Source organism: Streptomyces sp. NPDC051664 (assembly GCF_044453545.1).
Lineage (GTDB): Bacteria > Actinomycetota > Actinomycetes > Streptomycetales > Streptomycetaceae > Streptomyces.
Genome location: NZ_JBITCU010000003.1, coordinates 360,394 through 472,312, shown reverse-complemented (window position 1 = coordinate 472,312; position 111,919 = coordinate 360,394). Strand labels below are relative to the sequence as shown.

Genomic DNA, 111,919 nt, shown 5'->3' with positions numbered 1-111,919 from the left:
AACAGGGACTCCGGTGGGGCGCCCAGGGCCAGCCGGGCCAGGGTCTTGATCGGGGTCACGTGGGTGACCAGGAGCACCGTGCGGCCCGCATGGCGGGTGGTCAGGCGGTCCCGGGTGGCCGAGACCCGGCGGGCCACCTCGGCGAAGCTCTCTCCGCCACCCGTGGGGGGCGTTCGCGTGGAGGCGAGCCAGGCGTCCAGGTCGGGGCCGTACCGTTCACGGACCTCGGCGAACGTCAGGCCTTCCCAGGCCCCGAAGTCCGTCTCGCGCAGGCCGTCCTCGATCTGCACGGGCAGGTCCAGGCGGGCGCCCACCGTTGCCGCTGTTTCGCGGCAGCGGCGCAGCGGGGAGCTGATGATCTCCTGGATCGTGCCCCGGGCGGCGAGGGACTCCGCCACCCGTTCGGCCTGGTGGCGGCCGGCCGCCGAGAGTTCGGGGTCGCTGCCGCCGCTGCCCGAGAACCGCTTCTCGGGCGTGAGGGCCGTCTCACCGTGCCGGAGCAGGACGAATGTGGCCGGCGCCCCGAGGTCGGCGGCGCCCCAGCCGACCTGCGGGGTGGCCGGGGTTTCACGGCGGGTGGACATCGCCGCCCGTGCCTTCGCGGCGCCCGCCGCCGCGTCCCCGGGCGGACCGGAGACCGGGGGCAGGTCGAGGGCGGCCGTCGATGCCGACGGCTCCCACTGCTTGCCCCTCTTGCCCGCGTCCATCGCCTCGTTGGCGAGCCGGTCCGCGTGCTTGTTCTTCTCGCGCGGGATCCACTCGTACGTGACCGCGGACGCCGGCAGGATCCGCGCCGCCTCCGCCGCGAGCGGCTTCATGTCGGGGTGCTTGATCTTCCAGCGGCCCGACATCTGTTCCACGACCAGCTTGGAGTCCATCCGGACGTGCACCTGCAGCGCGCCCTCCGCCGACGCGTCCGGCACCAGTGCCTTCGCGGCCTTCAGGCCCGCGATGAGGCCCTTGTACTCGGCCACGTTGTTCGTCGCGACACCGATGTACTCGGCGGCTTCGGCGAGCGTCTCCCCCGTCACCGGGTCGATCACGACCGCGCCGTAACCGGCGGGCCCGGGGTTGCCCCGGGACCCGCCGTCGGCCTCGATGACGAACTGGCGGGACTGCGTCATTACAGGCCCGACTCCGCCGTACGGACCAGGATGCGGTGGCAGTTCTCGCAGCGCAGCACCGTGTCCGGGGACGCCGCCTTCACGTCGTTGACCTCGGTGATGTTCAGCTCCAGCCGGCAGCCCTCGCAGCGGCGCTGGTAGAGGCGCGCGGCGCCGACCCCGCCCGACTGGGCGCGGAGCCGGTCGTACAGCTTGAGCAGGTCCGCCGGCACGGAGCCGGCGACGAGCTCGCGCTCCTTCGTGACGGTCGCGGTCTCGTCGTCGAGAGCCTGCGTCGCGGCGTCCCGGCGGGCCGTCGCGTCGTCGACCTTGGCCTGGACGGCCGAGACCCGTGCGGTGAACTCGGTGACGCGCTCCTGTGCGGACTCGCGGCGCTCCATGACTTCGAGGACGACGTCCTCGAGGTCGCCCTGGCGCTTGGCCAGCGAGGCGATCTCGCGCTGGAGGCTCTCCAGGTCCTTCGGGGAAGTGACCGCGCCGGAATCCAGCCGCTGCTGGTCGCGGACGGCGCGCTGGCGCACCAGGTCCACGTCCTGCTCCGCCTTGGTCTGCTCGCGGGCGGTGTCGCTCTCCTCGGTCTGCGACGCGACCAGCAGGTCACGCAGTTGTGCGAGGTCGGCCGTGAGCGACTCGATCTCGGCGTGCTCGGGGAGCGACTTGCGCTTGTGCGCAAGCTGCGACAGCCGTACGTCGAGGGCCTGGACGTCGAGAAGTCGGATCTGGTCGGCGGGCGCGGCGTTCAGTTGGGGGCTCCAGAAGAGTGGTGGGTGGTCCAGGGGTCGGTGACCTGCTTCGAGACATGGACCCGCAGGCCCCATCCGTGGCGGTCGGAAATCGCGTCGAGCTGCGCGGCGGCCTGCTCGCACCAGGGCCACTCGGTGGCCCAGTGCGCGGCGTCGATCAGGCCGATCGCGGACTGCTGAACGGCCTCGGAGGCCGGGTGGTGGCGCAGATCCGCGGTGAGGAAGGCGTCGACGCCCGCGGCGCGCACCGCGTCGAAGAGGCTGTCGCCTGAGCCGCCGCTCACCGCGACGGTACGGACGACGGCGTCCGGGTCGCCGGCCATGCGGATGCCCTGCGCGGTGGCGGGCAGCCGGGCGGCGGTGCGGGCGGCGAGGTCGCGGAGGGTCTCGGGGTGGTCCAGCTCGCAGATCCGGCCGAGGCCGCGAAGGCCCTTGGGGTCGGTCGGGTCCGGCACGAGGGGTCCGGTGACACGCAGGTCCAGGGCGCCGGCGAGGGCGTCGGAGACACCGGGGTCGGCGGTGTCGGCGTTGGTGTGCGCGACGTGCAGGGCGATGTCGTGCTTGATGAGGGTGTGCACGACCCGGCCCTTGAAGGTGGTGGCGGCGACCGTCGTCGTACCCCGCAGATAGAGCGGGTGATGGGTGACGATCAGCTGGGCGCCGAGCTTGATCGCCTCGTCGGCGACCTCCTGGACGGGGTCGACGGCGAAGAGCACACGGTCGACCTCGGCGGCCGGGTTGTCGACGTCTCCGCAGACCGTGCCGACCGCGTCCCAACCTTCGGCCCGCTCGGGAGGCCAGAGGGCGTCGAGCGCGGCGAGGACTTCAGACAGACGGGGCACGGAGGAAAGGCTACCTTCCGTCCGTGCCCTGCCGCCCATGACTGCGGTGACCTGTGAGGACTCCACGAACAACCGGCGACAGCCGGTCACGGATCCTTACACGCAGTTCGGCCCGGGCCGTCGTCCGGCCCGGGCCCCTGCTGATCCGGTCCGCTACTTGACGAGGTCCGCGCGCAGGTCGTCGAGGACCAGGTTCGCCGCCGTGACACCGAGGCCGAGGTACCAGGTCTCGTCCGGGACGTCCTTCGCCCGGCCCTCCTTGACCGCCTTGAGGTTCTTCCACAGCGGGTTGGACTGTGCGGTGTCGCGCTTGGTCGCCTTCGGGTCGCCGTAGACGCCGGTGAAGATCCAGTCGGCGTCCGCCTCGTCGATCTTCTCCGGGCTGATCTCGGCGGCGAGGTCGTTGATCTGCTGGTTCTTGGGCCGCGGCAGGCCTGCGTCCTCAAGGATCGTGCCGATGAACGACGCCTTCGCGTAGAGGCGGATGCGGTCCGGCAGGTAGCGGACCATCGAGACGGTCGGCTTGTCGGGGCCGATGTCCTCGCCGAGCTTCGCGGCCTTCTTCTCGTACGCGTCGAGCTCGCTCTCCGCCTTGGCGGTCCTGTCCAGCGCCGCGGCGTTGAGGAGGTAGTTCTCCTTCCAGGTGAAGCCCGGGCGGATGGAGAACACGGTCGGCGCGATCTTGGAGAGCTGGTCGTACTTGTCGGCGGCGCGCAGCTGGCTGCCGAGGATCAGGTCCGGCTTCAGGCCCGCGATCGCCTCGAGGTTGAGGTTGTTGATCGTGCCGACGTTCTTCGGGTTGCCCGCGTCCTTCTTCAGGTACGAGGGAATGGCCGCGTCACCTTCGGAGGGGGCGTAGCCGACCGGCTTCACACCCAGCGAGACGACGTTGTCGAACTCGCCGACGTCCAGCACGACGACGCGCTTCGGCGCGGACTTGAGCTCGGTCGTGCCCATGGCGTGCGTGAGGGTCCGGGGGAACTGACCCGCCTTGGCGTCCGTCCCGTACGCGGCCGTCTTCTTGGCCGCGTCGGCGAAGTCCTTGCCGCCGGTCGCGACGGCTGCCTTCTTGTCGCTGCCGGCCCCGGACCTGGCCGAGTCGTCCGATGCCCCGCTGCCGCAGGCGGAGAGGGAGAGGGCGGCGGCCACTGCCAGGCCGACGGCGGCGGTGCTGCGGCGTCGTATGGACATCACGTACTCACATGCTCCAGTTGAGGGATTAGGGCCCCACAGGGAACGCTTAGGGATGCCTAACCTTAGCCAAGGGCTTTACGGGGAGCACAACCACCCCCTCCCCCTCAGGTGAATCCGGGCATCACCACCCTTATGTGTGAAGTGACGGGTCTCGTGTTGTTCGGCAGGAAGTGCGAAAACTAGCTTCGGTTGCCGGAGGTGACGAGTCGATGACTGCCTGTGCCATCGAGGGTGAGACCGCCGGGGCCGCCGCGACGGTGAGCCCCGCGTCGGGAGAAGCGGAAGGACCCGGAGGCCGGGAGGAGCCGGAGGAACCCGAGAGGCCGGAGGCAGCCCGGGGTCCGGAGGGAACCTGGGGGCCGTACGAACCGGCGAAGTCCCACGGGGTCGTTGATCCGCTCGTGCCTGATGAGTCCGGTGAGCCGGGTGGTGGCGTCAGGGCTGCCGCACGTGCGGCCGCGTTCACCATCGCCGCCGACGGTTCGTACGCCGCACGGCTCACGCTCTCCGGAGCGGCGGACGCCGCGGCCTGGTTCCCCGAGCGCTGGACGCTCGACGGGCACGAGCCGTACGCCGTGCCGCTTCCGCTCGGTCAGCCGGAGGAGCCCGACTCCGATGTACTGCCTCTCGCCGACGGCCGCGTACTGATCCGGCGCCAGGTGGCGGACCGTCACACCTTCTCGCTGCTCTATCCGACCGGACCCGGCACCGGCGAACTGCCGCTCGGCGCCCTCGAGTGCGCGGACGGCGCGCGCCTGACTCTGTTGCCGCCCTCGCCGGACGGTGCGAGTGCGTACGCCCTTTCGGTGGGGGAACACTCCACCGCCGTCTGGCTGGTGGCGGGCGGGGCGTTCGGACCGGTTCATGTCGCGGATGTGCCGGGGCGGTGCTCCGGCGGGGTCTGGCTGGACCGGGCGGGGCGGCTGCTGGCTCTGGACCGGGAGCCGGTGGGTGGCGGTCCGGTGAAGGCGGTCGCCGTGGACCTGGGACGGGGCGGCGAGGTGACGCCGCTGCTTCAGATCGCGCCGGACAGCAACGACCGGCTGCTGCTCGCCGATGCGGACAGCGGGCTGCTGCTGATCCGCTCCGACGCGCCGGGCCACGACCGGCTCGGGTGGGGGGTGCTCGGCAGCTGTCTGCCGGTGCGCTTCCCCGAGTGCCTGCGTCCGCCGGATGTGGCGGTGACACCGTTCGCCGTGCAGCCGGGGCAGATGCTGATGCCGGAGAGCTGTGCGGTGGCGCTGCGCATCGACGGTGCGGCCGGCAGCTGGGTCGGGGTGTGGCGGCCCACGGGACGCCGGCTGCATCAACTCCTCGCCCCCGAAGGGTGGCTGGCCGGGTCCGGACTGTGGACCAGGGACGGTGTGCTCAAGCTTCCGTACGCGAACGGGGACGTGCCGTGCGGGGTGGCCCTGGTGGAGGCGCCGGTGGACGAGGAACGCGGCGTCGGGCCGGCATGGGCGACGGCCACGGAAAGCGGTATGCAACCGTCCGCGGCTGCCGCGCCTCCTGCAGTGTGCAAGCCGGTTCCACTGGGGCAGGCACCTCTCGTGGGGCGTACGGCTCCTGGTTAAGATTCCGGGCCTGGGGGCTACGCAGCCAATCGGCGCGGTTGCCGACGGTGACCGCGTCGGGTGGTGGTGGCGCGATGGTCCCGGTGACACACACGTAAGCGATCACAACGGGGTGACTTCCCACATGTCTGAAGCCCGAACCGACACGACCCAGACGCGCCCGCCGGGAGCGGACGCCGAACGGGCCGAAGCCGGCGGCTCCGGAAAGCACCGAGGGGGCGTGTCGATGGACAGCACGGACGCACAGCCGCACGGTCGCCACCGGCGCCCCTCCGAGGGGGGCCGCAGGGCGGCCTGACCGCATCGAAATCGACGAGGGGAAGGAAGGGCCTGCGCAGAACCCTCATGTGCTGCGCAGGCCCTTCCTTGTGCGCTGCCCCGGGAGGGTCAGTCCCGCTTGAGTCCCAGCACCTCCGCCGCCGCGAACGTCTCGTCCGCCGGGCGGTCCTCGTAGTACGGGGAGATCAGCTCGTCCAGTTCGTCGAACGAGAAGGCTTCCTTGGACGAGTCGAACTTCGCCGCCACCCTGGGGCGTTCCACGATCGCGACCATCCCGCCGTGCACCACGAGCAACTGTCCGTTGACCCTGGCGGCAGCCGGCGAGGCCAGATAGCCGACCAGGGGGGAGACATGCTCGGGGGCCAGCGCGTCGAGCCGGCCGTCCTTCGGTTTCCCGAAGCCCGCGAAGACGTCCTCCGTCATGCGGGTGCGGGCCCGTGGGCAGATCGCGTTGGCCGTGACGCCGTACTTGGCGAGGGCCAGGGCGGTGGAGGTGGTGAGGCCGACGATGCCGCCCTTGGCCGCCGCGTAGTTCGGCTGGCCCGCCGAGCCCGCGAGGAACGCCTCGGACGAGGTGTTGACGATCCGGCCGTAGACCGGGGAGCCGGACTCCTTGGATCGCGCGCGCCAGTGGGACGCGGCGAAGTGGGTGGTGTTGAAATGGCCCTTGAGGTGGACCCGGATGACGGAGTCCCACTCGTCCTCGGTCATCGAGAAGACCATCCGGTCGCGCAGGATCCCCGCGTTGTTGACCAGGATGTCGAGCTTGCCGTACGCGCTGACGGCCAGTTCGACCAGGGCGCGGGCCTGCTCGTGGTCGGAGACGTCGCCGAGGTGGGCGACCGCGCGGCCGCCGGCCGCGCGGATCTCCTCGGCGACCTCCTCGGCGGGTGCCGCGGACGCCTCGCCGGAGCCGTCGCGGCCCGGCTGCCCGTAGTCGTTGACGACGACGGAAGCGCCCAGCCTGGCCAGTTCCAGCGCCTCGGCGCGCCCGAGCCCGCGGCCCGCGCCGGTGACGACCGCGGACAGCCCGTCCAGGGGAGGGGGTTGTGACATCGGAACCTCGGAGTCCTCTCGGAGCAGGGTGGCTGACAGACAGTCAGAGTTCGATGCAGGTACGGAGCGCCTCGCCGGTCCTCATCTGGTCGAGGGCGTCGTTGATCTCGGCGAGCTGCACCCGGTGGGTGATCATCGATTCGAGGTCGATCCGGCCCGCCCGCCAGAGGGCGATGGCTCGTTCGTACGACCGGAGCACGTCCCCTCCGCCGTACATGGAGGGCAGGATCCGCTTCTCGTCGAAGAACAGCTCGAACATGTTGACCTGGAAGTTGTCGTCCATCGCACCCGCGCCGACGATGCAGAGCGTGCCGCCGCGCCGGGTGTTTTCGTACGCCGTGCGGGCCGTGACCGACTTGCCGACCACCTCGAAGACGTAGTCGAAACCCTCGCCGGCGGTGATCCGCTGCTTGGCGTCGGCGAGTCCGTCCGGTGCGACCGCCTCGGTCGCACCGAACCGCAGAGCCGCCTCGCGCCGGGACGCGACCGGGTCGACGGCGACGATCTGGGCGGCGCCCTGCACCCTGGCGCCCTGGATGGTGGAGATGCCGACGCCGCCGCAGCCGATCACGGCCACCGACGAACCGGCCTCCACCTGCGCGGTGTTGATCGCGGCTCCGAGTCCGGTGGTGACTCCGCAGCCGATCAGCGCGGCGATCTCGAAGGGCACGTCGTCGGGGATCGGCACCGCGCAGCCCGCGTCGACGACGACCTCCTCGGTGAAGGTGCCGGTCCCGGCGAAGCCGAACACATCGCCGCCGGGGCGCTTGAAGTTGGGCGTACCCGCGTTCATGAAGCCGGCCAGACAGAGCTGCGTCTGGCCTCGCCTGCAGGCGGGACATGTCCAGCAGGCGGGCAGCCAGCAGACCAGCACCCGGTCCCCCGCGCTCAGCCCGGTCACACCGTCGCCGATGTCGATGACCTCGCCGGCGCCTTCGTGGCCGGGGATGAAGGGCGCGGGCTGCGGCAGCACGCCGCTCATCGCCGAGACGTCGGAGTGGCACAGTCCGGTGGCCCGGACGCGGAGCTTGACCTTGCCGGGGCCGAAGCCCACCGCCTCGACGTCGTCGAGGACTTCCAGTTTGTCCTGACCTATCTCGTGCAGTACGGCTGCGCGCATGGTGCGGCTCCCCTCAAGTCGTGGCGTGTGTCGGTCCTTGGGTGATTCAGGAGTGTTCGACGAGCGTGTCGGCCAGGACCGGTGCCTCGTCCCGCTCGACGGCGGTCACGGCGACCCGGACGTGGCCGTCCCCGGTCCACATCCGGATGCGGAGGGTCTCGCCGGGGAAGACCACCCCGGCGAATCGGGTGCGGTACGAGCGGATGCGGGCCACTTCACCGCCGAGCAGCGTGTCGGCCACGGCCTTGAGCGTCATGCCGTAGGTGCACAGCCCGTGCAGGATGGGCCGGTCGAATCCGGCCTTCCGGGCGAACTCAGGGTCGGCGTGCAGCGGGTTCCGGTCCCCGGAGAGCCGGTAGAGCAGCGCCTGATCCTCGCGGACCGGCCGTTCGACCGTGTGGTTCGGGACAACGGCCATGTCGGCGTTCCGCCCGGACGGCCCCCGTTCGCCGCCGAAGCCTCCCTCGCCGCGGACGAAGATCTCGGCGTCGTTGGTCCACAGGGGGCCCTCGTCGTCGGCGGCCTCGGTACGCAGGACGAGGACGGCCGCCTTGCCCTTGTCGTACACCGCCGCGACCTTCGACGTCTGGACAGCCCTGCCCTCGGCCGGGATCGGCCGGTGCACCCTTACGGTCTGGCCGCCGTGGAGCACGGCGGCCAGGTCGACGTCGATCCCGGGCGAGGACAGCCCCCCGACGACGCCCGTGCCCGCACCCGCGACGGTGGCGAAGCTGGGCAGGACATGGAGCCGGGATTCGAGGGTGTAGCGCAGTTCGGCGGGGTCGGTGGCGGGGGCGCCCGCACCGAGTCCCAGGTGGTAGAGCTGGACGTCCTTGTGGTCCCAGGAGATCTCGGCGGTCCGGGGTTCGGCGGCGACCGCCTTTACGGCATCAATGGGCATGGGAAAGCTGCTCCTTGATGGTGGGAAGACCTCGGCACGGCCGTCCGCACCGTCGGCCGCACCGAGGTCGTGCGGGGCCGGCCGCAGCGCGCCTTCTAGAACGCGTTCTAGCCGGTTGGCCCTATGTATAACGCAGCTCCCAGTAGTTGTGAAGACTGCTGACATCCCGTCAGACGCCGTGCTGGGCAAGGCGCGACGACGGGCCGGCGATGACATTTGTCATCCCGGAGTCCGTACATGCGCCTCTGCCGGGACTGCCACCCGACTCCGTAACGTCGGGGTCATGGAAAAAACAACGGGGAGCGGGCCCGCGGTGATCTTCACCGGGGCAGTCAAGACCTTCGGCCGGGCGGAGCAGACCGTACGCGCCGTCGACGGGATCGACCTGACCGTCGAGCGCGGCGAGACCGTCGCCCTGCTCGGCCGCAACGGCGCGGGCAAGTCCACCACCATCAGCCTCCTGCTCGGACTCGACGAACCGGACTCCGGCGGTGTGCAGTTGCTCGGCCGGACCCCCGAGCAGGCGGTACGGGCCGGCCAGGTAGGCGCCATGCTCCAGGACGGACGGCCCATCCCCCGGGTGACGGTCCGCGAGCTGATCGCCTTCGTCGCCTCCACGTACCCGAGCCCGATGCCGGTCCCCGAGTCGCTGGCCCTGGCGGGTGTCACCGCGTACGCGGACCGGCGCGTCGACAAGCTCTCTGGTGGGCAGATCCAGCGTGTCCGGTTCGCCGTCGCGCTGGCAGGCAATCCGGAGCTGATCGTCCTGGACGAGCCGACCGCCGCGCTGGACGTCGAGGCCCGGCGCGCGTTCTGGGACTCCATGCGGGCCTTCGCCCGGCGCGGCAACACGGTCCTCTTCTCCACCCACTATCTGGAGGAGGCCGACGAGAACGCCGACCGGATCGTCGTCATCGACCACGGCCGGATCGTCGCCGACGGCAGCGGCGACCGGATCAAGGAGTCGGTCAGCGGCAACCATGTCTCGTTCGACCTGGCGGGCGGCGGGACGGAGGGCCTGGAGCTGCTGCCCGGCGTCGTCGCCGTCGAGGTCCGCGGGGACCGGGCGCTGCTGCGTACGGACGACTCGGACGCCACGGTGATCGAGCTGGCCCGCCTCGGCCGGGTCCGCAACCTCCAGGTCTCCCGGGCCACCCTCGAGGACGCGTTCCTCGCCCTGACCGCCCCTGCCACCCTCTCGGAGAAGGAGACCGTCTGATGCTTCCCTACATCGTGCTGGAGATCCGCCGCACTCTGCGCGACGGCGCCTTCATGATCTTCGGGATCGGGATGCCGGTGCTGATGTACCTGCTCTTCACCAACCTCGGTGGCGGCGGTGACGGCGCAGCCGAGTGGAAGGTCGCCTCCATGGTCGGCATGGCCGCGTACGGGGCGCTGGGCGCCGCCATGTCGATCGGCACAGGGGTCGCGTCCGACAAGTCCCTCGGCTGGCTGCAGCAGTTGCGCATCACCCCGCTCGACCCGTCCCGAGTCGTCGCGGGCCGCGCGATCAGCGGCTCGGTGACCGTGCTGCCGACCATCCTGGTGGTGCTGCTCGCCGGGGCGGTGGTCAACGGCGTGCGGCTGGAGGTCTGGCAGTGGACCGCCCTGACGCTGCTGCTGTGGATCGGCGCGCTGCCGTTCACCCTGCTCGGCATCGGCAACGGCTACCGGCTCACCCCGCAGGCCACCGGGGTGGTCAACGTGGCCGCCCTGATGGGCTTCGCCATCGTCGGCGGGCTGTGGTTCCCGCTGTCCGAGTTCCCGTCGTGGGTACGCAGCATCGGCGTGTACACCCCCGCGCACCGGTTCGCCGACCTGGGCTGGGCGGCTACCGAGGGCCACGCGCCGTCCGTGGGGACGATCACCGTGCTCGCCGGATGGCTCCTGCTGTTCGGTGCGTACGCCGTCATCTCGTACCGTCGGTCCGCGAGGACGGCGTGACAGGAGCGAGCACGACCCGGAACGGATCGGAATCGCGGAGGGAACGGCACCGGCGGCTCCGTGAGGAGGGGCGGCCCGGGCCGCCCGGGCCGTACGCCCTGCTGCCCTGGCTGCTGTTGGGTCTCGGTGCCTTCTCCAACCTCTTCCAGGGGGAGACCTCGAATCCCTGGATCGGTGGTCTCGGTCTGCTCCTCTTCAACTCCCTCTACATCTCCGTGGTGTTCCGGGGGTTCTACAAGAAGAAGCGCGAGAGCCCGGTGTCGTACTGTCTGCTCGCCGTGATGGGGGTGGTCACGTTCGGCCTGGCGATCGGCTACGGCGGCAGCTGGCTGCTGTTCTTCCCGCTGCTCTCGCTGGCCTGCGGCACCGTCCTGCGGCACCGGCAGCTGGTGCTCGGCCTGCTGTGCCTGGCGGCCGTCGCCGGTCTCGTCGCCGTCTGGCGCGGGGACAACAGCGCGGACCCGTGGACCATCGGATACGGCACCTTCATCTCCGGTGCGGTGACCGCCGCGATCCTCACCCTGTCGGAGACCGTGATGGAACTACGGGCCGCCCGGCAGGAACTGGCCCGGACCGCCGTGGAGAAGGAGCGGCTCCGATTCTCCCGCGATCTGCACGACCTGCTGGGGCACACGCTCTCCGTGATCGTCGTCAAGTCGGAGGCCGCGCGCCGGCTGGCCCCGCGCGACATGGACGCGGCACTGCTCCAGGTCGCCGACATCGAGTCCGTCGGCCGCCAGGCACTCACCGAGATCCGGGAGGCCGTCACCGGCTACCGCGAGGGGAGTCTGGCCACCGAACTCGACCGGGCGAGGTCCGCGCTGACCGCCGCCGGGACCGAACCGGTGGTGCGCCGATCGGGACCTCCGCTCGCCCCGCAGGCGGAGGCTCTGCTGGGCTGGGTGGTACGGGAGGCGGTGACCAACGTCGTACGCCACAGCGATGCGACCACCTGCTCGTTCGTGGTCGACGGCACGGCCGAGCGGGTCCGGCTGACCGTCACCGACGACGGCCGCGGGCAGGCCGCCGAGCCGCCCGCTCCGGGCATCGGCGGCACCGGTCTGAAGGGCCTCACCGAACGCCTCGCGGCGGCCGGCGGCTCGCTCACGGCGGGCCCCGGTCCGGACGGCGGCTTCGTGGTCACGGCGGAACTTCCGGTGGACGCGACGGACGTCGCGGACGGAGTGGATACCGCCGACAGCTCCGTCCCACCCCGTACGCTGGGCCGGTGAACGAGATGCCCCAGGATCACCGGCCGGACAAGGCCGTACGTGTGCTGCTCGCCGAGGACCAGGGCATGATGCGCGGCGCGCTCGCCCTGCTGCTGGGTCTCGAACCGGACATCGAGGTGGTGGCCCAGGTGGCCGCCGGGGACGAGATCGTGGACGCCGCGCTGATGTCCCGTCCCGATGTGGCACTCCTCGACATCGAACTCCCGGGCCGCAGCGGGCTGGACGCCGCCGCCGATCTGCGCGAGGAGGTGCCGGACTGCCGGGTGCTGATCCTCACCACCTTCGGCCGGCCCGGCTATCTGCGCCGCGCGATGGAGGCCGGGGCAGCAGGCTTTCTGGTCAAGGACGGCCCGGTCGAGGAGCTCGCGGCGGCGATCCGCCGGGTGCTGACCGGCGAGACCGTCGTCGACCCCGCCCTCGCCGCCGCGGCCCTGAGCGCGGGGCCCAGCCCGCTCACCGCGCGGGAACGGGACGCGCTGAACGCCTCGGTGGACGGGGCGACGGTCGCGGACATCGCGGCCAAGCTGCATCTGTCGGAGTCGACGGTGCGCAACTATCTGTCGTCCGCGATCGGGAAGACAGGGACCCGTAATCGCATGGAGGCGGTGCGGGCGGCGCGGCAGCAGGGGTGGCTGTAGGCGGCCGGCGGCCGCCGTGTCCTCAGTCGCCGGATGCCCTTGACATGTCCGACGCGCTTGGCGTGCCGGACGGGCTCGATGCGCCCGACGCGCTCGGGGTACCGGAGCGCGGCGTGCGGTGACGCGGTAGCCACAGCGTCATCAGCAGCAGCCCGCCGAGCAGCACCGAGCCCGCCGTGCGGAACGCCAGCGCGAACCCGGCGGTGAGGTCCTCCGCCCCGGTTCCGCCCCCGGTGCGCGCCGCCGCGACGGTGGAGAGCACGGCGAGACCCAGCGCACCGCCCATCGTCCGTGAGGTGTTGACCAGCCCGGAGACCAGCCCGGCGTCGCCGGGCGCCGCGCCCGAGGTGGCGAGGGAGGCGAGCGGGGTGGACGCGAATCCCGCACCGGCCATCATCAGGATGCCGGGCCCGCAGATCGACGTGAAGTACGAGCCGTCGGCACCCATCGTGGACTGCCACCCGAAGCCCGCGGCGGTGACCGCCAGACCGATCAGGACAAGATTCTTCGCACCGACCCGTGCCATCATCCGCGGCGCGAACGTCGAGCCGAGAACGACCGCCAACGAGGTGGGCAGCAGGGCGAATCCGGCCTGCATCGGCGTATAGCCCAGCACCGACTGCGCGTACACGGTCATGAAGTACCACATCGAGAAGGTCGCGGACCCCATCACGATCATCGCCACGTTCGCCGCCGCCACCGCCCGCGTGCCCAGCACCCGCAGCGGCATCAGCGGCGCCGCCGTCCGGGCCTCCACCAGGACGAAGAGCGCGAGCAGCGCGAGTCCGCCGAGCAGCGGCACCAGGGTGGCCGGTGCGGCCCAGCCCTCCTGCTCGGTCTGCACGATGCCGTAGGCGACGGCGGCCAGGCCCGCCGTGACGAGCACCGCGCCCAGCAGGTCGATACGGTGCCGCTCGCGCGCACGGCTCTCGGCGAGCCAGGCCGCGCCGCCGATCAGGACGAGCACGCCGAACGGCACGTTGATCAGCAGGACCCAGCGCCAGTTGAAGACGTCGGTGAGCACCCCGCCGACCATCCCGCCGGCCGCGCCGCCGCCCGCGCCGACGGCCATCCAGGTGCCGATCGCCCTGGTCCTGGCGTGGCCTTCGGGGACGGCGGCGGTGAGAATGGTGAGGGTTGCGGGGGACAGCACGGCGGCGCCGAGCCCCTGCGCCGCACGGGCGGCCAGCAACTGCCAGCCCTCCTGCGCGAATCCGCCGGCCAGCGAGGCCGCGGTGAACAGACCGAGTCCGACCAGGAACATCCGCTTGCGGCCGTACAGGTCGGCGGCCCGCCCGCCGAGCAGCATGAAGCCGGCGAACGCGATCGCGTAGGCGTTGAGCACCCACTGCAGCTGCGCGGCACTCAGCCCCAGGTCGGATCGCATGGACGGCAGCGCCACATTGACGACCGACACATCGAGGACGACGAGGAACTGGCCGACGCAGGCGGCGAGCACCACCGCCCAGGTGCGGGGTGTTCGCCGGTTCTGCACATGCGCGGGTGTCGTGACGTCTGCCATGGGCGTCATACTCGCAGGCGCCCTGCGCCCCGTACATCGGTATATGGTCGGGCCCCGCTCCGACCAAGGCCTGACCCGTAATCCCTGGTGGATCAGCGCGCGGCGTCGGATGCGGTGCAGCGCGAGGCTGAGGGGCGTCCTCTTGCCGGTCGTATTCGGGCGTTCCGACAACGCGGCGAGGTGCCGTGGCCAGCTGTCGTCGTGCGCCCGCCAGGGATTACGGGACAGCCCTCAGCGACGGAGCAGCGTGACCACCGCCGCGCCGCCGAGCCCGATGTTGTGGGCGAGTCCGACCCGGGCATCGGGCACCTGCCGGGGGCCCGCCTCACCGCGCAACTGCCAGGTGAGTTCGGCGGCCTGGGCGATGCCGGTGGCGCCGAGCGGGTGGCCCTTGGAGATCAGCCCGCCGGACGGGTTGACGACCCAGCGGCCGCCGTAGGTGGTGGCCCCGGACTCGACGAGCTTGCCGGACTCGCCCTCGCCGCACAGGCCGAGCGCCTCGTAGGTCAGGAGTTCGTTGATGGAGAAGCAGTCGTGCAGCTCGATGACGTCGAGGTCCGCCGCCGAGAGCCCCGAGCTCTCGTACACCTGCCGGGCGGCGGCCCGGGACATGGGCCGGCCGACGGCATCGATGCAGGTGCCGGAGGCGAACGACTCACCGGTGTCGGTCGCCATGGCCTGGGCGACGATCTCGACGGCCCGGTCGCCCAGCCCGTGGCTCTCGACGAACCGTTCCGATACGACGACGGCGGCGGCCGCCCCGTCGGAGGTGGGCGAGCACTGGAGCTTGGTCAGCGGGCGGTGGACGGTCCGGGCGGCGAGGATCTCGTCGACCGTGTACGCGTCCTGGAACTGGGCGTACGGATTGTTCACCGAGTGCCGGTGGTTCTTGGCGCCGACCGCCGCGAGCTGCGCCTCGGTCGTCCCGTACCGCTCCATGTGCTCGCGGGCCGCGTTGCCGAAGATCTGGGCGGTGGGCGGGGACATCTCGAAGCCGTGGGCGGCGGCCATGATCCCGTAGTGCCGGGCAACGGGCGACGTCCGGAAGTCGGCGGCGCCGCCGTCGGATCCGCCGCCGCCCAGTGCCCCGCGCGCCATCTTCTCGAATCCGAGCGCGAGCACGCAGTCGCTGATGCCGCCCTCGACGAACTGGCGGGCCATCATCAGCGCGGTGGAGCCGGTCGCACAGTTGTTGTTGACGTTGTAGACGGGTACGCCGGTCAGTCCGAGTTCGTACGCGGCGCGCTGGCCGGCCGTGGAGGCCTGGAAGCAGTAGCCGACGGGGACCTGCTGCACCTGCTCGTAGCGGACCCCGGCGTCGGCGAGCGCCGCGCTCCCGGCCTCCTCCGCCATGTCCCAGTACTGCCAGTCGCGCGTCTCGGGCTTCTCGAACTTCGTCATCCCGACACCGACGATGTAGGCCTTCATGGTCTTTCCTCCCGGGCCGCTGCCACACTCCGACTTATCTGACGATGCGTCAGATGATGGCAGCGGGGGCCGGTCAGCGGAAGGCTGCGTGACCGGTGAGCGCCCGCCCGAGAGCGAGGGTGTGCATCTCCGTGGTGCCCCGTAGGTGAGGACGGACTCCAGGTTGTTCATGTGCCGGATCACCGGGTACTCCAGTGTCACGGGTCCCGGGGCAGGCCGAGGATGCGCTCGGCGACGACATTGAGCTGGACCTGGGTGGTGCCGCCCGCGATGGTCAGACAGCGGGACATCAGAAAGCCGTGCAGGGCCAGCGCCCCGGGGCCCTGGTCGGTCGCACCGACCGGCCCCAGAAGTTCCAGGGCGAGCTCGGCGACCTTCTGCTGGTGGGTGGTCTGGACGAGTTTGCGTATGGATGCCCCGGCGCCCGGTTCCAGGCCTGAGACCTGTTGCATGGTGGTCCGCAGCCCGATGCAGGCGAGCGCGTGCGCCTCGGCGGCGAGTGCGCCGATCCGTGCCCGGTACGTGCCGTCGAATTCACCGGAGCGGTCGATCAGCGCTTCCAGGCCGGTGTCGAAGGTCATCTGGTCGGCCATGTGGACGCGTTCGTTGCCGAGGGTGTTGCGGGCGACCCGCCAGCCGTCGCCGATGTCGCCGACGACGGCGTCGGCGGGCAGCAGGACGTCGTCGAAGTACACCTCGTTGAAGAGGGAGTCACCGGTGATCTCCTTCAGCGGGCGGATGTGGATGCCTGCGGTGTTCTTCATGTCGACGAGGAAGTAGCCGATCCCCTGGTGCTTGGGGGCGTCCGGGTCGGTCCTGGCGAGCAGGATGCCGTGGTCGGCCCATTGGGCGGCGCTCGTCCACACCTTCTGGCCGTTGATCCGCCAGCCGTCGGCGGTCCGCTCGGCCTTCGTCCGGAGCGAGGCGAGGTCGGAGCCGGCGCCGGGCTCGGAGAACAGCTGGCACCACAGGAGTTCGCCGCGCAGGGTGGGCAGGAGATAGCGGTCCTGCTGCTCCGGTGTCCCGTACGCGAGGAGCGACGGCACCACCCAGGTGGCGATTCCGAGGCCGCTCACCTTCACACCCTGTTCCTTCAGCTCCTGTTGCACGGCCAGCTGTTGCACCGGTCCGGCGTCCAGCCCGTACGGAGCGGGCAGGTGCGGGGCGGCGTAGCCGGTCGGGACGAGAGCGCGGCGGGCCGCCTCCGGGTCGAGGCCACGGGCGGCGGCGATGGTCTCGCGCGCCTCGGCGCGGTGGCGGGCGGCCTCGGCGGGGAGTTCCAGGGCGAGCTCGCGGCGAGCCCCGCCTCCGGCCAGCCGGGCGGCCCGCAGCCGGTGGGCGTCCCCGGCCCCGAGCAGCTGGCGCGCCACCACGGCCCGGCGCAGGTGGAGGTGGGCGTCGTGCTCCCAGGTGAAGCCGATACCGCCGAGGATCTGGATGCAGTCCTTGGCGCAGCTGTAGGCGGCGTCCAGAGCGGTGCCCGCGGCGAGGGCAGCGACCATTGCGCGCGTCTCCGGGGCCTCGTCCGCTGCGCGGGCGGCGTCCCACACCAGCGCGCGGGCCTGCTCGACGCGTACGAGCATGTCGGCGCAGAGGTGTTTGATGCCCTGGAACTGTCCGATGGGGCGGCCGAACTGTTCACGGACCTTGGCGTATGCGACGGCGGTGTCCAGCGCCCAGGCGGCGGTGCCGCATGCCTCGGCGGCGAACAGAACGGCGGCGAGGTCGCGGACGGTCCCGGAGTCGACGCGTACGGCACGGGCCACGGGGACGAGTAAGCCGCCGGCGCGGACCTCGGCGGTGTGGCGGGTCGGATCGGCGCCGCGGTGCGGGCGTACGGTCAGCCCTTCGGCGGCGGAGTCGACGGCGAACCAGCGGGTGCCGCCGGCCGATGCGGCGGGGAGCAGGAGCAGGTCGGCATCGGCGCCGCAGAGCACGGGCGGGGCGACGCCGTCGAGGAGATGGCCACCCTCGCACTCCACTGCGGTGAGGGTGCCGGGGCCGAGGGCAACGGCGCCGATGCGGGTGCCGTCCGCGAGGGCGGGTGCAAGATCACTCGTGCCTGCCGCGCCGAGCAGCGCGGAGGCGAGTACGGTCGTCAGGTAGGGGCCGGGGAGCGCGGCCCGCCCCGTCTCCTCCAGGACCACGGCGAGGTCGAGGAGTGCGCCACCCCCTCCCCCGTGCTCCTCGGGCAGATGGAGCGCGAGCAGCCCCTGATCCGCGAGCCCGTCCCAGTAGCCGGGGCGCACGCCGGGCACAGAAGGGGCGGTCGCGTCGAGGAGTTTGCGGATCTCCTCCGGTGGCACGGCGCGCGCCAGCCACCCCCGTACGGACTGCGCCAGCTCCCTCTGTTCTTGGGTGATTGCGATGCCCATGCGTGGATCCTCGCCGGTCGCGGCCACTGGAACGGCGCAAGAGTAGAACACGTTCCAATCCGATGGAAGGTCGGGCAACCGTACGCTTCCCGCCGAGTACCGCGTCGCGTCCCATTCGCCCGGCGTTCACAGGAATACGGCGGACGTCCGGAAGTGTTCAACCTGCACGCACTTGGCGGTCACTGCTGCCCGCCGCCGGACCGCACTCCACCTCACCCCCCTTATTCCGCTGCCCGGAGGCCGCACGAATGCCACAAGCGACGCACGATCAGCACGCCGGGGAGCAGCCGCTCCCCGATCCGCGGAACCACCGTGCGGGTGGCGGTGTCGTCCCCGTTCTCGCCTTCGCGGGTATCACCGTCGCGGTCATGCAGACCCTGCTCGTCCCCGTCATCAAGGACCTGCCCGCCCTTCTCCACACCGATCCGTCCAACGCCACCTGGGTGATGACCGCGACCCTGCTCGCGGGCGCCGTTGCCACACCGATCATGGGCCGGCTCGGCGACCTCTACGGCAAGCGGAAGATGCTGCTCACCAGCCTCGCCGTGATGGTGATCGGCTCGCTGATCTGCGCCTTCACCGATCAACTCGTGGTCATGATCGCGGGGCGGGCGCTCCAGGGCTTCGCCATGGGCGCCATCCCGCTGGGCATCGGCATCATGCGCGACGAGCTGCCGCGCGAGAAGCTCGGCTCGGCGATGGCGCTGATGAGCTCCTCGATCGGGGTGGGCGGCGGGCTCGCGCTGCCCGCCGCCGCACTGGTCGCCCAGCACGCCGACTGGCACACGCTGTTCTTCGGCGCGGCCGGCCTCGGGGTGCTGTCGATGGTGCTGACCGTCCTCGCCGTACCGGAGACCTCGCTGCGGGCGCCCGGCCGGTTCGATCTGCCCGGTGCGCTCGGGCTCTCGCTCGGCCTGGTCTGCCTGCTGCTGCCGATCACCAAGGGAAGCGACTGGGGCTGGACCTCGGCCACCACGCTCGGACTGATCGCCGCGTCCCTGCTGATCCTGGTGCTGTGGGGGCTCTTCGAGCTGCGCAGCCCGGCGCCGCTGGTCGATCTGCGGACCTCGGCCCGGCGCGAGGTACTGCTCACCAACCTCACCTCGGTGATGGTCGGCGTCGCGTTCTACGCGGTCTCGCTCGTCCTGCCGCAGCTGCTCCAGCTGCCGGCGTCGACCGGGTACGGCCTCGGGCAGTCGATGGTCGTGGCGGGGCTGTGCGTGGCGCCGCTCGGTCTGACCATGATGTTCGTCGCCCCGCTGTACGCCCGGCTGTCGGCCCGCCGCGGCCCCAAGGTGTCGCTGATGCTCGGCATGCTGATCATCGCGATCGGTTACGGGGCAGGGCTCGGCCTGATGAGTGCCGCCTGGCAGACCGTGGTGATCGCGGTGGTGCTCGGGGCCGGTATCGGTCTCGCGTACTCCTCGCTGCCCGCGCTGATCATCGGGGCCGTCGATCCGTCGGAGACCGGCGCGGCCAACGGTCTGAACACTCTGATGCGGTCCATCGGTACGTCGGTGTCGAGCGCCGTGATCGGCATGGTGCTGGCCAACACCTCGGTGCGTATGGGTCCGGTGCAGGTGCCTTCGATGGAGGGGTTCCGGACCTCGTTCATGATCGCGACGGGTGCGGTGCTGATCGGTCTGGTACTGGCCGCGTTCCTGCCGTCGCAGCGCGACGCGCTGCGGCCGGTACTGCTGGCCAGCAGCACGGACGTGGCGGCACCCGCCCAGGAGGCCTCGCACCCCGTCGCCGGATCGGACGGCTTCCGGGGCAGGGTGCTGGATGCGGACGGTACGCCGGTTGCCCGCGCCAACGTCACGCTGATCGACCGGAGGGGGCGGCAGGCGGGGCTCACCGTGACGGACGAAGCCGGCCGGTACGCCCTGGCCGCCCCGTCCACCGGCACCTTCGTGCTGGCCGGTTCCGCCACCGGATACGCGCCGCGCGCCTGCCCGGCGACGTACCCGTCGAACGGCCTGCCGGCCGAGGTCGACCTCGTACTGACGGTCAGCGCACCGGAGCGTCGAACCGCGGTGCCGTCGTGAGCGGCTGAGAGGCGCGGAGGCAACCCGAGCAACACAGCAGGGAGCGGTGGGCCCGGCCCACCGCTCCCTGCTGTGTCCGACCGAACGCCATGCACCGTGCGCAATGATCTCGCCGGGAAGGCCATCCCTGACATGCCTCGCTCCCGACCCCCGCCGAGAGTGCCGACCAGGCCGTACGGCACCATGGGGCGCCGTTCGATCCCCGTACCGCCAGGAGGAACCCCGTGGCCGCCGAGCCCAAGCCCGAGATTCTCGCCGCCTTTCAGGCCGCCAAGGGGTTCATGCCGGTGGGTGAGGGGCTCGCCCTCTACACGGCCGCCACCGACGCCGCCGCGCTCGGTCTGCCGCTGCTGGAGGTCGGGACGTACTGCGGGCGGTCCACGGTCCTGCTCGCCGATGCCGCCCGGGCGGCCGGTGTGACGGCGCTCACTGTCGACCATCACCGTGGCAGCGAGGAGCAGCAGCCCGGCTGGGAGTACCACGACCCGACCGTCGTGGACCCGGAGGTCGGCCGGATGGACACGCTGCCGACGTTCCGCCGCACCCTGCACGCGGCCGGGCTCGAGGACCATGTCGTGGCGCTCGTCGGCCGGTCCCCGCAGGTCGCGGCCGTCTGGGGCGGGAAGCTCGGCTTCGTCTTCATCGACGGCGGGCACACCGACGAGCATGCGAACGGCGACTACGAGGGCTGGGCGCCGCATGTCGCCGAGGGCGGGCTGCTCGTGATCCACGACGTGTTCCCCGATCCCGCGCACGGCGGCCAGGCCCCGTACCGGGTGTATCTGCGGGCACTGGAGTCCGGGGCGTTCACCGAGGTGTCCGTCACGGACTCGCTGCGCGTCCTGCGCCGTACGGGAACGGGGATCTGAGCCGCCCCGATAGCATCGCGGCGTGCCGTACGACGACAGCGTTTCCCCCACCCCGTACCGCCGGCCCCTGCTCGTCGCCGCCGCGCTCGCAGCCGTGTGCCTGAGCGCCGCGGGCTGCGGCGCGGGCGGTGACAGCGGCGAAGCGCAGGCCCGGCCCCGGCAGGGCAGCAGCGCCATCTCCGCCGCGCCGCCGTCGGTCTCGCCCTCGAGGAGCGCTCCGGCGCCGGACAGGACGTCCGCATCGCCGCCGTCCGCGTCCCCCTCGAAGACCACGGGCGGCCGGGCGTCAGGGCCACTGTCCGGGAAGACCGTCGTCATCGATCCCGGGCACAACCCGAACAACCGTCTGCACACCCGTGAGATCAGCCGTCAGGTGGACATCGGCACCACGCGCAAGGAGTGCGACACCACCGGCACGTCCACCAACTCCGGTTACGCAGAAGCCCAGTTCACGCTGGACGTGTCGCACCGGCTGCGTGCGCTGCTCCAGGCTCAGGGCGCGAAGGTGATCCTGACGTACGACAACGACCGCCCGTACGGGCCGTGCGTCGACGAACGGGCCCGGATCGGCAACAACGCCAAGGCCGATGCGGTCGTCTCGGTGCACGCGGACGGTTCCGGGGTCGGCAACCGGGGGTTCCATGTGATCCTTCCCGCACTTGTGCGCGGCGGAGCCGCTGACACCTCGAAGATCGTGGATCCGTCGCGCGATCTCGGCACCCGGATCGCGGGGCTCTTCGTCCGCGCCACCGGAAGTGCGCCTTCCAATTACGTCGGCGGCAATACGGGGTTGGACACCCGCAGTGATCTGGGCGGGCTGAATTTGTCGACCGTGCCCAAGGTGTTCATCGAGTGCGGCAATATGCGTGATCCGAAGGACGCCGCTCTGCTCACCAGTGCGGGTTGGCGCCAGAAGGCCGCACAAGGCATTGCCGATGGCATCACTTCCTACTTCAAGGGGTAAAGCACGGTAGTTGTGCGGAGGTATTACGGGGGATGACCGCCCAACGTCCGGGCCGGGACGCAACCCGTCCGGGCAGACGATAGATTCATCCGTACGGTGGGGAGCCGCCTCCGAGCTTCGCGCCGTGCCCGCCGTACCGGCGGCAGCGACGACCGCCCCGACGAGACGACCGACTAAGGACCTTCACGTGAATATCCGCTCCCTCACTCGAGGCGATGGCGTGGTGATCGGCGCAGCGGTGGTGCTGTTCATCGCCTCTTTCCTCGAGCTCTCCGGCTTCGATTGCCCTGCGGGCCTCAACTGCTCCAGCTACGAGACCCCGAATGCCTGGGACGCCCTCGGGGTCCTCATGAGCGTCTTCCTGGCCGGAATCATCGGTGCGGTGCTGGTGGTTGTGGGCCGCGCCATGCCTAGCCGCAAGGTTGTCGGCCTCGACCTCGGTCAATTCGGAGCCGCCTTCTGTGTCTTCGCGCTGTGGACGGCCTTCTGGACGACCATCGACGCCAGCGACGCGGGTACCGGCCTGATCCTCGGCCTGCTCGCGACCATCGCGCTCGCCGGCGGCGCGGTCGCGACGCCGCTCGTCCCGGCGCTCAAGGCTCCCCTGATGGGCGCCCCGCGTCCGCAGGCCGTGCAGTCGCCGTACGGTGGCCAGCCGCAGCCGGGCCAGGGTTACGGCTACCCCGGCGCCCAGCAGCAGCCGTACGGCGCCCAGCCGGGTCAGCCGCAGCCGTACGGTGCGCAGCAGCCGCAGCCCGGTCAGCCCGATCCCGCCATGGCGCACGCGCCGCAGGCGCAGCAGGCCCCGCAGGGCGGCCCGGCGCCGGCCGGTGACTTCACGCCGTTCTGGTTCGCGGTGCCGGTGGCCCGTCCGCTGTACGGCGAGGACGGTTCGCCGAGCCCGATCGCCGAACTGGCGCCGGGCACCTGGTACCTCGCGGTGGAGCAGCGCGGTCCGGGCCTCATCGCCCAGACCCAGGACGGCCGTCGCGGTGTGCTTCAGGACACCACGGGCATCCAGCGCGGCTGACCGCAGCCCCATTCTGCCGGCCCCTCGCCCCTTCCGGGTGGGGGGCCGCTGTCGTACCCTCCGTCCGTGCGGATCGAACTGACGCACCGTCACACATGGTCGGAGGGACCGATATGCGGCTCGGACTCGCTCTCGGCTACTGGGGCCGCGGCCCGAACCCCGCCCATCTGGAGCTCGCTCGCGAGGCGGAGCGGCGGGGCTACGGCTCGGTGTGGACGGCGGAGGCCTGGGGCTCCGACGCCTTCACCCCACTGACCTGGATCGCCGCCCACACCTCCCGTATCCGGCTCGGCACCGGCATCGCGCAGATGGCGGCGCGCACCCCGACCGCGACCGCCATGCACGCGCTGACCCTCGACCATCTCTCCGGCGGCCGGATGATGCTCGGGCTCGGGCTCTCCGGGCCGCAGGTGGTGGAGGGCTGGTACGGGCGCCCGTTCCCGAAGAGTCCACTGACCGCTACCCGCGAGTACGTCGAGATCATCCGTCAAGTGATCAGGCGCGAGGCCCCTGTTGAGCTGGCCGGACGCTTCCACTCGCATCCGTACACCGGTCCGGACGCGACCGGCCTCGGCAAGCCGCTGAAGCCGATCACCCATCCGTTGCGAGCCGGTCTGCCCGTGCTGCTGGGCGCGGAGGGGCCCAAGAACATCGCGCAGACGACGCGGATCGCGGACGGCTGGCTGCCGCTGTACTGGTCGCCGCTGCGCACCGATGTGTACGAGGCTTCGCTGACCGGCCTCCCCGACGGCTTCATGATCGCGCCGATGGCCCGCGCGCACGTCTGTGACGATGTCTCGGAGGGACTGCTACCGGTGAAGGCGATGCTCGGTTTCTACATCGGAGGGATGGGCCATGCCGCCCGCAACTTCCATGCCGACCTGATGGCCCGGATGGGCTTCGAGGAGGAGGCGCGACGGATCCAGCGGCTGTTCCTGGAGGGCCGCAAGGAGGAGGCGGTGCTGGCCGTGCCGGACGCGTTCGCAGACGAGATCTCGCTCGTCGGACCGCGTGAACGGATCGCGGAGCGGCTGGAGTTGTGGCGCAAGGGCCCGGTGACCGACCTGCTGATCACGGCACCGGATCCCCACACGCTGCGCGTACTGGCAGATCTCAACAACGCCTGAGCGCCCGCCTCATGCGAACGTCGCCCGCTCCAACCAGAAGTCCAGCAGCTCCCGCTCGCCCAGCACTTCGACGCGCCCACTGTCCACGCCCTGCCGCCGGTTGAACACCAGCATCAGATCGGTCAGCGGACCGCGCACCGCGACCGTCGCCTTCTCGTGCGCCCGCCGCCAGGTGAACCCGTCGTCGCCGAACTCGATCAGCCACTCCGCCCCGGGCGTGTCCGTGGCATGCAGATGAAGGGACCTTCCGGCCCCCCGGAGCTCCACAGCCTCCCTGTCCCCCTCGGACTGCGCGAAGGCGACGATCTCCAGCCATTCGTCGATGGTGTCGGCCGCCAGCTCGGGCGCCACCTCGTAGTCGGCGTTCACCGTGACGGCCGCATCCGCGCGGTGGACGACCGTCTCGTGGGCCATGCGCCGCGCCCAGAATCCGGTGCTCCGGTCCCATGCCCAGGCCCAGACAGGCTGCCCGGCACCGGTCTCGCGCAGGGCGGTGACGGTCTTCGCGGCCCCGTCGGCCAGCCACGCGTCGAGCACCGCGGGGTCGTCACCGTCCGGTGTGAACTGCGGCACCCGCTCGTCCGGGACCGCCTCGGTCGCCCGGCTGAGGACGATCTCGTTGACCCAGCGGTGGGCGCCACCGACGTGGACCGCGAGGTCGCGCAGCGTCCACTCGGGGCAGGTCGGAACCTTCGCACCGAGGTCCGCGCCGCTGATCACGGCTCTCAGCCCGTCGGTCTGACGGAGGATCTCTTCGCAGTAGTGGTCGTGCGCCAGAAGCGTCATGACGGCACCCTATTGCTCGTGTGGCGCCTCCCCCATGCGGTTATCCACCGAGCTGGGAGGCGGACGGCACCTTGTCCTTCACCTCGGCGCCCGCACTCCTGCCGGCGTCCTTGATGTTGGTGATGACGTCCTCGAAGGCGCCGACATCCCCCGCGCCCGCCTGGCCGTTGCGGAGCTTGGCGCCGAGTCCCTTGAGCGACTCGATGCCCGCCGTCAGCGGTGCGACCGCCTTCGACAGCAGCGGGTCGCCCTTGGCATTCTCCGCTGCCGCCTTGAGCCGGTTGTAGGCGAAGCCGCCCGCGAGCCCGGCCTTGACCAGTGCGAACGTCCGTCCGTCCGCGCCCTTCTTGAACTTGCCCGCACGGTACGGCTTGATGATCCACTGGTACGTCGCGCCCGCAGCGAGCCCGGCGTTGGCGACGAACCTCGTCTTGGCCAGCTTCTGCTTCTGCGGCGACGCCGTACCGCTCGGTGACGCGGAGGCGCTCGCGCTGGTGCCGGAGTCGTTGCCGCACGCCGTGGCGCTCACCAGTACGGTGCAGGACAACAGCAGCGCCACGAACAGACGGCGGAGCGGGACGGAACTGGGCACAGCGGGCCTCCCTGACGGGGCACATCAACGGTGACTTCTGCGGTGGGTGCCGCAGCCCGGCACGCCCTGCCAGGCTCACCCGGGTCCGGGTGCCGCGCCACTCAAGGGGTGCCGACCGGGTTTCGGGCCGCGGAAAGCGGCAATCCGATATCCATGTCTCCTGGAATAGGCACGAGAAGCAGCACCGCCGCACGTGTCATAGCCGTGGTGGCCGATGTCATGGCCTTCATCATCGGCTTGTGGATCCTGATGTACCTGCTGGACGCGAACCGGGGCAACGACCTCGTGGCCTTCGTCAAGAACGCCGCCCGCTGGCTGGCCGGCTGGTCGTACGACCTGTTCACGTTCGACGAGGCCTGGGCGCGGGTCGTCTCCGGATACGGCCTCGCAGCCATCGTCTATCTCTTCATCGGACACGCAGTGGCGGGCCGGATCCGCCGTCCGTAACCCCCGGCCCGGCCGTCCGGCCCGCCCCTAGGGTGCGCAGCAGTCCGGTTCCAGGCCCGTCGGCAGCCGTTCGCCGCCGAACACCGCGATGGTCGCCTCGTCGCCCCCCAGGGCGGCCACGGCGAGCAGCAGCGATCCGGCCGTCCAGGTGGTGAGTTCCTCCGGCCAGAACGCCCGGTTGCCCTCGAAGACGTACCCCGTCCAGTACATGCCGCCCTCGGCGCGCAGATGCTGGATGGACTGGAGGATCTCCAGGGCTCGGTCGGACTCCCCCATCACCCAGAGGGCCAGGGCGAGTTCGCAGCTTTCGCCGCCCGTCACCCACGGATTGGGCAGCACGCAGCGCACCCCGAGGCCGGGAACGACGAAGCGGTCCCAGGCTTCCTCTATCCGCTCCTTGGCGGCCGCTCCGGTGAGCGCGCCGCCGAGGACCGGGTAGTACCAGTCCATCGAGTAGCGGCTCTTGTCGAGGAAGCGTTCCGGGTGGCTGCGGATCGCGTGCGCGAGCGCGCCGGTCGCCAGCTCCCAGTCCGGCTGCGGCTCTTCGCGCTGCTCGGCGATGGCGAGTGCGCAGCGCAGTGCCTGGTGGATGGAGGAGCTGCCGGTCAGCAGGGCGTCGACGACGGGGGTGCCGTCGGGTTCGCGCTTCCAGCCGATCTGGCCGCCGGGCTGCTGGAGCCGCAGGACGAATTCGACGGCCGCGTACACGGTCGGCCACATCCGGTCGATGAACCCGTCGTCGCCGGTGGCAAGGTAGTGGTGCCAGACGCCGACGGCCACGTACGCGCAGAAGTTGGACTCCAGGCCCCGGTCGGTCGGCCGGTCCGGGTCGCCGTCGTGGTAGGCGGCGAACCAGGAGCCGTCCTTGTTCTGGTGCCGGGCCAGCCAGTCGTACGCACGTTCCGCGGCGGCGTGCTCGCCCGCGGCGTCGAGGGCCATGGCGGCCTCGGTGTGGTCCCACGGGTCGAGGTGGTGGCCTCGGAACCAGGGCAGCGCACCGTCCTCGCGCTGCACGGCGAGCAGCGCGGCGACGGTCTCCGTCGCCTGCTCCGCGGTGAGCACTCCGGGCAGCACGAGGTGTTCGGTCTGCTCGGGAGTGGTCACGCCTCGGCCTTCGAAGGGTCGTTCGCGGCAACTGCAGCGGCAGCGGCCATGGGCAGGTGCGGCTTGGTGGCGTACGCGACGAAGCTCTTGCCGACGACCGGGTTGAGCAGTTGCTCGGCGACCCGGGTGACGGCGGGCTTCTTCATGATGTCCCAGACCAGCAGCTTGTGGTACGCACGGACGGGCAGCGCTGCGTCCTTGCCGTCGCGGCCGACTCCGAATGCGCACTTGAGCCACCAGTACGGGGAGTGCAGCGCGTGCGCGTGGTGGGTGCCGTACGGCTTGAGGCCGGCGCCGCGGATCTTGCCGAGGAGCTCGTCGGCCTTGTAGATGCGGATGTGGCCGCCCTCGACCTCGTGGTACGCGTCGGAGAGCGTCCAGCAGACCTTCTCGGGGCCGTACCGCGGCACCGTGATCGCGATCCGGCCGCCCGGCTTGAGGACCCGGACCATCTCGGCGAGCACGCCCTTGTCGTCGGGGATGTGCTCCATCACCTCGGAGATGATGACGACGTCGAAGGACTCGTCGGGGAACGGCAGGTTGAGCGCGTCGCCCTCCATCGCGGTGGCGGTGGCGCCCGCGGGAGCCTCCCCGGCCTCCTTCATCGCCGCAAACCACTTCGCGACCTCGCGGATCTCCTCGCCGTTCCGGTCGAGTGCCACGACCTGGGCGCCGCGCCGGTAGCACTCGAAGGCGTGGCGTCCGGCGCCGCAGCCCAGGTCGAGCACTCGGTCGCCTGCGGCGAGCGGGAAGCGGGTGAAGTCCACGGTCAGCACGAGTGCCTGCTTTCGCGGTCGAGGGGGTTTCAGGGGGTGGGGACAGCGGGGGCGGACTGCGGGGTCACGGTCGGCCGGCGGGTTGCGTGGTGGCGGCGCGGGCTGCGATCGCCTGCCGGTAGAGCTCCGCGGTGCCGATGGCCGCCTGCTTCCAGGTGAACCGGGCCAGCACCCGGGCGCGGCCCGCGGCGCCGAGCCGGCCCCGCAGCTCCGGGTCGCCGAGCAGCCGGGCGAGCGCGGCGGCCAGGGCCCCGGCGTCGGCGGGCCGGACGGCCAGACAGGTCTCGCCGTCCGGACCCGCGACCTCGGGGATCGCACCGCCGGTGGTCGCGACGAGCGGGGTGCCGGTGGCCATGGCCTCGGCGGCGGGCAGCGAGAACCCTTCGTACAGCGAGGGGACGCAGGCGACCTCGGCGCTGCGCACCAGGTCGACGAGTTCGGCGTCGCTGATGCCCTTGACGAACCGGACGGCGTCCTGGAGTCCGTACCGCTCGATGGCCTGCGCGACGGGGCCGTCCTCGGCCCGCTTGCCGACGACCACGAGGTGCGCCTGCGGGTTCTCGGTGCGGAGTTCGGCGAGCGCCTCGACGAGGTGGACGAGGCCCTTCAGCGGGACGTCGGCGCTGGAGGTGGTGACGATCCGGCCGGGCACCTCGGCGACCGACGGGTCGGGCGACCACAGGTCGGTGTCCGCGCCGATGTGCACGACATGGATCCGGTCCTGCCGCACCCCGAGATGGTCGACGATCTCCTGCTTGGAGGAGCCGGAGACGGTGAGCACCGACGGCAGCCGGCGCGCCACCCGCTTCTGCATGCGGGTGAAGGCGTACCAGCGGCGTACGGAGGCGCGGCGGCGCCGGCTGTCGGCGGCGTCCAGCTCCAGCTGCCGGTCGACGGTGATGGGGTGGTGGATGGTGGTGACGAGCGGGGCACCGAGGTCCGCCAACAGCCCGTACCCGAGGGTCTGGTTGTCGTGGATGACGTCGAACTGGCCCCGACGGGCGCTGAGATGGCGGCGGGCACGCAGGCTGAAGGTGAGCGGTTCCGGGAAGCCGCCGGTCCACATGGTGGCGACCTCGGCGGCGTCGATCCAGTCCCGGTACTCGCCGCGCTTCGGGGTGCGGAACGGGTCGGGCTGGCGGTAGAGGTCCAGGCTCGGCAGCTCGGTGAGCGGGACGCCCTCGTCGAGTACGGGATAGGGCTGGGCGCCGATCACTTCGACGCTGTGACCGAGGCGGGCGAGCTCGCGGCCGAGGTGGCGTACGTACACACCCTGGCCGCCGCAGAAGGGGTTGCCCTTGTAGGTGAGGAGTGCGATGCGCAACGGTCGCCCGTCGGCGGTGGCGGCCGACGTGTCACTGCCCGTGCGGGGGCCTGTCTCTATGGCCTCAGCGGTCACACTCGGCCCCCTTCTCACTGCGTGTTCGCCGGAGCGTAACCGCTCACGCTAATCTAGAACAAGTTTCAGACTGGATCGTGCAATGAGCTACGAATCTACCGGCAGGTAGCGTCGGCGCAACGGCCGGATCAGGTGATTCGCGCCACGACCGGCACCCCTGGCATGCTGTGCGCCGCCGGGAGCCCACGCGCCTCCTCCGGTTGTGGACAGAAGCCATGGATGGGGACACATGACAGCGGAAGCCAAGCCGGCATCGCCGCCCCTGACGGAACGGCAGGAGGCCCGCCGCCGCCGCATCCTGCACGCCAGCGCCCAGCTCGCCAGCAGGGGCGGGTTCGAGGCGGTGCAGATGCGCGAGGTGGCGGAGGCCGCCGGGGTCGCCCTGGGCACGCTGTACCGCTACTTCCCGTCCAAGATCCATCTGCTGGTCGCCACCATGCAGGACCAGCTCCAGCACATGCACGGGACGCTGCGCAAACGGCCTCCGGCCGGGGACGACGCGGCGCAGCGGGTCGCCGACACACTGATGCGGGCGTTCCGCGCGCTGCAGCGCGAACCGCATCTGGCGGACGCGATGGTGCGCGCGCTGACCTTCGCGGACCGCAGCGTGAGCCCCGAGGTGGACACCGTCTCGCGGCTCACGACGGCGATCATCCTGGACTCGATGGGGCTGGAGCACCCGACGCCCGAGCAGCTGTCCGCGGTCCGGGTCATCGAGCACACCTGGCACTCGGCGCTGATCACCTGGCTGTCGGGACGGGCGTCGATCGCCCAGGTGAAGATAGACATCGAGACGGTGTGCCGGCTGATCGACGTGACGACACCCCCGGAAGCGTCCTAAGGGCTGTCCCCACAGCCCTGTCCGAAAGGGTCGCAGATCTCTCCTAGCATGGTCATGACCAGCAAAGAAGGAGAGGAAGACATGGCTGACACATCAGGTGCGGCAGGTGGCACGGGGGACGCGTCGAGGTTCGCCCCCGGCATTCAGCCCGCGTACGGCCACGCGTACCCCGGGAACGCCCCGCTGCCCAGCGGCAAGGCGACGGCGTCGATGGTGCTCGGCATCCTCGGGCTGCTGCTCATACCGATCGTGCTGCCGATCATCGCGCTGTGCCTCGGCATCTCGGCGCGGCGCATGGCGGACCGCGGCGAAGGGGGCGGCCGCGGCCAGGCGACCGCCGGAATGGTGATGGGGATCGTCGGCTGCGTGTTCGCGGGCACGGGGTTCGTCATGGCCACGGTCCAGGCGATCTGGTACTGACGGGCCAAGGCCGGGTCATGTCCCCGTAGATGACGGGGTGTTGACGGGGCCGGGGCCGGGGCCGTGCCCCTTCACCCCCGGCCCCGGGCCATGTGCGGCCCGCACATGCGCACCGCCTCAGGTGGGGCGTCCTGCACCATGTCGACGGCGCCACGGTGTTCGTACGGTTCGGCGACATCACAGGAATCCCGCCGAGGAGCCGGTCACCATGCGTCGCAGAGCCACAGGCACCGTCCACCACCGCAGATCCCTCTCCGCCGTCGTCACCCTGGCCGCCGCAGGACTCCTGCTGGCCGGCTGCACCGCCGCCGGGAAGGCGGGCGAGGCGGACTCCGCGTCCGGCAAGGGCGCGAAGGACCAGACCGTCAAGGTGGGACTGGTCTACTCCCGGACCGGGCTGCTCGCGGACTACGGGAAGCAGTACCGCGACGGGTTCATGGCGGGCCTGGACCACGCGACGCACGGCACCGGCAAGGTCGTCGGGCACCGCATCGAAGTCACCGAGCAGGACGACGCGGGCGACCCGGGCAAGGCGGTCGCCGCCGCGAAGAACCTGATCGGCAAGGGCTACAAGGTGCTCGCCGGGACCACGGACTCCGGCGTCGCCCTGCAGATGGCGCCGCTCGCCGCGCAGAACAAGGTCCTGTACGTCAGCGGGCCCGCCGCGACCGACGCCGTGACCGGGATCAACGACTACACGTTCCGCTCCGGCCGGCAGTCCTACCAGGACATCCTCACCGCCGGGACGATGCTCGGCGAGGCCGAGGGCAAGAAGGTCACCGTGCTGGCCCAGGACTCCACCTTCGGCCAGGCCAACGTCGCCGCGGTCAAGGCCGTCCTCGGTGGCAAGGGCGCAACGGTCGGCTCCGTGCTGGCCCCGCCGAGCGCCACGGACCTGACCCCGTTCGCCCGGCAGGTGAAGGCCGCCGGTCCCGATCTGGTCTTCGTGGCCTGGGCGGGTTCCACCGCCCCCGCCCTGTGGACCGCACTGGACCAGCAGGGTGTGCTGGGCGCGTCCAAGGTCGTCACCGGGCTGGCCGGCACGGCCTCGTACCCGATCTTCGGCGCCGCCGGTTCCAAGGTCTCGTTCCTGGCGCACTACTTCCCCGGGGCGGGCGGCGGCAACGCCGTGGAGAAGTCGATGCTGGACTCGGTGACCAAGGCCGGCGGCACCCCCGACCTGTTCACCCCCGACGGCTTCACCGCCGCACAGATGATCGTGCACGCGGTGGAGGAGGGCAGCGCCACCGATCCCGCCGCCATGGCGAAGGCCCTGGAGGGCTGGACCTTCGACGGGGTGAAGGGCAAGGAGCAGGTGCGGGCCGAGGACCACGCCCTGATTCAGCCGATGTTCGTGGCCAAGCTGACCGGGAAGGGCGCCACCGCCGAGCCGAAGCTGGTGACCACCGAGCCGATGGACAAGGTGGCGCCGCCCGCGAAGCCCTCGGCGGGCTGACCGATGGCCGCACCGGGCATCACGACGGAACACGGGAGCGGGGCGCGGAGCACCGCCCCCGTGCTCCGGCTGACCGGCCTCGGCTGGGGCGTCGGCGGGGCGACCATCGTCGAGGACATCACGCTGGACGTCCGCGAGGGCGAGTTCCTCGCCTTCATCGGCCCCAACGGGGCGGGCAAGACCTCACTGTTCAACCTGATCAGCGGGTTGACCACGGCCACGTCGGGCACCATCGCGCTGGACGGCACGGACATGAGCGGCCGGCCCGCGCATGCCCGGGCCCGGCGCGGGATCGGCCGGACGTTCCAGACGTCCAGCCTCTGGCCGGGGATGAGCGTGGCCGACCACGTCCGGCTGGCCGCACAGGCCGCCCGGGGCGGTTCGTACCGCGTGTGGCGGCGCGCTTCCCCGTACACCGACGACGTACACGGCGTACTGGAGCGCACCGGGCTCGGCCACCGCGCCGGGGCCCTGGCGTCCGAGCTGTCGCACGGCGAGAAACGGAAGCTGGAGCTGGCGGTGCTGCTGGTGGGAGAGCCGCGGCTGATGCTGCTCGACGAGCCGATGGCCGGAGTGAGCGCGGAGGAGGTCCCTGCGCTCACCGAACTGATCCGCACCCTGCACCGGGACGAGGGCCGCACCGTCCTCATGGTCGAACACCACATGGATGTCCTGCTGGGGCTGGCCGACCGGCTCGCCGTGATGCACCACGGCAGGCTGCTGGCACTGGACACCCCCGAGGCCGTGACCGCCGACCCGACCGTGCAGCAGGCCTACCTCGGGGAGGGGCTGTGACGACCGGAACGCTTCTCGCCGTACGGGACCTGCGGGTCCTCATCGGCGGCCGGCACATCCTGCACGGGGTGGACCTGGACGTCGCCCGGCACGGGGTGACCGCGCTCCTCGGCCGGAACGGCGCCGGGAAGACCACGACCGTCCGCGGCATCCTCGGCCTCGTGCCGCGCACCGGCAGCGTCCGGCTCGACGGCGAGGAGACCGTGACGCTGCCCACCCACACGCTGGTCCGGCGGGGCGTCGGCTACGCCCCCGAGGACCGCGGCGTCTTCGCCGGGCTGACCGTGGCGGAGAACCTGCGGCTGGCCGAGCGGCGCGGGGCGGGCGAGCCGGCGTACCCGCTCGTCCATGAGCTCTTCCCCGAACTGAAGCTGCGAGAGGGGCAGTTGGCCGGGACTCTCTCCGGCGGTCAGCAGCAGATGGTCGCCATCGGCCGCACCCTGCTCAACGGCAACCGGCTGATCATCGCCGACGAACCCACCAAGGGACTGGCGCCCAAGGTGGTCACCGAGGTCGCCGAGGTGCTCGAGCGGGCCGCCGAGGCGGTACCGGTGCTGCTCGTGGAGCAGAACCTCGCCGTCGTACGGCGCCTGGCCGCCCACTGCACCGTGCTCACCGACGGACGGACCGTCCACCAGGGCCCGGCCGGTGAGCTGCTGGGCGACGCGGAGGCGGCACGCCGGCTGCTGGGCGTGGGGCGCGGCCCTGCCACCGAAGCACCTTCCGTGGAGGCGGATTCCTGATGTCCACCGTCGTTCTGCTCGCCATGACCGGACTCGGTCTGGGAGCGCTCTACTTCCTGATCGCCTCCGGGCTCTCGCTGATCTTCGGCCTGATGGATGTGCTCAACTTCGCGCACGGCGCGCTGCTCTCCATCGGCGCGTACGGCACCTGGTGGGCGGCGTCCGGGAACCTGCCGGGCGCGGGCCCCGGCGGCGCGGGCTTCGTCCTCGCGGTCCTCTTCGGTACGGCGGTGGGCACCGTCGCCGCCGTGGTGCTGGAACTCGCCGTCGTCCGCCCGCTGTACACCCGGCCGCGCGAGCAGGTGCTCGCCACGGTCGGGGTGGGGCTCGCCGTCCCGGCGCTGCTGTCGGGCATCTGGGGCTCGGACGCCCTGCGCTTCCCCGGGCCCGAGGCACTGTCCGGCACATTCTCCCTGCTGGGCGCGGAAGTTCCGGTCAACCGTCTGGTGCTGGTCGCGGCCGCGGTCGTGGTGCTGGTCGCGCTGCGGCTCTTCCTCGGGCGGACCCGGCACGGACTGGTCGTACGGGCGGGGGTCGAGGACCGGGCGATGGTGACCGCGCTCGGCATCGACGTACGGAAGGCGTTCACCCTCGTCTTCGCGATCGGCGGCTCGGCCGCCGCGCTCGGCGGGGCGCTCGGCGGGCTGTACTTCGGCTCGGTCGACCCCCGGCAGGGCACCTCGCTGCTGATCTTCGCCTTCGTCGTGGTGGTCACCGGCGGCATGGGTTCGGTGACCGGCGCCGCCGCGGCGTCCGTCGTGATCGGCCTGGTCCAGCAGTTCGCCAACTACTACACCGCAGCGGGCCTCGGCGACCTGGCCGTCGTCGTCCTGCTCGCCGCGCTGCTGCTCGTACGGCCGCGCGGACTGACGGGGAGGCTCGCGTGAGCACCGTGACCGGGACACCCGACCGCACGAGCGGAACACCGGCGGCGCCGTCCGGCGCACCGGCCGGCGCCGACACGGCCCGGCTGCTGCGCTGGTGGCCGACCGCCGTGCTGGTGGTGCTGATCGTCGCGCCGTACAGCGCACTGCCGCTGCCGGGCCTGCTCGACGGCCCCGTCGGAAGTGCGGGAAGCCTGCAACTCCTCGCCACCTGCCTGCTGTTCGGCGCCCTGGCCACCGGCTACGACCTGCTGCTCGGTCGTACCGGGCTGCTCTCCTTCGGTCATGCGCTGTACTTCGCCGCAGGCAGCTACGCCACCAACACGATCATGCTGGAGGCCGGTCTGCCGTTCGCCGTCTCGGCCCTGGTCGGCGTCTGCTTCGGGATCGCGCTCGCTCTGGTGCTGGGGTCGGTGAGCCTGCGGGTCACCGGTATCGGCTTCTCCATGGTGACGCTGGCCTTCGCCCAGGCGGGCTCGATCCTGGTCTCCCGCAACCCCGGTGGCTTCACCGGCGGCGAGGAGGGCCGGGCCGCGCCCGCCGAGCTGCTGCCGTCCGGGCTCGTGGGCATCGAGCACACGGCCAACCTGTACTGGGTCGCGCTCGGCTATCTGGTGCTCACCCTGGCCGTCGTCCACTGGGCGGTCCGCTCCCCGACCGGGCGGGTCTGGGAGGGCATCAGGGAGAACGAGCGCCGGGTGGAGGTGCTGGGGCTGAGGCCGTACGGGTTCAAGCTGACGGCCTTCGTCCTGGCCGGTGCGCTGGCAGCGCTCGGCGGACTCGTCCATCTGCTGCTCACCGGCGGCTCCACACCCCAGACGACGACGTCGGACTTCACACTGTCGCTGCTGGTGATGGTGGTGCTGGGCGGTTCGGGTACCCGCTGGGGGCCGATGGTCGGCGGCATCCTGTACACCTGGGCCGATCACCGGCTCGGCGATCTCGCCGGCTCGGGTGCGGTCGCCGACCTGCCCGCGGTGCTGCGGGTACCGCTCTCCCAGCCGCTGTTCCTGCTGGGTGTGCTGTTCGTGGCCGTGGTACATCTGCTGCCGGGCGGGCTGGCACGGCTGCCGTCCCGGCTGGGCTCCGCACTCCGTGCACCCAGAGGAGCAACCGTAGCGGGCACAGCCACCCAGAAGGAGAACCGGCACTCATGACCTCGTACGAAGAGATACGTGTCCCGGTCGCCGGGGGCGAGCTGGCGGCGCTGCGCTGGCCGGCCGGGCAGCCCGGTGCGCCGGTGGTCGTGGCCCTGCACGGCATCACGGCCAACGCACTCTCCTGGGGGACGGTGGCCGGGATGCTGGCCGGACGGGTCACGCTGATCGCCCCGGATCTGCGCGGCCGGGCGGCGAGCGCCGGGCTGCCCGGGCCGTACGGGATCGCGGCACACGCCGATGACGTCGCCGCGCTGACCGAGGAGCTCGGCCTGGACCGGGTGGTGCTGGCCGGTCACTCGATGGGCGCGTTCGTGGCGGCCCTGGCCGCCGTACGGCATCCGGACCGCTTCGGTCCGCTGCTGCTCGTCGACGGCGGGGTCGGCTTCCCGGCCCCCACCCATCTGTCCCCGGACGAACTCATGACGGCGGTGATCGGGCCGGCCATGGACCGGCTGTCGATGACGTTCGCCGACCGCGCCGCCTACCGGGCGTTCTGGCAGGCGCACCCCGCGTTCGCCGGGGACGCCTGGTCGCCGGAGGTCGACGCGTACATCCAGCGCGACCTGACGGGCGAGGAGCCGGCGATGCACTCCACCTGCCTGATCGAGGCGGTGCGCACGGACGGGATCGGCCTGTTCGACGACGAAGTGCTCTCGGCCGTACGGAAGTTGCCGGTACCGGCGACTCTGCTGTGGGCGGCGCGCGGCCTGATGGACGAGGAGCAGGGGCTGTACGACGAGAAGCGACTGGCGGCGGCCGGCCTCGGGGACACGCGAGTGGAGCCTGTGGCGGCACCGGACGTCAACCACTACACGGTGCTCACGGGTGGCGCGGGCGCGCAGGAGATCGCCACACGCCTGGTGGCACTGGCGAACACACCCGTCCCGGGCGACGCCTGAGGACACCCTCAGGCCCGCCGGGGCGCAACTCAGCCCGCCCGGGTACGACCCACCCCGCCCGGGCAGAACCCGGCCCGTCCGGCGCTTGAGGACATCTCTCGAGCCCGTCCGGCGCTTGAGGACAGAACGGCGGCAACCGGCCGCCCCGGTTCACGACCGCTCCTGGCCCCCCGCCAACAGGTTCAGCCGCAGCGCCAGCTGAAGCTCAAGCGCCCGGTCCGGCTCGTTCCAGTCCCGCCCCAGCAGCACCTGGATCCGCTCCAACCGCTGCACCACCGTATTGACGTGGACGTGAAGCTCGTCCTTGGCGCGAATGAGGCTGCCCCCGGCACCGAAGTACGCGCTCAGCGTGCGCACGAGTTGGGTGCCGCGCTGGGCGTCGTACCGCAGCAGCGGCCCCAGCGTCGCGTCGACGAAACCGTCGACATCCTGCGCGTTGCCCAGCACCACTCCGAGGAAGCCGAGTTCGTCGACGCAGGCACCCTCACCCGTACGCCCCAGCACCCGCATCGCGCGCAGGCAGCGGGCGGCCTCCCGGTGGGCGGCGGCCAGCTCGCGCGGGCCGCGGGCCGGCCCGGTGGCGGCGACGGTGACGGGGGCCTGGACGAGCTGGCCCAGCTGGGCCGCCGCCGCCCGCGCCGCGTCACCGGCGCCCGCATCCTCGTCGTCGCATGCGACCAACAGCACCACCGTGCCCGCGTGTTCGGCGCTCACCCCGTGAGTGTCCCCGCCGAACAGGTAGCGCAGAGCAGCGGCACACAGCTTCTCCCGGGCGCCTGCCTCGGCCACCAGCATCAGATGCGGGCGGTCCAGGTCGATACCGAGGCGGCGGCCGCGCTCGGCGAGACCGGCCGGGTCGCGTTCCGCGTCGGTCAGCAGGTCGGTGATCAGCTCGCCGCGTATCCGGTTCTCGGTCTCGGCGACCGTGCGCCGCAGCAGGAGAAGGAGGCCGGTGACCACGGCAGCGCGTTCGAAGAGCCGCCGGTCGGAGTCGTCGAGCCGTCGGCGCTGGTGCAGAACCAGTTGGGCCAGGAGTTCCTGGCCGGCGAGTACGGCGCAGATCCACCGGCCGTCGCGGTGCACGGCGCGCGCTCCGGTGCGGGACTCCTCGGCGGTCTCGGCGAGCCATCCGGCGTCCATGCTGTCGGCGGCGAGGCCCGCGCCGTCGGGCCGGACGGCCGCCAGCGGGCGCCCGCCCGGGTCGTGAATGGTGAGCGGGGAGTCCAGCAGCCCTGCGACTGCCGCCGCGACGTCCTTGACGTCACCGCCGCGCAGCACCAGGTCGGTCAGCCGGTCGTGCGCCTCCTCGGCCCGCTGCATGGCGGCCGAGTGCTCCCGTACCGCGGCGTTGGCCTCGGCCAGCTCGGCGTTGGCGCCGGCGAGTTCGTCGAGGGCCGAGCGGGTGTCTGCGAGGGCGCGGGCGGTGTCGATCGCGATTGCGGCGTGGGCTGCGAGCGAGCAGAGCAGAGCGACCTCGTCGGGGCTGAAGACGCGCGGCTCACGATCGGCGGCGAAGAGGACTCCGATGACCTTCCCCGTACCGCCGCGGCTGGAGCCGAGGAGCAGGGGCACACCCAGAATGGCGACGAGACCCTCGTCCAGGACCCCGGCGTTGATGTTGCGGGTGTGACGGAAGCGGTTGTCGGTGCGGTAGTCGGGGGTCGCGTACGGGCTCGCGGTCTGCGCGACCAGACCGCCGAGCCCCTCGCCGAGCTCCAGCCGCAGCCCCTGGAAGAGAACCGACACCGAACCGTCGGTGACCCGCATGTAGGTGTCCCCCGCCTCCTCGTCGGGGAGGGTGAGATACGCCGTGTCCGTGCCGAGCAGCATCCTGGCCCGCCGGACGATCGCCTTCAGTACGTCGTCCAGATCGCGGGAGGCCGCCAGATCGCCCGCGGTGTCGAAGAGCGCGGTGAGCTGGAGCTCGCGGCGCCGGTGCTGGCGCAGGGCGCCCCTGATCCGCAGTGCGGTGGCGGCGGCCCGCTCCACCTCGGCGAGGTCGCCCCCGGGCACACCGGCGGCCCGCGCCTCGGAGGAGACGGCGCCCAGTGCCTCGGCGGGAGCGTCCTCGGTCAGCAGGTCGAGAAGGCGACGAAGGTGGGGCGCGGCGGAGGGGGGCGGTGCAGACATGGGCGGCCATCGTTCGTCGGGGATTCGATGTGTACCTGGAGAGTGTCAGTGAGCGGTCCAGCCGCCGTCCATCGCGAGCGAGGTGCCGGTGATGTGCCCGGTGTGCGGTCCGCACAGCCACAGCACCGCCTCGGCGACCTCCCGGGGTTCGATGAGGCGCTTGATGGCGCTGCGTTCCAGCATCACCTTGCCGACCACTTCCTCCTCCGAGATGCCGTGCGTACGGGCCTGGTCGGCGATCTGGTTCTCGACGAGCGGGGTGCGCACGTAGCCGGGATTGACGCAGTTGCTGGTCACCCCGTGCGGTGCCGCTTCGAGAGCGACCACCTTGCTGAGTCCTTCCAGCGCGTGCTTCGCCGATACGTACGCCGATTTGTAGGGGCTGGCGCGCAGCCCGTGGACGGACGAGATGTTGACGACGCGCCCCCAGCCTCGTTCGTACATGCCGGGCAGGGTGCGGCGCAAGATGCGGAACGGTGCCTCCACCATGACCCGGTGGATCAGCGCGAACCGGTCCGGCGGGAACTCGTGCACGGGAGCGACGTGCTGCAGCCCCGCGTTGTTGACCACCAGGTCCGCGTCGTCCGGCAGCGTGTCCACCGCCTCGGGTACGGACAGGTCGACCACCCAGGCCGTTCCGCCGATCCGCTCCGCCAGGCTCTTGGCCGCGTCGGCGGCCTTGTCCACCACGTACACGTGGGCGCCCGCGGCGGCGAGGGCCTCGGCGCAGGCCTGCCCGATGCCGCTTGCCGCACCGGTCACCAGGGCGGTGCGCCCGGCCAGGAACGGATCTGCGGGCGACGGTGACGGAGCGGCGGCGCGGGGCGGCGGAACGGTGAGCGGCGCGGGCCCGTGGACCGGGCTCTGGGGAGTCTCCATGGTCGTCACCGTAAGGAGGTCGAAGCCCACGTCACACGGGGTCGGTGCACACACCGTCGTACGTCGCCATGGTGGCGGCGTACATGGTGCGGGTGGTCAGTGGGCGGCGTCCAGTTTCCGTCTCCCTTCCAACAGCCCTTGGCGGATACGGGCGTTGCTGACCCGAAGTTTGCATTTTCGAGCGCACTCGATGTCAACGACGGCTCCCCGCCGGTGCTCGCGGCGCAAGGGCGGCGCCGCACACAGCCGGGCCCGAGGGATGTCAGCCCGCCCCATGGGCGGGGACGGCCCGGACTCGTAGGTTCCGGCAACAGTCCGCATGTCCGAACGCCCGCACGTTCCGAACAGGGAGGCCCCCGTGCGCCCATCGATCCTGCGACGCCTGCTACGGCGCGTCGCGTCCACGGCTGTCCTCGGCGTCGTCGCGGCGACGCTGAGCACCGTGGGCGCCACCCAGCCCGCCGCTGCCGCCGGCGGCCTGCAGCAGGTCACCGGCTTCGGCACGAACCCCGGCAACCTGCAGATGTACGAGTACGCCCCCGCCGATCTGCCCGCGGGCGCGCCCTTGGTGATCGCCCTGCACGGCTGTACGCAGACGGCCAACGACTACTACACCAACTCGGGCTGGCCGAAATACGCCGACCTGTGGAAGTTCGCCGTGGTCTTCCCGCAGACCACGTCCGCCAACAACTCGCTCTCCTGCTTCGGCTGGTTCGATCCGGCCGAGGACACCCGGGGCAAGGGCGAGGCCGCCTCCGTCGTGCAGATGGTGGAGCACGCGAAGCAGCAGTACGGCTCCGACGGGCGGCGGGTGTACGTCACCGGCCTGTCGGCGGGCGGCGGGATGACCGCAGACCTGCTGGCCGCGTACCCGGACGTGTTCGCGGGCGGTTCCGTGGCGTCCGGTCTGCCCGCGCAGTGCGCCACCAGCCAGGCCGCCGCCTCCGGCTGCCAGACGGGCCCGCAGAAGCTGACCCCTGCCCAGTGGGGCGACAAGGTCCGCGCCGGCTACCCCGGCTACACCGGCCCATGGCCGCGGGTCGCCATCTGGCAGGGCACGTCCGACTACACGGTGTACCCGGCCAACGCGACCGCGCTGCGTGACCAGTGGACCGATGTGTGGGGAATCGGCCAGACCCCGTCGAGCACCGACACCCTCCCCGGCAACACCACCCGGAGCGTCTACAACGACGCGTCCGGGAAGCCCGCGGTGGAGACGTACTCCATCTCCGGCATGGGCCACGGCCTGGCCGTCTCCCCCGGCTCGGGGACCGATCGGTGCGGGTCCACAGCCGCGTACTTCCTGAACTCGATCTGCTCGTCGTACTACACCGGCGTCTTCTGGGGGCTGGACCAGGGCGCACCCGGCGGCGGCGAGAACCCGCTCCCGGCTCCCTCCGGTCTGACGGTCACCGGTGTCACGGGCACCAGTGCCTCGCTGTCCTGGAGCGCGGTGACGGGAGCCTCCTCGTACGCCGTCTACCGCAACGGCACCGAGGTCGGCCGGCCCACGTCGACGGCGTTCACCGACACGGGGCTGTCCGCCGGGACCGGGTACCGCTACACGGTGGCGGCCGTCGACGGATCGGGCGCGGTCGGTACGGTCTCGGCCGCGGTGACGGCGACCACGACCGGCGGGACGGGTGGCGGCGCCTGCTACACGGCGACCAACTACGCCCAGGTGGCGGCGGGCAGGGCGCACACCACGGGCGGCTATGTGTACGCCGACGGGTCCGAACAGAACATGGGGCTGTACAACGTGTTCGTCACGCACACCCTGCGGGAATCACCGGCGGGCTACTTCGTGATCGCCGACACCGGCTGCACCGCGTAGTACCCGTCCGTCGACGGTGCGGCCCGACGGTCCCGCGTCGGGCCGCACCTCGCGCTCACATTCCCCCCGCGGGGCAGAGGCCTCAGTCCTCCGGCGGGAACACCACCTCGCCCGAGTCGGGCAGCGTCAGCGTGATCGCCTCGACGGGACACCCCTCCGCGGCCGCGAGCACCTGCTCGTTGGCGTCGGTCTCCGGGGCGTCCGGGTGCGACTGCCGGGCGGAGTCCAGCCGGAAGCCGTCCGGAGCGTGGTTCACGCACATCCCGGAGCCGATGCAGACACTCCGGTCGACCTCCACGTGCCAGCGGTCCCCCATCACGCCTCCTGCGGTCCGGGCTGCGCGGGCTGGTACCCGGCGGGCAGATGGATCATCTTGTGCTCGAAGTACTCGCCGTACCCCTCGGGGCCGAACTCCCGTCCCAGGCCGGAGTTCTTGTAGCCGCCGAACGGTCCGAGCATGTCGAGACTGAACGTGTTGACGCTGTACGTGCCGGTCCTGACCCGGCGGGCGATATCGATGCCGCGCTCGGTGTCGGCGGTCCAGACGCTGCCGCTGAGCCCGTACTCCGAGTCGTTGGCGATCTTCACCGCCTCCGCCTCGTCGCCGTACGGCAGCAGGCAGATGACCGGGCCGAAGATCTCCTCGCGGGCGATGCGCATGGAGTTGTCGACGGACCCGAAGAGGGTCGGCTCGACGTACCAGCCACGCTCCTGGGAGGCCGGACGGCCGCCGCCCGTAAGGATCTTGGCGCCTTCCTCCTGGCCGATCCGGATGTAGTCGAGGGAGCGCTGCTGCTGACGCCGCGCGACCAGCGGGCCGAGTTCGGTGGTGGGGTCGAGCGGGTCGCCGACCTTCAGAGCGCCCGCCGCGGCGGCGAACGCCTCGGCGATCTCGTCGTAGCGGGAGTGCGGGACGAGAATGCGGGTCTGGGCGACACAGGCCTGGCCGTTGATCATCCAGGCGAACGGGACGATGCCCGCGACGGCCGCGTCGAGATCGGCGTCCGGGAGGATGACGGCGGCGGACTTGCCGCCCAGCTCCAGGGTGACCCGGGTGAGGTTGCGCGAAGCGACCTCCATGACCCGGCGGCCGGCCGCGACGGAGCCGGTGAACGACACCTTGTCGACGCCCGGATGCCCGACGAGGTACTCACTGACCTCACGGTCCGCCGGGAGGATCGACAGCACGCCCTCGGGAAGCCCGGCCTCGGCGGCGATCTCGGCCAGGATGTAGGCGTCCAGGGGCGATTCGGGCGAGACCTTGAGGACGGCCGTGCAGCCGGCCAGCAGCGCGGGCGCGAGTTTGGCGGCGGCGGTGAACTGCGGGACGTTCCACGGCACGACGGCCGCGACGACGCCGACCGGCTCCCGGCGCACCAGCAGCGGCCCGAGGACGCCGTCGCGCCGTTCCTCGTACGGGAAGGTACGGGCGACGGTGATCGCCGCGTCCCACACCATCATCGCGGCGAGCGCCTGCACCATCACACTGGAGCTGTACGGGGTTCCGTTCTCGGAGCTGATGACGCGGGCGATCTCCTCGTACCGCACGGCGAACGCGTCCTTGATCCGCGTGATCACCTCGATCCGCTCGTCGAGGGACGCCCGCGGCCAGGGCCCTTCGTCGAAGGCCCGGCGGGCGGCGTCGACAGCCCGGTCCACGTCCGCCTCACAGGCGTGCGGAACCCGGCCGATGACCTGCTCGGTGTGGGGCGATATCACCTCGATGACATCCTGGCCGAGCGGATCGACCAACTCCCCGCCGATGAACAGTTTTCCGTGTTCGACAAGCTCGGTCATGGCTGCTGCCTCCCGCGACCCGGCACGTACCGACTCCGCACCTGACTCCATACCTGACTCCGTGTCAGAACTGATACCAGTTCCAGTTCCAGGAGTCCACGGATCCGACGGCGATCGACCTCGGAGGAATAGTCGACCAGGGCTACTACTGGAACGAGTTCTCGTTACAGTGGATGCGGCGCAGCACGGCCGCATGACGGGACGAGAGATGGGGACCACATGACACAGGTGACCGAGCACGGTGGCGGCGTGTGGTCCATCAAGGTCCCCATCCCGGACAACCCGCTCGGCCACACCCTGGTACACGTCCTGGACACCGGCCGCGGCCCGGTCCTGATCGACACCGGCTGGGACGACCCGGAGGCCTGGGACACCCTGGTCGCGGGCCTCACCGCCATCGGAGTCGGCATCACCGACATCCATGGCGTGGTCATCACCCACCACCACCCCGACCACCACGGCCTCTCCGGCCAGGTCCGCGAATCATCCGGGGCCTGGATCGCGATGCACGCCGCGGACACCGCGATCGTGCGCCGCACCCGCGAGTCCGAACCGGGCACCTGGCTGACCTACCTGGCGGTGAAACTCACCGCGGTCGGCGCCCCCGAGGACCACCTCGCCCCCCTGCGCGCCGCCCGCGCCGCCGGCCGGATGCGCACCCTGCCCGGCCTGCGCGCCGCCCTCCCGGACCGCGAGATCGTCCCCGGCGAGCTGCTCGACCTGGCGGGCCGCCGGCTCCGGGCGGTCTGGACGCCGGGCCACACCCCCGGCCATGTCTGCCTGCATCTGGAGGAGGACCACCCGGCGAACCTGCCCGGCCGCGGCCGGCTCTTCTCCGGCGACCATCTGCTGCCCGGGATCAGCCCGCACATCGGGCTGTACGAGGACCCGGACGACGCGACGGTCACCGACCCACTGGGCGACTACCTCGACTCGCTGGAGCGCATCGGCCGGCTGGGGGTCGCCGAGGTGCTGCCCGCCCACCAGCACGCGTTCCCGGACGCGGCCCGGCGCGTACAGGAACTCCTCGACCACCACGAGGAGCGGCTGACCGGCCTGCTCGCACTGCTGGCCACCCCGTTGACGCCGTGGCAGCTGGCCGAGCGGATGGAGTGGAACCGGCCGTGGGAACAGATCCCGCACGGCTCACGGAACATCGCGGTCTCGGAGGCCGAGGCCCACGTCCGCCGACTGGTGAAGCTGGGGCGCGCGGAGGCGATGACAGGGAGCGATCCGATGACGTACATCGCGGTGTGAGGGGGTTCGCCGACGGCCTTCCGACACCGAGCCGCTCCTCCACCTGAACGCGACGAGGCCACACCATGGCCACGGTTCGCGATGAGGCACTGGTCGTCATCAGGGACCGACCTCCTCTCCCACCGCTCCGCTCCGTCCCGACCCGGCCCCACGGGTGACGTACGTCGCCGTCCCGGGCGCCCCTCCGCCCGAAGGGGCGGGCTACGCCCCGGTAGAGTGTGGGCGTCGTCATCATGCCCGTTCAGGGGGAAGCCGGTGCGAATCCGGCACTGACCACGCAACCGTGAGCCGCTGACACAGCGGTGAGTCGGAATGCCCTGTCCGCGGTCGTGACCGGCTCGCGTCACCGGAACCCCGGTGACCGGCACCGTCGAGGCATACGGGGCCGGAGCCTGGTGCCTGAGTGTGCCTGTGCCCGGTTCCCACCGCAGGAGAGGCCCAGCCCACCATGACCGTTCGCCGCACCGCAGCAACGCTCGCCGCCACCGCCACCGTGCTCTGTGCGGCCGCTGCCCCGGCCGCGGTGGCGGCGCCGTCTCCGTCGCCCACCCCGTCCGTCGCGCTGCCGTCCGGGCTGTACGGCACCAAGGACCCGACGTACGACGGGGTCTGGAGGCAGTCGCTGGCCTTCATCGCCCAGCGGCTCGAAGGGGTCACCCCCGCGGCCGCGGCCGTCGACTGGCTGGTCGCCCAGCAGTGTGACAGCGGCGCCTACGCCTCGTACCGCGCGGATGTCAGCAAGCCGTGCGACGCGAAGACCATGACGGACACCAACGCCACCGCCGCCGCGGTCCAGGCGCTCGCCGAGGTCGGCGGGCACGGCGATGCCGTCGACAACGGGGTCGCCTGGCTGAAGTCCGTTCAGAACGAGGACGGCGGCTGGGGTTACAACCCGGGCTCGCCCAGCGACGCCAACTCCACCTCGATCGTGATCGGCGCCCTGGCCAAGCGGGGCCAGCGGCTCGGCGATGTGACGACCGAGGGCGGCAAAACGCCGTACGACGCGCTGCTCGAGCTGGCGATCCCGTGCGGCGGCAAGGACGGCGGGGCGTTCGCGTACCAGCCCGACAAGGCCGGCAAGCTCGCCGCCAACGCGGACGCCACCGCTGCCGGTGTGCTCGGTTCCATGGGCAAGGGGCTGGCCGCCTGGAACAATTCCGCGTCCGAGGACAAGGCGCCCACCTGCCACAAGGGCGCCGTCGTCAAGCCCGAGCAGGCCGCCCAGAACGGCGCGCACTATCTCGCGGGTGCCCTCGCGAAGACCGGCCACCTCAACCAGCCGCCGATGCCGGGCGCCACCGACACCACCGAGCAGCCCGACTTCGGCAACACCGCGGACGCGGTCGTCGCCCTGGCCGCCGCGGGCCACCAGGACAAAGCGGCCGACGCGCTCGGCTGGCTGAAGAAGCACGCCGCGCCCTGGGCGGCCCAGAACGGCCCCGCCGCCTACGCCCAGTTGGTCGTGGCCGCGCACACGTCCGGCGCCGATGCCCGCGACTTCGGCGGTGTCGACCTGGTCGAGCGGCTGAACGCGACCGGACCGAAGCCGGCCGCCGTCCACACACCCTCGCCGGCCACCAGCGACTACGCGGCGCAGGACGGCACCAGCGACGACGCCGGTCTCGGCGTGTGGTGGCTCGTCGGTATCGGTCTCGCCGCCGGTGCCGGTGTCGGCTTCCTCATCAGCAGCCGCCGGAAGAGCCCGCAGCTGTGAACCGGGCGGGGAATCGATCCGGGTGGCCGGCGGCGGGCGCCCTGCTGCTCGTTCTCGGCGCCGTCCTGACCCTGTTCGGCGCGGGCACCGCCCACGCGGCCGGCTACCGCTATTGGTCGTTCTGGGAGGGCAAGGGGACGGGCTGGACGTATGCCACCCAGGGCCCGTCGCTGGTCCGGCCCGACGACGGTGCGGTGCAGGGCTTCCGGTTCTCGGTGAGCGAGGACTCCCAGGACTCGGCGAAGCCGCGCCGCGCCCCCGACTTCGCGGCGATCTGTGCGGACACCCCCGCCAAGGACGGCACCAAGCGGGTCGCGCTCGTCATCGACCCCGGCACGGCGGCGGACGCCCCTGACGGGGAGACGCCGCCCGCGCCGCGTACCGCGTGCGCGCAGGTCGCCGAGGACGCGAGCGCCGCGGAGGCCCTCGCCTCCGTGGCCAAGCCGCTGCGCTACAGCAGTGAGGCACTGCTCTGCGCGATCTCCGGCTATCCGGCCTCGGGCTGCGGTGAGCAGGTCTCCGGCACCGGGCACGCCGACACTACGTCGCAGGCGCCCGCGAGCCCGTCCGCCTCCGCCCACCCGGGGAGTGGCCGCGGCGGTCCGTCCGCCGGGATGCTCGCCGGTGTCGCCGCCGTCCTTCTGCTCGGCGTCGCCGCGGTCGTGCAGGCCCGCCGCCGCCGCGGATGACCGTCTCCGCCGGCACGGCCCGGCAGGTCCCTGCCCTGCGTGCCCTCGAGGCGACCCGCAGCAACGCCCTGCCCGCCGGGGCCTGGTGGCTGTGGGCGCTCGGGCTGGCCACCGCCGCCTCCCGGACCAGCAATCCACTGCTGCTCGGGCTGCTGGTGGGGGTGGCCGGTTACGTCGTGGCGGCGCGCCGGACGGATGCGCCGTGGGCCCGTTCGTACGGGGCGTTCATCAGGATCGGGCTGTTCGTCGTAGGCGTGCGGCTGCTGTTCTCCGTCTTTCTCGGCTCGCCGATCCCCGGTACGCACCCGGTGTTCACCCTGCCCGAAGTGCCGCTGCCCGACTGGGCGCAGGGCGTCAGGATCGGCGGCCGGGTCACCGCCGAACAGCTGCTCTTCGCGCTGTACGACGGGGCGAAGCTGGCCACCCTGCTGATCTGCATCGGCGCGGCGAACTCGCTCGCCAACCCGGCCCGGCTGCTGAAGTCGCTGCCGGGCGCCCTGTACGAGGCGGGTGTCGCGGTCGTCGTCGCGATGACGTTCGCACCGAACATGGTTGCCGATGTGGTGCGGCTGCGCACCGCACGGCGGCTGCGGGGCCGCCCGGCCGGTGGCATCAAGGCCGTCCTGCAGATCGGACTGCCGGTGCTGGAGGGCGCGCTGGAGCGGTCGGTGGCGGTGGCGGCGTCGATGGACGCACGCGGATACGGGCGTACGGCCCAGGTGCCGCGCGCCGTCCGGCACACGACGAACGTCCTCACGCTCGGCGGGCTGCTGGGGGTCTGCGCCGGCACGTACGCTCTGCTGGCCTCACAGGGTGCGGTGTACGGGCTGCCGCTGCTGTTCGCCGGACTCGTCGCCGCGATGGCCGGGCTCCGGCTCGGCGGTGCCCGCTCGGTCCGCACCCGCTACCGGCCCGACCGGTGGGGGGCCAGGGCCTGGATGGTGGCCGGGTCGGGTGCGGTGGTCGCGGCGGCGATGATCTGGGCGGGCAGTGCCGACACGGAGGCGCTGCATCCCGGAGTCGTACCGCTGGCGGCGCCGGTGTTCCCGCTGTGGCCCGCGGCGGCGGTGCTGATCGGGCTGTTGCCCGCAGTGGTGGCGCCCGCACCGCCCGTTGCGGCCGTCGCGAACTCCGAGGAGCGCCAGTGATCCGGTTCGAGCAGGTCTCGGTGCAGTACGAGGGGGCGGCGCGCCCGACCCTGTCCGGGGTCGATCTGATCGTCCCCGAGGGCGAGTTGGTGCTGCTCGTCGGCCCCTCGGGGGTCGGCAAGTCGACGCTGCTGGGCGCCGTCTCCGGTCTCGTACCGCACTTCACGGGCGGCACGCTGCGCGGCAGGGTGACGGTCGACGGCCGTGATACGCGTACCCACAAACCACGCGAACTCGCCGATCTGGTCGGCACGGTGGGGCAGGACCCGCTCTCCCACTTCGTCACCGACACCGTCGAGGACGAGCTGGCGTACGGCATGGAGTCGCTGGGACTCGCCCCCGACGTGATGCGACGGCGGGTCGAGGAGACCCTCGACCTGCTGGGCCTCGCCGGGCTGCGCGACCGGCCGATCGCCACGCTCTCCGGCGGCCAGCAGCAACGGGTCGCGATCGGCTCGGTGCTGACCCCGCACCCCAAGGTCCTGGTCCTCGACGAACCGACGTCCGCGCTGGACCCGGCGGCGGCCGAGGAGGTCCTCGCGGTGCTCCAGCGGCTGGTGCACGATCTGGGCACGACGGTCCTGATGGCGGAGCACCGCCTGGAACGCGTCGTCCAGTACGCGGACCAGGTCGTCCTGCTGCCGTCGCCGGGTGCCGCACCGGTGATGGGCGCCCCCGCCGACATCATGGCGGTCTCCCCGGTCCACCCGCCGGTGGTGGCCCTGGGCCGGCTGGCGGGCTGGGATCCGCTGCCGCTGTCGGTACGCGACGCACGGCGCCGCGCGACGGATCTGCGGGAGCGGCTGGCCTCGGCCGAACCGCCGTCGCCCGCTCCGTCGGCGCCCACCGCCCCGGCGCCGCTGCCCGCGGCCGCTCCCGTACGCCGTGGTCTGTTCGGGCGCCGGCCCACGCCCGCTCCCCGGTCCGCTCCCGAAGCTGCGGCGGAAGCGACCACCCGGGTCCAGGGCCTGGGGGTGCGGCGCGGGCGTGTCGAGGCGCTGCGCCGGGTGACGCTCTCCGTCGCACCGGGCGAGACCGTCGCCCTGATGGGCCGCAACGGCGCGGGCAAGTCCACGCTGCTCGCCGCCCTCGTCGGCCTGGTCGGGCCCACGACCGGCACCGTTCTCGTCGGCGGCCGGGCCCCGCACCGCACGCACCCGCGCGACATGGTGCGCCGGGTCGGGCTCGTACCGCAGGAACCGCGCGATCTGCTGTACGCGGACACGGTCGCCGCCGAGTGCGCGGCGGCCGACGCCGACGCGGGCGCGGCGGCGGGCAGCTGCCGGGCCCTGGTCTCCGAGCTGCTGCCCGACGTACCGGACGACACCCACCCCCGCGATCTCTCCGAGGGGCAGCGGCTCGCCCTGGCGCTGGCCATCGTGCTGACCGCGCGGCCCCCGCTCCTACTGCTGGACGAGCCGACCCGCGGTCTGGACTACGCGGCGAAGGCCCGGCTGATACGTGTGCTGCGCGGTTTGGCGGCCGAGGGACATGCGATCGTCCTGGCCACGCACGACGTGGAGCTCGCCGCCGAGCTGGCCCACCGGGTGGTGATCCTCGCGGACGGGGAGATCGTCGCGGACGGGCCGACCCGGCAGGTGGTGGTCTCGTCACCGGCGTTCGCACCGCAGACCGCGAAGATCCTCGCCCCGCAGGAGTGGCTGACCGTGACGCAGGTGCGCGGGGCGCTGGAGGCCGGCGCATGAGCGACCGCCGAAGCCGTCCCGTACGACTGGGCCCCCGTGCGATCGCCGCACTCCTCCTCGTCAGCGCGATCGGCGTCGTCTCCATCGGCTGGCCACTGCTCGCGGACGCGGACTCCGGTCTCGCCCACTCCCAGGACGCACCGTGGCTGTTCGCCGCACTGCTTCCGCTCCTGGTCGGTGTGGTCGTCGCCACCATCGCGGACTCCGGCCTGGACGCGAAGGCGGTGGCGATGCTGGGCGTGCTCGCCGCGGTCGGTGCCGCGCTGCGTCCGCTCGGCGCCGGTACGGCGGGCCTGGAGCCGATGTTCTTCCTGATGGTGCTGAGCGGCCGGGTGCTCGGCCCCGGCTTCGGCTTCGTGCTCGGCTCGGTGACGATGTTCGCGTCCGCCCTGCTCACCGGCGGGGTGGGCCCATGGATGCCGTTCCAGATGCTGTCGATGGGCTGGTTCACGATGGGCGCCGGCCTGCTGCCGGCCCCGGACCGCCTGCGCGGGCGGGCCGAGCTGCTGATGCTGGCGGCGTACGGCGGTGTGGCGGCGTTCGCGTACGGCACGGTGATGAACCTGTACGGCTGGACGATCGTGCCGGGCCTCGGCTCGGGCATCTCGTTCCACCCCGGTGACCCGCTGCCCGAGAATCTGGTCCGTTTCTTCGCGTACTGCCTGGCCACCTCACTGGGCTGGGACCTGGGCCGGGCCGTGCTGACCATGGCGCTGACCCTCACCATCGGCTCCACGTTGCTGAAGGCGCTGCGACGGGCCACGCGCCGCGCGTCCTTCGAGGTCCAGGTCACATTCGACGGTCCCGAAGGCGTGAAGGCGCCCACAGGACCTTAGTCCTCCACTACCGGGAGTAGTAGCGTTTCCAGCCGTACATGGAACCCACTTCACCCCCTCCGAACTGCTATGGAACCTTTTGGGATGGTTCGGGACCTTCGGTCCGTGATGCGAGGCAAGGCCGTATCAGGGGTCATTGCCACGATTGAACGCCGCGGCTAACACTGGTCACGTCGCCGAGCACCGCAAGCGTTCACCGGAACGGAACGCGGTCAACGAGCACCGGTCCCCGCACTGTTGGGCTCGGTCCGCGACTCCCTCGTCCCCAACGGTTAGGTTCGCCTGTGTCGTTCGTCCGTAACATCCTCGCCCAGCCCCGCACCGCTCGCCGCAAGGCTGTCGTGGCCGGAGCCGCCGCGGTCCTCGGCGCCACCGGTCTGGGCCTCGGCGTCACTCCGGCCATGGCCGCACCGGCGTCCGTCGCCACCGGCGTACAGGGCACGGCGCGAGCGATGATCGGCAACGAGGCGCAGTTCCAGTGCTTCAGCAACATCGTGTCGCACGAGAGCGGCTGGAACCCCAGCGCCACCAACGCCTCTTCGGGCGCCTACGGCCTGGTCCAGGCACTGCCCGGCTCGAAGATGGCCTCGGCCGGCGCCGACTGGAAGACCAACCCCACGACCCAGATCAAGTGGGGTATGGACTACATGAACTCCCGCTACGGCAGCCCGTGCGCCGCCTGGACGTTCTGGCAGGCCAACCACTGGTACTGAGCCGGTGGCAAGCAGCCTCACACGAAGGCCCCGACCGGGTTCCGGTCGGGGCCTTCGGCCTGCCCGGACGGCGTGACCCCCGGCCGGGGTGCATCTGGCACCACCCCCGGCCGCGGATCGTCCTCAGAGCCGCTGGATGATCGTGCCGGTGGCCAGCGCCCCGCCCGCACACATGGTGATGAGCGCGAACTCCTTGTCCCTGCGCTCCAGTTCGTGCAGTGCAGTGGTGATCAGCCGGGCCCCGGTGGCGCCCACCGGATGGCCGAGCGCGATGGCCCCACCGTTGACGTTGACCTTCTCCAGATCCTGATCGAAGACCTGCGCCCAGCTCAGCACCACTGACGCGAACGCCTCGTTGATCTCGACGAGGTCGATGTCCCTCAGCGACATCCCGGCCTTGCCGAGCACCGCACGGGTCGCGTCGATCGGGCCGTCGAGATGGAAGTGCGGGTCGGAGCCGACCAGTGCCTGGGCGACGATCCGGGCACGCGGCTTGAGTTTGAGCGCCCGCGCCATCCGCTTGGACGCCCACATGATCGCGCAGGCACCGTCGGAGATCTGCGAGGAGTTGCCCGCGGTGTGGATGGCGGTGGGCATGACCGGCTTGAGCCGGGCGAGCCCCTCCATGGTGGTGTCCCGCAACCCTTCGTCGTGGTCGACGAGGCGCCACATACCCTGTCCCGCCGCCTGCTCCTCCTCGGTGGTCGGCACCTGGACCGCGTACGTCTCCCGTTTGAAGCGTTCCTCGGCCCAGGCCACGGCTGCCCGCTCCTGCGAGATCAGCCCGAGCGAGTCGACGTTCTCCCGCGTGAGACCGCGTTTGCGGGCGATGCGTTCGGCGGCCTCGAACTGGTTGGGCAGATCGACGTTCCACTCGTCCGGCCAGGGCTTCCCGGGGCCGTGCTTGGAGCCGCTGCCCAGCGGTACGCGCGACATGGCCTCGACACCGCAGCTGATTCCGACGTCGATGACTCCGGCGGCGACCATGTTGGCGACCATGTGGGAAGCCTGCTGCGAGGAGCCGCACTGACAGTCCACGGTGGTGGCGGCGGTCTCGTACGGTAGTCCCACGGTGAGCCAGGCGTTGCGCGCCGGGTTCATTGACTGTTCGCCGGCATGGGTGACCGTTCCGCCGACGATCTGTTCGACGCAGTCGGCATGGATGCCGGTGCGGCCGAGGAGTTCACGGTAGGTCTCGCCCAGCAGATAGGCGGGGTGCAGATTGGCGAGCGCGCCTCCGCGCTTGCCGATGGGGGTGCGTACGGCTTCGACGATGACGGGTTCCGCGGCCATGAGCTCGTCCTCTCCTCGCACTTCCGCAGGGGGCGTCCCGGCGCCCACGGAAGGAACTAGTACGCGTTCTAGTTCTGCAAGCAGTCTTATGAGGCTTACCCCCGGTACGCAAGAGCCGTGCACGCACCTTGCACCCACTTCCTGCCTGGCGCACCCAGTCTTCACGCAACAGATCCGGCCATGGCCCTTGCGGGTTGTAGAACTCGTTACTACCTTTCCGGCAACTTCTGATGGGTCGTCAGGCATGGCTCGGGCGGCCCTCGGACCGACCTGGAGTTGCCGATGCCCTGCCCTCATCTGCCCGAAGGGTTCGACTTCACCGATCCCGACCTGCTCCAATCCCGCATCCCGCACCCGGAGTTCGTCCGGATGCGGGAGACCGCCCCGGTCTGGTGGTGCACCCAGCCGGCCGGTATCTCCGGATTCGACGACGAGGGCTACTGGGTGGTCACCCGGCATGCGGACGTCAAGTACGTCTCCACCCACCCTGAACTGTTCTCGTCCTACACCAACACGGCAGTCATCCGCTTCAACGAGTCGATCAGCCGCGACCAGATCGAGGTCCAGAAGCTGATCATGCTGAATATGGACCCGCCCGAGCACACCCGGGTCCGCCAGATCGTCCAGCGCGGCTTCACACCCCGTGCGATCCGGTCCCTGGAGCAGGCGCTGCGCAGCCGCGCCCGCTCGATCGTCGAGACGGCACTCGCCACCGCCGACGACGACGGCTCCTTCGACTTCGTCACCAACATCGCCGTCGAACTGCCGCTTCAAGCCATCGCCGAGCTCATCGGCGTACCGCAGGAGGACCGGTCGAAGATCTTCGACTGGTCCAACAAGATGGCCGCGTACGACGATCCCGAGTACGCGATCACCGAAGAGGTCGGCACCGAGGCGGCCATGGAGATCGTCTCGTACGCGATGAACCTGGCGGTGGAGCGCAAGGAGTGCCCGGCCAAGGACATCGTCTCCCAGCTGGTCGCCGCGGAGGGCGAAGGCAACCTCTCCTCCGACGAGTTCGGCTTCTTCGTGATCCTCCTCGCCGTCGCCGGCAACGAGACCACTCGTAACGCCATCAGCCACGGCATGCACGCCTTCCTGACCCACCCCGACGAATGGGAGCTGTACAAGCGCGAGCGCCCGGGGACGACCGCCGAGGAGATCGTGCGCTGGGCCACCCCAGTGGTCTCCTTCCAGCGGACCGCCACCCAGGACGTCGACCTGGGCGGGCAGCAGATCAAGAAGGGGGACAGGGTCGGGCTGTTCTACTCCTCCGCCAACAACGACCCCGAGGTCTTCGAGAACCCGGAGGCCTTCTCCATCTCCCGGGACCCCAACCCCCATCTCGGCTTCGGTGGCGGCGGACCGCACTTCTGTCTCGGCAAGTCCCTCGCCGTCATGGAGATCAACCTGATCTTCAACGCGATCGCGGACGTGCTGCCGGACCTGCGGCTGGTCGGCGACCCGCGGCGGCTGCGCTCCGCCTGGCTCAACGGGATCAAGCAACTACAGGTCAGCACGGCCGGCGCGGCGGACAAGGCCGGTACGCCCACCGGCTGACCGCTTCGCGGATTCGGGCGGCGGGGGCCTTCCCCCCTACGCCCCGGCCCCCGCCGCCCGTCCGCGCCCCGCGACCTGTCCGCAGCCGCTGCCCATCCCCCGGCCTGCCCGCACCCCCCGCTCCCGGAGGCGCAGCGGCGTACGAGGATCATGGCGTCCATGCACGCCCTGCTCTCCGGCTTCGCCCCCATCTGGATGCTCACCGGCATCGGTTACGTGGTCGGCCGCAGCGGCCTCCTCGGAGAACAGGCGGAAGCCGTGCTCGGCCGGTTCGTCTTCCACGTGGCCATGCCCGCAGCTCTGTTCATCATGGTCTCCGGCGCACGGCTGGACGCCTTCGTGAACTCGTCGATGGTGGCCTTCGCCACGGGCACGGCGCTCGTCTCCGCCCTCGGCTTCGTCCTGGCCCGGCGCCTCTTCGGCCGCAAGACCGCCGACCAGGCGATCAGCAGCATGGCGTCCGGCTACGTGAACTCCGCGAATCTCGGCATCCCGGTGGCGGTTCAGGTGCTGGGCGACGCGTCGTTCGTCGCACAGATCATCCTGTTCCAGGTGCTGCTGGTCTCCCCCGTGATCCTGACACTGCTGGACACGGGGACGGGGGCCGGCCCCGGAAAGGGCGTCACCTTCCGGCGGATGCTGACCATGCCGGTCCGCAACCCGATCATCATGGCCTCGATGTTCGGCGTCGCCGTCTCCGCGATCGGGCTGCGACTGCCGACCGCCCTCACGCACTCCTGCGATCTGCTCGGCGCGGCAGCGGTGCCCACGGCCCTGATCACCCTCGGCCTGTCGTTGAACGGACGCCCGGCGGCGGCCGGCGCACCATCAGAGGGGGTGGCGGATTCCGGGGAGCGTGCGGAGGTGGGAGTCGCCGTCGTGCTGAAGACGCTGGTCCAGCCACTGATCGCATTCCTCGTCGGCGGCCCGCTGCTGCGGCTGCCGGACCATCAGTTGCTGGCCGTGGTGGTGTGCTCCGCGCTGCCGACGGACCAGAACGCCTTCATCTACGCCCGCCAGTACGGTCTGGACACCAGGCTCGCCCGCAACTCCGTCGTCGCATCCACGGTCGCTTCCATGGCCACCTTGTCGTTCGCCGCCTGGGCGCTCGGGCCGTCCCACTGACCGCCCCTTGGGCTGTTCGAGTGAGCGGTGAGCTGTTCGAGTGGCGGGCCGCCCGGGGCAGGCGGATGCTTGGTAAGCGGCGATCCACGCCGAAGGGGTGCCGGACGACACAGGTCGTTCCGGCACCCCTTCGGCACGCGTGCAGCCGGTCGCCACTCAGGTCTTGCTGCTCACCGTCTCGCCGGTCGCCTCCGCGGCAGCGGCGCGATGGGGCGGTTTCCGTTCCGCCCCGGCTGCCCGGTCCGCCACCGGCTGCAGCTTCCGCGGTCCCGCGAGCACGTGGGTGAGCACGAAGCCGAGCCCGATGACCAACGCCCCGCCCACCGCGTCGAGCACCCAGTGGTTGGCGGTGGCGACGATCGCCGAGACGGTGAACAGCGGGTGCAGCAGTCCGAGCGCCTTCATCCACAGCTTCGGGGCCAGCATCACGATCATGACGCCGCACCAGAGCGACCAGCCGAAATGCAGCGAGGGCATTGCCGCGTACTGGTTGGTCATCGAGGTGAGCGTCCCGTAGTCCGGCTTCGCGAAGTCCTGGACACCATGGACCGTGTCGATGAAGCCGAGCCCCGGCATCAGCCGCGGCGGCGCCAGCGGGTACAGCCAGAAGCCGAGCAGCGCGACCAGGGTGGCGAAGCCGAGGGTGGAGCGGGCCCAGCGGTAGTCCGCGGGGCGTCGTACGTACAGCACACCGAGGATGGCCAGCGGCACGATGAAGTGGAACGTCGAGTAGTAGTAGTCGAAGAAGCTCTTCAGCCAGCCGATGTGGACGACCGCGTGGTTGGCCCAGTGCTCGATGTCGATGTGCATCCACTTCTCGAGCGAGTGGATCTGCCGGCCGTGCGCTTCGGCGGTGCCTCGACCGGCCGTCGCCGCCAGCCTGACGTGCGCATACCCCGAGTAGACGACCCGGATCAGCAGGAGTTCGAGCAGCAGGTTGGGACGGCTGAGCACCCGTCGCCAGAACGGCAGCAGCGGTACGCGGCTCCAACGGGCCGGAACCGGGACGGCGTAGTCCGTGGCGATCGGCCGCTGCCAGTACGGCGAGGTACGCGGCAGGAACGGCGCGGCGCAGGCGGCGCCCAGCGCAGCGAGGAGCAGCACGTTGTCCCGCACCGGGAAGGCGACCGGGGTGTTCGGCAGAAGTATCTTCCCGGGCAGCGTGATCACGAGCACCACGATGGCCGGCCACACCAGCCGGTCGGCGGCCCGCTCGCCGGCCCGGCCGACCACGGCAAGGAGCACCCACAGCAGCTGGTGCTGCCAGGCGGTCGGCGAGACGGCGACGGCGACGGCGACACAGCCGGTCACGGCGACGGCGAGGAGCAACTGGCCGTCGTTCGCGTACCGCACGGCTCGCCGCAGCCCGACATAGCAGACAGCGGCGGCCAGCAGCAGGAACAGCCCGACCTCGAGCGGGCCCGCCAGGCCGAAGCGGAGCAGCGCGCCGTGCAGGGACTGGTTGGCGAGGTGGTCCGCGCTGTCGCCGAGTCCGGCGCCCGCGACATGGTGCACCCAGTACGACCAGGAGTCGTGCGGCATCACGGCCCAGGCCAGCGCGGTGCAGGCGGCGAATGCGGTGCCACCGGTCACTGCCGCCCGGCGGCGGCCTGTCAGCCACAGCAGGACGGCGAAGAGCAGCACGGTCGGCTGGAGCGCTGCCGCGACCCCGATCAGTACGCCGGACGCGCGTTCTCCCCGGGCCACGAAACAGCCGAGGAGCACCAGCAGGACCGGCAGGATGCTGGTCTGGCCGAGGTGGAGGGCGTTACGGACCGGCAGGGACAGCATCAGCAGGCTGATCGCGACGGGGGCGGCCAGCAGGGCGGTGCGACGGGAGACGGGCCCCGGCAGGGCGCGGGCCGCGACGAGGCCGAGTGCGGCGACGAGCAGCAATGAACCGAAGGTCCAGGCGACGCCGAGGTTCTGTTCGGCCGTCCGGGCCAGCGGCTTCAGTACCAGCCCGGCAAAGGGGGTGCCGGTGAACCGGTCGCTGTCGTAGAGCGATCCCGTCACATGCAGGACACCGTTCTCACCGATCCATGTCTCCAGATCGGTGAGCCGTTCGCCGGGCGGCTGCCGCAGCACCACCGCCATCTGCCGTCCCGCCAGCAAGGCGACAACCAGCCAGAGCACAGCCCGGGCTGCCCCGGTCCTCGCCCCCGTCGCCGCGTTTCCGCGCACGCTGTGCTCCGCATTCGCCACGCTGCGCCGACCCTCCCACCGTGCATCCGCCGTCCTCGTCCCAGGACGTGCTGTGAAACCTTCGCATTGCGCCATGAGGTAGACACAATCAACCCCCTCTTCGCCTGGCTGTCACCCCGCTTTCGTCCGAAAGAATGCTCGGATCGCCGATCGGCCCCGGCCGGAACCGGACCCCCCGCCCGTAGGTCCGTCCCCCTGATCGACGGACGCACGGTCACGAACAGCTGTGCGCAGGGTGAAGCGCGGTACGGAGATCCGGTATCGCCCGATCCGCGGGGCCATCCGTGTCGGCCGGACCGCCGGTCAAACCGTTTGGCTTCCGATCATGCACAAGTCACAATCGCGCCCATGAACTGGACTGTTGCCCCGGACCGCTTCGACTCCCCCGACTCCACCGCGCTGCGCCGGGACTACTACGACGAGGTCGCCAGCCGGTACTGGGGGCGGCCCGCGACCGCCCGGGAGATCGACGAGGGGCTCGCCGACGACGGTGTCGACCGGCTCATCCCGCCGACCGGTGAGTTCATCGTCGGCAGGTTCGCCGGGAAGCCGGCGGCCTGCGCCGGGCTGCTCCTGATCGACGCGGACGTGGCGGAACTGACCCGGGTGTTCGTACGCCCGGAGTTCCGCGGCACGGGCGGCGGCGGGCTGCTGCTGACGGCCGTCGAGAGCGCGGCGCGTGCGTTCGGCGTTCGGCGGATCCAGCTGGACACGCGCAACGACCTGGTGGAGGCACGCGGGCTGTACGCCAAGCACGGTTACCGGGAGGTGCCCGCGTTCCACCGGCGGCAGTACGCGGAGCACTGGTTCGCCAAGGAGTTGTAGGCCGGGCGAGGCCGCCCCGGATCGGGCGGCGTCTGTCGGGCCGCGGGGATCGGTCCGCCCGGCTCAGGCCGCGTGGTCCCGTTTCGGCTCCGGACCGTGCGGCTGCTCCTCCCTCGATCCGCACGTCTCGGCGGTCAGCTCCGCCAGGAGTTTGCGCAGGTCGCTCGGCCGTTCCGGCCCCCACCAGTCGCCCAACAGCTCGGCCAGCGACTCCTCGCGGGCCTGCGCGAGCTTCATCACGACCTCCGAGCCCTTGTCGGTGAGCACCAGCTGCACCCCTTCACGCCGGGCCAGACCTCGCTCCTCGAGCTGCCGCGCCGCGTCGCTGATCACGCGCAGCGGCACCGGGACGGTGTCGGCGAGCAGCCCGGGTTCGACGGTGCCGTGCCGTTTGATGCGCAGCAGCATCCAGCTCGCCGCGGGCAGCAGGTCGTACCCCGCACGCTCGGTGATCTTCACATAGGCATCGCGTCGCCCGTCGCGGGTCGCGAGCACCGACAGGGCCCGCGCGCATTCGTCGTACGAGGAGCGCTCGACCGGGTTGGACGCCAGGGTCTCGGTGCTGTCGGGGGCCGTCACCGAGCCACGCAGCTTGTCCTCCTTGAGGAACCAGGCGAAGAAGAAGGCGACCAGGACGACGGGGGCGGCGTACAGGAAGACATCGGTGATCGAGGTCGAGAACGCATGGAGCACAGGGGGTCGCAGTGCGGGCGGCAGTTGGGCGATGGCGCGCGGGTCGGCGGCCACCCGGCCGGCGTCGACGCCGGGTGGCAGGGTGATGCCGGAGAGCGCCGCGCCGAGTTTGTCCGTGAGCCGGTTGGTGAAGATCGTGCCGAAGATGGCGACACCGAACGAGGCGCCGATGGAGCGGAAGAACGTCGCCCCGGAGGTGGCGACGCCCAGGTCCTCGTAGGTGACGGCGTTCTGCACGACCAGCACGAGGACCTGCATCACCAGACCGAGCCCGGCACCGAAGACGAAGAAGTAGGCGCTCATCTGCCCGGTGCTGCTGGACTCCGTGAGCCGGTGCAGGAGCATCAGGCCGATCGCGGTGATGCCGGTGCCCAGGATCGGAAAGACCTTCCAGCGGCCCGTACGGCTGACGATCTGGCCGGAGACGGTCGATGTGACGAGCAGGCCGACGACCATCGGCAGCAGGTGCACACCGGACATGGTCGGCGTGATGTTGTGCACGACCTGCAGGAACGTCGGCAGATAGGTCATCGCACCGAACATCGCGAAGCCGATGACGAAGCTGATGACGGCGACGAGGCTGAACGTGCGGATCCGGAACAGCTTCAGCGGCAGTACGGGTTCGGCGGCGCGCCGCTCGACGTACACGAAAGCGATCAGCAGCAGCACGCTGAGAACGGCGAGCCCGATGATCTGTGCCGAGCCCCAGGCCCACGTGGTTCCGCCCAGTGAGGCGACCAGGACCAGACAGGTGGCCACGGCGGCGATGAGGAAGGTGCCCAGGTAGTCGATGGTGTGCTTGGCCACGCGGACCGGGATGTGCAGCACGGCGGCGATGACGAGCAGCGCGACGACGCCGATCGGCAGGTTGATGTAGAAGACCCAGCGCCAGCTGAGGTGCTCGGTGAAGAGGCCGCCGAGCAGCGGTCCGAGGACGCTCGTCATGCCGAAGACGGCACCGAACAGGCCCTGGTACTTGCCGCGTTCGCGCGGGGCGACGATGTCGCCGACGATCGCCATCGAGAGCACCATCAGCCCGCCGCCGCCGAGGCCCTGGAGAGCGCGGAAGCCGATCAGCTGAGGCATGTTCTGGGCCATGCCGCAGAGTGCGGAGCCGACGAGGAAGATGACGATGGCGATCTGGAAGAGCTTCTTGCGCCCGTACTGGTCACCGAGCTTGCCCCAGAGCGGGGTCGCGGCGGTCGACGCGAGCAGATAGGCGGTTACCACCCACGACAGGTGGTCCAGGCCGCCGAGATCGCTGACGATGGTCGGCAGCGCGGTGGAGACGATGGTCTGATCGAGTGCGGCGAGCAGCATGCCGAGGAGCAGGGCGCCGATGGCGACGAGGACGGTCCGCTGGGAGCGGGCTTCGCCGGGGGCCAGGGCCGGGGGGCTCAGCTGGTTGGCCATAAAACTCTCCTCGGGTCCGCTACATCCCCATCCTGGCCGCAGTGGACCGTTATGGCCTGTTGGGGCGTGATCGCGGCGGGCTGCATAATCGCAGGCAGTTCAAGGGGAGGGGACCCACAAAATGACCGGACAGGTATGCCCGGAGTGCGGTACGGACGACAGATCGGCGGAGAGACCGGACGGGACACCGGACGGGAGACCCTCCGCCGGTCCCGGCTGCGGATGCGCGGAGCGGGCGGCGCGACGGGCCGCCGCGCAGGCGGAGACAGCGGCGGCGGAGGACTTCGATCCGCTGCGGATCAGGCCGTACGTGACGCTGGAGGGCAACGGGACGGCGGCCGACGCGATGGCGGCCGACTCCCCGTCGGGGAACGACGCGGCCACGACGATGCCGCTGTTCCTCGACCTGGAGGCGATGACGGGTCCACCGCCCGCACTGCCGGAGAGCGCCGGACCGCGGGAGCCCCGCTACGAGACCAGGGACGCCACTGACACCACGGACACCGTGGGCCGGGTGGATCCGGTGCAGCCACGTCGCCGCCGCCCGTTCGCGGCGGTCGCCGTGGGCGCGGCCGTGGTCACGGTGGTGGGCACCGCGGCGTTCGTCGGCGGACTGTTCAGCGGGGACGGCAAGGGGGGCGCCGAGCGCGAGCAGGCCCTGCCGAGCACCGTGGTGTCGGCCGCCCTCGATGCCTCCGCCTCACCCGATGCGTCGGCATCGGCGTCCGCATCCCCGTCCGCCTCACCTTCGGCCTCCGCGTCACCGTCCGCATCCGCATCCGCCTCGCCGTCGGCGAGCGCCTCGCCCTCCCCGTCCGCCACCTCGTCGCATCCGGCCGCACCGTCGGCCCCGGCCTCCGCCGAGGAGCCCGCCGGGACGTCGTCGGCCCCGACGATCGCGAAACCGCACGGTCGCACGCTGCAGCGCGGCGATCACGGCCCCGCGGTGGCCGAGCTGCAACGGCGACTGCAGGAGGTATGGCTGTACCGGGGGCGCGACGACGGCGACTACACGGACCAGGTCGAGCACGCGGTAACCGTCTATCAGTCGTACAAGTCCGTCGAGGGCGATCCGGCCGGCGTCTACGGTCCGAACACCCGGCGTGCGCTGGAGGCGGAGACGACGGGCCACGGCCGGTCCTGACGGAAGGGGTCCGCCTCGGAGGGGATTCGCTTTCCCGGGCAGGTTTTTGTATCGTGATGGAACAAAGTAGCCCTCGCCCGCACTCCCTGACCGGCGGGCGGGGCTGCTTGTTCTCTTCGCCTGCTTGCTCGCGTCACCCCGCGTTGCCCTCTTTCCCCCGCCTGGAGACCGCCGATGCCGGCCACCGTCCTCACCGCACGCGCCCTCCTGCTCGACATGGACGGCACCCTCGTGAACTCCGACGCCGTGGTGGAGCGCTGCTGGCGGCGTTGGGCGCTGCGGGAGGGCCTGGACCCGGAGGCCGCGCTCAAGGTGGTCCACGGGCGCCAGGGATACGCCACGATGGCGGTACTCCTCCCCCACCGCCCGATGGAGCAGAACTACGCGGACAACCGCGTGATGCTCGCCGAGGAGACCGCCGACACCGACGGAGTGGTCCCGATCGGCGGCGCCCCCGCCTTCATGGACGCGATCGCCGCGCTCCCGCACGCCCTGGTGACCTCGGCGGACGAGGCGCTGGCCCGGGCCCGGATGACGGCAGCCGGACTGCGGATGCCGAGCATCCGCGTCACGGCGGAATGCGTCGGCGCCAGCAAGCCCGACCCCGAGGGCTTCCTCAAGGGAGCGGCCGAACTGGGCTTCGCCCCGGCGGACTGCACCGTCTTCGAGGACTCGGAGGCCGGCATCGCGGCGGGCCGGGCGGCCGGCATGCGCGTCGTGGGCGTCGGCCCGCGCGCCGCGGCGCTGGCGCCGGACGCACACGTCGAGGATCTGACGCAGATCCGCGTGGAGGCGTCGGCCGACGGCTCGATCCACCTGCACATCAGCGCCCCCCAGTAGCGTCCGGCCGATCGGCCGAGGACATCCGGCCCCTGGCCCCTCCCCGGGGGCTCAGTCCCGGTACATCCGTCCGCGCGCCACGAGTTCGAGGACCGTCGCGACGGCCACCGCCTGTACGGCCATCAGCGCGACCAGCACGAACAGCTGCACGGCCCCCGCGTGAACCGGTGAGGCGCCGCCCAGCAGCATGCCCACGAACGCCCCGGGCAGCGTGACGAGCCCCACCGTCCGTGTCTGGTCCAACCCCGGCAGCAGCGCCTCCGACGCCGCGGGCCGGGCGATCTCCATCCGCGCATCACGGTCGAGCAGCCCGAGCGCCATCCCCGCCTCCACCTCCCCGCGCCGCATGGTCAGTTCGTCCAGGGCGCGCCGCCCGCCGAGCACGGTCGCGGTGAGCGCACCTCCGATGAGGATGCCCGTGACCGGGATCAGCGCGAGGCCGCGGACCGGCAGGAGTCCGGTGAGCAGCAGGACGGCAACCACCGGCGCGACCCCCGCGGCGATCGGCAGGGCCGCCCACCACCAGGTGCGGTTCGCGGTGATCCGGCGCCCGGCGGTCCGTACCGCGACCGCGTACATCAGCGCCACGAAGCCGAGCAGTGCCGGCAACGAGCGGACCACCCAGCCGATGAGCACGGAGACGGCGGCGAGTTGGACCGCGGCCCGCAGTCCGGCCAGGACGATCTCGCGCGAGCGGCCGAGCGAGGCCACGGCGGCGGCGACGGCGGCCGCCGCGAGCAGCAGGGCGAGGACGACGCCGAGCGTGATGTTGACCGGAAGCAGCACGCGGCCACCCTAAAGGGCTGCCCCACTCCGGCATCCGGTACGAATCGGCCTTCCGCAGCATCGAACTGTCGGTGCGGCAGCCCTGTCACACCCCTTGATGTGACGTGCACATGTCGCCACTCTGTTACCTGGCGCCCATCCCACAGAAACCTGGCGCCGCCACGATGGCCGGGCCCACAGGTCGCCCGCCCAAGGTCCCCCCACATCAAGGGAGTTCGCATGTCAGGTATCTACGCGCGTCGCATCGGCGTCGTCGTCGCATCCGCCGCACTTGCCGCAACCAGCGGACTGCTCACCGCGCCCACCGCCCAGGCCGCCATGCCCACGCCGGTCGCCGCGTCCACCGCCCGTACCTACCTGAGCCAGCTGACCGTCTCGGCGGAAGGCTCGTCGACCGGCTACAGCCGCGACCTGTTCCCGCACTGGATAACCCAGTCGGGCGCCTGCGACACCCGTGAGGTCGTCCTGAAGCGGGACGGCACGAACGTGACGCAGAACTCCAGCTGCACGGCCGTCAGCGGCAGTTGGTACTCGGAGTACGACGGTGCCAGCTGGACCGCCGCTTCCGATCTGGACATCGACCACATGGTCCCGCTCGCCGAGGCCTGGCGCTCGGGCGCCAGCAGCTGGACCACCGCACAACGCCAGTCCTTCGCCAACGACCTGACGCGCCCGCAGCTCATCGCGGTCACGGACAACGTCAACCAGTCCAAGGGCGACCAGGATCCAGCGGAGTGGCTGCCGTCGCGCACCGCTTACCGCTGCACCTACGCGCGCGCCTGGGTGCACGTGAAGCACTACTACAACCTGACCGTCGACTCGGCGGAGAAGAGCGCGCTCCAGTCCGTTCTCAACGGCTGCTGACCGGAACCGCTCACCCCTCCCCCGCCGTTCCGTACGGTACGGAGCCCACTCGCACGCGACGGGCTTCGTCCGTACGTGCACGGGCCCCGTCCGTACGGAACGACGCGAGGAGGACACCTCATGGCCGGACTGCGCCTGGGACCACTACTGCGGTACGTCGACTGGGAGACGGGTTCCACCGCGACCGTCTGGGTCGAGGCCGACCGGCCGACCACGGCCGAAGTCCGGTGCGCGGACGGCGCGTCGGGCTCCTCCCGGACGTTCGCGATCGCGGGTCACCACTACGCGCTGGTGGTGGTGACGGGCCTGACACCGGGCTCGACCACGGCGTACGAGGTGCTGCTCAGCGGACGTAGGGTCTGGCCGCTCGCGGACTCCGGCTTCCCCGCGAGCACGATCACCACACCCCCGATATCCCCCGCACCCTCCGCGGCGGACGAGAACACGGAGCCGACGCCCGTCCGGATCGCCTTCGGCTCCTGCCGCTGGGCCGCTCCCCCCATCGGCGAGCGGGACGCGGCCGGCCCCGACGCGCTCGACACCCTTGCCGCCCGGCTCGCCGCCGACCCCGGCGCCGCACGCCCTGACGTACTGCTCCTCCTCGGCGACCAGGTGTACGCGGACGAGACGTCGAAGGCGACCCGCAGCCGCCTCGCCGCGCGCCGGGACCTCGCAGAGCCGCCGGGCGCCGAGGTCGCGGACTACGAGGAGTACACCCACCTCTACGACGAGTCCTGGCGCGACCCCGAGGTGCGCTGGCTGCTCTCCACCGTCCCCAGCTGCATGATCTTCGACGACCACGATGTGGTGGACGACTGGAACACCAGCGCCGCGTGGCTCGCCTCCATCCGTTCGACCCCCTGGTGGCACGAGCGGATCGTCAGCGGACTGGCGTCTTACTGGGTCTATCAGCACCTCGGCAACCTCTCCCCCGCCGCCCTGGCCGCCGACCCGGTCTACGCGGCCGTACGCGCCGATCCGGACGGCACCGAGGTGCTGCGCCGTTTCGCCGCCGAGGCGGACGCCGACCCCACGCGCACCCGCTGGAGCTACCGCCGTGTTTTCGGCCGAGTACGGCTGTTGATGGTGGACACCCGAGCGGCCCGCGTACTCGACGAGGGGCGCCGGTCGATGCTCGACGAGAAGGAGGCGAACTGGGTGCGCGAGGAGGCCCTCGCCGACGCCGGTTCGTACGACCATCTCCTCATCGGCACCTCGCTGCCGTGGCTGCTTCCCCCGCTCATCCATGACGCGGAGGAGTGGAACGCCGCACTGTGCCGGGGCGAGCGGGGCGGGCCCGACGGGCGATGGGCCAGGTTCGGCGAGGATCTGCGGCGCCGCTCCGACCTGGAGCATTGGGCGGCTTTCCCCGACTCCTTCCGCGGGCTGACGGAGCTGATCAGGGAGGCGGGAAGCGGTCCGGACGCCCCGGCGACGGTTTGTGTGCTGTCAGGCGATGTGCACCATGCGTACATCGCGGAGCCCACATGGCCGGCCGACGCGCCGGACGCCGACCCCGGGGCGCGCATCCTGCAGCTGACCTGCTCTCCCGTGCACAACTCGGTCCCTGGCCTGCTCAAGGCGGGGTTCCGTTTCGGCTGGAGCCGGGCAGGGCGACGGCTCGGCCGGCTGCTGGCGCGGCACGGCCGGACGGGCCCGGCACCGATCCGGTGGCGGAAGACCGGCGGCCCGTGGTTCGGAAATCAGCTGATGACGCTGACGCTACATGGCCGGAATGCTGCGCTGACATTGGTTCAGGCCAGAGAGAAGGCCACAGGCGCGCAGCTGGAGACGGTGCTGCAGCAGACACTGACCGCCGGCGAATAGGCAACTTTCAGCCAGTCGGCAAAATGTTGAACTTGCAAGCACTAGTGAGGTCACCCTAACCTGAGGCGCTCAATCGGTTCTCGTCCCCCACCGACCGAAGGAGCCCTCCCCCCATGTACACACGCCTGAACCGCGCACAGCCCTACGCTCTCGCCCTGTTCCGGATCGTCGTCGGCCTGCTCTTCGCCTGCCACGGCGCCGCCTCGCTCTTCGGCGTCCTCGGCGGCGCCATGGGCGGCGGCTCCATACCCACCGGCACCTGGCCGGGCTGGTACGCGGCGCTCATCCAGCTCGTCGGCGGCATCCTGATCGTCCTGGGCCTCGGCACCCGTATCGCCGCCTTCGTCGCCTCCGGCTCCATGGCGTACGCGTACTTCAAGGTCCACCAGCCCGAGGCGCTCTTCCCGCTGCAGAACGGCGGCGAGCCGTCCGCGGTCTTCTGCTGGGTGTTCCTGCTCCTGGTCTTCACCGGCCCCGGCTCCCTGGCCCTGGACCGGCTGTTCGCACGGCGGAGTGACGCAGAGCCCAGCGAGGACCGCACCCGCGAGCAGGCGCCGGCGGTCGCGGCCTGAGCCTCAGCGTGACCCGTGTTGCCGCGCCTGCCCCACCGGCCCTCGATGCCTGTGAGGCAGGCGTGTCACATGTGACACGTGAGGTGCACAACATCCCCCGCGCGTGATGATGTACAGGTAAACGGCAGGCGTACGCTGTACAGCTGACCCTGCCGCCCCTGCCGCTCCCCTGCGACGTCGCGGCGTTGGAACGAACGGGGAGTACGCGAAGGTGCTCGAGAGTATGGGTGCGCTGACCGGCAGCCCATGGATCTATGCGGTGGTCGCCCTCTCGGTGCTCCTGGACGTGTTCCTGCCCGTGCTGCCCAGCGGGGTCCTGGTGATCACGGCGGCCACAGCGGCCGCCGCCGGCACGACCTCGGTCGCAGGCGCGGCCGGCTCCGCCGGAGAGGTCCCCCAGGTTCCGTCGCTCCTCGCGCTGATCCTGAGCGCGGCCACCGCCTCGGTGCTCGGCGACCTCGTCGCGTACCGCCTGGCCTGGCGCGGCGGCGACCGGCTGGACCGCGCCATCGCCCGCTCCCGCCGCCTCACCACCGCGCAGGAACGTCTCGGCGCGGCCCTGAGCCGCGGCGGCGGAATCCTCGTCGTCATCGCCCGCTTCGCCCCCGCGGGCCGCTCGGTCGTCTCGCTGGGCGCGGGCGCGGCGCACCGCAAGGTGAAGGAGTTCCTGCCCTGGTCCGCCCTGGCCGGGGTGGCCTGGGCGGGCTACAGCGTGGGCCTCGGCTACTTCGGCGGCCAGTGGCTCGGCACGACATGGCTGGGCACGGCGGTCTCGGTGCTGGCCCTGTTCGTGGCCGGCGCGCTGGCCGCGTACCTGATGCGCCGCCCCGCAGCGGCAGCAGCCACCCCCGCGACGGCTACCGCAGCGGCTTCGGCACCTAAGACGTCCTGACGGGCGCCCCCCGCACCTCAAGACCGTCCAGCAGTCGGGCGGTCGCTTCGGCGATCTCGTCGACGGCCCGGTCGAACACCTCCTGATTGTGCGCGGCCGGAGCGCGGAAGCCGGACACCTTGCGTACGAACTGCAGGGCGGCGGCCCGGATGTCCTCCTCGGTGGCCTCTTCGGGGATGACGGGCGGGCGAAGGGTCTTGATGCTGCGGCACATGCCTCCAGTGTGTACCGACCCACTGACATCGCCCCGGCAAGCGGGCACCCCCGGACCAGCCTCAGCTCCGCTCGACCGCAGGGATCTCGTAAGTGCCGTCGAGCACCGCGCGCCCCGGCGTGCAGAGCCTGAGCACGGGCCGGAAGTCCCCGTCGGGCGCGGGCAGCCAGTTCGCCGCCGCCGCGGGGTCCGCAGGGCGTTCCTTCCCCAGGTGAATGGTCAGCGAGCCGTCGTCCGCACGCACCAGCCCGGGCGTACGGTCACCGATCGCATACCGGCGCGCCGCGTTCTCGACGAGGCGGCCGTCCGGGTCGTCGTACATGGTCACGGACCAGAACGCCCCGACCGGCGGCGGCTGGCCGAAGCGCAGCACGTAGGAGTGGGCACCGTTCAGCCGATGGCCGTCGGCGTCGCGGGAGGTGTGTGCGAACACGGCCTCGTACCCATGGGCCCCCCACGGCGCGATGCGTGCCGCCACCGCCCTGACCAGGTAGGACGCCTCCCGGTCGGCCATCTTCCACTCCGGAGAGTCGATCGTCCCCACCCCGAAACGGTCGAGGTTGTAGTCGAAGAGGTGCGGATCCATCACCCAGCGCCCACCCTCCGCGGCACCCGGCCGCCCGGCCTCCGCCACGCGCGCCCTGCCGCGCTCCATCCCCTCGACGAGTGCGCGTACGAGGGCGGGATCGGCGGAGACGTACGGCGAAGGCCCCTCCTCCAGCAGCCCCAGCGGCTGGAACCGGTCCTGGTACGCACAGTCGGCGGCAGCCGGCGGGAAATCGGCCATCCACACCCTGAGCTGCTCGAAGAAGCGCAGCTGCTCCGGTACGTCGGTGTCGGGCGCGGGCAGACCAGTGCGGTGCGTCCCGGGTTCGAGGTGCGTGAGCGTGAGCTGTTTCTGCAGCGCCCGGACCCGCTCCACGTCGTCGGGGCCGTCACAGGCGATGCGGCCGACGACGGAGACCACGGAGGTCGGCGCGTCGATCACCCCACGCACCCCACCGGGCTCACTGCCTGCCCAGCCCGGCGGCACGACGAGCCAGTCGCCCTCATCCGTACCGGTGGCGCGGCGGCCGACGTACGCGAAGTTGTTGGTCCAGGTGTCCACGAACTGCAGCACGTAGTACGCACCGCCGGTGTCGGGGACATGCAACCGGATCGGCCCGCCGGAAAGGTCGAGCTGGGCGACCGAGCAGAGCATGTCGTCGCCGACGGATGGGCAGTGGGTGCCGGGGTCCGCCGATCGGCCCGAGTGTGCGAAATGATTGAACGGGATGGGCGCCGGCGGACCGACACCCACCTGCATGAAGTCCTCGGCCGTCGAGAGGTCGAAGACCAGCGGACACCCGTAGACATACGCCTCGGCGGCAAGAGCGACGAGCTCTTCCGACGGATCGGATGCAGCAGCCATGAATGCACGTCCTCCGTCACGACCAGCACTCAGACGAGCACCTTGGAACGGTCCGTGCACAGGGCCCAGATGACGAACGTGTCGATGGCGATGGAGATGATCGCCCAGATCGGCACGTACGGCAGCCACATGAAGTTGGCGATCATGTTGAGCGCCGCGATCACGATACCCAGCACCCGGGCCCACCCGGCGCCTTTGAGAATGCCCAGACCGATCACGACAAGAATCACGCCGAGAACGAGGTGGATCCACCCCCAGCCCGTCACGTCGAACTTGAACGTGTAGTTCCTGATGCGTGCGTAGACATCGTCGGACGCGATACCTGCAATGCCCTTGATCACCCCCAGGACGCCGTCCACCATCAGCAGAACACCGGCGAACATGACCCCACCGGCCGCCCAGGGACTGCTGCCGTCCCCCGGACCGGAAGAACGGGCGGACGTGCCGGGCGTGGGTGCTGTCTGTGCCATGGAAACTCCTGAGCCGGAACGGGATGAAGCCGGACAGAACTGACCTTGCGCGGCACGTTCCCGTGCGACCACCTGTACGCATCCATTCGGGTGACGGCATCGCGGCCCCGACTGCCGGCACGGATCCCCCGTACGAGTGGGAAGGGCGGGTCAGCACACCGAACCACCGGCCGCCGTACCACGCTGACCACGAATCGACGCAGGAGGACGCCGTGGTGCACCAGTCACCGAACTGCCCCCACTGCCTGGATCACCGGGCACTCTGGCGCGACACCAGTCGCACGACACCGGCCGCCCCGCACCTGTGGCACTGGTACTGCTGCGGATGCGCTCGGACCTGGGCCCCCAGCCCCGGCGAGAAGGCGAGACACCACCATGGGGCACCAGGAAGATCACGCCATCACGTGTAGCTCCGCCCCCGGCGTCCTGGCACCGAAAGCGTCACGACGCATACGACGGCCACGGAGACCGCATCAGCCGAAGTCGGCGGGCGCACCCTGCGATGCTGACCGCGGCAAGGATGTCGGACCCCTCTGGCATCCTCCTACTCATGCCGCACGACAGCGCCCTCGACCTGGTACAGATAACGGACCCGCGCGATGTCGCCCCTGAACTCCGGCGGGAGTTGATCGACTGCTGGATCACGGTCACCAACACCGGCGGCGCCGCGGGTTTCCCGTTCCCGCCTGTCGGCGAGGACGACGTCACCCCTGCCGCGGACCAGCTCCTCAGCCGTCTCGACCCACACCGGAGCAGACTTCTTGTCGCCCGGGCCGAAGGCCTCCTCGCCGGATGGGTCATCCTCAACCGCGACCCTTACCGGCTCGTCGGACACTGGGGCACGGTCCACCATCTGCAGACCCGCCCCGCCTTCCGCGGACGCGGCATCGGATCCGCCCTCGTCCACGAGCTCCGGAGGATCGCCCGCGATGAGCTGGGCCTCGAGCAGCTGCACCTCGCTGCCCGGGGAGGCGAGGGGCTGGAGGACTTCTACGGACGGCTCGGATGGCGTGAGACCGGTCGCTGGCCCACAGCCCTCCGACTCGCACCCGACGACACCCGTGACGAGGTCCTGATGATCCTTGCTCCGCTCTGACTCTCAGTGACGTCGGGACAGCTGCCATGCCCGACGTCACCATGGACGTCGTCCGGGGCACTCGGCCCGAGGCCGTGAACCACCCGGACCGCATGCTCGGACCCGGCCGTGCATGGCCGCCGCCACTGCTGTCGAAACGGGATGTACGCCGGGATGGAGCAGCCCCCGCCCTGGACCCCCAGCAGGCGGGGGACCCGCCGGGACAAGCACCGCAGAAGGTGAGCGATTGTCGACGGGCCGGCGGCCGCTCATGAGGCTCGCGCCGAGTCGCCCGCAGCCGTGACGGCTTCAGTCGGGTCTTCCGTCAGCTGAAGTGGACGCTGCTGAGGTCGATCGAGACCATGACCTCGTCGAGGACGGGCCGGCCGTCGGTGTCGCGGCGGTAGGCCCGGCGTCTGGTGGGCAGCACGATGCCGTCCGCTTCCACGTTGTCGTACACGTACTGCGCGGCGGCGAACCCACCGGCGACGTCGACGTGGTAGTCGTGCCGGCGCAGGAGGTGGTCGGAGCCGAAGTAGAAGTCCTGATGGGTGCTGTGACTGGCGATCTCGGACGGGAAGGTTGCGCGCAGTCCTCGCCAGGCTTCGCCTTCCTCCCGCCACGCTTCGATCTCGGTGACCGTGAATCCGGGCATGGACAGCAGGAATGGCGTGGTGAGGTAGGTCCACAGTGCATAGCCGTTGAAGTAGGCGCGGTCCAGCGGGTCCCAGGGGGTCTCCAGGACGTGGCCTGTGAAGGACGTCCGCGGGTCCTTCCGTTCGGCCACCACTCGCCCGTCGAGCTTGTCGATGGCCACTCGCCCGGGCGAGAAGTCGGTCTTCTGGTCAGGGGCACCGAAAGGCTTGACCGAGGCGTGCTCCTCGTGGAGTCGGACGGTCATCTCGCGCGGCTCGGGATCCTGCGGCAGGCCCTTGACTTCGAACAGGTGGCCACCGCTGACGATGGCGGCTTGCGCCTGCGTCAGTTCCTGCCAGCGTGTGATCCCACCGTGGGCTTCGATCGCCCGGGTCAGCAGCTCGTTCATGTCAGCCTCCTCCAGTGCATTCTGGTGGGCTGTCCCGAAAGCGTGCCAGTGGATCTCTCGCTGGGCTCAGCGTCGGGCGACGCCTTCGAGCCGGGCGGCGACCTCGGCGACGGCAGAGCCACCCGCGGGCTCAGGGGCGAGGGAAGGAAGGCGACGGCATGCTGCTTCTCGTGTCGCCGTTCATCGGTCAGGCGACCGACCGTTAGGCTCGCGTCGCCACAAAGGTCCCGATCTTCACGGAGGGCAGGACGACGGGGATCAATCGAGAGCGCATCGTCAGAACGCTGACGTTCTGGCTGCGGCCGGCCTTCGCTTTGCGGGTCATCAACCGGTTTCAGAAGATCGTGGGTTTCGACCGCTCGATGGCCCTGGCGTCCAGCGCCCTGACGGCATTGGTCCCGCTCTCCATCCTCCTCGGCGCTGTCTTGGGCAACTTTGTGCACTTCGACGCCGCAGAGCGGATCATCAGGCGTTACAACCTCACCGGATCGGGCGCCACGGCAGTCAGCTCGCTGTTCTCTCCTGCCGAGGCGACCAACGCAAGCGTGGGCATCTTCGGGGTCGTGTTTCTGACGATCTCGGTGCTGAGTTTCGCGCGAGCCGCACAGCGGCTCTTCGAACAGGCATGGGAACTCAAGCCCCTCAGCGTGCGCAACACGCGCAACGGTTTGTGGTGGATCCTCACTCTCGGTGGCTACGTAGTGGTCACCACGTTGCTCTCCACGCTCCGTGACAAGGGCGCACTGGGTCTGGCCGCCTCGGTGTGTGGGGTACTGGTGACCGCTGCATTCCTCGTCTGGACCGGCCGGATCCTGTCGGCGAAGCGGATCAGCTGGCCGGACCTGCTTCCCTTCGGCATCACCGGCGCCGTCCTGACGGCGGCCTATTCAGTGGGCGCAACCATCTACATGCCGCATCTCTTCAACTCCTCCGCAGCACGCTACGGCGTGGTCGGTGCCGTCTTCGCGATGATCTCCGCCCTCTTCGCAGCCATGCTCGTCCTGGTTGCATCGGCGGCACTGGGACGAGAAGTACGGGACGAGCTCAACCGGATCCGTCAGGGCCACCGACCCTCCGACCATGAGGTCCGCCGGCAGTGGGACAGCGTGGTCGAGCAGACTCGGTCACGGTGGCGCACGGCACGGGAACAGGTCTCTCATCATCGGATCAAGGGCTCGAACCATTGATGGGCACGGCCGGCCGTCGCCCGACACTCGAAGGGCCGCTCGCATTCAGTTCCCCGCGATCTGAATGATCGTTTTGCCGCGTGTGCGGCGGCCGCTGCGGGCGAACGCTGCGGGCGCTTCGGACAGTGGCCGCACATCCCCGACGACCAGTTCGAGTCGTCCGTCCCGGACACGCTGGATGAGGTCCGCGAGGCGGCCCCGGTCGGTTTCGACGACGAAGAAGACCGCCCGACCGTTCTCGGGCCGGATTCTGGGCGGCATGGCGATGGTGACGAGGGTGCCCCCGACGCGCACCAGGGCGGTCGAGCGTTCGAGAATGTCGCCGCCGAGCACATCGAATACGAGGTCGACCTCGCCGATGTCTTCGAGCCGGTCGTTCTGCAGGTCCACGAAGGTGTCCGCGCCGAGACCGAGTGCTGTGTCCCTGCCGGCAGCCCGTCCGGTACCGATCACTCGGGCGCCCGCCTCGCGCGCGAGCTGCACGGCGATCGACCCGACACCGCCGGCGGCACCGTGGATGAGGACGGTCTGGCCTGTCGTGAGGCGACCGTGGTCGAACAGGCCCTGCCATGCGGTCAGCCCGGAGATCGGCAGGGCGGCGGCCACCGTGTGACCGACGTCCGCCGGTAGCGGAGCGAGATTGCGGGCCTCTACCGCGGCGTACTCGGCCAGTGATCCGTTTCGGGTCCAGTCGGCCAGTCCGAACACCCGTTGGCCGACGGTCAGGCCCGTGGTTCCGTAGCCCAGTTCGGCTACAACGCCGGAGAGTTCGTGCCCCGGCACGCTCGGCGTCCGGTCGCGGCCGGCGCGGTCGGACCAGGTTCCCGGCCAGTCGAGCTCCCCAGGGGTGAACCCCGCGGCATGCACCCGCACGATGACATCGTTCTCAGCGGCGTGGGGGTAGGGCATGTCCGTGAGGGAGAGCCCACCGACACCCGCGTCACGGTCTCGAACGGTGATGGCTTGCATGATGGGTCCTTTCCGGAAGAAATTACGTTGGCGGAGACGAGCACGGTGAAGGCGACGCCTCGTCCGGGACGACGGCCGGGGCGCGTACGACTTGCATGTTTCATCACGTTGTCCTTCATGGCCCTCTGATCAGCTCGGCCAGGGCGCGCCGACGATGCGCTCGACCGTGGTTGTGCGACGGAACCCGGGAACAAAGTGCTCCAGCACGTCCGCATTCACGGTTCCGTTCGTGGTCTCCGGGCGGTGCTTGAGTCCGTCGACGAAGGCCTGCAGGAACTCGTTCTTGAAGTCGCCCCGCGGATGGACGGCGGTGATCTCTTCCACCTGGTCGCGATCCAGCTCGTCCAGACCCAAGCCGAGCACGTCGGTCAGAACGCCGAAATTCGTGATGGCGATCTCCGGGCCCATCCGGCCGGGAATTCCCGGCGTCGTATGCAGCGAGATAGCCGTCCAGACCACGTCGGCGGCGGCGGCCGGGAAACCTCGGTCGAGCATGAACTTGCGTGCATGGTCAGCACCATCGACCTCGAAGCGCTGCTCCACATCGGAAAAGGGCGTCAAGAGGCCGGTGTCGTGGAACATGGCGGACAGGTAGAGCAGCTCCGGATCGGGCTGCAGGCCGAGCCTGCGAGCATGAATGACGCCGAAGACGAAAACGCGCCGGGAGTGATGGTAGATGAGGGGTCTGGTCATCTTCTGAATGAGACGGGTGGCTTCGGCGACCGCCTCTGTTTCAGGAATCTCTACCCCTGCGATGATCTCAGTCATGACCTCTGCGCTTCCCGGTATCAATGTGTTAGGAATGAACGGTGCGTCCGTCTTCCACACTGCCGACCACCGGGCCCTCGGCGCCACCTCGGTCCCGCCATGAGTCACCCGAATCCGGACAGGCGGGGAACGGGGGTGTGGGCTCTGGCATGCATCGGGTCGTGATCCTCGTCTATGACGGGGTCACACTGCTGGACGTCGCCGGCCCCGCGGAGGTCTTCGCGGAAGCGAACCGGTTCGGTGCCGACTACCAGATCGTGCTGGCGTCACCGACCGGCACCGACGTCACCTCGTCCATCGGGATCCGGATCGCGGTCGACGCCGCCGCCTCGCAGTCTGTGCCCGACACCTTCCTGGTGGCCGGCGCAGCCCTCTACCCGCGCAGTCCTGTCGCCCGTGACCTGGTCGAGGCCACGCGGACCCTGGCGCTCCGAGCCGGCCGGGTCGCGTCCATCTGCACCGGAGCATTCGTCCTCGGCGCCGCCGGTCTCCTGGACGGCAAGCGTGCGACCACGCACTGGAAGGTCACACAAGAACTCGCTGCCCGGTGCCGGACCAGCCGCGTCGAACCTGATGCGATATACGTTCGTGACGGCACCACGTACACCTCGGCGGGCGTGACCGCCGGCATCGACCTGGCGCTGGCACTCGTCGAGGAGGATCACGGCCCTGATCTGACCCGCGATGTCGCCCGCGCCCTGGTGGTCTATTTGCAGCGTTCAGGCGGCCAGTCACAATTCTCCGCCCCACTGCAAGGACCGCCACCCCGATCTCCGGTCATCCGTAGGATCACCGACTTGGTGACGGCTGATCCCGCGGGAAATCACTCACTCGGCGAGCTCGCCAAGCACGTAAATGTGAGCTCTCGGCATCTCACGCGGCTCTTTCACGACGAACTGTCCACCACGCCGGCCCGGTACGTGGAGATGATCCGGTTCGACATGGCAAAAGCTCTGCTCGACCAAGGGCACACCGCAACGCAGGCGGCGTCCCTTGTCGGATTCCCGAGTTACGAGAGCATGCGGAGAGTTTTCGTGAGGAAAATGTCGATCAGCCCCGCCGCCTATCAGCGCCGCTTCAGCACAGCGCACCGCGCCAACACGGGGTCGCAGTAAGGCGAAGTCATCGCTCCACGGACACCGAGGCGTCAGGGCCCTGCCTCGTGGCCTGCCATCAGGTCCCGGCCACACCATGCCTCGACACACCGTCAGACGTCCACCCAACCGACAACGTGACAACGCCCTCCGAGGCGATACTCACCCTTGCCGGAGGAGCTCGTGCGCCATCGCGATCATGGCACGTGCCCCAGCACCGGGCGTGCGCTCGGACGGAGCGGCCAGGGAAAACTGCCATTCCAGGTCGGCGCCGTCGACGGTCAGCGTGGCGACGTCCTGTCCCTTGCCGAGGGCGACCCGTGGCAGCAGCGCCACGCCCAGGCCGTTTCGGACGTAGGCCACGCCGGTGGTGAGGTCGGTGATCTCGATGGCGACGCGATGGGGGACGGAGGCAGCTGCGAAGGCCCGGTCGGCAACGGTCCGGTTGCTGTAGCCCGCGGGGAAGTCGACGAAGTCCAGGCCGGCCAGTTCGGTGATCGACACGGTGCGGCGTTTCGCGAGCGGATGGGCGGCCGGCACGACGAGGTCGAGCACCGAGGAAGCGAGGGCGGTCAGCGTGATGCCTGTCGGGCCCGGTCCGGGCCCCGAAACGAAGGCGAGGTCGAGCCGCCGTTCGAGGAGGGCTTCGACCAGGCCCTGGGAGCCGGAGGGGGCGGCGCTGGTCTGCAGGAACACGCCGGGATGACGCCGGTGGAATTCACCGAGGAACACGGGAAGGTCGATGACCCCAACCGTGGCTATCGCGCCCAGCCGCAGTGTGCCGCGCAGTCCGCCGCGGACCTCGCCCACCGCGTCTGCGGCCTCCCGGGCGGCGTCGAGAGCAGCATGGGCGCGCGGTAGCAGGGCAGCACCGGCATCGGTGAGCAGCACACCTTTGGGGGTGCGTTCCAGCAGCGGAGTGCGGAGTTCTCGCTCGAGGTTCTTGATCGTGGTGGAGACCGCGGACTGGACGACGTGCAGCCGTGCAGCGGCACGGGTGAAGTTCGCTTCCTCGGCGACGGCGACGAAATACTCGAGCTGGCGCAGTTCCACCCTCCGAGTATCCCTCAGCGAGCCCCCGAGGTATCTCTCGGAGAGATGGCGGCAGTCTCCGACTTTCGTTGGACAGCGCCTGTTGCGTCCAGCGATTCTGTTGGAAGTTCAACCGGCACAGGAGGCTGCAAGATGACCTACAAGACGCCACCGACATATCTGGGCAGCGGCGACCCCGCGCGGCAGCGAAATGACTACTCCCCCCCTTGGCTGGACAATCTGGCCGACGACGTGACGCTGGAGGCCGGGGTCTTCAACGGGACCATCCACGGAGCCAAGGACGTTTTCGCGATTCTGTCCTACGCACGCACTCTGTACGAATTCCAGGACTTCATCTACATCGGTGAGTACGGAGAGAACGGCTTCGTCGAGGACTACGCAGCGACGGTGGACGGTAGGCCGATCGCCAACATCGCTGTCGTCTACAAGAACGAAGAGGGGAAGACGCAACATCTTGTGATGAACCACCGTCCGCTGCCGATGCTCCAGTACTTCTCCCGGAAGCTGGGCGAGCACTTCGCCGGGACAGAGTACGCGAAGTACTGTGCCGACCCGTCGGCGGGTACCGACCCGTCGGATGCCGACCGCGGCTGAACGCCTCCAACTCATTTCTGCTGCGATCCGGAGGAAACGTGTCGCACAATCAGGAAATCGTGGACGCTTGCTGGCGCGCATATTCCGGATTCGAGGAGAATGATTCCTCGGACCTGGTGGCCCTGATGTCGCCCGAGGTGATTTTCGACTTCCCCACCTCCCTGCCATACGGCGGGACATTCCATGGGCCTGAAGGCTTTCTCGCCTTCTACCGGGATATCTACGATCACTACGACGAGACCTTCAACTACGACGCACACACAGTGCTCGATGCCGGGTCGCACGTGGTCGTTCCCGTCAGGGCCAGGGCGAAGGCGAAGACCGGCCGCACCATGGAGAACGAACACTGTCTGCTGTTCACCGTGAACGACGGGCTGATCGTCGAGGCCCGACTGTACGCGGACACAGCCAAGGGGCATGACTCGATCGACGACCTCCAGGTGTCCCCGGCGGCCTCCTGAGCCCAGAACCGGCGCAGCGGGAAATTCGCACCATGCGGGCATTGTCCGCCGCCGAGAATCTTTCCGGGGCCGGGCGTAGCGTGAAATGGCGGATTCAAAATCTGAACCAGAGTGGTGCGCTGCGGTGACCTGTCCTGATCACGGACCTCAGCAGGCCGCGCGAACCCAGCACGCTTACCTGATCATACTGAGCGAGTCGGCAAAGGCCCGGAGGGGGCCCGACGCCGACGACACTCTGCGCACGGGCCGGTTCCATCGAGAAGGAAGGGTCCGGAGCCTGGGCGCCGACGAGGATGCCGGCACCAGCATCGTTTTTGTCCAGAACGCCCGCCGAGTTCGTCGGGCGCTGAGAGGCGAAAGGTCACTCATGCCTCAATCAATGCGCGCGCTCGTAGCCGGAAAGGTCGGCGAGCCTACCGATATCCTGCGGCTGGAATCCTGTCCTGTTCCCACGCCAGAAGCCGGTCAGGCGTTGATCCGCGTGAAGGCTACTCCGGTTCACGCCAGCGATCTGCACGTACTGCGTGGCCGCTACGGTTTCTCCCCCGAGTTTCCCACCGTCGGTGGTCACATGGAATGCGTGGGCCGTATTGAGGACCTGGGCCCGGATACCGAGGGGCTAAAAATCGGCGAGCGTGTGGTGGTCGCTGTCGTACCGGCGGTCCCCGGGCCCCATGTGGCCGGCACTTGGCAGGAATACCTTGTCGCCGATACACGAAGGCTCCTGCCGGTTCCCGACCATCTGAGCGACTCCGACGCCTGTCAACTCGCCGTCAACCCGTTGACCGCGCTCCTTCTCGTGACTCGCGAACTCGACGTACAGCCGGGTGAATGGTTGTTGCAGACGGCCGCGGGCTCCACCGTCGGCCGGCTCGTCATTCAGCTGGCCAGGCATCTGGGTATTCGCACGATCAATGTCGTGCGGCGGCGCGACGCCGTTGAGGAGATCAAAGCGCTTGGTGGTGACGAGGTCATTTGCACTGAGGACGAGGACCTGTTGCAGCGTGTGGCTGAGATCGCAGGACCGACCGGCGTGCACAAGGCCATCGACTGTGTCGCCGGCCACGTGGGTGCCCAGGTATCCCAGGCATTGGCTCCGGGAGGAGAGCTCGTGGTCTACGGCGCGCTCTCCACCCATCGGCAGACTGACCCGGCAGCGCTGACGATCCCGCTGCAGGCACGCTCGGTCATCTACGAGACCAAAGCAGTCCGTGGCTTCTGGCTGAACCGCTGGTTCGGCACTGCCTCACCTGAGGACGCCTTGCGCGCGCTGTCCGAGGTTCGCGGTCTCGTCGCCGATGGAGTGCTGAGCATCCCCCAGGGCCGGCCGTTCCCACTCGAACGCTTCACTGAAGCCATCGCGCTCGCCGAAACACCCGCACGTGGCGCCAAGCCATTCTTCGTCTTCGAAGACGGCCGGGACAACGACGACAGGTAGGACGCGGCCCTGCCGGTGCTGGCGGCGGTGCGGCTGCGGCGGGGCAAGGTCGACAACGCCCGCGGCGCCGCCCAGCTCGGGCAGACCGCACCGCTCGGTCAGCCGGACAGGGGCACCAGGCCGGCGTCCGCGATCAGGTTCGGCTCGCCGAACGCGTTATTTCGTTTGACTCGTCAGGGCCGCTCCCAGCAGGAGCCGGCCCCTTGCCAAGGGCTGTCCCGTAATCCCTGGTGGATCAGCGCGCGGCGTCAGATGCGGTGCATCGCAAGGCGGAGGAGCGTCCTCCTACTGGGCGTATTCGGGCGTTCCGACAACGCAGCGAGGTGCCGTAGCTGTCGTCGCGCGCCCGCCAGGGATTACGGGACAGCCCTTAGGAACGCTGGAAGATGACTGACAAGACGAAACCGATGTTTCTGGGCAGCGGCGACCCGGCGCGGCAGCGCACGGACTATTACCCCCCTTGGCCGGACGACCTTGCCGACGATGTGAAGCCAGACCAAAGGTCAGGAATCGTCCAAGATCTGCTTGATCGCCGCCTCTCGCGATCGCGGCAAACTGTGCGGAAGTCGACTTAGCCTGCCGACCACCGTGGAAACCCATTGCGGGTCGCCGAGACGTGACACCTCCCCGCGCTCAGTCAGCTGACCAAGGAATCCAGTCAGGATCCTGATCTCCCGCGGGGGATACCAACGCCCATGGTGCGTGAACTCCGCCTCCCCATACCCACGTGGATCGCGTAGGTGTGCCATCAAACGAGCGGGTCCACCACCGGAGGCGTTTGCCCCCTGCAGATTCATCACGATCCGCGTGACCCTGGCCAATCCCTTGGAATTCCCGAGCCGTGTGGCGACGGCATAGAGACCTAGATCCATGAACAGAGACCAGGGGACCAGTGGCGCCGCCACGCCTTCAACCCAATGCGAGATTCCGTCCCGTTCGAAGCGCAAATGATCTCCGTTTGGATCGCCGACGACCCATGAGTCGTTCGCGCGCTCCAAAGGCCCGAGTCGATCAGCCATCTGTTGATCCCCTGCAAACTGCCACACGCACGCTGCGGAGCATCAGTCCGGAAGGTTGCTTCACAGCTCCCTCATTGGCCACGAGTAGCCGCGTCTTCTGGCTCGTCTGTTGCACGCTCGGCGGTCACGAAGTAGCCCGCGAAACTGACGTCTGGGCGAGCCTCTGCCCACCCGTCCGCTTCCCTGACCGGAACAAACACGGTTGTGCCCGTAACCGGGTGTTGCACGTTGCCGGTGCCGCCTGGGGGGACCTCGTACCGGCAGTGCACCTCCGCGATTGTCAGCACCTGCAACCGAGTCGGCGCATGCTCCTCCTGGCCGTGATGTTCCTCGCGGAAGTCGATCTCAGCCGCACGTTCGCCACCCACGACATCGGCGTAATCCTCCGGATCGACATCCAGCAGCTTCCACGAGACGACATCCCCCGGCGTGAAGCTCTCCCCGCAGCACTGGATCTGCCAGTCATCGACCCAAATCGTCAACGTCATGTTGCCATTGTCCGTCGAGCGATCACCGCTCACCAGTGCGTTTGTTCAGCCCCGCACAGACCTCAACCCACCACTCTCCCCAGCTCCCATCCCGTCCGCCTTCGACCCACACGTCTGTACCGCCGCCTTGATGAGGCTCCTTGAATCTCCCTGCTCGGGGTACTCCGCAGAGTTGCTCACTTTGGTTCCCCACCCGCAGGCGACCGCGGCCGGATGCCACTCGGGAGGGACGCCTGATCGCCGGCCGCAGGGCCTGCGTCCGTTCCGGGACCCGGACGCCGTCGAGGACGACTGAGCGTCGGCCAGCGACTGCCTCTGAACTGAAACGGCGTTCGGGCACCGTCTATGGGCGCCGAGGCCATCATGGGCGAGTCGCCTGCTTTCCCGTATCGGTGCTGGAGCTGCCGCCGTGAATCGGAGCAAGCCGGACCACCGCCCGTCAACGCGACGAGATTCCGCCGCGACCAAGGCACGCCTTCTGGACGCCGCCTCCGCCGAGTTCGCCGCGTACGGCCTGGCCGGCGCCCGGGTGGACCGCATCGCCGAGGCGGCCAACGCGAACAAGCAAAGGATCTATGCCTACTTCGGCAACAAGGAGCAACTGTTCGACGCCGTGATCGACCGGGTGCTCGCCGTGGGCGCGGAGACAGTGCCCTTCGACGCCGAGGACCTCCCCGGAGTCGCGGGACAGATCTTCGACAACCTGGTCGCCCACCCCGACCTGATGCGACTGCTCTCCTGGAAGCTGCTGGAGCGCCCCGGCGCCACCGACCAGGAGGCCGCCACCTACACCGCCAAGACCACAGCCGTGGCGGCGGCCCAGGAGCAGGGCCGAGTCGAGCCGGAGCTCGGCCCGGAGGACCTGGTGGCTTTCGTGCTGGCGCTGACCCAAGCCTGGTTCAGCCTCACAGGCGGCATGAGCCCAACCAGCGGAAGCGACCCATGGTCAACGCGACGATTGGCCCGGCACCGCGACGCCGTCGTCGACGCGGTACGGCGGATCACCACACCGCACAGATAGAACAAGTGGCGGATCACTCACACTGGCTGCCCAAGCTCGTCTCGGTTGATGTTTTGACGTTGTGGCTTCACCTGATGCTTGACACCGCTTGCCTCGGCTTGGCTGCGTGCGTCTGACAGGCGTGTACAGGGAGGGCCGGGGTCGTGCTGGTGGAGTTGAGCGTGGTCGAGCAGCATTATCACGCGGTCATGGAGGTCGCCGCGGGGGTTCCGGTCACTCAAGTCGGGCCCCGGGATTCGTACTTGCGCACCCAGGAGTGCACCGACTGCCTCGACACCCCAAACCGCCGCCCACCGCCTCGTGGTCGACCGGGACGCCGGTCGATGCCCATCGGTCGGCGGCGGGCGCCGATCGCGTGCGGCGTCGCTACATCTCCCGCAACAATCTCCACCACCGCCATCCCAGGCTCCGACACGAGCACAGCATTGATGTCTTCCATGCCGTACGAGACGGGCCTCGCCAGGCTGGAGTTACGCCACAGGCCACAGTTCACCCAGCCGTGTCGCTGGGTCCGTGCAGGCCAGCTGCATCAAGGTAGTGGGACGCATACGCAGCAACCCGGCGGTCAACGGTTTTCGGACGTCAGCCCGACTACTGCCAACGACCGGGCACGCACCTCGTTTGCGTGGCTGACGACAGCCCGGCCCGCATGGTCCCGAAGCCACTGGGTGCGGCGGACACGCTGCTGGAGGCGGGCGAGGAACCGACCGACCTCTCCCCCAGGCCGCTCGCCGGGCTGCGCGGCGGGCCCGGCTTCCATCCTGATCAGGACTGAGCGGCGGCGGCTCGGCGGTGAGGGATGCCCCCCAGCGCCGAGGGTGACTCCCTGGGGGCGACTCGGGGCCGGTGGAGCGCGAAAGAAGCGGAAGCCCATATTTTATGACGTCGGTCACAGCGCTCCGCCAACCAACCGGCGTACTTAGTAGACGCGGCGTGGTCGATATTTAAGGTTTTGTCCGTTTTGACCTGGATGCGGATCCCACCACGCGTCCCGGAATTCCGCCCGGCCGGCCCGCACGCCCGCTGCCCCGTGGTGCAAGGCTTCTGACGTCGCGACAGCTTTCCCTCCCGCCGCCAAGTGCGGACTGGAGACCCGCGCACTGCCCTGGCGAGGTCCTGGGACCTACGAGGCGACGTAGTGACGGGACCCTTTGCGCTCCCTGTCGAGCCGTTCTAAGAATGGCGACCCACAGGACGTCGCTGCAGTTCGGAACCGGTGTTCACGCAGATTCGACCGCGCACCGGGCGCTCGGCGTCACCGAGTGAGTAGGAGCCCCCACATGAAGTCGTCCCGAACGTCCGCGAGACTCCTCGCCCTCACTCTCGGCCTGGGTCTGGCCTCCAGCGCGCTGGGCGCGGCGGTGCCGGCGAGCGCCGAGACGGCCGCCACCCCGTCCGCTCCCGCCGGTACCTCCGTGGCGCGGTACGACGGGTCGGTCAAGGAGACCGCGAACAACAAGGCGTTCTTCGAGGCTGTGCTCAAGTCCGTCGCCGAGAAGCGCGCCGCCCAGCCCAACGCGCAGGCGGTGACCGTCTACTACAACGCCTCCCAGGCACCGAGCTTCCGTTCGCAGATATCGAGCGCGGCCTCGATCTGGAACAGCTCCGAGTCCAACGTCAAGCTCCAGGAGGCTTCGAGCGGTGCCGACTTCTCCTACCGCGAGGGCAACGACCGGCGCGGGTCCTACGCCTCCACCAACGGCCACGGAAGCGGCTACATCTTCCTTGACTACGCCCAGAACCGGCAGAACGACTCGGTCCGCGTCGTCACCCACGAGACCGGGCACGTGCTGGGCCTGCCGGACGACTACAGCGGGCCGTGCAGTGAGCTGATGTCGGGCGGCGGCCCCGGCCCGTCCTGCACCAACCGCTACCCGAACGCCACCGAGCGCTCGCGTGTCGACCAGCACTGGGCCACCGGACTCGCGCAGGCCCCGAGCACGGTGAACCAGCCCGCTGACCACCCGAGCGCTGCACCGCCGGTACGGACCGTGGCGCCGGGCCACGGTCCGGGGCCTCGGCTCCACAGCACGTCCTGGAGTTGATTGCGTTCCCAAGTGGGAAGCGGCTCGCTGTCGAGGATGGCTTCGGCCACATGCTCAAGACGGTCGTCTGAGCACTCTTGCAGGCTGGCCGACAGACGCTGGTGCTTTGTATGGCTGTCCTGGGAGGGCGGAGCCGGGAGGCGAGGCCAACCGCCCACGGGTTGGTGACCTTGAACGTGGTCAACAGAGCCGGGTTGGTCGCCGACACTGCCGGCCCGGCCACGATCAGCAGTAGTCGGCTCTCCGGTCCAACCAGAACATGTCGCGACGCATGTACCAGACCTCGGGTCTCTTCGAGATCAAGGTCGAGAACAACGGCAAGGTGTCATACGAAGCCGCCTATGCCACCGCCTCTGGCGCGGACTTCATCATCGACGAATGGGCGAAGCGCACCGCTGCATGACCTGAAACACGACGCCGTCCCCTGTTCCGGATACCGCCGGGCAGGGGTCGGTTTCGTGTGTCCGAGGTCGATCGGTGCAATGAGGCAGATGGACGAGCGGCTGGGACAACAGATGTCCTCCCCCAGCACAGCCATCAATTCGACAACCTCCCGACCCTGCCGTCGCTACGCTGCGGGCATGGACCTCCTCATATCGCTGCTGGTCCTCCCGCCCCTCATCGCTCTTGGCGTGGCGCTGGTGAAGGATTACAAGGGCGTCAGGACGTTCTTCGCCACACGTTTCCAGTCCCTCTGGGGCTCTCGCCTTCTGGCGATGTGGCCTCTATGTGGCCTCGATCATGGAAAAGGCCCCCCGGTCCGTGTGGACCGGAGGGCCTATTCAGGCTCTCACCTGCGGTTTCCTACTGTGGGCGCGGACGGTTTCGAACCGCCGACATCTGCTTTGTAAGTTCGACTGGTTGGCCTGAGCATCTGCACGACCATCCCTCGCCACGGCACGACTTGCTCGCGCGAGCCTGCGCTTGACTGCTCTTATGCGCCTACGTTGCCGTCAGCTAGTGCCGTCACCTGCGGACCGCGTCACACGAGAGGCTGCGGAGCGACCGGGAGCTGTTCGCTGTAGAGCCATGTAAAGGTGCGGTCCGGTTCGAGGTGGGCGTCCCCCCAGTGGATGGCATGGATTCCATTCTCCGGATCCGCAGTGAAAAACACACAGACAAGCTTCGTGGAGGCGCCCAGTGCCTCGAACGTCGCGTGCAGCTCCTCGTACTCCTCTGTCGTCAGGTCATCGTCAAGGGGGAACAGTCCCTCTTGCGGTTGTGGCCCGTGCCCCAAGAGCATCCGGCGGCGTGTAGGGGATGCATTTGAGGCTAACCGCGCACGTTCAAGCGGCCTCGGGCGGTCGGCGTACTTGAAGGGGAATAGTGCATGGTCGTTGATGACGGCGTACTCGTAGCCGCGCAGGTCCCGCACCGCTTCATTCAGCCTCCGCGCCGCATCGGCCAGATTCTCGCGCACCGCCTCCGCGAGGGTGGCTCCGTAAGGACTCCTCTTCTTCAAGCGCGCCGTTAGGTGCACAGCGTGAGCCCGTGCATGAGCCCGGGCCAGCTGCGCCGGAACCGCTGCACCAAGCTGGCCGGCGTGTTGCCCGAACCGTTCGATAGCCCAAGCTGAGGGCGCAAACTGATCAGCATCTACCGCGGACACTGTCCCCCTCCCCTAACCACCCACCTCCCACATGTGTGACACGCACAGAAACCGCGTGCAAGAGAGCCGATCCGGCCACACGGGCAGAAGGTGGTTGCTGACCGAGCAAGCGGGAGACGCCCAGAACGGGTGCAGGGTGCTTCAGGCTTCCCCTTCCATCAGCACTAACCGCAGCGCAGTGCCTGCGACTTGGCACTTTTCCTCTATCTTTGGGCGATGCAAATGTCCAAGTCAGCAATCCAGAAGCTGGGGAAACGTCTCGAAGTGCCAGGCAGTACGTCGGAAGACGACCTCACGCTCCTAGAAGACCTGCTCTTGGAGTACGACGGCCTACTGTCTGCCGCTCGCGGGGAGGTGGATGAGCTCTGCGACGTCCTCGAGTGGCCCCTGGGCGTAACACATCGCCTCAAGACAACGGACACGTTGGTCCAGAAACTCCAGCGCGCGAAGGAGGGCGGGTCGAGCACCAATCTGGCCCGCATCCAAGACATCGCTGGCATCCGAGTCTCGGGCAACATAACTCTAGTGGAGCAAGATCAACTCCGAGACTTGATCATGACCCGCTTCGAAGCTCAGGGGCACAGATGCTCCGTGAAGGACCGCCGCGTAGAGCCAGTCGTGGGGTACCGAGCCGTCCACGTGATCGTCACGATCGACGGTCGATGCGTTGAAGTGCAGGTGCGCACGAGTGCCCAGGACCTGTGGGCCAACGTCTTCGAACGCATCGCAGACATCTTCGGACGCGGCATCCGATACGGCGAGCCGCCGGAGTACGGGGGGCAGGCGGTGCTCGACATCACCCGGAGCATGGAAAGCTTCTCGGCTAAGCTGTATGAAACTGAGCTGCATGCGTACGCAGAAGGGGCCCGCAACGGCGACCGAGAGGCTATCCTGAGCCTCCAGAGCCCCCACCTGGCTAAGCTGCACGAGATCCTGGGGTACGTGGAAGACATCAAGGGAAGGCTGTCAACATGAAGGCACTCAAGCACTTCCTTCTTGTCTACAACCGTCGCACGGGAGAGACCGTCGTCAGGCGAGAGTTCGCATCGTCTGAAGGACGGGACGCCCTTCGCGCTCGCTTCCAGCTTGAGCGCGAACTCCGAGGGCAAGAGGACATCGAGATCGTGGTTCTCACGGGTGCATCCCTCGCTGGCCTCGCGAAGACTCACTCTAGGTACTTCGGCAGCACTCCAGAGCGCGTACTCTCAGCCGCCTGACCTGCACAGAAGCGGTCGAAGCATCAGCAAATAACGGAGCGTAGCGGATATTGATTGCCGTCCTGGCGATCCCCGCTACGCTCCGTCGCTATGCTGACCTTCGGTCACGGAGCGTAGCGGGGATCGCCAGGACGGCAGCGCAACTTTACCCAACCTTTGCATTGCTGTGACGTATCTAACTTCCAGGATGCAGGTCCCTCGGGTCCTAGCCTCGGGTCGGCGCAGCGGGTTTGGCCGGGGTCCTGCCCGGTTTGGGGTTGAGCATGATCAGCACCGTTACACGTTGCTGAGGCGCCCTTGGCCGCAGGATGGGCACGTCGCTTGATCAAATCAGGACCCGGCGTCATTCCGTCAGGAGCTCGTTCACGTAGCGTCGCCGTGTGCTGGCACTCTTCGACCTCGACAACACCCTGATCGATCGACACGGTGGGCTGGAACTGTGGGCCCGTAATTTCGTGCGCTCGCGGCACCTGCCGCGCGAGGCTGCGTCCGTCGTTTGTGATCAGCTCTGGGAGCGCGCTTACCCGACGGACTTCGTGAGCCTGAAGGCGGCCCTCGGACTCCACGAGTCGCCTGATGACCTGTGGCACGAATACGTCACTGGGGTGGCCCGGTCCGTTCGCTGCTTCCCCGGTGTCCTGGAAGGGCTCGAAGCGCTGCGGCATGCGGGGTGGGCCCTGGGAGTGGCGACGAACGGCGCGGGTGACATCCAGCGCGCCAAGCTCGCAGCAACTGGGTTGGCGTCGCTCTTCGACGGGGTGTGCGTCTCGGGCGACGTCGGGGTCCGGAAACCGGGCCGCGGTCACTTCGAAGCTGCCATCGCACTATGCGGCGGCGATCTGCGGCATCGCACCGGCCACTGGATGGTGGGCGACAATCCCGAAACCGATATCGCAGGGGCAAGTACAGCCGGGCTGCGCACGATGTGGGTATCCAACGGCCGTAGATGGACGTATGGCCCCCGGGAGCCCCACACCGTGGTGAGGGACGCGACGGAGGCCATCGATGTCTTGCAGGGGCTCACTCGGTAGTGGAACTGCGGTCCGGACGCAGGTGGAGGGCATCGAGCGCCCGGGAGACATCCACGGTCGTGTCCTTGAGGCTCTCCCACCGACTCATCGTTGCTGCCGCTGCGACAGCCAGGTCAGGAGGTAGGTCTACCTCTGCAAGAGCCTGCGCGACTTCCTCCATTTCAGGCGCCCATCGCCACGACCGTGCGGCCACCTTCGGGAAGTACGCGGATTCAGCAAGGTAGCTAGTCGTACGACCCTGCGCGACCTCGAGAAGCTCCTCTTCTACTCCATAGTCACTGGCGAGTGCGTACGCGACGGCGGCGAGGACGCGACTCGCCTTCTGGTAACTGCTGTACGACAACTTGAGCGCCGAGGCCCGACCGATACCGCCCGGCAAGAGGTGGACCTGAACGGCTGAGCCCGTGAACAGCGAGGCGACGGGCGTCAGCGCCTCCGCCGGGCCAGACAGGTAAAGGCGAGTGGTCTTGGACTCAGACGGAGGCGAACCAATGACCGAGCCGTCTACAACGGTCGCCCCGGTCCGCAGCATGGTCGCACTGATACTCGCCATGCTGGCGGGAGAGATTGCGTTCCCGTCGACGTACACCCCAGAGAAGGGGTGAGTCGCGACCGCCGCCGCGACTTCCTCGGCATGAGCCGGAGGGCAGATGCCGAGGATCACGTCGGCCCGCTCGGTCATCTCCCCGAGGTCGCTCACAGCAGCGAACCCGTATCGGAGCGCACGTTCCCTGCTCGTGGAGCTTCGCCCTTCCGGGCACCACAGAACTTCAGCGCCTTGGAGTCTGGCCTGAGCCGCGACGGCAGCGCCCATGCTGCCCGGATGCAGGATGCCGAGCGTGGTCACCCGACCAACTCCCTGATATCGCGAACCGCGCCCGGTGCGCCGGCCGACAGAGTTTCGTCAATGGCCCGCGCGGCTTGTGCCGCACTGACCTGGTCAGTGCGGACCACGAGCGACCACGGTTCGACTGCATGGTCCAAGAGATCCTGTCGAGTGTCGTGCCATGCCTTGAGGCGGGCATCGACGTCCTTGTCGCCGCGCGCCTCGCAGCGTTCCCGCGTCACGTTCTCGGGGCACCACAGAAGAACTTTCACCCAGTGGATAGGGAACGCTTCGACCGCGCTCGCCCCTGCGACCTGCCCCATGTGCAGTACAGGGATGTGGCCAGACTCGACCAGGGCGGAGACTTCGCCTCGATCGATGGCGTACTCGGCTTCGTACCGAGCGTTCCGATACAGAAGCTCTCCGGCCTGCGCCAGTTCCTCGATGCGGTGGGCGGTCGTGAGCCGATAGCCAGCGGTGCGGCCGGGGCCGGCCTTCAGGCGCTGAAAGAGTGCGAACTCGGGTCGCAGGCATGCAAGTTCAGCGGTCACCGTGTCCTTGCCCGAGCCTGGGGGGCCGTACAGGATGACGCCGCCGGACGGGCTCACAACCCACCCCCGCTCAGTACGTCCCGGGCCTCATCGACCAAGGCCACGGCAGCCCCGAGTCGGTTATCCACCACGAAGTGCGGTCCCTGGGGACGCATCTTGAGGTCAAGTCCCGCGATGTATTCCTCCCACGACTCCATCTTCCATGCGTCGCGGGCCGCTCCTCGGAATTCGATGTACTCGCGCATGGACTCTGGGTCGCACTCGACCCATATCGTCGCTACTGAAACCCGCTTGGATCGGCAACGATTCTGGAAGCGCTGCATCCATTCCGTCTGGGAGAACTCGGAAATGAACGGGGCGTCGAGGATTGTGGAGATGCCGCAATCGACATTGTCCCATGCGGCTTCCATGAGGCAGCGGTATTCGAGTGGGCGGACCTTGTCTCGGTAGAGCGCGGAGCTGCGGTCGTGCGCTTTCCCGCCCAGTGCCACCAAGAGTTGGTCCACCAGCGGCCGTGTCAACGAGTCCTTGTCCAGGATGGGCCAGCCTGTGAGTCCACCGAGGAACTTGGCGAACTCCGACTTGCCCGACCCCGCGTACCCTCCCACAAGCACCACCGACGGGCCGTCAAGGCTTCCTCCCGTGGTACGCCGACTCCAGGCGTCGACCACCCGGTTGCGCAACGCCTCGCTGTCCACATCGTCCGTACCTTCGCGGATACTGCTCAGCGCCTGCCGTACTGCTTGCGGTTGATCGGGGAGCTTTCGCTCGATGAGAGCGGGCACCGGGACGGATTCCACAGGGACATCCTCTCCGGGCAGGGCTCGACGGAAGCCAAGTTGGGCTTCGTTGCGACGATAGAGACGGCAGTACGCCCGGCGGTAATGAGGCCCGGGGTATACCGATCCTTTCTCGTGGCCCCAAATCGTCTGGAAGTTCGCGGCAATGTTGAAGCCGTGACGCTCCGCGATTTCGCGGAGCTTTTCCCCCGTGTCTTCCAACGTCAGCCCTATTTCCTCCCGATGCAAGCGCAGGAGATCAGGCTTCCAATCTGGGTGCTTCCGAGCCATCTGCCCCTCCTAGATAGCTAGTCGGAGCCGCGAGTGTAGCGGTCCGAGTAGTCCTATGGAAAACAGTGATAGAGCATGTGTAAGCGGATGTATAAAACTTCTGAGATCTACTCAGATAGTGGAACGTGATACCGAAACTTGGGCCACCGCAGTGAAATAGAGCACACCCCAAGGAGGTGCTCATGACTCACCGTGCAGCCACGATGGTCCCGACCATGCTCAACGCAGGGTCAGTTGGCTTCGAGTGCGGCCATACGTTCCCGCAGCTCGCCAACCTCGGACCGGAGCTGTTCAACTTCGTGACGCAGTTCGGCGACTTCCCCGCTCGGGTCCGCCGACTTCGCGGCAGTCACGGCGTCGGCCGTGAGGAACGCGCCCTTGCCCTGGTGACTCACGGCGAGGCCATCACTCTTGAGCTGCCCGATCGCCGCCCGCACCACGGTGACAGTGGCGCCGTACGTTGCCTGCATCTCCGCGAGCGACGGGAGCTTGCCGCCATCTGCGGTGAACTCGCCGGCCGCGATCCTCCGCCGGAGATCATCCGCCACCTGCTGGTAGGCGGGCTTGCCGGTCCACTCGACCATCTGCACCCCAAGTCTCTTACTGGCCTCTGCCTCATAGTGCCCAAGCGGCAGAGGTAGAACCAGTGTCCCTCGCCGCTTGTTCCACAGGGACTTGCACAACTCTGCCTCACAGTGCACTCTGAGGCAGAGCAGCAACCCGCACCGGCCCGGTGCGGGACTGCACAACAACTGCACAGCGTGATCCACCGCAGTACGACGGCCGTGACCGTTCCGGCCGAGGCAGTGGAGACCAGCCGATCGAGACCGGGCCCGGTGTCACAACCGGGCCCCACCCCTCCGTGTGGGGGACACGCCATCGGCTCTAAAGAACCGCACGGCACACCTGCTGCGACGACTTCCGGGACTTTCGGATCTCCCCGGGACGAACAGCGCCGTGCGAATCGGAGAACCGAACCTCTGCCCGCTTCCTCGCGAAGCGGCCGGTTGCCTCCTCCGTCCGTCTCGTACGGGCGGGGTCGAGGGGAGCCGGAGATCGCCTTCCGCTTCATCTCATCTGAACGGCGCGCGGCCCCGGTGGTTGGACACCGGGGCCGCTGATCTGGGCCGTTCCACCGCGTAGGGAGAACCACGACCCATGAAGAACATTGTGGCCGGACACGTTGCGGCCAACACCACCGAGTTCATCGAACTGGCCTTGGGGACCCCGGTTGAGCTGTGGCTCGGGGTGGAGGGCGAGAGCGAGTTGGAGCGTGCGGCCCGTCTGGATGCGGCCCGCGACATCCTCGCGGACAACCCCGACTTCCCCGACCGCGTGAGCCAGATCGCCGCCGAGGCGATCGAGACGTTCGCGCCGGAACTGTTCAACGTCATCCCGCTCCCGCGGCCGTTCGGTCGCCGTCGGCCGTCCCGGAAGGCGGCAGCAGCATGACGACCACTGCGCAGACGCCGGATCGGCCGGCCGTTCCGCCCTTGACCCACCCGGAAATGGGCCTGGCCGGGTTCGGGGCGCTCGCCGCGGCCGGGGTCGGCGCCCTCGGCCTGATCTCCTCGTTCGACGCCGTGTCCGCCGCCGCGCTGCGGTGGGGGTTCAGTGCACCGTGGATGCTGCCGGTCGGTATCGATCTGGCGATTCCGGTGTTCACCGTGGCGAACCTGATGCTGATCCGGATGGACATGGCGCTTGCCTGGGTCCGGTTCGTTCCCTGGGTTCTCACCCTGGTGACCTGCGGTCTGAACGTCTCTGCGGGCCACGGAACGTGGGCGAAGGTCGCCCACGGCACGATGCCGCTGCTGTGGGTCGTGTTCTCCGAGATCGCTGCCCACGTCTACGCGGTACGGATCGGTGCTGTGACCGGGCGCCGCATGGACAAGATCCGTGCCTCACGTTGGCTGCTCGCCCCGCTGTCGACGTTCGCCCTGTGGCGCCGCATGACGCTGTGGGAGGTCACCTCCTACGGTGACGCGCTGGCCCGCGAGCGGGAACGCCTGCTGGCACGCGCGGCACTGCGCGAGCGGCACGGCCGCCTGTGGCGGTCGAAGACTCCCCGCCCGGAACGCGTGCTGCTCAAGCTCGGGGAGCTCAACCCCGCGAGCGAGGCAGTACCGCCCGCCCCGGACCCGAAGCCCGAGAGCAAGCCCCCCGTTGAGCCGAAGCCGTCTGCGAAGCGCCCGACTCGCCGCACGGCGGGCAAGGCGAACACCAAGCGGACCTTGGACGAGATCCAGGCCGAGGCCCGGGCGACCACGGCCGGGTGGAAGGACTCGGAGCTGACCGCGGACCGGATCCGCGCCGCGGTGCACGTCTCCCAGGCCACCGCCCGCATCCTGCGCGACACGCTCAAGAGCGAGCGCGCTGGTCAGCCGCTGCACGCCGTCGACACCGAGCAGGACAACGACGGTGACGCCCCCGGGGCGGTGGCAGCATGAGCAGCCTCTTAACCGCCCTGGCCACGGCCGGACCGCTCGCGGCCGGGTGGTCCATCCATTCGGCATGGATGCGCCGACGGTTACAGACCGCCCGCCGCGACCCGCTCACCGGGCTCCGTACCCGCGACGGCTTCACCCGCCGGGCCACAGTCCTGTTGAAGGACCCCCGGGCGGTGGTGGTCCTCGCCGACGTCGACCACTTCAAGCAGATCAACGACACCCACGGCCACGCCGCAGGCGATGCGCTGCTGAAAGCGACCGCGGACCGGCTGGCCCACTACGTCGGTCGACACGGGGTCGCCGGACGGCTCGGGGGCGATGAGTTCGCCGCTGTCGTCATCGACAACCACGGCACCGCCGCCGACCTCCTCGCCGTCCTGCACGGCGTCCTCGCCCGCCCCGCGGACGGTCTCGATCCTTCGGTGCACACCACGGTGTCGCTCGGCTGGGTCCGTGCCACCGACCACCCCGCCGACGACCTGTCCGGGCTGCTGCGGCGAGCGGATGAGGCGATGTACGCCGCCAAGCAGGGCCGGGCCGGTATCCGGCGGGCCGGACTCGGCAGGCTCTTCGCCACCTGGTCCGGACGCCGTGCCGGCCGCCGCGGCTCCGGCGCTGATTCGGTCCCGGGGGTGGCGGCCTGATGTCCCCGACGTTCGGCAAGTGCTACGACCCGACCGGCGCGGTGCACGGGATACCAATTGGAGTTCACGCGGGTTCCGTGAGGGCGTCGGTGCGGGAAATAGTGCAAGTGAGCAGGTGAGGGCCTACGTGCTGCTTGTCACTCGTGCGTGTCAACTTCTCCGAGTTACTGGCAGATTCTGCGAGTTCGGCCAGCAACTTGCGAGGCTATGTGGGATTCAGGAAGTCGCCGCCGTTGGTGGCGGACTGCCCAAGACTGTCAAGGCCTGAGCTTGTTCAGCTGAGGATCGAAGCAGACCAGCCCCATGGACCGCGCGAGGTCAACCGCGAAGGCGGAGGCCTCCTCAGCCATGCTCCATCGCATCGGGAAGTAGATCAGTGAGCCGCGGGCCTCGCCGATCAACGGACCGGTTGACCACGGCGAGGTGTCGTCGGCGTCTTCGGTGAGGTCGCACCAGCGCTCAAGGAGTCCGGCGACATAGGCCGTGATGCGTTCGGTCGGAGGCTCGTCAGTCTCCGTCTCGATGAGGCGGTCGTAAAGGTCGTTAAAGACCCGACCGGCGGTCTTGTCGTCCGCTGGTCTTTCGCCTTCCCATACAGCCAAGTCGTAACTCATGCCCGCGAGGTTTTCACAGCACACTGACAACCAGCCGAGGCCAGCCGAAGACCTCATCCCGGGCGAACCCGCTTGCCTCCCGGGTGATAACCCATCCTTTGCCAGCCCGTTCCCGACCCGGTGGCCTTCGGATCCCGTGAACCCGCTGGTTTCGACGTTCCCGTGGAAGTTGGCGCCGGACGGCTATGCCACCCGCCGCCAGCTCCGTGACCGCGGACTGCGCCCCGGTGGGCAGGCAGTCTCCGCGCAGATCATGCGCCGCTCACGTCGCCGTAAGGCAGGTGTGGCGGTCGCGTTCCTGTACCGCATCGAGCTGGCCAAGCCGGTCCGCCCGATGACCGCGGCCAAGCGGGCCGCGCTCGCCAAGGCCATGACCGCACGGCGCACCTGCCCCGCCTGCCGGGTGGATGTCGGGTACTGCATCCCGACGTCTCTCGGCATGTGTCCGGCCTGCGCCTACCCCGAAGAACAGCGCGCCGCTTGAACTGCACAGCAACCGCTAAGCGGGGTCCGGACGGTAGGCCGTCCAAAGCGCCGTCCGGACCCCTTCCAACCCCAGAAGTCCGGGAAGGACTGTCAGTGAATCACGACGACGAAAACGAACTCTTCAACCGACTCGAAGCCGACATGGCCACCCCGTCCGCACCCGACTCGGGCGGGGACGTGGTCGACCTCGACAAGGCACGGTCGACCCGTTCCGAGTCGGCCGACCACACCGCCGACCGGTCGGCCGACCCGCACACCGCACGGTCGGGCAGCGGGTCGGATGCTGGGTCGGGCGACCCGACCGAGCCCGTGTTGGTGGATGGTCCGGCGGAAGTCGGGCCCGGGTTCATGGGCCGCATCATGGGCGCGAAGCGTCGGGCGATCGTCCCGGCGTGGCTGCGGTCGGCCGCCGAGTTCAAGACCGCCACCCGGTGGGCCGCAGGCCACTACGGGCACCTGGCCGGGTACCACGCCGTGCGCTCCCCGTACTACGCAGCACGGCTCGCGTTCCAGTCGCCGCGGGGGGCTGCGAAGTTCGTGGGCGGGACGATGCGGTGGGTAGCCGACCGCGAGGGCGAGCCGGTCCGACTCGCCTCGGTCCGCCGCGAGGACGCGGCCGAGTACCTCAAGCTCTCTCGCCAGCGGGACGGCCGGGTGAGGCTGCGGACCCTGATCACGGTGCTGGCCATGTTCGTCGGGCTCGGTGCCGCGCTCGCCATCTACGTCCTCGCCCCCGGCTGGCTCCAAGCCCTCTCGGTCGGGGCGGTACTGATGGCGCTCGGGTCGGCCGGCACGCAGGCCGACGCACCGGTCATCACCCGGGCCGTGGAGATGACCAAGGCACCCAAGGTCACCAGTGACATTGTGCTGCGGGCGCTCGGTGCGCTGGGCATCACGGCGATCAACCAGGTGCAGAGCAAGGGGCGGGACGGGTTCACGTTCACCGCCCCGATCACCCGCGACGGCCCCGGATGGCGTGCGGAAGGAGACCTCCCGTACGGCGTGACCGTCACCGACGTGATCGAGCGCCGCGACAAGCTCGCCTCCGGTCTACGCCGCCCGCTCGGCTGCGTGTGGCCCGAGGCCGTGCCGGACGAGCACACCGGGCGGCTGGTCCTGTGGGTCGGTGATCAGGACATGTCGACCGCCGCCAAGCCCGCATGGCCCCTGATCAAGGGTGGCTCTGTGGACCTGTTCAAGCCGGTCTCGTTCGGCACTGACCAGCGCGGACGCTGGGTCGACATCACCCTGATGTACATCGCAGGCGTCATCGGAGCCATCCCCCGCATGGGCAAGACATTCCTCCTGCGCCTGCTCCTGCTCATCGCGGCCCTCGATTCCCGGGCCGAGGTCCACACCTACGACCTGAAGGGCACCGGCGACCTTGACCCCGTGGGCGAGCGGGTCTCGCACCGCCACCGGGCCGGTGACGACGACGAGGACATCGAGTACGCCCTCGCTGACCTGCGGGAACTGCGCACCGAGCTCCGCAGGCGGGCGAAGATGATCCGGTCCCTGCCGCGGGACATCTGCCCGGAGTCGAAGGTGACGTCCGAGCTGGCGAACAAGCCCAAGCTCGGGCTGCACCCGATCGTGATCGGGGTGGATGAGTGCCAGGTGTGGTTCGAGCACCCCAAGCACGGCGGGGAGTTCGAGGAAATCTGCACCGACCTGGTCAAGCGCGGCCCCGCCACCGGCATCGTGCTCCTGCTGGCTACGCAGCGCCCGGACGCGAAGGCCCTGCCGACCGGGATCAGCGCGAACGCGTCGGCCCGGTGGTGCCTGAAGGTGATGGGGCAGCTGGAGAACGACATGGTGCTCGGAACGTCCAGCTACAAGCGGGGGATCCGGGCCACGATGTTCTCGTGGAAGGACAAGGGCATCCACTACTTCGTCGGTGAAGGCGCCGACGCGAGGATCGTCTCGTCCGTCTACGTTGACGCCCCTACTGCCGAGGTGATCGGGCTGCGGGCCCGCCGCCTGCGCGAAGCCGCCGGAACCCTGTCCGGGCATGCGCTCGGGGAGACGTTCGAGGCCAGTCAGGGCGCCGCGGACTCGCTGCTGCCGGACATCCTCGCGGTCATCCCCGCGGACGAGTCAAAGGTGTGGAACGAGACCGTGGTCGAACGCCTCGCAGACCTGCGGCCGGAGCGCTACGGCGACTGGGTCCGCATGTCAGGTGAGGAGCAGACCGCGCACCTGACCGCAGCACTCAAGCCGTACGGCATCGCGGCCGGACAGGTGGGCCGTCGCATCGACGGCAAGTTCGTCAACAAGCGCGGCATCAAGCGCGACGACATCGCCACCACGGTTGCGGAGCGTAACGGAAATCGGGACGCGAGCTGACCCGCTGGGGCTGCTATCGATAGCGCCACACCCTGCTATCGATAGCAGCCCCGATAGCGGCCCATCTGGCACCTGATCAGGCCGCTAGCGCATAGCGGCCCACCTGCAAGAACCCCTGAAACAGGCCCGGAGGCCCCGCCATGACCCCTGCCCTGCTCGCTAGCACACTCCTCCTCTTCGTCACCCTCAGTTATGCATCCCTGTGTGCGGCCTCGCCGTTCGGCAACTGCCGCAAGTGCCGCGGCTTCGGCCACGCCACCAAGACCGACCGCAAGGGCCGCATGAAGCGCGGCAAGGACTGCCGTCGCTGCAAGGCCACCGGCAAGCGGATACGCGTCGGCCGCCACCTCTACAACGTCGCCGCCCGCCTCCACCGCGACGGCACCCGCTAACCCGCAGTTCCGTCCCGCACCACCACACCGGAAAGGGGCCCGTCGTGGCCGTCACCGTCTCACTGGTCCTGCTGTTCGGACTGGTCCTGTTCTTCCTGCTCCGCTCCAACACCCTCGGCTACGGCTCCGCGTTCATCGCCGTCATGTTCGGGTTCTTCCTCGCCTCCACCGGCGCCTCCGGACCCATCAACGAACTCACCACCGCCGTCATCAAAGCCATCCCGAACCTGTAGGAGACCCCGCCATGAACGAACCACTCGTTCAACACCACTGGGTCGCCCTCGCGGCCCCGAAAGTCGCCCCGGCCGTCGCCACCTCCACCGTGCTCATCCTCGGACGGATCTGGAACGCCAACGGCGCCGAACACAGCACCGGCAACGCCGCGTTGATGGTCGTCCTCGCGGCCGGCGCCGCGACGGCCGGCGCATTCGCCGCCGCAGGGCGCGGGGGCGGTGACGGCGTCCTCGCGGCAACCGCGTTCGCCACCTCCGGCGGGCTCGCCCTGGCCGGGGTCGCCGGATACGCCGACGGCCTCTCCCTGCCGCTCCTGCTGTGGGTCCTGGCCACCGCCGTCGCGTACGGGATCGCCGCCCGCTACTGGCGCACCGACCGCCGCGACACCGTGGCCTACGACCGGCAGACCACGGTGCGCCGAGAAGATCACGCCCACACAGAGCGCGTCGAAGCACTGCGCGCCGGAGCACAGATCGAGGTCGCCCGCGAAGGCGCCGCATACGCCACCGCGCTGGCCCAAGCTCTCATCCACCGCGAGGCCCTGCCCGGCTTCGACCCCGTCGCGCTCACCCGCGCCGGGCTTCCCGAACTCCCCGCCATCAGCGTCACCAAGGAGCACTGAGATGGAACAGCTGCACCTGAGCGCCACGCACCGCCCGGAACCGGGCGACTGGCCGACGCCAGAGGCCGCCTACGCGCTCGCCCCGAGCGTCATCCGAGAGATCGGATGGACCGCGCACACCGCGGCCGACAAGCCGTTCGGCACGACGCTGGGCCGCGAATTCTGGCTCCGCAAGGCAGCCGTCCTCGACCGCATCGCCCTCGCCGACGAGCGCGCCGGCGTCCCGGGCGGCGCGAGCGAGGTGGCCACCGAAGCAGCCCGGCGCCTGATGGAGCTGGACGACACCCCAGTCATCTGCGACCCGCGCCACTACGTCCGGCAGCAGTACGCCCGCTGGACGCGCCACCGATAGCTGCGCCGAGGGCGGCCCCCGTCTCGCCAAAGTCACGGGCCGCCCTCGTCCAGCACCTCACACAAGAGAACTGGAGACACTCAGCATGACTCAACCTGAACCGATCCGGCGAGAGCGCACCTTACGGCCCTACCTACCGATCGCACTGGAGCTGGCGACGGCAGGTGTCCCGGTATTGCCCCTGCGCGAAGGGAAGGTGCCGTTCGGGAACTGCCGTGCGTGCGGCAACAACGCCTGCGGTGGGCGGCCCCACATGAAACGCGCGGGAGAGTGCCGCTGCCCCGGCGTCTGCCACGGCTGGGCCGCCGCCACCACCAACACCGACGTACTCGCATCCCCTTCGTGGGCCGCGGCGTGGCGCGACGCCCAAGCCGTCGCCTACCACCCCGGAGGGGCCGGGCTGACCGTCGTGGACCTGGACGACGCGCAAGCCGTCTCCTGGGCGCGAAACACCCTGCCCGCCACCCGAACCGTGCCCACCACTCGTGGGGAGCACTGGATCTACCTGGGTGCGATGCGGTCGGCAAACTCTGTCCGGCCCGGCGTGGACATCAAGTCGCTGATGGCCTACGCCCGTTGGCTCGGCCCCGGTACCGGCACCATGACGCACCTGCCGTCTGCCGTCCGCGCCCTGGTCGAGAGGGAAGAGACCACCCCCGCCCGCGGGGAGGTGGTCTCTTCCACCCCAGGGCGCGCCGTGTGGGATGCGACCACGGCCACCGGCTGCCGGCACACCGAGCGGTACATCCGCACCGGCCTGGAGCGAGGTCTGGCCCTGGTGCGTACCCGCACCGAATCGGGCGCCGGATCCCAGGCATTTGGCGTCGCGCAGTTCCTGGCGAAGCAGCACGCGCAGTGCCCCGGACCATGCGGCCTAGACGACTTGGGGCGGCAGATCGTCGCCGCAGCCGTCTCTGTCGGCGTACCCGAGGCGTACGCGGAACGCGCCGTTGCCAACGGCCTCAACACGAGCACAGGGAGGGCCGCATGAGCGGCCGAACCGTTGCCCTCCCGATGGGCGAGCAGCTCGGGTTGACGGACCTGCCGAACGCCCCCGAACAGCAGCCCCGTACCGGGCGTGCGGCTGTTGCCCGGAAGTCGTCGGCCGAAGGCCGTCCGCTTCGTCTTGTCCGCCCTGACCAGCAGCCGCCCACGGGCACCGACCAGCCCCGTCGTGCGGTCCGGTGGCTGCACATCGTCGCCCCGCCGTCCTACTCCGCGACCCCGTCCGCCCGCTCCTGGTGCGAGTGCGGATACGAGCGCAGCGCCAGAGGCCGGACCGGTGTCCTCGCCTTGGTCGAAGCCCACACCAGCCATCCCGAACACTGCCCGCTGCTCGGCAACACGGAAGGGAGCAAGGCCGCATGACCGCCGATCTGTGGGAGGGCTTCGACGCCCTCGACCCCGAGTCCATCACCGGCCCCATGTGGGACCAACCGGTCCCCCTCAACCACCGCCGCGCCCTGCCCGCCTTCCCCGTGCACACGCTGCCGTCCTGGCTGGGGGACATGGTCGCGGCGGTGGCCGAGGAGACGCAGACACCGGCCGATCTGGCCGGGTGCCTGGCCCTGGGCGTCATCGCGACGGCGGCCGGTGGCCGGGCCACCGTGTGCGTGCGGGGGCACTGGCGTGAGCCGGTGAATCTCTACACGGCCGTCGCCCTGCCGCCCGGCAACCGCAAGTCCGCCGTGTTCGCCCTGATGACCGGCCCGCTGCTCGCGGTCGAGAAGACGCTCGTGGAACTGTCCGGGCCGCTGCGGGCCGAGGCGGAGACCACCGCCCGTCTCGCCAAGGCAGCCGCGGACAAGGCCGCTCAGAAAGCTGCAGCGGCCGAACCTGGACTGCGGGACCAACTCACCGCCGAAGCCGTACACCTGGCCCAACAGGCCGAAGAACTGACCGTGCCGTGCAAGCCTCAACTGGTCGCGGACGACGTCACCCCGGAAAGCCTCGCCACGCTGCTGGCAGAGCAGGGCGGACGGATCAGCGTCATGTCCGCCGAAGGCGAGATCTTCGACATCATCGCCGGCCGCTACTCCGGCGCCCCGAACATGGGCGTCTTCCTCAAGGGCCACGCCGGGGACATGACCCGCGTCAACCGACAGGGCCGCGACGCCCAGCACATCGAGAACCCCGCCGTCACCATGGCCCTGGCCATTCAACCCGAGGTCCTGGACTCGATCGGCCGGGTCAAGGGGGCCGACGGGAGAGGCCTGCTCGCACGGTTCCTCTACGCCAAGCCCGTCTCTCTCGTCGGGTCCCGCAACCTCACCCCGGACCTCATCACCGAAGAGACCACTGCCACCTACGCCCAGCGCCTCGGTGGCCTGACGATGGCCCTCGCGGACTGGACCGACCCCGCCCTGCTCACCCTCACCCCCGAGGCCGACGCGGTCATGCTGGCCTACCAGAAGGTCACCGAATCCCGTATCGGCAAGGGCGGCTCACTCGCCCCGATCGTGAAGTGGGCCAGCAAAAGGGACGGGGCCGTGGCCCGCGTCGCAGCCCTGCTCCACCTGGCCACCCGCCCCGAGGGCGGATGGGCGCTCCCGATCGAGGCGGCCACCATGGCCGCCGCCACCGAGCTGGGCGACTACTTCACCGCCCACGCCCTTGAAGTCTTCGACGACATGGGTGCCGACCCCGCGCAGGAAGCAGCCCACCAGCTCCTGACCCACCTCAAGGAACAGCGCCTGTCCGGCTTTACGAAGCGGGACCTGTTCCGGGGCCTGGCGCGCGGGGACTTCCCCGTCATGACCGATCTGGACCCCGCCCTGGCCCTGCTCGAAGAACACGGATGGGTCCGCCAACAGCCTCTGCCCCCGCGCACCGGGCGCGGCGGCCGGCCACCGTCTCCCCGCTACGACACCCACCCCAGCATCACCCCGCCGCTCGCCGGCGCGTGACAGAACCCCCAACCCGCTGACAGAACTGACACAACCCCCGCGATGGCCCGCTGACCTGCACAAACACCCGTGATCACCGCTGTGACAAAACCTCCGAAAACTCTGACAGAACCTCCCCGCCCCAAACCGGGCGCTCTGACAGAACCCCCCTCCCGGAGGTTCTGTCAGAGTTTTTCGAGGTTTTGTCAGAGCGCCCAAAACCGGAGAAACAGCAGGTCAGCAGGTTATCGGCGAGGTTCTGTCAGTTCTGTCACGGAATCCCGGCCCACCGCCCTGCCCGGACGATCCGAGGAGCCCCGGTGACCACCCCTCTGCCCACCACCCACCGAGCACTCACCATTCCTGAGGTCATGGAGGCCCTAAGCCTCAGCCGCTTCAAGGTCTACGACCTCATCCGTTCCCGCGAACTGAAGAGCATCAAGATCGGCCGCTGCCGCAGGGTGCCCGCCGATGCTCTCCGCACCTTTATCGACCACCAGTTGGAAGAGGCTGCCTGATGGCACGCAAGAGGAACCCCAACGGCGCCGGCAGCATCTGGCGCCGCAAGGACGGCCGCTACGAGGCCCGCGTCTACGTCCCTCAGCCTGACGGGACCCGTAAAAGGAAGACGGTCTACGGAGCCACGTGGGAGGAGTGCGACGCCAAGCGGCAGGAACTCGTCCTGCGCGACCGGCTAGGCGTACCCACCCCTACCCGCTCCGCCAAGCTCTCCGAGTGGCTTCCCTACTGGCTGGAAGAGTTCGTCCAGCACGACCGAAAGAAGACGACGTACGCAAAGTACGAGACGCACGTCCGCCGGTACTTGATTCCACACATCGGCTCCAAGCGCCTGGAGACCTTGGGTGCGGCAGACGTACGCCGATTGCTCACGGCTGTCACGGCTCAGGCGTCTCCCGCCACGGCCAAGGAGTCGCACCGTGTTCTGCGCAGCGCACTGACGGCCGCCTGCCGAGAGGAACTAATCAGCAGGAACGTGGTCATGCTTGTTCCGGCCCCCCGAGTGCAGCCGCGGGAGCTGAAGCCGTGGGACCTGACGCAGACATCGACCTTCCTGGAGGCCGCAAGGAAGGATCCGCTGTACGCAGCATTCGTCCTGGCTGTGGCTCTCGGGCTGCGCCGAGGAGAGGTCCTAGGGCTGCGCTGGTCGGACATTGACCTGGACCGTCGCACGCTCACCGTGCGGAACCAGATTCAGCGGGTGCAGAACGAGCTCTACGCCGACTCTACGAAGAACCGTCGCATTCGCGTCATCCCCCTTCCACTCATGTGCGTGCCACCACTGCGATGGCAGCGTCTGCGGCAAGCAGCACAGCGCAGCAGGGCAGGGCAGGCCTGGCACGACACCGACTACGTGTTCACGACGCGCACCGGGCGAACAGTCGAGCCGATGAACCTCAGCCGCTCGTTCCAGCGCATCACGGAGGCTGCAGGACTCCCCCGCATCCGTTTGCACGACGCCCGGCACGGATGTGCCACGCTCCTGTTCGCAGCGGGTGTGCCACCGCGCGTCGTGATGGAGATCCTGGGGCACTCGCAGATCGCTGTCACCATGAACATCTACACCCACGTCTCCGACGATCGCCGGAGGGAGGCCATGACCCACATGGACCGACTGCTGCAACGTCGACGCCGTTAGAGAAATATCTGCGACGCCCCAAACGGCACGATCCTCGGGGCGTCGCGGCCGGTCACACGCCAGCCCTCCAAATGCAGCTACCGTGGTCGGTCAGCCGACCTCAGAAGTTGCTCAACTGACGTGTGGTGCCCGCTGTAGGCCCGCATCATCTCGCCATGAGCCTTGTCCTATACGTATCCGCTCTCGCCGCTACCTGCTCCGCGGTCGCGGCCGTCACATCAATGGTCGTTGCCCGTAAGGCTGCTCGCTTCGGCGCCGAAGCACAAAGGCAACAGAGGCAACACACACGCTTCGAGATCGCTAAGAGCATCCATCAAGATCTAACGGCTTCCGATCTAACGGAGGCACGCAACCTCTTGGGAAGTGTCCACTACGGCGGAAATCTCAAGGCCCGGGATTTGAACTCATACCGGATCTCCTACTTCACAATGCTTTGGAGATTCGAACGAGTGGAAGCGGGACGACAGATGCTCGCCGAAACGGCATTTGACGGCGAGGGCGACCCGGCGATGGAGTATCTCGACAACCTCATACAATGGCATGTCAAAGAATATTCATGTAGCTTCCACAAAGCCCAGAAGATCCTACGACTTCGAATTGATAAACTTTCGGACTCGGAATCTTGGGAGGCCTTCGAGAGGCTCAGTGCATGCTTTCGCGTTTCCGGCCACTCTGCGTGCACCTGCAACTGTGGCCACACATAGCCCCCTCCGCAGCGCTCAACCCACTCCACACCCGCCGCGCTTCATCTATGCAGCGTCCATCCACTCAACAATCCAGCACGGCGTTTCACGCCACGCAGATCTTCACGCTGCGATTGCCGTGTCATCTCCCAAGAAAGCAGAGCCTCTTGCGAGCCATATGCCCTTCTGGATAGTTGATCAACGCGTTCCTCTATGAACCGCAAGTGCCGACCCACCCTCTGCACGGCCCGATTGTTGTGGCGCATCCAGAAACTTGCAAGGGAGGTAAGCATAACCGCCATATAGGGTGAGGCCGACGTGAGTGACACGGCTCCCGAAACTGAGAGAACCGCTGCTATAACGCCTAGAAATCCAACCATTTGCATTCGATTGGCAATCCGTTGAACTGACTCTGCGCGCAGAGCTCTGTACTCTTCAAGTAAGAGTGCTATGGCCTCGGGCTCTTTTCCGCTCGCGCACAGCCTCGGCGTCGCTTCCGGCGTTGACGGCATGCGCCCTCCCGCTTCGTTGGCGTCTCGGCGGCGATGTCTCTTGCACCGTACCCATCGCGGGGTCGCGCAACGCTGCGGTCGGCGTAGCGGCTTTGGGCTGGAACTGACATAGGGCGAGAGATCGGGGGCCCGCAAAGCTCGCTGCGACTCGGGCAGTTCCTGGCCTGCCCGCAATAGCCCGAAGTGGGCCCCCGATCTTGGAGACTCGCCCCATGGTGGCTGCGTAAAGCCGTGGGGCCGACAGCCCCAGCCGCCCGCCGGCCTCTTCTCCCCAGCACACCGGATCGCTCATGCCCGTACGACCGGCGGGGCCGGGAGCGGAGCGGGGCGAAGACATGAGCGGGCCCCCGGCGGCGAGCCGGGGAGCCCGCAGCAAGCGAAGCGAGCCGTCTTGAACCCGTAGAGAAAGTCTCTACTCGCGCAGCCCACCGCTACGCGATGCGCCTGAGGAACTGCCGTCACTTACTACCGTCAACGCCCCCGCAGCGGGTCGCTGCGGGGGCGTTCTGGCTGGTGGGCGCGGACGGTTTCGAACCGCCGACATCTGCTTTGTAAGAGCAGCGCTCTACCCCTGAGCTACGCACCCGTGGATGAAGGAACAGCCTACATGGCGCATGGCCCATGCTCACAAACGGTTGCCCAGGCCTGCGAAGAGCGGGGGATTCGGGGGATATCCCCACCCCGCATACGGTAGCCGTCCGGATTCACCCCGGGCTGCCGCGCTCCCTACGGTGGTCCCACACCGGTGGGAGAGGCCCCCCGGACCCGGACGGGGGATCGATCACCGTGGCACTCCATACCCGCACTCGCACACTCCTCGCGTCCGTCGGAGCCGTAGTCGTCGCCCTGGGTCTGTCCGGTTGCGGAAGTGCGGATGTGGATGACGCACCGGTCGAGCACAAGTCGTTCGCGTTCGGGGGGAAGTCCCTGACGATCGACTCCGGCAATACGGCCGTGGAGCTCGTACCGGCCGATGTGGACAAGGTCGAGGTGACGCGTCGTGTCGACGGGTGGGTGGTTCTCGGGAACGGGCCCGACGCGCGTTGGACGATGCGGGACGGCAAGCTCACGCTGCGGGTGAAGTGCACGGCGGTCGTCAGCAACTGCGAGGCCCTGCATCAGGTGAAGGTGCCGCGTGGGGTCGCGGTGACGGTGGACGGTGACAACGGCAGGGTCGTCGCTTCCGGGTTCGACACTCCTCTCACGCTCCGCTCCGACAACGGGAAGGTGACCGTCCGTGACTCCAGTGCGCCACTGAAGCTGGAGAGCGACAACGGGGGCGTCGTCACGGAGCGGATCTCCAGCGCGTCCGTCTCCGCGCAGTCGGACAACGGGGAGATCCGGCTCGGGTTCACGGCCGTGCCGGATCGGGTGGACACCGTCAGTGACAACGGTCGGGTGACCATCGAGCTGCCGAAGGGGTCGCAGGCGTACGCGGTGACCGCCGTCGCCGGGAACGGGGACATCTCGGTGCGGGTGCCGCGCAGCGACAGCAGTCCGCACGTGGTGAAGGCACGCAGCGACAACGGGGAAATCACGGTTCGAAGCGCGAACTAACGGGCCCGTGTGTTCGTCCTTACCTGGTGGGAGAATGAACCGGGCAAGGCGATACGGCACGGGAGAGGGATGTGACGGCGACACACGCGCGGCCGCAGGCAAGAGCGGGTGGCAGAACCGCCGTCAGGGACGTCCTCGGATTGATGCTGCTGCCGGTGCCGCTGATCGCCGCGGCATTGCCGGCCTCCTTCGCCGGTGGTGGTACGCGGCGCTGGTTCGGCGGTCGCGGGGAGAGCCAGCGCGCCGACGCGCAGGCGGCGAAGGACGCGGCCGCGGAGGCCTTCTACGAGCTGGACACGGCTCAGCGCGATCTGCAGATCTCGATCGAGACGATCACCGCGGTGGACAGCTCACCCGCCGCGCGGAAGGTCGTGGACGATTTCGCCGCGCTCGGGCGGCGGATCGACGAAGCCAGCCATGCGTACATCACGGCGGTCGACGCCCACGACCTCGATCGCGACGATCTTGAGCCGGCGGTCGCGGCGCGCGCCCGGACGGAGCTGGCCGCCGCCAAGGACGAGCTGGTGCGGGTCAAGGGCGAGCTGGAACGGTTCGCGCAGGGACTCGGCCCGCTCCTGGGGAACGCCGAGACGGAGCTCGCCCGGCTCGCGCCCGCCGTCGAACGGGCGCGACAGGCGCTCCTCGGCGCGAGCAATGCTCTCGACGCGGCGCGCGCGTCCGGACTGCGGGCGGACGATCTCGCCGCCCGCCTGGCGGCCCTCGCCCCCGAACTGACCAAGCTCAACCAGGGCGCCGGCCGGCACGGCGTACCGGAGACGCTGCAGCGCGCCGATCACGTGCTGCGCGGCGCCGAGGCCGTGCGGGCCGAGGCGGCGCAGCTTCCCGAGCGCGCCGCGGAGATCGACCACCGACTGGTGTCGCTGCGCACGCGAGCCCAGGCGCTGACGACGCGTGCTGGCTCGGTGGAGCCGGTGCTGAGCGAGCTGCGGCGGCGGTTCACCGCCGCCTGCTGGCAGGACCTCCAGCCCGTGCCCGAGCAGGCCGCGGTCAATGTGCGGCAGGCCGAGGAGAAGCTCAAGGAGGCCACCAAGGCGCGGGACGAGCAGCGCTGGGCCGATGCGACCTCGCGGCTGTCCACCGTACGGGCCCTGCTGAACGCGACGGACGAGGCCGTGTCCGCGGCCGGTGACCGGCTGCGCCGCCTCGACGACGTGGCCAAGGACCCCCAGCAGGAGATCCAGCGGACCAGGTTCGCCATCCGCGACGCCCAGCGTCTGGCCATGGCGGGGCGCAACACACCCGAGCCGCGCCATGCCCGGCCGCTGGACGATGCCGTGGCCCGGCTGGACCACGCGATCGCCGGGCTGGAGGGTCGCCACCCCGACTACTGGCACTTCCTGACCGAGACCGAAGCCGTGCGGCAGACGGCGGCGCGGGTGGTCTCGGAGATCCGTGAGGAGCGGGGCGCCGGCGGCTGAGCCGAGTTGTCGCGGCCGTGCGCGGGGCGGATCCTGGTGGTATCGCGAAGGAGGGCGCCATGGCCACCCACGCAGTGCATCCCCAGCGGCGACGCGCACAGAGGCCCGCTCGGCGCAGCAGAGCCGCTCGGTTCGACGACCATCTCCCGGTCGATCACCGGCTCAACAGCGTCTACCGCATAGGGGCGGGGTTGATGGGGCTGGTGCTGCTCGCCTTCGGCATCCTGGGACTGATCGACGAGATCGGCTTCTTCAACACGGGCGACGCGACTGTCGCGGGCCTGAACACCAACGGGACGCTCAGCGTCCTCTCCATCTGCGTCGGCCTGCTCCTGTTCGTCGGGATGGTGATCGGCGGCAACTTCGCCTCGACGGTCAACACGGTCCTGGGCGTCGCGTTCATCCTGAGTGGCTTCATCAATCTGGCACTGCTCGAAACCGACTTCAATTTCCTCGCCTTCCGCATGCAGAACGTCCTGTTCAGCTTTGTCGTCGGGCTGATGCTGATGATGTTCGGGATGTACGGAAGGGTCAGCGGCGGGCTCCCGCACGACAACCCGTACTGGCGCGCCCGCCATCCCGACGAGGCCGTCGTGGAACAGCGCCGCGACCGGAGTTCGTCGATGCCGGTTGCCGGCCGGAGCCGTATTACGGGGTAGCCGTGGTGCCCGCCGGTTAGCCTGGTGCCATGCCTCGTTACGAATACCGCTGCCGCTCCTGCGGAGACACGTTCGAACTCAGCCGTCCGATGGCCGAGTCGTCTGCTCCTGCCTCCTGCCCCGCCGGGCACGAGGACACTGTGAAGCTCCTCTCCACGGTGGCCGTGGGCGGGGCGTCGGCCAAGTCCGCGCCCGCCGCGCCGTCGGGCGGCGGCGGCTGCTGCGGTGGAGGCTGCTGCGGCTGACCCGGCCGGGCGGGCGGTCGCTACCGCTTACGGGAGAGGGTCAGTCCGTCCGCCACGGTGAGCATCACGCTGTCCATCCGCGGATCGGCGGCCACATGCTCGTTGAACTCCTTGATGGCCGCTGCTCCGCCGGTCGCCCGTGGGTCGGTCACACCGCCGTGGAACAGCACATTGTCGGTGACGATCAGGCCGCCCCGGCGCATCCGGGGTACCAGCTCTTCCCAGTACGGAATGTAGTTGCCCTTGTCCGCGTCCAGATAGGCCAGATCGATGTGCGGCTCGGAGGGCATCGCTCCCAGGGTGTCGAGAGCGGGGGCGATGCGCAGGTCGATCCGGTCGGCGACGCCTGCCTTCTCCCACGCCTCGCGGCCGTAGGCGGTCCACTCCTCCGAGATGTCGCAGGCGATCAGCCGCCCGTCGGCGGGCAGTGCCTGCGCCATCGCCAGGGCCGAGAACCCGGTGAACGTCCCGACCTCGACGATGTGCCGGGCACCCGTCAGCCGTACGAGGAAGGCGAGCAGTGGGCCCTGCTCCTCGGCGGACTGCATCCCCGCCTGTTCGGGAAGGTGCGCGTACGTGGTCGCGACGAGTTCGCGCTGTACCGCGTCGAGCGCCGGGTTGTGCGCCAGCATGTACGCGTACAGCTCGTCCGTGATCTTGGTTTCGTTTCCCTTGCTCATCGCGCACTCCCTCTGTGCCTGCCGGGCAGACCGGTCACCTGCCCGGCACGCTGGTCACCTGCCGGGCAGACCGGTCACGGCCTCGGGTACCACTGTTCCCTGCCGGAGACGCTGCTGCGGGACGGCAGCCCGAAGGAAACGCCGGAGGATCTCCTCACCCGCCGCCACACCGTTCTCCGTCAGTACGTCGATGTGCGGGGCGCTCCAGCCGGTGTCGGCGAGTTCGCCGTGGCCGGGGCGCCAGGCGTGGTCCGCGGCGAGCAGCAGATCGGCGTCGAGGAGCGAGTCACCGGCCGCGAGGGTGAGCGTGGCACCGGCGCGGCGGGCGGCTTCGTTCATCGCGGCGCTCTTGGTGAGCGGCTTGGGCACGGCGTAGATCTTGCGGCCCTGGAGGGACACGGTCCAGCCACGGGGTTCCGCCCACTCGGCCAGCTCCCTCACCCAGCCCGCGGGCAGCAGCGAGCGTTCGACGACGAGATAGGCGAAGAGGTCCTCGGCGACCCGTTCCTTGAGGAGCCAGGCAGGGTCCGCAGCGGCGGCGAGGTGGGCGCGGACTTCGGCGAGCGAGGCGCACTCGTCGGCGAGCCGGCGGGCCACCTGTGTCTGCCAGCCGGGGTCGGACACCCCGTCGACCAGGAGGTGTCCACCGTTGGCGCAGATGGCGAACTTCGGTGCGGGGCCGGGGAGCCTGATGCGGTGGTACTGCTCACGGGTGCGGGTGGTCGTGGGCACGAAGACCGTGGTGCGGGCCAGCTCGTCGAGGAGTGCGGCGGCCGTCTCCGTGACATAGGAGAGCGGCTTGTGGCCGTACACCTCGACGCAGAGCAGCCGGGGGGCTTCGGCGTCCGCCATGGAGAGCTGGAGCGCCGCCGCCGAGTAGATGAGGGTGCGGTCGAGGTCGCTGGCGACCAGCGTCACGGGGCCGGCCGGAGCGGTCGGGGCGGCCATGGGGGCCGGGGCGGCCGCGGGCGTCGGGATGGTCACGGAGCCCGGGGCGGTCAGGGAGTTCGGGGTGGTCACTGCGACGCCACCGCCTTGCCGTCCGCTCCCGTCGCTCCCCGGGTGTACTTCGGGTGGATCAGTCCGACGCAGGTGTACGGGAGTTCGTCGACCTCTTCGACCGGCACTCCGCGCTGTTCGGCCAGCAGTCTGATGTGCTCGAGGTCGGCGCCGGCGCCGCGCTTGGCGAGGATCTTCCACGGGACGCGTCGCAGCAGTACACGTGTGGTCTCGCCGACGCCCGGCTTGACCAGGTTCACATCGTGGATGCCGTACTCCTCGCTGATGCGCTCGACGGCCGCCCAGCCGTCCCAGGTCGGGGCGCGGTCCGCGGCGAGCAGCTCCTTGACCTCGGCGTCCACTGCGTCGACGACCTCGTCGAAGTACTCGGCGACGGTGTCGAGGAAGTGGCCGGACACATCGGCGTCCGCCAGCTCCCGGTAGAACTTCGCGCCGTGGAAGTCATGCGGGCCGACCAGGTCGGAACGGAGCACCGTGCGCGAAATCAGTCCGGAGACGGTGGAGTTGAGGCAGGCGGACGGGATGAGGAAGTCCTCGCGGGTGCCGTAGGTGCGGACGCAGCCGCCCGGGTCGGCCAGGACCGCGATCCCGGGATCGAAGCCCTCGAACTCGGCGAGCGCCGCCGACAGTTCACGGGTGATCGCCCCCTTGCCGGTCCAGCCGTCGACGAAGACGACGTCCGCCGGGTTGTGGTGGGCGGCCAGCCAGCGCAGGGCGTTGGCGTCGATGCCCCGTCCGCGCACGATGGAGACGGCGTAGTGCGGCAGATCGAGTCCGTGCCGGTGCTGCGCCCAGCGGCGCATCAGCACACCGACCGGGGTTCCGGCCCGGGCGAGGGAGACGAGAACGGGACGGGGGCTGCGCTCGGCGAGAACCGTCTCGGTGACGGTGCCGACGGCCCGTGCGATGCGGGCGGCCGACAGGTCCAGGGCCGCCTTGAACAGGTCCTGATACTCGGCGGACGGCTGGTATTCGACGGGCAGCGACTCGGCGTAGTGCGCGCCACCGCTCTGTATCGCTTCCTCGCGCTCCTCGGTGGGCGCCTCCAGCTCGGTGTCCGAGAGGTCCTGGAGCAGCCAGCCGACGTCGTCCGGCTCGTAGGAGGAGAAGACGGGGCCGCGAAGGGGCTCGGACAGCATGGGGTGTTCCTGCCGTTCGGGGGCGGGTGAGGGGGCGTACGGGACGTACGAGGGGACGACGGCCAGCAGGACATGGGCGGTGTGCGTGGCGAGCTCTGCCAGCAGGCCGCCGGGGGCGTGCAGCTCCGGGGTGTCGGCAGTGGAGTCGACGACCACCACCACCGCGTCGAAGCCGGCGCCCGCGACGTTGTAGGCGAAGCGCTCGCCAGGGCCGTCGGCCGGGTTGTCGTGGGCCGGGAAGACCAGACGGCTGCGTATCGCGTAGCCGGGGTCGTCGACGGCGAGAACGGGGGAACGCGTGGTGGTCGAGTACCGCACCTCGGCGTCGGTGTGGTCCTCCAGGGCCGTGCCGAGCCGGAGCGGTGCGTACATCAGCTCCTCGAAGCCGAGGACCAGTACGCGGCGGGCGTCGCCGTCCAGGGCGTCGGCGATGCGGGCGGCCATGGCCGGAAGGGCCGATTCCAGGGTCGCGCGATGTGCGGGGGTGAAGCCGTGCCGGCCGCCGTCGGGCACCCCGGCCGGCCACTCCAGCTCGACTCGGGTGCAGAAGGTGCCGGCCTCTCGCCCCGGTACCGACGATCCGGCCCCGGCAGCTGCGCCGCCGCCGCTTGCCTCGGCGGCCCGCTCATGGGCGGCGACCAGCGCCTGCCCCTTCTCCAGGACGCCGTCCGGGAGGCGGACCGTGCCCGTTCCCCTCGCCACCAGGTCGACACGTGCGCCGATCTCCGCGGCGAACTCGGTCAGGCGTCCGCGGTCGGCCGGCGACCGCATGTCCACCAGGGCCACGATCACGTACCGGTCGCGCGGGTACAGCTCGTGCAGCGCGCGGATCGTGTTGAGCACGGTGTTGCCCGTGGAGAACTCGTCGTCCACCAGCACGAGCGGCTCAACCGCCCGCCCGCTCCCACCGCCGGTCCCGAGCAGCGTCGGGTCCTCCGGCAGCAGCAGATGCGAGGTCGCGTGCGAGTGCGACTCCTCGAAGCCGCCCGCCCGGACGACGCCCTCGACCGGGCGGCGCGTCGAGTGGAGGTACGGCGCCACTCCCAGCCCGTCGGCGACCGCGTGGCCGAGACCGGTGGCAGTCTCCGCGTACCCGAGGACGACCGACCGGCGCGCCAGCGCCTCCCCGAGGAGCTCGCGCACCCGCAGGCCGAGTTCGAAGCCGGCCCCGTAGACCACGGACGGCCTCTGCGGCACATGCTTGCCCAGCACATTGGAGACGAGCAGATGGGCCCGCTTGGGGTTGCGGCGCAGAGCGAGGCCCAGCAGCTCCCGGAGCTCCCCGTCGCCTCCGGGCGCCCCGTTGCCGACGAGCTCGACGCCCAGTCGCTCCGCCACCCAGCTACCCGACCACACCACGTTCGCCGTCTCTTTCCTTGCTGCGCGCTCGCTCATCGAGACGCGCTCATTCCGCGAGACCCGCGGCCAGCAGATCCACGAACCCGACGTCTTCCTTCGCCACGCCGAAGACCTCGGCCCGCAGCAGCGTGCGCTCGGCCCAGGCCCGGTGGGGCTTCACTTCGTTCATCTTGTTCGTATACGCGGAGCGCATCACTCCACCGCCTCCCCGCTCCGGCCGCAGGATGTCCTGTG

107 protein-coding genes, 1 tRNA gene, 2 pseudogenes and 1 riboswitch (2 of these 111 running past the window's edge) are annotated in these 111,919 nt (G+C 69.8%); of the genes and pseudogenes, 67 read left to right on the top strand and 43 right to left on the bottom strand.

What is annotated here, in order from left to right; all coding sequences use genetic code 11:
* From ACIA8E_RS08435 to ACIA8E_RS08420, 4 genes are all read right to left on the bottom strand, one after another.
* On the bottom strand, positions 1–1,124 hold the 5' portion of the coding sequence (locus ACIA8E_RS08435) for a bifunctional RNase H/acid phosphatase (RefSeq protein WP_399295824.1). It extends 100 nt beyond the left edge of the window; 1,124 of the gene's 1,224 nt are visible here — the first part of the coding sequence; its start codon is at positions 1,122–1,124; its stop codon lies off the left edge, out of view.
* Positions 1,124–1,867: a zinc ribbon domain-containing protein gene (locus tag ACIA8E_RS08430; RefSeq protein ID WP_399296041.1), complete on the bottom strand. Its 744-nt coding sequence runs from the start codon at positions 1,865–1,867 to the stop codon at positions 1,124–1,126. The genes ACIA8E_RS08435 and ACIA8E_RS08430 overlap by 1 nt, the downstream gene beginning before the upstream one ends.
* Positions 1,864–2,709 (bottom strand): Nif3-like dinuclear metal center hexameric protein, encoded by an 846-nt coding sequence (locus ACIA8E_RS08425; protein ID WP_399295823.1) that lies wholly within the window; start codon positions 2,707–2,709, stop codon positions 1,864–1,866. The genes ACIA8E_RS08430 and ACIA8E_RS08425 overlap by 4 nt, the downstream gene beginning before the upstream one ends.
* Before the next feature lie 153 nt (positions 2,710–2,862).
* Positions 2,863–3,900 carry an ABC transporter substrate-binding protein gene (locus tag ACIA8E_RS08420; RefSeq protein WP_399295821.1) on the bottom strand — a complete coding sequence of 346 codons (1,038 nt, stop codon included), beginning with the start codon at positions 3,898–3,900 and terminating at the stop codon, positions 2,863–2,865.
* 212 nt (positions 3,901–4,112) lie between these two features.
* Here ACIA8E_RS08420 and ACIA8E_RS08415 point away from each other — a divergent pair, with 212 nt between their 5' ends.
* Entirely contained in the window at positions 4,113–5,477 is a 1,365-nt protein-coding gene (locus tag ACIA8E_RS08415) for a hypothetical protein (protein ID WP_399295819.1), read from the top strand.
* Positions 5,478–5,864: 387 nt separating this feature from the next.
* Here ACIA8E_RS08415 and ACIA8E_RS08410 read toward each other — a convergent pair whose 3' ends face one another.
* The 3 genes from ACIA8E_RS08410 to ACIA8E_RS08400 are packed head-to-tail and all read right to left on the bottom strand — an operon-like array spanning position 5,865 to position 8,833.
* Positions 5,865–6,812: a 3-oxoacyl-ACP reductase gene (locus ACIA8E_RS08410; RefSeq protein WP_399295817.1), complete on the bottom strand. Its 948-nt coding sequence runs from the start codon at positions 6,810–6,812 to the stop codon at positions 5,865–5,867.
* Positions 6,813–6,855: 43 nt separating this feature from the next.
* Positions 6,856–7,932, bottom strand: coding sequence for a Zn-dependent alcohol dehydrogenase (locus ACIA8E_RS08405; RefSeq protein WP_399295815.1), 1,077 nt, complete (start codon positions 7,930–7,932; stop codon positions 6,856–6,858).
* 46 nt (positions 7,933–7,978) lie between these two features.
* The gene (locus ACIA8E_RS08400) at positions 7,979–8,833 is read right to left on the bottom strand and encodes a MaoC/PaaZ C-terminal domain-containing protein (protein WP_399295814.1); all 855 of its coding nucleotides are present in this window, start codon (positions 8,831–8,833) and stop codon (positions 7,979–7,981) included.
* Between the two features lie 283 nt (positions 8,834–9,116).
* Here ACIA8E_RS08400 and ACIA8E_RS08395 point away from each other — a divergent pair, with 283 nt between their 5' ends.
* The 4 genes from ACIA8E_RS08395 to ACIA8E_RS08380 are packed head-to-tail and all read left to right on the top strand — an operon-like array spanning position 9,117 to position 12,647.
* Complete coding sequence (locus ACIA8E_RS08395; protein ID WP_399295812.1) at positions 9,117–10,052, top strand: ABC transporter ATP-binding protein; 936 nt, start codon at positions 9,117–9,119, stop codon at positions 10,050–10,052.
* Positions 10,052–10,777: an ABC transporter permease gene (locus tag ACIA8E_RS08390; RefSeq protein ID WP_399295810.1), complete on the top strand. Its 726-nt coding sequence runs from the start codon at positions 10,052–10,054 to the stop codon at positions 10,775–10,777. Before ACIA8E_RS08395 ends, ACIA8E_RS08390 begins: the two co-directional genes overlap by 1 nt.
* Entirely contained in the window at positions 10,714–12,009 is a 1,296-nt protein-coding gene (locus ACIA8E_RS08385) for a sensor histidine kinase (RefSeq protein ID WP_399295808.1), read from the top strand. Before ACIA8E_RS08390 ends, ACIA8E_RS08385 begins: the two co-directional genes overlap by 64 nt.
* 5 nt (positions 12,010–12,014) lie before the next feature.
* Positions 12,015–12,647 (top strand): response regulator, encoded by a 633-nt coding sequence (locus tag ACIA8E_RS08380; protein ID WP_399296039.1) that lies wholly within the window; start codon positions 12,015–12,017, stop codon positions 12,645–12,647.
* 22 nt (positions 12,648–12,669) lie between these two features.
* On the opposite strand, the gene ACIA8E_RS08375 is transcribed toward ACIA8E_RS08380, so the two are convergent.
* The 3 genes from ACIA8E_RS08375 to ACIA8E_RS08365 all read right to left on the bottom strand — a co-directional run bounded on the left by ACIA8E_RS08375 (position 12,670) and on the right by ACIA8E_RS08365 (position 17,972).
* Complete coding sequence (locus tag ACIA8E_RS08375) at positions 12,670–14,178, bottom strand: MFS transporter (RefSeq protein WP_399295806.1); 1,509 nt, start codon at positions 14,176–14,178, stop codon at positions 12,670–12,672.
* Between the two features lie 222 nt (positions 14,179–14,400).
* Complete coding sequence (locus ACIA8E_RS08370) at positions 14,401–15,597, bottom strand: lipid-transfer protein (protein WP_399295805.1); 1,197 nt, start codon at positions 15,595–15,597, stop codon at positions 14,401–14,403.
* A 197-nt stretch (positions 15,598–15,794) separates the two neighbouring features.
* Positions 15,795–17,972: an acyl-CoA dehydrogenase gene (locus tag ACIA8E_RS08365; RefSeq protein WP_399295803.1), complete on the bottom strand. Its 2,178-nt coding sequence runs from the start codon at positions 17,970–17,972 to the stop codon at positions 15,795–15,797.
* Between the two features lie 248 nt (positions 17,973–18,220).
* Between ACIA8E_RS08365 and ACIA8E_RS08360 the strand changes: the two genes are divergently transcribed.
* The 5 genes from ACIA8E_RS08360 (at position 18,221) to ACIA8E_RS08340 (ending at position 24,010) form a co-directional block, all read left to right on the top strand.
* On the top strand, positions 18,221–20,020 hold the full coding sequence (locus ACIA8E_RS08360; RefSeq protein ID WP_399295801.1) for an MFS transporter: 1,800 nt from the start codon (positions 18,221–18,223) through the stop codon (positions 20,018–20,020).
* Positions 20,021–20,301: 281 nt separating this feature from the next.
* Positions 20,302–20,889, top strand: coding sequence for a class I SAM-dependent methyltransferase (locus tag ACIA8E_RS08355; RefSeq protein ID WP_399296037.1), 588 nt, complete (start codon positions 20,302–20,304; stop codon positions 20,887–20,889).
* 22 nt (positions 20,890–20,911) lie between these two features.
* Complete coding sequence (locus tag ACIA8E_RS08350) at positions 20,912–21,853, top strand: N-acetylmuramoyl-L-alanine amidase (protein WP_399295800.1); 942 nt, start codon at positions 20,912–20,914, stop codon at positions 21,851–21,853.
* 187 nt (positions 21,854–22,040) lie between these two features.
* Positions 22,041–22,883 (top strand): hypothetical protein, encoded by an 843-nt coding sequence (locus tag ACIA8E_RS08345; RefSeq protein ID WP_399295798.1) that lies wholly within the window; start codon positions 22,041–22,043, stop codon positions 22,881–22,883.
* A gap of 113 nt (positions 22,884–22,996) precedes the next feature.
* Positions 22,997–24,010: an LLM class F420-dependent oxidoreductase gene (locus ACIA8E_RS08340; RefSeq protein ID WP_399295796.1), complete on the top strand. Its 1,014-nt coding sequence runs from the start codon at positions 22,997–22,999 to the stop codon at positions 24,008–24,010.
* A gap of 9 nt (positions 24,011–24,019) precedes the next feature.
* Here ACIA8E_RS08340 and ACIA8E_RS08335 read toward each other — a convergent pair whose 3' ends face one another.
* Positions 24,020–24,796 carry a maleylpyruvate isomerase family mycothiol-dependent enzyme gene (locus ACIA8E_RS08335; RefSeq protein ID WP_399295794.1) on the bottom strand — a complete coding sequence of 259 codons (777 nt, stop codon included), beginning with the start codon at positions 24,794–24,796 and terminating at the stop codon, positions 24,020–24,022.
* A gap of 40 nt (positions 24,797–24,836) precedes the next feature.
* Positions 24,837–25,388 carry a hypothetical protein gene (locus tag ACIA8E_RS08330; RefSeq protein WP_399295792.1) on the bottom strand — a complete coding sequence of 184 codons (552 nt, stop codon included), beginning with the start codon at positions 25,386–25,388 and terminating at the stop codon, positions 24,837–24,839.
* Positions 25,389–25,541: 153 nt separating this feature from the next.
* Between ACIA8E_RS08330 and ACIA8E_RS08325 the strand changes: the two genes are divergently transcribed.
* Entirely contained in the window at positions 25,542–25,835 is a 294-nt protein-coding gene (locus ACIA8E_RS08325; RefSeq protein ID WP_030970483.1) for a hypothetical protein, read from the top strand.
* Between the two features lie 27 nt (positions 25,836–25,862).
* Here ACIA8E_RS08325 and ACIA8E_RS08320 read toward each other — a convergent pair whose 3' ends face one another.
* From ACIA8E_RS08320 to ACIA8E_RS08310, 3 genes are all read right to left on the bottom strand, one after another.
* Positions 25,863–26,939, bottom strand: coding sequence for a prenyltransferase (locus ACIA8E_RS08320; RefSeq protein WP_399295790.1), 1,077 nt, complete (start codon positions 26,937–26,939; stop codon positions 25,863–25,865).
* A complete protein-coding gene (locus ACIA8E_RS08315) occupies positions 26,936–27,715 on the bottom strand; it encodes a class I SAM-dependent methyltransferase (RefSeq protein ID WP_399295788.1) in 780 nt (259 codons plus the stop codon). The genes ACIA8E_RS08320 and ACIA8E_RS08315 overlap by 4 nt, the downstream gene beginning before the upstream one ends.
* Before the next feature lie 64 nt (positions 27,716–27,779).
* On the bottom strand, positions 27,780–29,114 hold the full coding sequence (locus tag ACIA8E_RS08310; RefSeq protein WP_399295786.1) for a glycosyltransferase family 4 protein: 1,335 nt from the start codon (positions 29,112–29,114) through the stop codon (positions 27,780–27,782).
* Positions 29,115–29,343: 229 nt separating this feature from the next.
* Between ACIA8E_RS08310 and ACIA8E_RS08305 the strand changes: the two genes are divergently transcribed.
* From ACIA8E_RS08305 to ACIA8E_RS08270, 8 genes are all read left to right on the top strand, one after another.
* Positions 29,344–29,955, top strand: coding sequence for a TetR family transcriptional regulator (locus ACIA8E_RS08305; protein ID WP_267005406.1), 612 nt, complete (start codon positions 29,344–29,346; stop codon positions 29,953–29,955).
* Between the two features lie 81 nt (positions 29,956–30,036).
* Positions 30,037–30,375, top strand: coding sequence for a DUF4190 domain-containing protein (locus ACIA8E_RS08300; protein ID WP_399295784.1), 339 nt, complete (start codon positions 30,037–30,039; stop codon positions 30,373–30,375).
* Positions 30,376–30,583: 208 nt separating this feature from the next.
* Complete coding sequence (locus ACIA8E_RS08295) at positions 30,584–31,831, top strand: substrate-binding domain-containing protein (RefSeq protein ID WP_399295782.1); 1,248 nt, start codon at positions 30,584–30,586, stop codon at positions 31,829–31,831.
* Positions 31,832–31,834: 3 nt separating this feature from the next.
* The gene (locus ACIA8E_RS08290) at positions 31,835–32,626 is read left to right on the top strand and encodes an ABC transporter ATP-binding protein (RefSeq protein ID WP_399295780.1); all 792 of its coding nucleotides are present in this window, start codon (positions 31,835–31,837) and stop codon (positions 32,624–32,626) included.
* Positions 32,623–33,369, top strand: coding sequence for an ABC transporter ATP-binding protein (locus tag ACIA8E_RS08285; protein ID WP_399295778.1), 747 nt, complete (start codon positions 32,623–32,625; stop codon positions 33,367–33,369). Before ACIA8E_RS08290 ends, ACIA8E_RS08285 begins: the two co-directional genes overlap by 4 nt.
* Positions 33,369–34,256: a branched-chain amino acid ABC transporter permease gene (locus ACIA8E_RS08280; RefSeq protein ID WP_399295776.1), complete on the top strand. Its 888-nt coding sequence runs from the start codon at positions 33,369–33,371 to the stop codon at positions 34,254–34,256. Before ACIA8E_RS08285 ends, ACIA8E_RS08280 begins: the two co-directional genes overlap by 1 nt.
* Positions 34,253–35,410 carry a branched-chain amino acid ABC transporter permease gene (locus ACIA8E_RS08275; RefSeq protein ID WP_399295774.1) on the top strand — a complete coding sequence of 386 codons (1,158 nt, stop codon included), beginning with the start codon at positions 34,253–34,255 and terminating at the stop codon, positions 35,408–35,410. The genes ACIA8E_RS08280 and ACIA8E_RS08275 overlap by 4 nt, the downstream gene beginning before the upstream one ends.
* On the top strand, positions 35,407–36,312 hold the full coding sequence (locus ACIA8E_RS08270; protein ID WP_399295772.1) for an alpha/beta fold hydrolase: 906 nt from the start codon (positions 35,407–35,409) through the stop codon (positions 36,310–36,312). Before ACIA8E_RS08275 ends, ACIA8E_RS08270 begins: the two co-directional genes overlap by 4 nt.
* A 150-nt stretch (positions 36,313–36,462) precedes the next feature.
* Here the strand turns inward: ACIA8E_RS08270 and ACIA8E_RS08265 are convergent, their stop codons facing one another.
* Both ACIA8E_RS08265 and ACIA8E_RS08260 read right to left on the bottom strand, forming a co-directional pair.
* A complete protein-coding gene (locus tag ACIA8E_RS08265; protein WP_399295770.1) occupies positions 36,463–38,442 on the bottom strand; it encodes a helix-turn-helix domain-containing protein in 1,980 nt (659 codons plus the stop codon).
* A gap of 45 nt (positions 38,443–38,487) precedes the next feature.
* Positions 38,488–39,321 carry a 3-hydroxybutyrate dehydrogenase gene (locus ACIA8E_RS08260; protein WP_030926035.1) on the bottom strand — a complete coding sequence of 278 codons (834 nt, stop codon included), beginning with the start codon at positions 39,319–39,321 and terminating at the stop codon, positions 38,488–38,490.
* 358 nt (positions 39,322–39,679) lie between these two features.
* Between ACIA8E_RS08260 and ACIA8E_RS08255 the strand changes: the two genes are divergently transcribed.
* Positions 39,680–41,155 carry a PHB depolymerase family esterase gene (locus ACIA8E_RS08255; protein ID WP_399295768.1) on the top strand — a complete coding sequence of 492 codons (1,476 nt, stop codon included), beginning with the start codon at positions 39,680–39,682 and terminating at the stop codon, positions 41,153–41,155.
* Positions 41,156–41,237: 82 nt separating this feature from the next.
* Here the strand turns inward: ACIA8E_RS08255 and ACIA8E_RS08250 are convergent, their stop codons facing one another.
* Complete coding sequence (locus ACIA8E_RS08250; protein ID WP_399295766.1) at positions 41,238–41,471, bottom strand: ferredoxin; 234 nt, start codon at positions 41,469–41,471, stop codon at positions 41,238–41,240.
* Positions 41,471–42,952 (bottom strand): aldehyde dehydrogenase, encoded by a 1,482-nt coding sequence (locus ACIA8E_RS08245; RefSeq protein WP_399295764.1) that lies wholly within the window; start codon positions 42,950–42,952, stop codon positions 41,471–41,473. The genes ACIA8E_RS08250 and ACIA8E_RS08245 overlap by 1 nt, the downstream gene beginning before the upstream one ends.
* A gap of 219 nt (positions 42,953–43,171) precedes the next feature.
* On the opposite strand from ACIA8E_RS08245, the gene ACIA8E_RS08240 reads away from it, so the two are divergent.
* The 7 genes from ACIA8E_RS08240 to ACIA8E_RS08210 all read left to right on the top strand — a co-directional run bounded on the left by ACIA8E_RS08240 (position 43,172) and on the right by ACIA8E_RS08210 (position 51,015).
* Positions 43,172–44,209: an MBL fold metallo-hydrolase gene (locus tag ACIA8E_RS08240; RefSeq protein ID WP_399295762.1), complete on the top strand. Its 1,038-nt coding sequence runs from the start codon at positions 43,172–43,174 to the stop codon at positions 44,207–44,209.
* A gap of 204 nt (positions 44,210–44,413) precedes the next feature.
* Positions 44,414–44,548, top strand: a riboswitch (cobalamin riboswitch).
* 109 nt (positions 44,549–44,657) lie between these two features.
* Complete coding sequence (locus ACIA8E_RS08235) at positions 44,658–45,923, top strand: prenyltransferase/squalene oxidase repeat-containing protein (protein WP_399295759.1); 1,266 nt, start codon at positions 44,658–44,660, stop codon at positions 45,921–45,923.
* Positions 45,920–46,612 carry an SCO2322 family protein gene (locus tag ACIA8E_RS08230; RefSeq protein WP_399295757.1) on the top strand — a complete coding sequence of 231 codons (693 nt, stop codon included), beginning with the start codon at positions 45,920–45,922 and terminating at the stop codon, positions 46,610–46,612. The genes ACIA8E_RS08235 and ACIA8E_RS08230 overlap by 4 nt, the downstream gene beginning before the upstream one ends.
* On the top strand, positions 46,609–47,760 hold the full coding sequence (locus tag ACIA8E_RS08225; protein WP_399295755.1) for an energy-coupling factor transporter transmembrane component T: 1,152 nt from the start codon (positions 46,609–46,611) through the stop codon (positions 47,758–47,760). The genes ACIA8E_RS08230 and ACIA8E_RS08225 overlap by 4 nt, the downstream gene beginning before the upstream one ends.
* On the top strand, positions 47,757–49,466 hold the full coding sequence (locus ACIA8E_RS08220) for an ABC transporter ATP-binding protein (RefSeq protein WP_399295753.1): 1,710 nt from the start codon (positions 47,757–47,759) through the stop codon (positions 49,464–49,466). Before ACIA8E_RS08225 ends, ACIA8E_RS08220 begins: the two co-directional genes overlap by 4 nt.
* Positions 49,463–50,302 (top strand): ECF transporter S component, encoded by an 840-nt coding sequence (locus tag ACIA8E_RS08215; RefSeq protein WP_030970439.1) that lies wholly within the window; start codon positions 49,463–49,465, stop codon positions 50,300–50,302. Before ACIA8E_RS08220 ends, ACIA8E_RS08215 begins: the two co-directional genes overlap by 4 nt.
* Before the next feature lie 284 nt (positions 50,303–50,586).
* Positions 50,587–51,015 (top strand): transglycosylase SLT domain-containing protein, encoded by a 429-nt coding sequence (locus ACIA8E_RS08210; RefSeq protein WP_399295751.1) that lies wholly within the window; start codon positions 50,587–50,589, stop codon positions 51,013–51,015.
* Between the two features lie 123 nt (positions 51,016–51,138).
* Here ACIA8E_RS08210 and ACIA8E_RS08205 read toward each other — a convergent pair whose 3' ends face one another.
* Positions 51,139–52,308: a steroid 3-ketoacyl-CoA thiolase gene (locus ACIA8E_RS08205; RefSeq protein WP_093774620.1), complete on the bottom strand. Its 1,170-nt coding sequence runs from the start codon at positions 52,306–52,308 to the stop codon at positions 51,139–51,141.
* Positions 52,309–52,590: 282 nt separating this feature from the next.
* On the opposite strand from ACIA8E_RS08205, the gene ACIA8E_RS08200 reads away from it, so the two are divergent.
* Positions 52,591–53,868, top strand: coding sequence for a cytochrome P450 (locus ACIA8E_RS08200; RefSeq protein ID WP_399295749.1), 1,278 nt, complete (start codon positions 52,591–52,593; stop codon positions 53,866–53,868).
* A 150-nt stretch (positions 53,869–54,018) separates the two neighbouring features.
* Positions 54,019–54,993 carry an AEC family transporter gene (locus ACIA8E_RS08195; RefSeq protein WP_399295747.1) on the top strand — a complete coding sequence of 325 codons (975 nt, stop codon included), beginning with the start codon at positions 54,019–54,021 and terminating at the stop codon, positions 54,991–54,993.
* Positions 54,994–55,149: 156 nt separating this feature from the next.
* Here the strand turns inward: ACIA8E_RS08195 and ACIA8E_RS08190 are convergent, their stop codons facing one another.
* Complete coding sequence (locus ACIA8E_RS08190) at positions 55,150–57,129, bottom strand: bifunctional glycosyltransferase 87/phosphatase PAP2 family protein (protein ID WP_399296035.1); 1,980 nt, start codon at positions 57,127–57,129, stop codon at positions 55,150–55,152.
* A gap of 417 nt (positions 57,130–57,546) precedes the next feature.
* Here ACIA8E_RS08190 and ACIA8E_RS08185 point away from each other — a divergent pair, with 417 nt between their 5' ends.
* Positions 57,547–58,023, top strand: a complete 477-nt coding sequence (locus ACIA8E_RS08185) for a GNAT family N-acetyltransferase (protein WP_399295745.1) — start codon at positions 57,547–57,549, stop codon at positions 58,021–58,023.
* Between the two features lie 63 nt (positions 58,024–58,086).
* Here the strand turns inward: ACIA8E_RS08185 and ACIA8E_RS08180 are convergent, their stop codons facing one another.
* Complete coding sequence (locus ACIA8E_RS08180; RefSeq protein WP_399295743.1) at positions 58,087–60,129, bottom strand: MFS transporter; 2,043 nt, start codon at positions 60,127–60,129, stop codon at positions 58,087–58,089.
* A 121-nt stretch (positions 60,130–60,250) separates the two neighbouring features.
* Between ACIA8E_RS08180 and ACIA8E_RS08175 the strand changes: the two genes are divergently transcribed.
* Complete coding sequence (locus ACIA8E_RS08175; RefSeq protein WP_399295741.1) at positions 60,251–61,273, top strand: peptidoglycan-binding protein; 1,023 nt, start codon at positions 60,251–60,253, stop codon at positions 61,271–61,273.
* Between the two features lie 174 nt (positions 61,274–61,447).
* Complete coding sequence (locus ACIA8E_RS08170) at positions 61,448–62,113, top strand: HAD-IA family hydrolase (protein WP_399295739.1); 666 nt, start codon at positions 61,448–61,450, stop codon at positions 62,111–62,113.
* 51 nt (positions 62,114–62,164) lie between these two features.
* Here the strand turns inward: ACIA8E_RS08170 and ACIA8E_RS08165 are convergent, their stop codons facing one another.
* Complete coding sequence (locus ACIA8E_RS08165; RefSeq protein ID WP_399295737.1) at positions 62,165–62,899, bottom strand: ABC transporter permease; 735 nt, start codon at positions 62,897–62,899, stop codon at positions 62,165–62,167.
* A 219-nt stretch (positions 62,900–63,118) separates the two neighbouring features.
* On the opposite strand from ACIA8E_RS08165, the gene ACIA8E_RS08160 reads away from it, so the two are divergent.
* From ACIA8E_RS08160 to ACIA8E_RS08145, 4 genes are all read left to right on the top strand, one after another.
* Entirely contained in the window at positions 63,119–63,763 is a 645-nt protein-coding gene (locus ACIA8E_RS08160; protein ID WP_399295735.1) for an HNH endonuclease family protein, read from the top strand.
* A 120-nt stretch (positions 63,764–63,883) separates the two neighbouring features.
* On the top strand, positions 63,884–65,590 hold the full coding sequence (locus tag ACIA8E_RS08155; RefSeq protein ID WP_399295733.1) for an alkaline phosphatase D family protein: 1,707 nt from the start codon (positions 63,884–63,886) through the stop codon (positions 65,588–65,590).
* A gap of 113 nt (positions 65,591–65,703) precedes the next feature.
* Positions 65,704–66,162, top strand: coding sequence for a DoxX family protein (locus tag ACIA8E_RS08150; RefSeq protein WP_399295731.1), 459 nt, complete (start codon positions 65,704–65,706; stop codon positions 66,160–66,162).
* 211 nt (positions 66,163–66,373) lie between these two features.
* The gene (locus ACIA8E_RS08145) at positions 66,374–67,054 is read left to right on the top strand and encodes a DedA family protein (RefSeq protein ID WP_267005369.1); all 681 of its coding nucleotides are present in this window, start codon (positions 66,374–66,376) and stop codon (positions 67,052–67,054) included.
* On the opposite strand, the gene ACIA8E_RS08140 is transcribed toward ACIA8E_RS08145, so the two are convergent.
* The 3 genes from ACIA8E_RS08140 to ACIA8E_RS08130 all read right to left on the bottom strand — a co-directional run bounded on the left by ACIA8E_RS08140 (position 67,041) and on the right by ACIA8E_RS08130 (position 69,149).
* Positions 67,041–67,268: a DUF2277 domain-containing protein gene (locus ACIA8E_RS08140; protein ID WP_030970409.1), complete on the bottom strand. Its 228-nt coding sequence runs from the start codon at positions 67,266–67,268 to the stop codon at positions 67,041–67,043. The two genes, ACIA8E_RS08145 and ACIA8E_RS08140, sit on opposite strands and share 14 nt — an antisense overlap.
* 61 nt (positions 67,269–67,329) lie before the next feature.
* Positions 67,330–68,679, bottom strand: coding sequence for a DUF1254 domain-containing protein (locus ACIA8E_RS08135; protein WP_399295728.1), 1,350 nt, complete (start codon positions 68,677–68,679; stop codon positions 67,330–67,332).
* Positions 68,680–68,708: 29 nt separating this feature from the next.
* The gene (locus tag ACIA8E_RS08130; protein ID WP_399295727.1) at positions 68,709–69,149 is read right to left on the bottom strand and encodes a hypothetical protein; all 441 of its coding nucleotides are present in this window, start codon (positions 69,147–69,149) and stop codon (positions 68,709–68,711) included.
* Between the two features lie 550 nt (positions 69,150–69,699).
* Between ACIA8E_RS08130 and ACIA8E_RS08125 the strand changes: the two genes are divergently transcribed.
* Positions 69,700–70,245 (top strand): GNAT family N-acetyltransferase, encoded by a 546-nt coding sequence (locus ACIA8E_RS08125; protein WP_399295725.1) that lies wholly within the window; start codon positions 69,700–69,702, stop codon positions 70,243–70,245.
* Between the two features lie 304 nt (positions 70,246–70,549).
* On the opposite strand, the gene ACIA8E_RS08120 is transcribed toward ACIA8E_RS08125, so the two are convergent.
* Positions 70,550–71,269 carry a hypothetical protein gene (locus ACIA8E_RS08120; protein WP_399295723.1) on the bottom strand — a complete coding sequence of 240 codons (720 nt, stop codon included), beginning with the start codon at positions 71,267–71,269 and terminating at the stop codon, positions 70,550–70,552.
* Between the two features lie 344 nt (positions 71,270–71,613).
* On the opposite strand from ACIA8E_RS08120, the gene ACIA8E_RS08115 reads away from it, so the two are divergent.
* Positions 71,614–72,456, top strand: a complete 843-nt coding sequence (locus ACIA8E_RS08115) for a YhjD/YihY/BrkB family envelope integrity protein (RefSeq protein WP_399295721.1) — start codon at positions 71,614–71,616, stop codon at positions 72,454–72,456.
* Positions 72,457–72,501: 45 nt separating this feature from the next.
* Here the strand turns inward: ACIA8E_RS08115 and ACIA8E_RS08110 are convergent, their stop codons facing one another.
* Both ACIA8E_RS08110 and ACIA8E_RS08105 read right to left on the bottom strand, forming a co-directional pair.
* The gene (locus ACIA8E_RS08110; RefSeq protein WP_399295719.1) at positions 72,502–73,425 is read right to left on the bottom strand and encodes an NADP-dependent oxidoreductase; all 924 of its coding nucleotides are present in this window, start codon (positions 73,423–73,425) and stop codon (positions 72,502–72,504) included.
* 129 nt (positions 73,426–73,554) lie between these two features.
* Positions 73,555–74,193, bottom strand: a complete 639-nt coding sequence (locus ACIA8E_RS08105; protein ID WP_399295717.1) for an HD domain-containing protein — start codon at positions 74,191–74,193, stop codon at positions 73,555–73,557.
* Between the two features lie 149 nt (positions 74,194–74,342).
* Between ACIA8E_RS08105 and ACIA8E_RS08100 the strand changes: the two genes are divergently transcribed.
* A complete protein-coding gene (locus tag ACIA8E_RS08100; protein WP_399295715.1) occupies positions 74,343–75,308 on the top strand; it encodes a GlxA family transcriptional regulator in 966 nt (321 codons plus the stop codon).
* A 141-nt stretch (positions 75,309–75,449) separates the two neighbouring features.
* Here the strand turns inward: ACIA8E_RS08100 and ACIA8E_RS08095 are convergent, their stop codons facing one another.
* Positions 75,450–76,340: a LysR family transcriptional regulator gene (locus ACIA8E_RS08095; RefSeq protein ID WP_399295713.1), complete on the bottom strand. Its 891-nt coding sequence runs from the start codon at positions 76,338–76,340 to the stop codon at positions 75,450–75,452.
* 132 nt (positions 76,341–76,472) lie between these two features.
* Between ACIA8E_RS08095 and ACIA8E_RS08090 the strand changes: the two genes are divergently transcribed.
* From ACIA8E_RS08090 to ACIA8E_RS08080, 3 genes are all read left to right on the top strand, one after another.
* Entirely contained in the window at positions 76,473–76,934 is a 462-nt protein-coding gene (locus tag ACIA8E_RS08090) for a hypothetical protein (RefSeq protein WP_399295711.1), read from the top strand.
* A 38-nt stretch (positions 76,935–76,972) separates the two neighbouring features.
* Positions 76,973–77,395: a nuclear transport factor 2 family protein gene (locus ACIA8E_RS08085; protein ID WP_399295709.1), complete on the top strand. Its 423-nt coding sequence runs from the start codon at positions 76,973–76,975 to the stop codon at positions 77,393–77,395.
* Positions 77,396–77,774: 379 nt separating this feature from the next.
* The gene (locus tag ACIA8E_RS08080; RefSeq protein ID WP_399295708.1) at positions 77,775–78,833 is read left to right on the top strand and encodes a zinc-dependent alcohol dehydrogenase family protein; all 1,059 of its coding nucleotides are present in this window, start codon (positions 77,775–77,777) and stop codon (positions 78,831–78,833) included.
* A gap of 1,090 nt (positions 78,834–79,923) precedes the next feature.
* Here the strand turns inward: ACIA8E_RS08080 and ACIA8E_RS08075 are convergent.
* The gene (locus ACIA8E_RS08075; RefSeq protein WP_399295706.1) at positions 79,924–80,340 is read right to left on the bottom strand and encodes a DUF6578 domain-containing protein; all 417 of its coding nucleotides are present in this window, start codon (positions 80,338–80,340) and stop codon (positions 79,924–79,926) included.
* A 409-nt stretch (positions 80,341–80,749) separates the two neighbouring features.
* Between ACIA8E_RS08075 and ACIA8E_RS08070 the strand changes: the two genes are divergently transcribed.
* Entirely contained in the window at positions 80,750–81,361 is a 612-nt protein-coding gene (locus ACIA8E_RS08070; protein WP_399295704.1) for a TetR family transcriptional regulator, read from the top strand.
* Positions 81,362–81,578: 217 nt separating this feature from the next.
* Here ACIA8E_RS08070 and ACIA8E_RS08065 read toward each other — a convergent pair whose 3' ends face one another.
* A complete protein-coding gene (locus ACIA8E_RS08065; protein WP_399295702.1) occupies positions 81,579–81,800 on the bottom strand; it encodes a hypothetical protein in 222 nt (73 codons plus the stop codon).
* A gap of 213 nt (positions 81,801–82,013) precedes the next feature.
* On the opposite strand from ACIA8E_RS08065, the pseudogene ACIA8E_RS08060 reads away from it, so the two are divergent.
* The 3 genes and pseudogenes from ACIA8E_RS08060 to ACIA8E_RS08050 all read left to right on the top strand — a co-directional run.
* Positions 82,014–82,136 (top strand): annotated as a pseudogene (locus ACIA8E_RS08060) (polyphosphate kinase 2); the annotation flags it as partial.
* A 505-nt stretch (positions 82,137–82,641) separates the two neighbouring features.
* Positions 82,642–83,295: pseudogene (gene snpA, locus ACIA8E_RS08055) on the top strand (snapalysin); the annotation flags it as partial.
* 370 nt (positions 83,296–83,665) lie between these two features.
* Positions 83,666–83,809 carry a hypothetical protein gene (locus ACIA8E_RS08050; protein WP_399295700.1) on the top strand — a complete coding sequence of 48 codons (144 nt, stop codon included), beginning with the start codon at positions 83,666–83,668 and terminating at the stop codon, positions 83,807–83,809.
* Between the two features lie 579 nt (positions 83,810–84,388).
* Here the strand turns inward: ACIA8E_RS08050 and ACIA8E_RS08045 are convergent.
* Positions 84,389–84,868 carry a hypothetical protein gene (locus ACIA8E_RS08045; protein ID WP_399295699.1) on the bottom strand — a complete coding sequence of 160 codons (480 nt, stop codon included), beginning with the start codon at positions 84,866–84,868 and terminating at the stop codon, positions 84,389–84,391.
* A gap of 363 nt (positions 84,869–85,231) precedes the next feature.
* Between ACIA8E_RS08045 and ACIA8E_RS08040 the strand changes: the two genes are divergently transcribed.
* From ACIA8E_RS08040 to ACIA8E_RS08030, 3 genes are all read left to right on the top strand, one after another.
* Positions 85,232–85,990 carry a hypothetical protein gene (locus ACIA8E_RS08040; protein WP_399295697.1) on the top strand — a complete coding sequence of 253 codons (759 nt, stop codon included), beginning with the start codon at positions 85,232–85,234 and terminating at the stop codon, positions 85,988–85,990.
* Entirely contained in the window at positions 85,987–86,232 is a 246-nt protein-coding gene (locus ACIA8E_RS08035) for a hypothetical protein (protein WP_399295696.1), read from the top strand. Before ACIA8E_RS08040 ends, ACIA8E_RS08035 begins: the two co-directional genes overlap by 4 nt.
* 380 nt (positions 86,233–86,612) lie before the next feature.
* Positions 86,613–87,263, top strand: coding sequence for an HAD family hydrolase (locus ACIA8E_RS08030; protein WP_399295694.1), 651 nt, complete (start codon positions 86,613–86,615; stop codon positions 87,261–87,263).
* On the opposite strand, the gene ACIA8E_RS08025 is transcribed toward ACIA8E_RS08030, so the two are convergent.
* The 4 genes from ACIA8E_RS08025 to ACIA8E_RS08010 all read right to left on the bottom strand — a co-directional run bounded on the left by ACIA8E_RS08025 (position 87,253) and on the right by ACIA8E_RS08010 (position 90,294).
* Positions 87,253–88,110, bottom strand: a complete 858-nt coding sequence (locus tag ACIA8E_RS08025) for a DUF1932 domain-containing protein (RefSeq protein ID WP_399295692.1) — start codon at positions 88,108–88,110, stop codon at positions 87,253–87,255. The genes ACIA8E_RS08030 and ACIA8E_RS08025 overlap by 11 nt on opposite strands.
* Positions 88,107–88,640, bottom strand: coding sequence for a guanylate kinase (locus ACIA8E_RS08020; protein WP_399295690.1), 534 nt, complete (start codon positions 88,638–88,640; stop codon positions 88,107–88,109). Before ACIA8E_RS08020 ends, ACIA8E_RS08025 begins: the two co-directional genes overlap by 4 nt.
* Before the next feature lie 53 nt (positions 88,641–88,693).
* Positions 88,694–89,710, bottom strand: a complete 1,017-nt coding sequence (locus ACIA8E_RS08015) for an AAA family ATPase (protein ID WP_399295688.1) — start codon at positions 89,708–89,710, stop codon at positions 88,694–88,696.
* Positions 89,711–89,940: 230 nt separating this feature from the next.
* A complete protein-coding gene (locus tag ACIA8E_RS08010) occupies positions 89,941–90,294 on the bottom strand; it encodes a GntR family transcriptional regulator (RefSeq protein ID WP_399296033.1) in 354 nt (117 codons plus the stop codon).
* Between the two features lie 574 nt (positions 90,295–90,868).
* Here ACIA8E_RS08010 and ACIA8E_RS08005 point away from each other — a divergent pair.
* Genes ACIA8E_RS08005 through ACIA8E_RS07995 form a run of 3 tightly spaced genes read left to right on the top strand, consistent with a single transcriptional unit; the run spans position 90,869 to position 92,804 of the window.
* Complete coding sequence (locus ACIA8E_RS08005; protein ID WP_399295687.1) at positions 90,869–91,162, top strand: hypothetical protein; 294 nt, start codon at positions 90,869–90,871, stop codon at positions 91,160–91,162.
* Positions 91,159–92,160 carry a DUF2637 domain-containing protein gene (locus tag ACIA8E_RS08000; RefSeq protein ID WP_399295685.1) on the top strand — a complete coding sequence of 334 codons (1,002 nt, stop codon included), beginning with the start codon at positions 91,159–91,161 and terminating at the stop codon, positions 92,158–92,160. Before ACIA8E_RS08005 ends, ACIA8E_RS08000 begins: the two co-directional genes overlap by 4 nt.
* Entirely contained in the window at positions 92,157–92,804 is a 648-nt protein-coding gene (locus tag ACIA8E_RS07995) for a GGDEF domain-containing protein (protein WP_399295683.1), read from the top strand. Before ACIA8E_RS08000 ends, ACIA8E_RS07995 begins: the two co-directional genes overlap by 4 nt.
* A gap of 257 nt (positions 92,805–93,061) precedes the next feature.
* Here ACIA8E_RS07995 and ACIA8E_RS07990 read toward each other — a convergent pair whose 3' ends face one another.
* Positions 93,062–93,418 (bottom strand): hypothetical protein, encoded by a 357-nt coding sequence (locus tag ACIA8E_RS07990; RefSeq protein ID WP_399295681.1) that lies wholly within the window; start codon positions 93,416–93,418, stop codon positions 93,062–93,064.
* A gap of 136 nt (positions 93,419–93,554) precedes the next feature.
* Here ACIA8E_RS07990 and ACIA8E_RS07985 point away from each other — a divergent pair, with 136 nt between their 5' ends.
* The 11 genes from ACIA8E_RS07985 to ACIA8E_RS07935 all read left to right on the top strand — a co-directional run bounded on the left by ACIA8E_RS07985 (position 93,555) and on the right by ACIA8E_RS07935 (position 102,392).
* The gene (locus tag ACIA8E_RS07985; protein ID WP_399295679.1) at positions 93,555–93,902 is read left to right on the top strand and encodes an RRQRL motif-containing zinc-binding protein; all 348 of its coding nucleotides are present in this window, start codon (positions 93,555–93,557) and stop codon (positions 93,900–93,902) included.
* A 95-nt stretch (positions 93,903–93,997) separates the two neighbouring features.
* Positions 93,998–96,250 carry a cell division protein FtsK gene (locus ACIA8E_RS07980; protein WP_399295677.1) on the top strand — a complete coding sequence of 751 codons (2,253 nt, stop codon included), beginning with the start codon at positions 93,998–94,000 and terminating at the stop codon, positions 96,248–96,250.
* A 140-nt stretch (positions 96,251–96,390) separates the two neighbouring features.
* A complete protein-coding gene (locus ACIA8E_RS07975) occupies positions 96,391–96,642 on the top strand; it encodes a hypothetical protein (protein ID WP_399295675.1) in 252 nt (83 codons plus the stop codon).
* 44 nt (positions 96,643–96,686) lie between these two features.
* The gene (locus ACIA8E_RS07970; protein WP_328887064.1) at positions 96,687–96,875 is read left to right on the top strand and encodes a hypothetical protein; all 189 of its coding nucleotides are present in this window, start codon (positions 96,687–96,689) and stop codon (positions 96,873–96,875) included.
* A gap of 11 nt (positions 96,876–96,886) precedes the next feature.
* Positions 96,887–97,498, top strand: coding sequence for a hypothetical protein (locus ACIA8E_RS07965; protein ID WP_399295673.1), 612 nt, complete (start codon positions 96,887–96,889; stop codon positions 97,496–97,498).
* 1 nt (position 97,499) lies between these two features.
* On the top strand, positions 97,500–97,850 hold the full coding sequence (locus ACIA8E_RS07960) for a hypothetical protein (RefSeq protein ID WP_399295671.1): 351 nt from the start codon (positions 97,500–97,502) through the stop codon (positions 97,848–97,850).
* Between the two features lie 85 nt (positions 97,851–97,935).
* Positions 97,936–98,841: a bifunctional DNA primase/polymerase gene (locus tag ACIA8E_RS07955; RefSeq protein ID WP_399295669.1), complete on the top strand. Its 906-nt coding sequence runs from the start codon at positions 97,936–97,938 to the stop codon at positions 98,839–98,841.
* On the top strand, positions 98,838–99,218 hold the full coding sequence (locus ACIA8E_RS07950; protein WP_399295667.1) for a hypothetical protein: 381 nt from the start codon (positions 98,838–98,840) through the stop codon (positions 99,216–99,218). Before ACIA8E_RS07955 ends, ACIA8E_RS07950 begins: the two co-directional genes overlap by 4 nt.
* Positions 99,215–100,756 carry a YfjI family protein gene (locus ACIA8E_RS07945; RefSeq protein ID WP_399295665.1) on the top strand — a complete coding sequence of 514 codons (1,542 nt, stop codon included), beginning with the start codon at positions 99,215–99,217 and terminating at the stop codon, positions 100,754–100,756. Before ACIA8E_RS07950 ends, ACIA8E_RS07945 begins: the two co-directional genes overlap by 4 nt.
* A 299-nt stretch (positions 100,757–101,055) precedes the next feature.
* Entirely contained in the window at positions 101,056–101,253 is a 198-nt protein-coding gene (locus tag ACIA8E_RS07940) for a helix-turn-helix domain-containing protein (protein ID WP_399295663.1), read from the top strand.
* Positions 101,253–102,392: a tyrosine-type recombinase/integrase gene (locus ACIA8E_RS07935; protein WP_399295662.1), complete on the top strand. Its 1,140-nt coding sequence runs from the start codon at positions 101,253–101,255 to the stop codon at positions 102,390–102,392. The genes ACIA8E_RS07940 and ACIA8E_RS07935 overlap by 1 nt, the downstream gene beginning before the upstream one ends.
* 1,706 nt (positions 102,393–104,098) lie before the next feature.
* Here the strand turns inward: ACIA8E_RS07935 and ACIA8E_RS07930 are convergent.
* A tRNA-Val gene (locus ACIA8E_RS07930) sits at positions 104,099–104,173 on the bottom strand.
* A 200-nt stretch (positions 104,174–104,373) separates the two neighbouring features.
* Between ACIA8E_RS07930 and ACIA8E_RS07925 the strand changes: the two genes are divergently transcribed.
* The 4 genes from ACIA8E_RS07925 (at position 104,374) to ACIA8E_RS07910 (ending at position 107,487) form a co-directional block, all read left to right on the top strand.
* Complete coding sequence (locus ACIA8E_RS07925; protein WP_399295660.1) at positions 104,374–105,144, top strand: DUF4097 family beta strand repeat-containing protein; 771 nt, start codon at positions 104,374–104,376, stop codon at positions 105,142–105,144.
* A 71-nt stretch (positions 105,145–105,215) separates the two neighbouring features.
* On the top strand, positions 105,216–106,583 hold the full coding sequence (locus tag ACIA8E_RS07920; protein WP_399295658.1) for a hypothetical protein: 1,368 nt from the start codon (positions 105,216–105,218) through the stop codon (positions 106,581–106,583).
* A gap of 59 nt (positions 106,584–106,642) precedes the next feature.
* Positions 106,643–107,242, top strand: coding sequence for a DUF4383 domain-containing protein (locus tag ACIA8E_RS07915; protein ID WP_399295656.1), 600 nt, complete (start codon positions 106,643–106,645; stop codon positions 107,240–107,242).
* 29 nt (positions 107,243–107,271) lie between these two features.
* Complete coding sequence (locus tag ACIA8E_RS07910; RefSeq protein WP_093774534.1) at positions 107,272–107,487, top strand: zinc ribbon domain-containing protein; 216 nt, start codon at positions 107,272–107,274, stop codon at positions 107,485–107,487.
* A 20-nt stretch (positions 107,488–107,507) separates the two neighbouring features.
* Here the strand turns inward: ACIA8E_RS07910 and ACIA8E_RS07905 are convergent, their stop codons facing one another.
* The 4 genes from ACIA8E_RS07905 to ACIA8E_RS07890 all read right to left on the bottom strand — a co-directional run.
* Positions 107,508–108,167, bottom strand: a complete 660-nt coding sequence (locus ACIA8E_RS07905) for an O-methyltransferase (protein WP_399295654.1) — start codon at positions 108,165–108,167, stop codon at positions 107,508–107,510.
* A 54-nt stretch (positions 108,168–108,221) separates the two neighbouring features.
* On the bottom strand, positions 108,222–109,115 hold the full coding sequence (locus ACIA8E_RS07900) for an HAD family hydrolase (RefSeq protein WP_399296031.1): 894 nt from the start codon (positions 109,113–109,115) through the stop codon (positions 108,222–108,224).
* Positions 109,116–109,183: 68 nt separating this feature from the next.
* Entirely contained in the window at positions 109,184–111,721 is a 2,538-nt protein-coding gene (locus ACIA8E_RS07895; RefSeq protein WP_399295652.1) for a phosphoribosyltransferase, read from the bottom strand.
* A gap of 10 nt (positions 111,722–111,731) precedes the next feature.
* On the bottom strand, positions 111,732–111,919 hold the 3' portion of the coding sequence (locus ACIA8E_RS07890; protein ID WP_399295650.1) for an HpcH/HpaI aldolase/citrate lyase family protein. 976 nt of this gene lie beyond the right edge of the window; only the last 188 of its 1,164 coding nucleotides appear in the window; its start codon lies beyond the right edge, outside the window — the gene reads right to left on this strand; its stop codon occupies positions 111,732–111,734.

Excerpts from the sequence above, each read along its gene's own strand:
- ACIA8E_RS08420 (WP_399295821.1), bottom strand. The coding sequence starts at position 3,900 with ATGTCCATACGACGCCGCAGCACCGCCGCCGTCGGCCTGGCAGTGGCC.
- ACIA8E_RS08415 (WP_399295819.1), top strand. The coding sequence starts at position 4,113 with ATGACTGCCTGTGCCATCGAGGGTGAGACCGCCGGGGCCGCCGCGACG.
- ACIA8E_RS08410 (WP_399295817.1), bottom strand. The coding sequence starts at position 6,812 with ATGTCACAACCCCCTCCCCTGGACGGGCTGTCCGCGGTCGTCACCGGC.
- ACIA8E_RS08405 (WP_399295815.1), bottom strand. The coding sequence starts at position 7,932 with ATGCGCGCAGCCGTACTGCACGAGATAGGTCAGGACAAACTGGAAGTC.
- ACIA8E_RS08400 (WP_399295814.1), bottom strand. The coding sequence starts at position 8,833 with ATGCCCATTGATGCCGTAAAGGCGGTCGCCGCCGAACCCCGGACCGCC.
- ACIA8E_RS08395 (WP_399295812.1), top strand. The coding sequence starts at position 9,117 with ATGGAAAAAACAACGGGGAGCGGGCCCGCGGTGATCTTCACCGGGGCA.
- ACIA8E_RS08390 (WP_399295810.1), top strand. The coding sequence starts at position 10,052 with ATGCTTCCCTACATCGTGCTGGAGATCCGCCGCACTCTGCGCGACGGC.
- ACIA8E_RS08385 (WP_399295808.1), top strand. The coding sequence starts at position 10,714 with ATGGCTCCTGCTGTTCGGTGCGTACGCCGTCATCTCGTACCGTCGGTC.
- ACIA8E_RS08380 (WP_399296039.1), top strand. The coding sequence starts at position 12,015 with ATGCCCCAGGATCACCGGCCGGACAAGGCCGTACGTGTGCTGCTCGCC.
- ACIA8E_RS08375 (WP_399295806.1), bottom strand. The coding sequence starts at position 14,178 with ATGACGCCCATGGCAGACGTCACGACACCCGCGCATGTGCAGAACCGG.
- ACIA8E_RS08370 (WP_399295805.1), bottom strand. The coding sequence starts at position 15,597 with ATGAAGGCCTACATCGTCGGTGTCGGGATGACGAAGTTCGAGAAGCCC.
- ACIA8E_RS08365 (WP_399295803.1), bottom strand. The coding sequence starts at position 17,972 with ATGGGCATCGCAATCACCCAAGAACAGAGGGAGCTGGCGCAGTCCGTA.
- ACIA8E_RS08360 (WP_399295801.1), top strand. The coding sequence starts at position 18,221 with ATGCCACAAGCGACGCACGATCAGCACGCCGGGGAGCAGCCGCTCCCC.
- ACIA8E_RS08355 (WP_399296037.1), top strand. The coding sequence starts at position 20,302 with ATGCCGGTGGGTGAGGGGCTCGCCCTCTACACGGCCGCCACCGACGCC.
- ACIA8E_RS08340 (WP_399295796.1), top strand. The coding sequence starts at position 22,997 with ATGCGGCTCGGACTCGCTCTCGGCTACTGGGGCCGCGGCCCGAACCCC.
- ACIA8E_RS08335 (WP_399295794.1), bottom strand. The coding sequence starts at position 24,796 with ATGACGCTTCTGGCGCACGACCACTACTGCGAAGAGATCCTCCGTCAG.
- ACIA8E_RS08325 (WP_030970483.1), top strand. The coding sequence starts at position 25,542 with ATGTCTCCTGGAATAGGCACGAGAAGCAGCACCGCCGCACGTGTCATA.
- ACIA8E_RS08305 (WP_267005406.1), top strand. The coding sequence starts at position 29,344 with ATGACAGCGGAAGCCAAGCCGGCATCGCCGCCCCTGACGGAACGGCAG.
- ACIA8E_RS08300 (WP_399295784.1), top strand. The coding sequence starts at position 30,037 with ATGGCTGACACATCAGGTGCGGCAGGTGGCACGGGGGACGCGTCGAGG.
- ACIA8E_RS08295 (WP_399295782.1), top strand. The coding sequence starts at position 30,584 with ATGCGTCGCAGAGCCACAGGCACCGTCCACCACCGCAGATCCCTCTCC.
- ACIA8E_RS08290 (WP_399295780.1), top strand. The coding sequence starts at position 31,835 with ATGGCCGCACCGGGCATCACGACGGAACACGGGAGCGGGGCGCGGAGC.
- ACIA8E_RS08280 (WP_399295776.1), top strand. The coding sequence starts at position 33,369 with ATGTCCACCGTCGTTCTGCTCGCCATGACCGGACTCGGTCTGGGAGCG.
- ACIA8E_RS08270 (WP_399295772.1), top strand. The coding sequence starts at position 35,407 with ATGACCTCGTACGAAGAGATACGTGTCCCGGTCGCCGGGGGCGAGCTG.
- ACIA8E_RS08265 (WP_399295770.1), bottom strand. The coding sequence starts at position 38,442 with ATGTCTGCACCGCCCCCCTCCGCCGCGCCCCACCTTCGTCGCCTTCTC.
- ACIA8E_RS08260 (WP_030926035.1), bottom strand. The coding sequence starts at position 39,321 with ATGGAGACTCCCCAGAGCCCGGTCCACGGGCCCGCGCCGCTCACCGTT.
- ACIA8E_RS08250 (WP_399295766.1), bottom strand. The coding sequence starts at position 41,471 with ATGGGGGACCGCTGGCACGTGGAGGTCGACCGGAGTGTCTGCATCGGC.
- ACIA8E_RS08245 (WP_399295764.1), bottom strand. The coding sequence starts at position 42,952 with ATGACCGAGCTTGTCGAACACGGAAAACTGTTCATCGGCGGGGAGTTG.
- ACIA8E_RS08240 (WP_399295762.1), top strand. The coding sequence starts at position 43,172 with ATGACACAGGTGACCGAGCACGGTGGCGGCGTGTGGTCCATCAAGGTC.
- ACIA8E_RS08235 (WP_399295759.1), top strand. The coding sequence starts at position 44,658 with ATGACCGTTCGCCGCACCGCAGCAACGCTCGCCGCCACCGCCACCGTG.
- ACIA8E_RS08225 (WP_399295755.1), top strand. The coding sequence starts at position 46,609 with ATGACCGTCTCCGCCGGCACGGCCCGGCAGGTCCCTGCCCTGCGTGCC.
- ACIA8E_RS08215 (WP_030970439.1), top strand. The coding sequence starts at position 49,463 with ATGAGCGACCGCCGAAGCCGTCCCGTACGACTGGGCCCCCGTGCGATC.
- ACIA8E_RS08205 (WP_093774620.1), bottom strand. The coding sequence starts at position 52,308 with ATGGCCGCGGAACCCGTCATCGTCGAAGCCGTACGCACCCCCATCGGC.
- ACIA8E_RS08200 (WP_399295749.1), top strand. The coding sequence starts at position 52,591 with ATGCCCTGCCCTCATCTGCCCGAAGGGTTCGACTTCACCGATCCCGAC.
- ACIA8E_RS08195 (WP_399295747.1), top strand. The coding sequence starts at position 54,019 with ATGGCGTCCATGCACGCCCTGCTCTCCGGCTTCGCCCCCATCTGGATG.
- ACIA8E_RS08185 (WP_399295745.1), top strand. The coding sequence starts at position 57,547 with ATGAACTGGACTGTTGCCCCGGACCGCTTCGACTCCCCCGACTCCACC.
- ACIA8E_RS08180 (WP_399295743.1), bottom strand. The coding sequence starts at position 60,129 with ATGGCCAACCAGCTGAGCCCCCCGGCCCTGGCCCCCGGCGAAGCCCGC.
- ACIA8E_RS08175 (WP_399295741.1), top strand. The coding sequence starts at position 60,251 with ATGACCGGACAGGTATGCCCGGAGTGCGGTACGGACGACAGATCGGCG.
- ACIA8E_RS08170 (WP_399295739.1), top strand. The coding sequence starts at position 61,448 with ATGCCGGCCACCGTCCTCACCGCACGCGCCCTCCTGCTCGACATGGAC.
- ACIA8E_RS08160 (WP_399295735.1), top strand. The coding sequence starts at position 63,119 with ATGTCAGGTATCTACGCGCGTCGCATCGGCGTCGTCGTCGCATCCGCC.
- ACIA8E_RS08155 (WP_399295733.1), top strand. The coding sequence starts at position 63,884 with ATGGCCGGACTGCGCCTGGGACCACTACTGCGGTACGTCGACTGGGAG.
- ACIA8E_RS08150 (WP_399295731.1), top strand. The coding sequence starts at position 65,704 with ATGTACACACGCCTGAACCGCGCACAGCCCTACGCTCTCGCCCTGTTC.
- ACIA8E_RS08140 (WP_030970409.1), bottom strand. The coding sequence starts at position 67,268 with ATGTGCCGCAGCATCAAGACCCTTCGCCCGCCCGTCATCCCCGAAGAG.
- ACIA8E_RS08135 (WP_399295728.1), bottom strand. The coding sequence starts at position 68,679 with ATGGCTGCTGCATCCGATCCGTCGGAAGAGCTCGTCGCTCTTGCCGCC.
- ACIA8E_RS08130 (WP_399295727.1), bottom strand. The coding sequence starts at position 69,149 with ATGGCACAGACAGCACCCACGCCCGGCACGTCCGCCCGTTCTTCCGGT.
- ACIA8E_RS08125 (WP_399295725.1), top strand. The coding sequence starts at position 69,700 with ATGCCGCACGACAGCGCCCTCGACCTGGTACAGATAACGGACCCGCGC.
- ACIA8E_RS08120 (WP_399295723.1), bottom strand. The coding sequence starts at position 71,269 with ATGAACGAGCTGCTGACCCGGGCGATCGAAGCCCACGGTGGGATCACA.
- ACIA8E_RS08110 (WP_399295719.1), bottom strand. The coding sequence starts at position 73,425 with ATGCAAGCCATCACCGTTCGAGACCGTGACGCGGGTGTCGGTGGGCTC.
- ACIA8E_RS08105 (WP_399295717.1), bottom strand. The coding sequence starts at position 74,193 with ATGACTGAGATCATCGCAGGGGTAGAGATTCCTGAAACAGAGGCGGTC.
- ACIA8E_RS08100 (WP_399295715.1), top strand. The coding sequence starts at position 74,343 with ATGCATCGGGTCGTGATCCTCGTCTATGACGGGGTCACACTGCTGGAC.
- ACIA8E_RS08090 (WP_399295711.1), top strand. The coding sequence starts at position 76,473 with ATGACCTACAAGACGCCACCGACATATCTGGGCAGCGGCGACCCCGCG.
- ACIA8E_RS08080 (WP_399295708.1), top strand. The coding sequence starts at position 77,775 with ATGCGCGCGCTCGTAGCCGGAAAGGTCGGCGAGCCTACCGATATCCTG.
- ACIA8E_RS08075 (WP_399295706.1), bottom strand. The coding sequence starts at position 80,340 with ATGACGTTGACGATTTGGGTCGATGACTGGCAGATCCAGTGCTGCGGG.
- ACIA8E_RS08065 (WP_399295702.1), bottom strand. The coding sequence starts at position 81,800 with ATGGAAGACATCAATGCTGTGCTCGTGTCGGAGCCTGGGATGGCGGTG.
- ACIA8E_RS08050 (WP_399295700.1), top strand. The coding sequence starts at position 83,666 with ATGTCGCGACGCATGTACCAGACCTCGGGTCTCTTCGAGATCAAGGTC.
- ACIA8E_RS08040 (WP_399295697.1), top strand. The coding sequence starts at position 85,232 with ATGCAAATGTCCAAGTCAGCAATCCAGAAGCTGGGGAAACGTCTCGAA.
- ACIA8E_RS08035 (WP_399295696.1), top strand. The coding sequence starts at position 85,987 with ATGAAGGCACTCAAGCACTTCCTTCTTGTCTACAACCGTCGCACGGGA.
- ACIA8E_RS08015 (WP_399295688.1), bottom strand. The coding sequence starts at position 89,710 with ATGGCTCGGAAGCACCCAGATTGGAAGCCTGATCTCCTGCGCTTGCAT.
- ACIA8E_RS08010 (WP_399296033.1), bottom strand. The coding sequence starts at position 90,294 with ATGGTCGAGTGGACCGGCAAGCCCGCCTACCAGCAGGTGGCGGATGAT.
- ACIA8E_RS08005 (WP_399295687.1), top strand. The coding sequence starts at position 90,869 with ATGAAGAACATTGTGGCCGGACACGTTGCGGCCAACACCACCGAGTTC.
- ACIA8E_RS08000 (WP_399295685.1), top strand. The coding sequence starts at position 91,159 with ATGACGACCACTGCGCAGACGCCGGATCGGCCGGCCGTTCCGCCCTTG.
- ACIA8E_RS07995 (WP_399295683.1), top strand. The coding sequence starts at position 92,157 with ATGAGCAGCCTCTTAACCGCCCTGGCCACGGCCGGACCGCTCGCGGCC.
- ACIA8E_RS07990 (WP_399295681.1), bottom strand. The coding sequence starts at position 93,418 with ATGAGTTACGACTTGGCTGTATGGGAAGGCGAAAGACCAGCGGACGAC.
- ACIA8E_RS07975 (WP_399295675.1), top strand. The coding sequence starts at position 96,391 with ATGACCCCTGCCCTGCTCGCTAGCACACTCCTCCTCTTCGTCACCCTC.
- ACIA8E_RS07965 (WP_399295673.1), top strand. The coding sequence starts at position 96,887 with ATGAACGAACCACTCGTTCAACACCACTGGGTCGCCCTCGCGGCCCCG.
- ACIA8E_RS07960 (WP_399295671.1), top strand. The coding sequence starts at position 97,500 with ATGGAACAGCTGCACCTGAGCGCCACGCACCGCCCGGAACCGGGCGAC.
- ACIA8E_RS07955 (WP_399295669.1), top strand. The coding sequence starts at position 97,936 with ATGACTCAACCTGAACCGATCCGGCGAGAGCGCACCTTACGGCCCTAC.
- ACIA8E_RS07950 (WP_399295667.1), top strand. The coding sequence starts at position 98,838 with ATGAGCGGCCGAACCGTTGCCCTCCCGATGGGCGAGCAGCTCGGGTTG.
- ACIA8E_RS07945 (WP_399295665.1), top strand. The coding sequence starts at position 99,215 with ATGACCGCCGATCTGTGGGAGGGCTTCGACGCCCTCGACCCCGAGTCC.
- ACIA8E_RS07935 (WP_399295662.1), top strand. The coding sequence starts at position 101,253 with ATGGCACGCAAGAGGAACCCCAACGGCGCCGGCAGCATCTGGCGCCGC.
- ACIA8E_RS07915 (WP_399295656.1), top strand. The coding sequence starts at position 106,643 with ATGGCCACCCACGCAGTGCATCCCCAGCGGCGACGCGCACAGAGGCCC.
- ACIA8E_RS07910 (WP_093774534.1), top strand. The coding sequence starts at position 107,272 with ATGCCTCGTTACGAATACCGCTGCCGCTCCTGCGGAGACACGTTCGAA.
- ACIA8E_RS07905 (WP_399295654.1), bottom strand. The coding sequence starts at position 108,167 with ATGAGCAAGGGAAACGAAACCAAGATCACGGACGAGCTGTACGCGTAC.
- ACIA8E_RS07900 (WP_399296031.1), bottom strand. The coding sequence starts at position 109,115 with ATGGCCGCCCCGACCGCTCCGGCCGGCCCCGTGACGCTGGTCGCCAGC.
- ACIA8E_RS07895 (WP_399295652.1), bottom strand. The coding sequence starts at position 111,721 with ATGAGCGAGCGCGCAGCAAGGAAAGAGACGGCGAACGTGGTGTGGTCG.